The organism is Polaromonas sp. OV174, assembly GCF_900112285.1.
GTDB lineage: Bacteria > Pseudomonadota > Gammaproteobacteria > Burkholderiales > Burkholderiaceae_C > Polaromonas.
Genome location: NZ_FOKZ01000020.1, coordinates 1 through 89,240, shown reverse-complemented (window position 1 = coordinate 89,240; position 89,240 = coordinate 1). Strand labels below are relative to the sequence as shown.

The 89,240-nt window shown below is 59.5% G+C and carries 86 protein-coding genes and 4 tRNA genes; 25 read left to right on the top strand and 65 right to left on the bottom strand.

Annotated features, from left to right (window positions below; translation table 11 throughout):
* The 27 genes from BM160_RS16880 to BM160_RS16750 all read right to left on the bottom strand — a co-directional run.
* On the bottom strand, positions 1–562 hold a 562-nt coding region (locus BM160_RS16880), incomplete at its 3' end, for an AMP-binding protein (RefSeq protein WP_143093279.1).
* 26 nt (positions 563–588) lie between these two features.
* On the bottom strand, positions 589–1,845 hold the full coding sequence (meaB, locus tag BM160_RS16875) for a methylmalonyl Co-A mutase-associated GTPase MeaB (RefSeq protein ID WP_143093278.1): 1,257 nt from the start codon (positions 1,843–1,845) through the stop codon (positions 589–591).
* 2 nt (positions 1,846–1,847) lie between these two features.
* Positions 1,848–3,527 carry an acyl-CoA mutase large subunit family protein gene (locus BM160_RS16870; protein WP_092007332.1) on the bottom strand — a complete coding sequence of 560 codons (1,680 nt, stop codon included), beginning with the start codon at positions 3,525–3,527 and terminating at the stop codon, positions 1,848–1,850.
* A gap of 23 nt (positions 3,528–3,550) precedes the next feature.
* A complete protein-coding gene (locus tag BM160_RS16865; protein WP_092007331.1) occupies positions 3,551–3,967 on the bottom strand; it encodes a cobalamin B12-binding domain-containing protein in 417 nt (138 codons plus the stop codon).
* A gap of 602 nt (positions 3,968–4,569) precedes the next feature.
* The gene (locus tag BM160_RS16860; protein WP_092007330.1) at positions 4,570–5,145 is read right to left on the bottom strand and encodes a TetR/AcrR family transcriptional regulator; all 576 of its coding nucleotides are present in this window, start codon (positions 5,143–5,145) and stop codon (positions 4,570–4,572) included.
* 274 nt (positions 5,146–5,419) lie between these two features.
* The gene (locus tag BM160_RS16855; RefSeq protein WP_092007329.1) at positions 5,420–6,583 is read right to left on the bottom strand and encodes an acyl-CoA dehydrogenase family protein; all 1,164 of its coding nucleotides are present in this window, start codon (positions 6,581–6,583) and stop codon (positions 5,420–5,422) included.
* On the bottom strand, positions 6,570–7,517 hold the full coding sequence (locus BM160_RS16850) for a MaoC/PaaZ C-terminal domain-containing protein (RefSeq protein WP_092007341.1): 948 nt from the start codon (positions 7,515–7,517) through the stop codon (positions 6,570–6,572). Before BM160_RS16850 ends, BM160_RS16855 begins: the two co-directional genes overlap by 14 nt.
* Before the next feature lie 8 nt (positions 7,518–7,525).
* Positions 7,526–8,431, bottom strand: coding sequence for an SDR family NAD(P)-dependent oxidoreductase (locus BM160_RS16845; protein ID WP_092007328.1), 906 nt, complete (start codon positions 8,429–8,431; stop codon positions 7,526–7,528).
* On the bottom strand, positions 8,428–10,266 hold the full coding sequence (locus BM160_RS16840; protein ID WP_092007327.1) for an AMP-dependent synthetase/ligase: 1,839 nt from the start codon (positions 10,264–10,266) through the stop codon (positions 8,428–8,430). The genes BM160_RS16845 and BM160_RS16840 overlap by 4 nt, the downstream gene beginning before the upstream one ends.
* Entirely contained in the window at positions 10,263–11,069 is an 807-nt protein-coding gene (locus BM160_RS16835) for an ABC transporter ATP-binding protein (RefSeq protein ID WP_092007326.1), read from the bottom strand. Before BM160_RS16835 ends, BM160_RS16840 begins: the two co-directional genes overlap by 4 nt.
* A 53-nt stretch (positions 11,070–11,122) precedes the next feature.
* Positions 11,123–12,343 carry an ABC transporter substrate-binding protein gene (locus tag BM160_RS16830; protein WP_092007325.1) on the bottom strand — a complete coding sequence of 407 codons (1,221 nt, stop codon included), beginning with the start codon at positions 12,341–12,343 and terminating at the stop codon, positions 11,123–11,125.
* 22 nt (positions 12,344–12,365) lie between these two features.
* Positions 12,366–13,406 (bottom strand): branched-chain amino acid ABC transporter permease, encoded by a 1,041-nt coding sequence (locus BM160_RS16825; RefSeq protein ID WP_092007324.1) that lies wholly within the window; start codon positions 13,404–13,406, stop codon positions 12,366–12,368.
* A gap of 3 nt (positions 13,407–13,409) precedes the next feature.
* Positions 13,410–14,306, bottom strand: coding sequence for a branched-chain amino acid ABC transporter permease (locus BM160_RS16820; RefSeq protein ID WP_092007323.1), 897 nt, complete (start codon positions 14,304–14,306; stop codon positions 13,410–13,412).
* Positions 14,303–15,118: an ABC transporter ATP-binding protein gene (locus tag BM160_RS16815; protein WP_092007322.1), complete on the bottom strand. Its 816-nt coding sequence runs from the start codon at positions 15,116–15,118 to the stop codon at positions 14,303–14,305. Before BM160_RS16815 ends, BM160_RS16820 begins: the two co-directional genes overlap by 4 nt.
* 113 nt (positions 15,119–15,231) lie before the next feature.
* Positions 15,232–16,422: a thiolase family protein gene (locus tag BM160_RS16810; protein ID WP_092007321.1), complete on the bottom strand. Its 1,191-nt coding sequence runs from the start codon at positions 16,420–16,422 to the stop codon at positions 15,232–15,234.
* A 30-nt stretch (positions 16,423–16,452) separates the two neighbouring features.
* Complete coding sequence (locus BM160_RS16805) at positions 16,453–18,096, bottom strand: AMP-binding protein (RefSeq protein ID WP_092007320.1); 1,644 nt, start codon at positions 18,094–18,096, stop codon at positions 16,453–16,455.
* An 18-nt stretch (positions 18,097–18,114) separates the two neighbouring features.
* A complete protein-coding gene (locus BM160_RS16800; protein ID WP_092007340.1) occupies positions 18,115–19,323 on the bottom strand; it encodes an ABC transporter substrate-binding protein in 1,209 nt (402 codons plus the stop codon).
* Between the two features lie 355 nt (positions 19,324–19,678).
* Complete coding sequence (locus BM160_RS16795) at positions 19,679–23,323, bottom strand: molybdopterin cofactor-binding domain-containing protein (RefSeq protein ID WP_092007319.1); 3,645 nt, start codon at positions 23,321–23,323, stop codon at positions 19,679–19,681.
* Complete coding sequence (locus BM160_RS16790; protein ID WP_092007318.1) at positions 23,320–23,817, bottom strand: (2Fe-2S)-binding protein; 498 nt, start codon at positions 23,815–23,817, stop codon at positions 23,320–23,322. The genes BM160_RS16795 and BM160_RS16790 overlap by 4 nt, the downstream gene beginning before the upstream one ends.
* A gap of 340 nt (positions 23,818–24,157) precedes the next feature.
* A complete protein-coding gene (locus tag BM160_RS16785) occupies positions 24,158–24,889 on the bottom strand; it encodes an ABC transporter ATP-binding protein (RefSeq protein ID WP_092007317.1) in 732 nt (243 codons plus the stop codon).
* Positions 24,886–25,758: an ABC transporter ATP-binding protein gene (locus BM160_RS16780; RefSeq protein WP_255368970.1), complete on the bottom strand. Its 873-nt coding sequence runs from the start codon at positions 25,756–25,758 to the stop codon at positions 24,886–24,888. The genes BM160_RS16785 and BM160_RS16780 overlap by 4 nt, the downstream gene beginning before the upstream one ends.
* 26 nt (positions 25,759–25,784) lie before the next feature.
* Positions 25,785–27,701: an ABC transporter permease gene (locus BM160_RS16775; protein WP_092007316.1), complete on the bottom strand. Its 1,917-nt coding sequence runs from the start codon at positions 27,699–27,701 to the stop codon at positions 25,785–25,787.
* 70 nt (positions 27,702–27,771) lie between these two features.
* A complete protein-coding gene (locus BM160_RS16770; RefSeq protein ID WP_369821799.1) occupies positions 27,772–28,971 on the bottom strand; it encodes an ABC transporter substrate-binding protein in 1,200 nt (399 codons plus the stop codon).
* Positions 28,972–29,022: 51 nt separating this feature from the next.
* Entirely contained in the window at positions 29,023–29,607 is a 585-nt protein-coding gene (locus BM160_RS16765) for an amino acid synthesis family protein (RefSeq protein ID WP_092007314.1), read from the bottom strand.
* A 39-nt stretch (positions 29,608–29,646) separates the two neighbouring features.
* Complete coding sequence (locus BM160_RS16760; protein ID WP_092007313.1) at positions 29,647–30,288, bottom strand: amino acid synthesis family protein; 642 nt, start codon at positions 30,286–30,288, stop codon at positions 29,647–29,649.
* Between the two features lie 22 nt (positions 30,289–30,310).
* Positions 30,311–31,219 (bottom strand): UPF0280 family protein, encoded by a 909-nt coding sequence (locus BM160_RS16755; protein WP_092007312.1) that lies wholly within the window; start codon positions 31,217–31,219, stop codon positions 30,311–30,313.
* An 11-nt stretch (positions 31,220–31,230) separates the two neighbouring features.
* Complete coding sequence (locus BM160_RS16750; RefSeq protein WP_092007338.1) at positions 31,231–32,865, bottom strand: 6-hydroxynicotinate reductase; 1,635 nt, start codon at positions 32,863–32,865, stop codon at positions 31,231–31,233.
* Between the two features lie 263 nt (positions 32,866–33,128).
* Here BM160_RS16750 and fdxA point away from each other — a divergent pair, with 263 nt between their 5' ends.
* The 4 genes from fdxA (at position 33,129) to BM160_RS16730 (ending at position 36,351) form a co-directional block, all read left to right on the top strand.
* On the top strand, positions 33,129–33,458 hold the full coding sequence (gene fdxA, locus BM160_RS16745) for a ferredoxin FdxA (RefSeq protein ID WP_092007311.1): 330 nt from the start codon (positions 33,129–33,131) through the stop codon (positions 33,456–33,458).
* 34 nt (positions 33,459–33,492) lie between these two features.
* Positions 33,493–34,266: a ferredoxin--NADP reductase gene (locus BM160_RS16740; RefSeq protein WP_092007310.1), complete on the top strand. Its 774-nt coding sequence runs from the start codon at positions 33,493–33,495 to the stop codon at positions 34,264–34,266.
* Positions 34,267–34,401: 135 nt separating this feature from the next.
* Positions 34,402–35,091, top strand: a complete 690-nt coding sequence (locus BM160_RS16735) for a TetR/AcrR family transcriptional regulator (RefSeq protein WP_092007309.1) — start codon at positions 34,402–34,404, stop codon at positions 35,089–35,091.
* A gap of 63 nt (positions 35,092–35,154) precedes the next feature.
* Positions 35,155–36,351 (top strand): amidohydrolase family protein, encoded by a 1,197-nt coding sequence (locus tag BM160_RS16730; protein WP_092007308.1) that lies wholly within the window; start codon positions 35,155–35,157, stop codon positions 36,349–36,351.
* A 204-nt stretch (positions 36,352–36,555) separates the two neighbouring features.
* On the opposite strand, the gene BM160_RS16725 is transcribed toward BM160_RS16730, so the two are convergent.
* The 5 genes from BM160_RS16725 to BM160_RS16705 all read right to left on the bottom strand — a co-directional run bounded on the left by BM160_RS16725 (position 36,556) and on the right by BM160_RS16705 (position 40,522).
* A tRNA-Ser gene (locus tag BM160_RS16725) sits at positions 36,556–36,645 on the bottom strand.
* 41 nt (positions 36,646–36,686) lie between these two features.
* Entirely contained in the window at positions 36,687–38,021 is a 1,335-nt protein-coding gene (gene serS / locus BM160_RS16720) for a serine--tRNA ligase (protein ID WP_092007307.1), read from the bottom strand.
* A 52-nt stretch (positions 38,022–38,073) separates the two neighbouring features.
* A complete protein-coding gene (locus BM160_RS16715; protein ID WP_092007306.1) occupies positions 38,074–39,015 on the bottom strand; it encodes a threonine/serine dehydratase in 942 nt (313 codons plus the stop codon).
* Between the two features lie 5 nt (positions 39,016–39,020).
* Positions 39,021–40,022, bottom strand: coding sequence for a 4-hydroxy-3-methylbut-2-enyl diphosphate reductase (gene ispH / locus BM160_RS16710; RefSeq protein WP_092007305.1), 1,002 nt, complete (start codon positions 40,020–40,022; stop codon positions 39,021–39,023).
* The gene (locus BM160_RS16705) at positions 40,019–40,522 is read right to left on the bottom strand and encodes an FKBP-type peptidyl-prolyl cis-trans isomerase (RefSeq protein WP_092007304.1); all 504 of its coding nucleotides are present in this window, start codon (positions 40,520–40,522) and stop codon (positions 40,019–40,021) included. The genes ispH and BM160_RS16705 overlap by 4 nt, the downstream gene beginning before the upstream one ends.
* A gap of 538 nt (positions 40,523–41,060) precedes the next feature.
* Here BM160_RS16705 and BM160_RS16700 point away from each other — a divergent pair.
* The 3 genes from BM160_RS16700 (at position 41,061) to BM160_RS16690 (ending at position 43,732) form a co-directional block, all read left to right on the top strand.
* Positions 41,061–42,257, top strand: a complete 1,197-nt coding sequence (locus tag BM160_RS16700; RefSeq protein ID WP_255368975.1) for a serine hydrolase domain-containing protein — start codon at positions 41,061–41,063, stop codon at positions 42,255–42,257.
* 93 nt (positions 42,258–42,350) lie between these two features.
* Positions 42,351–43,025, top strand: a complete 675-nt coding sequence (gene radC / locus BM160_RS16695; protein ID WP_092007302.1) for a RadC family protein — start codon at positions 42,351–42,353, stop codon at positions 43,023–43,025.
* Positions 43,026–43,051: 26 nt separating this feature from the next.
* On the top strand, positions 43,052–43,732 hold the full coding sequence (locus BM160_RS16690; RefSeq protein WP_369821798.1) for a Smr/MutS family protein: 681 nt from the start codon (positions 43,052–43,054) through the stop codon (positions 43,730–43,732).
* Positions 43,733–43,990: 258 nt separating this feature from the next.
* On the opposite strand, the gene BM160_RS16685 is transcribed toward BM160_RS16690, so the two are convergent.
* From BM160_RS16685 to hrcA, 3 genes are all read right to left on the bottom strand, one after another.
* Positions 43,991–44,067 (bottom strand) — tRNA-Arg (locus BM160_RS16685).
* Positions 44,068–44,364: 297 nt separating this feature from the next.
* Positions 44,365–44,441 (bottom strand) — tRNA-Ile (locus tag BM160_RS16680).
* 23 nt (positions 44,442–44,464) lie between these two features.
* Complete coding sequence (gene hrcA, locus BM160_RS16675; protein WP_092007301.1) at positions 44,465–45,484, bottom strand: heat-inducible transcriptional repressor HrcA; 1,020 nt, start codon at positions 45,482–45,484, stop codon at positions 44,465–44,467.
* A gap of 48 nt (positions 45,485–45,532) precedes the next feature.
* On the opposite strand from hrcA, the gene BM160_RS16670 reads away from it, so the two are divergent.
* Genes BM160_RS16670 through rapZ form a run of 3 tightly spaced genes read left to right on the top strand, consistent with a single transcriptional unit; the run spans position 45,533 to position 48,949 of the window.
* A complete protein-coding gene (locus tag BM160_RS16670) occupies positions 45,533–46,408 on the top strand; it encodes an NAD kinase (protein ID WP_092007300.1) in 876 nt (291 codons plus the stop codon).
* Between the two features lie 31 nt (positions 46,409–46,439).
* Positions 46,440–48,083, top strand: coding sequence for a DNA repair protein RecN (recN, locus tag BM160_RS16665; protein ID WP_092007299.1), 1,644 nt, complete (start codon positions 46,440–46,442; stop codon positions 48,081–48,083).
* The gene (rapZ, locus tag BM160_RS16660) at positions 48,083–48,949 is read left to right on the top strand and encodes an RNase adapter RapZ (RefSeq protein WP_092007298.1); all 867 of its coding nucleotides are present in this window, start codon (positions 48,083–48,085) and stop codon (positions 48,947–48,949) included. The genes recN and rapZ overlap by 1 nt, the downstream gene beginning before the upstream one ends.
* Positions 48,950–48,982: 33 nt before the next feature.
* Here rapZ and mutY read toward each other — a convergent pair whose 3' ends face one another.
* The 3 genes from mutY to mutM all read right to left on the bottom strand — a co-directional run bounded on the left by mutY (position 48,983) and on the right by mutM (position 53,004).
* Positions 48,983–50,131, bottom strand: a complete 1,149-nt coding sequence (gene mutY / locus BM160_RS16655) for an A/G-specific adenine glycosylase (protein ID WP_092007297.1) — start codon at positions 50,129–50,131, stop codon at positions 48,983–48,985.
* 9 nt (positions 50,132–50,140) lie between these two features.
* Positions 50,141–52,114, bottom strand: coding sequence for a dynamin family protein (locus tag BM160_RS16650; protein WP_092007296.1), 1,974 nt, complete (start codon positions 52,112–52,114; stop codon positions 50,141–50,143).
* A gap of 74 nt (positions 52,115–52,188) precedes the next feature.
* Positions 52,189–53,004, bottom strand: a complete 816-nt coding sequence (gene mutM, locus BM160_RS16645; protein WP_092007295.1) for a bifunctional DNA-formamidopyrimidine glycosylase/DNA-(apurinic or apyrimidinic site) lyase — start codon at positions 53,002–53,004, stop codon at positions 52,189–52,191.
* Between the two features lie 96 nt (positions 53,005–53,100).
* Here mutM and BM160_RS16640 point away from each other — a divergent pair, with 96 nt between their 5' ends.
* From BM160_RS16640 to pth, 7 genes are all read left to right on the top strand, one after another.
* Positions 53,101–54,876, top strand: a complete 1,776-nt coding sequence (locus BM160_RS16640) for a tetratricopeptide repeat protein (RefSeq protein ID WP_092007294.1) — start codon at positions 53,101–53,103, stop codon at positions 54,874–54,876.
* A 14-nt stretch (positions 54,877–54,890) separates the two neighbouring features.
* Complete coding sequence (locus BM160_RS16635) at positions 54,891–55,403, top strand: lipoprotein insertase outer membrane protein LolB (protein WP_092007293.1); 513 nt, start codon at positions 54,891–54,893, stop codon at positions 55,401–55,403.
* Positions 55,404–55,445: 42 nt separating this feature from the next.
* Positions 55,446–56,336 (top strand): 4-(cytidine 5'-diphospho)-2-C-methyl-D-erythritol kinase, encoded by an 891-nt coding sequence (ispE, locus tag BM160_RS16630; protein WP_092007292.1) that lies wholly within the window; start codon positions 55,446–55,448, stop codon positions 56,334–56,336.
* A 75-nt stretch (positions 56,337–56,411) separates the two neighbouring features.
* Positions 56,412–56,488: transfer RNA gene (locus tag BM160_RS16625), tRNA-Gln, on the top strand.
* Positions 56,489–56,683: 195 nt separating this feature from the next.
* Positions 56,684–57,664, top strand: a complete 981-nt coding sequence (locus tag BM160_RS16620; RefSeq protein WP_092007291.1) for a ribose-phosphate pyrophosphokinase — start codon at positions 56,684–56,686, stop codon at positions 57,662–57,664.
* A gap of 93 nt (positions 57,665–57,757) precedes the next feature.
* On the top strand, positions 57,758–58,387 hold the full coding sequence (locus BM160_RS16615; protein ID WP_092007290.1) for a 50S ribosomal protein L25/general stress protein Ctc: 630 nt from the start codon (positions 57,758–57,760) through the stop codon (positions 58,385–58,387).
* Between the two features lie 142 nt (positions 58,388–58,529).
* A complete protein-coding gene (pth, locus tag BM160_RS16610; protein ID WP_092007289.1) occupies positions 58,530–59,141 on the top strand; it encodes an aminoacyl-tRNA hydrolase in 612 nt (203 codons plus the stop codon).
* A 72-nt stretch (positions 59,142–59,213) separates the two neighbouring features.
* Here the strand turns inward: pth and BM160_RS16605 are convergent, their stop codons facing one another.
* From BM160_RS16605 to BM160_RS16585, 5 genes are all read right to left on the bottom strand, one after another.
* On the bottom strand, positions 59,214–59,474 hold the full coding sequence (locus tag BM160_RS16605; protein WP_092007288.1) for a YfhL family 4Fe-4S dicluster ferredoxin: 261 nt from the start codon (positions 59,472–59,474) through the stop codon (positions 59,214–59,216).
* A gap of 2 nt (positions 59,475–59,476) precedes the next feature.
* A complete protein-coding gene (gene coaD, locus BM160_RS16600) occupies positions 59,477–59,992 on the bottom strand; it encodes a pantetheine-phosphate adenylyltransferase (protein ID WP_092007287.1) in 516 nt (171 codons plus the stop codon).
* A gap of 87 nt (positions 59,993–60,079) precedes the next feature.
* Entirely contained in the window at positions 60,080–60,775 is a 696-nt protein-coding gene (gene rsmD, locus BM160_RS16595) for a 16S rRNA (guanine(966)-N(2))-methyltransferase RsmD (RefSeq protein ID WP_092007286.1), read from the bottom strand.
* A complete protein-coding gene (locus BM160_RS16590) occupies positions 60,772–62,208 on the bottom strand; it encodes a M16 family metallopeptidase (RefSeq protein ID WP_177219047.1) in 1,437 nt (478 codons plus the stop codon). The genes rsmD and BM160_RS16590 overlap by 4 nt, the downstream gene beginning before the upstream one ends.
* Positions 62,209–62,244: 36 nt before the next feature.
* Positions 62,245–63,696, bottom strand: coding sequence for a M16 family metallopeptidase (locus BM160_RS16585; protein WP_369821796.1), 1,452 nt, complete (start codon positions 63,694–63,696; stop codon positions 62,245–62,247).
* Positions 63,697–63,751: 55 nt separating this feature from the next.
* Between BM160_RS16585 and ftsY the strand changes: the two genes are divergently transcribed.
* The 4 genes from ftsY to rpoH all read left to right on the top strand — a co-directional run bounded on the left by ftsY (position 63,752) and on the right by rpoH (position 67,313).
* On the top strand, positions 63,752–64,927 hold the full coding sequence (ftsY, locus tag BM160_RS16580) for a signal recognition particle-docking protein FtsY (RefSeq protein WP_092007283.1): 1,176 nt from the start codon (positions 63,752–63,754) through the stop codon (positions 64,925–64,927).
* A 93-nt stretch (positions 64,928–65,020) separates the two neighbouring features.
* A complete protein-coding gene (locus BM160_RS16575) occupies positions 65,021–65,494 on the top strand; it encodes an Mpo1 family 2-hydroxy fatty acid dioxygenase (RefSeq protein WP_092007282.1) in 474 nt (157 codons plus the stop codon).
* Between the two features lie 98 nt (positions 65,495–65,592).
* Entirely contained in the window at positions 65,593–65,889 is a 297-nt protein-coding gene (locus tag BM160_RS16570; RefSeq protein WP_092007281.1) for a hypothetical protein, read from the top strand.
* A 494-nt stretch (positions 65,890–66,383) separates the two neighbouring features.
* Positions 66,384–67,313, top strand: a complete 930-nt coding sequence (rpoH, locus tag BM160_RS16565) for an RNA polymerase sigma factor RpoH (protein WP_092007280.1) — start codon at positions 66,384–66,386, stop codon at positions 67,311–67,313.
* Between the two features lie 70 nt (positions 67,314–67,383).
* On the opposite strand, the gene BM160_RS16560 is transcribed toward rpoH, so the two are convergent.
* From BM160_RS16560 to BM160_RS16540, 5 genes are all read right to left on the bottom strand, one after another.
* Positions 67,384–67,941 carry an SCO family protein gene (locus BM160_RS16560; protein WP_092007336.1) on the bottom strand — a complete coding sequence of 186 codons (558 nt, stop codon included), beginning with the start codon at positions 67,939–67,941 and terminating at the stop codon, positions 67,384–67,386.
* Positions 67,942–67,997: 56 nt separating this feature from the next.
* Positions 67,998–68,915 (bottom strand): heme o synthase, encoded by a 918-nt coding sequence (gene cyoE, locus BM160_RS16555; protein ID WP_092007279.1) that lies wholly within the window; start codon positions 68,913–68,915, stop codon positions 67,998–68,000.
* Positions 68,912–70,060: a COX15/CtaA family protein gene (locus BM160_RS16550; RefSeq protein WP_092007278.1), complete on the bottom strand. Its 1,149-nt coding sequence runs from the start codon at positions 70,058–70,060 to the stop codon at positions 68,912–68,914. Before BM160_RS16550 ends, cyoE begins: the two co-directional genes overlap by 4 nt.
* A gap of 32 nt (positions 70,061–70,092) precedes the next feature.
* On the bottom strand, positions 70,093–70,719 hold the full coding sequence (locus BM160_RS16545; protein WP_092007335.1) for a hypothetical protein: 627 nt from the start codon (positions 70,717–70,719) through the stop codon (positions 70,093–70,095).
* Positions 70,720–70,842: 123 nt separating this feature from the next.
* Positions 70,843–71,610 (bottom strand): SURF1 family protein, encoded by a 768-nt coding sequence (locus BM160_RS16540; protein WP_092007277.1) that lies wholly within the window; start codon positions 71,608–71,610, stop codon positions 70,843–70,845.
* Positions 71,611–71,628: 18 nt separating this feature from the next.
* On the opposite strand from BM160_RS16540, the gene BM160_RS16535 reads away from it, so the two are divergent.
* A complete protein-coding gene (locus BM160_RS16535; protein WP_092007276.1) occupies positions 71,629–71,850 on the top strand; it encodes a twin transmembrane helix small protein in 222 nt (73 codons plus the stop codon).
* A gap of 78 nt (positions 71,851–71,928) precedes the next feature.
* Here BM160_RS16535 and BM160_RS16530 read toward each other — a convergent pair whose 3' ends face one another.
* The 14 genes from BM160_RS16530 to BM160_RS16470 all read right to left on the bottom strand — a co-directional run bounded on the left by BM160_RS16530 (position 71,929) and on the right by BM160_RS16470 (position 84,089).
* Positions 71,929–72,810 carry a cytochrome c oxidase subunit 3 gene (locus BM160_RS16530; protein WP_092007275.1) on the bottom strand — a complete coding sequence of 294 codons (882 nt, stop codon included), beginning with the start codon at positions 72,808–72,810 and terminating at the stop codon, positions 71,929–71,931.
* A gap of 70 nt (positions 72,811–72,880) precedes the next feature.
* On the bottom strand, positions 72,881–73,084 hold the full coding sequence (locus tag BM160_RS16525) for a DUF2970 domain-containing protein (RefSeq protein ID WP_092007274.1): 204 nt from the start codon (positions 73,082–73,084) through the stop codon (positions 72,881–72,883).
* Positions 73,081–73,692 (bottom strand): cytochrome c oxidase assembly protein, encoded by a 612-nt coding sequence (locus BM160_RS16520; protein ID WP_092007273.1) that lies wholly within the window; start codon positions 73,690–73,692, stop codon positions 73,081–73,083. Before BM160_RS16520 ends, BM160_RS16525 begins: the two co-directional genes overlap by 4 nt.
* Positions 73,693–73,726: 34 nt before the next feature.
* Positions 73,727–73,840 carry a cytochrome oxidase small assembly protein gene (locus BM160_RS22760; protein ID WP_218156624.1) on the bottom strand — a complete coding sequence of 38 codons (114 nt, stop codon included), beginning with the start codon at positions 73,838–73,840 and terminating at the stop codon, positions 73,727–73,729.
* A 14-nt stretch (positions 73,841–73,854) separates the two neighbouring features.
* On the bottom strand, positions 73,855–75,489 hold the full coding sequence (gene ctaD, locus BM160_RS16515; protein WP_092007272.1) for a cytochrome c oxidase subunit I: 1,635 nt from the start codon (positions 75,487–75,489) through the stop codon (positions 73,855–73,857).
* A gap of 95 nt (positions 75,490–75,584) precedes the next feature.
* Entirely contained in the window at positions 75,585–76,745 is a 1,161-nt protein-coding gene (coxB, locus tag BM160_RS16510; RefSeq protein ID WP_369821797.1) for a cytochrome c oxidase subunit II, read from the bottom strand.
* Positions 76,746–77,270: 525 nt separating this feature from the next.
* Positions 77,271–77,582: a cytochrome C oxidase subunit IV family protein gene (locus BM160_RS16505; RefSeq protein WP_092007271.1), complete on the bottom strand. Its 312-nt coding sequence runs from the start codon at positions 77,580–77,582 to the stop codon at positions 77,271–77,273.
* Between the two features lie 90 nt (positions 77,583–77,672).
* Positions 77,673–78,374, bottom strand: coding sequence for a heme-copper oxidase subunit III family protein (locus BM160_RS16500; RefSeq protein ID WP_092007270.1), 702 nt, complete (start codon positions 78,372–78,374; stop codon positions 77,673–77,675).
* A gap of 11 nt (positions 78,375–78,385) precedes the next feature.
* Positions 78,386–79,006, bottom strand: a complete 621-nt coding sequence (locus BM160_RS16495) for a cytochrome c oxidase subunit 3 family protein (RefSeq protein ID WP_092007269.1) — start codon at positions 79,004–79,006, stop codon at positions 78,386–78,388.
* Complete coding sequence (gene ctaD, locus BM160_RS16490) at positions 79,003–80,772, bottom strand: cytochrome c oxidase subunit I (protein WP_092007268.1); 1,770 nt, start codon at positions 80,770–80,772, stop codon at positions 79,003–79,005. The genes BM160_RS16495 and ctaD (BM160_RS16490) overlap by 4 nt, the downstream gene beginning before the upstream one ends.
* A 30-nt stretch (positions 80,773–80,802) precedes the next feature.
* Positions 80,803–81,963: a c-type cytochrome gene (locus BM160_RS16485; RefSeq protein ID WP_092007267.1), complete on the bottom strand. Its 1,161-nt coding sequence runs from the start codon at positions 81,961–81,963 to the stop codon at positions 80,803–80,805.
* 15 nt (positions 81,964–81,978) lie between these two features.
* The gene (locus BM160_RS16480; RefSeq protein ID WP_255368965.1) at positions 81,979–82,473 is read right to left on the bottom strand and encodes a hypothetical protein; all 495 of its coding nucleotides are present in this window, start codon (positions 82,471–82,473) and stop codon (positions 81,979–81,981) included.
* 75 nt (positions 82,474–82,548) lie between these two features.
* Entirely contained in the window at positions 82,549–83,064 is a 516-nt protein-coding gene (locus tag BM160_RS16475; RefSeq protein ID WP_092007265.1) for a DUF1269 domain-containing protein, read from the bottom strand.
* 122 nt (positions 83,065–83,186) lie between these two features.
* Positions 83,187–84,089, bottom strand: coding sequence for a methyltransferase domain-containing protein (locus tag BM160_RS16470; RefSeq protein WP_092007264.1), 903 nt, complete (start codon positions 84,087–84,089; stop codon positions 83,187–83,189).
* On the opposite strand from BM160_RS16470, the gene BM160_RS16465 reads away from it, so the two are divergent.
* A complete protein-coding gene (locus tag BM160_RS16465) occupies positions 84,088–84,915 on the top strand; it encodes a ComF family protein (RefSeq protein WP_092007263.1) in 828 nt (275 codons plus the stop codon). The genes BM160_RS16470 and BM160_RS16465 overlap by 2 nt on opposite strands.
* Before the next feature lie 39 nt (positions 84,916–84,954).
* On the top strand, positions 84,955–85,425 hold the full coding sequence (locus BM160_RS16460; RefSeq protein ID WP_092007262.1) for a tRNA (cytidine(34)-2'-O)-methyltransferase: 471 nt from the start codon (positions 84,955–84,957) through the stop codon (positions 85,423–85,425).
* Here BM160_RS16460 and BM160_RS16455 read toward each other — a convergent pair.
* Positions 85,422–85,877 carry a MaoC family dehydratase gene (locus tag BM160_RS16455; protein ID WP_092007261.1) on the bottom strand — a complete coding sequence of 152 codons (456 nt, stop codon included), beginning with the start codon at positions 85,875–85,877 and terminating at the stop codon, positions 85,422–85,424. The two genes, BM160_RS16460 and BM160_RS16455, sit on opposite strands and share 4 nt — an antisense overlap.
* A 221-nt stretch (positions 85,878–86,098) precedes the next feature.
* Between BM160_RS16455 and kefC the strand changes: the two genes are divergently transcribed.
* Positions 86,099–87,934, top strand: a complete 1,836-nt coding sequence (kefC, locus tag BM160_RS16450) for a glutathione-regulated potassium-efflux system protein KefC (RefSeq protein WP_092007260.1) — start codon at positions 86,099–86,101, stop codon at positions 87,932–87,934.
* Between the two features lie 71 nt (positions 87,935–88,005).
* Here the strand turns inward: kefC and BM160_RS16445 are convergent, their stop codons facing one another.
* Both BM160_RS16445 and BM160_RS16440 read right to left on the bottom strand, forming a co-directional pair.
* Positions 88,006–88,761 carry a sulfite exporter TauE/SafE family protein gene (locus tag BM160_RS16445; protein ID WP_092007259.1) on the bottom strand — a complete coding sequence of 252 codons (756 nt, stop codon included), beginning with the start codon at positions 88,759–88,761 and terminating at the stop codon, positions 88,006–88,008.
* Between the two features lie 310 nt (positions 88,762–89,071).
* Positions 89,072–89,240: transposase (locus BM160_RS16440; RefSeq protein WP_143093277.1), on the bottom strand; the 169-nt coding region annotated here is incomplete at its 5' end.

Genomic DNA, 89,240 nt, shown 5'->3' with positions numbered 1-89,240 from the left:
TGGGGCTGGCCTTCTCGACTTCTGACTTGAACCAGTCCGGCTGTCCTTTGGCCAGGTTCTGGCCGGCTTCAATCAGCCGGTCCAGCGACACCAGGCCGGGCTCTTCGTAGTTGCGCAGGCCGCGTGGGTCGTCAAAAATGATGTGGGCCAGATCCGGGCAGCGGTCGCGGATTTCCAGCAGCTTGTCGACCTGCTCCTGGTCTTCCACCATGGCGAAGCGCACGTTGGCGTTGGTGATGGGAAACACGCACTCGGCCCCCACCGCGTCCTGGTACAGCGGAATCGGGATGGCGCCCAGCGCTTGCACGGCCAGCATGGTGGCATACAGGCGTGGCCGGTTGGCACCGATCACGGCCATGTGCTCGCCGCGCTGCAGGCCGGCCTGGTGCAGGCCGCAGGCGATGTGCTCGACCAGGCTGGCCATGCTGGCCCAGCTGTGGGCCTGCCAGATGCCGTACTCTTTCTCGCGCATCGCCGCAGCGCCTGGGCGCTCGGCGGCATGCTTGAGCAGCAATCGGGGAAACGTCGATTGAGAAGCGAACGGCAGAGGAGAAACAGTCATACAACTAATCCAGCTTTACACGGCAGTTAGCCAACATGAGGCCTGCCAGTGAAAAAGGCTGTACCCGTGAATGAAGAAATCAGCATCCCGTCTTCTTCTCGTCTAACTTCAACTCGATAGACGCAAAGCTTTTTGCTCCTACTGACCTCAAAAGCGCTTGCGATTAGCGTCTCACCAACCGATACGGGTTGCTGATACGTTATATGAACATCGATGCCTGCGGCGATCGTTCCATATGAGTTGCAGGACAGACCGAATGCTGTGTCGGCAAGCGTAAAAATCGCGCCGCCGTGGCATCGTTGATTAAAGTTGATGTGGTGTTCTGCCACCTTCATCTTCAGCTTTGCCAAACCACCGCTCAGCGAAATGCATTGAATGCCGTTATGTTTTACGTATTGGTCTCGCGCAAAGAAAGTCATGAGCGCCAGTTCTGTCTCATCGTTCTTTGGGGTGGCGGGTTTTGAAGCTTCAGCAGATTTTGGCGAAACCATGCGAGTGCCTTTTCCTACGGCCTCGGAATGTTTTTGAACAGCATCCGCCAGGTCTGCAATGCCCCCTCTTGCTGTCGCCATCGTGCGAATCACAGGCACAGTCCAAGACCCGGTCTTTTTTCTGAGCGTTAACATTTCCTGCAATTCGCGGACAGTTCGCTCAGCAAGCGGAAGGTCGCTCTTGTTGACGACCAAAACATCAGCAATTTCCAGAATCCCAGCCTTACTTGCTTGTACGTCATCGCCTAGGCCTGGCGGACAAACAACGATGCTTGTATCAGCAAATTGTGAGATTTCGACTTCCGACTGACCTGCTCCAACAGTCTCCACAATGATCACATCGAAGCCGACAGCATCGAATAGATTGATAACGTTTCCGGTCGTCTTGGAAAGGCCGCCTAAGTGGCCCCTCGATGCTATTGAGCGAATGAATACGTTCTCGTGTGCACCAAATTGCCCCATCCGCACCCGGTCACCCAATACGGCCCCCCCCGTGATCGGACTTGAAGGATCCACAGCAACCACAGCGATGCGTTTTCCGCGCTCGAGCAGTTCTCCCAGCATGGCGCTAATGAGAGTGGATTTCCCCGCGCCCGGCGCACCGGTAATACCGATGACGTGAGAGTTGCCAGCACGCGCTTCCAAGACTTGGGCTAATTCCTGTCCGACATCGGAGTTGCTCTCAAGTATGGAGGCCACACGGGCAATGCTCGATCGACTGTTTGACGCAATGGAACGTAACAACCGATCCACTCTAATGGGCATTGATTCGAGGTTGTTGTTTTTACTCACGTTTAAACCACCGCCATGACGTGGCCAAAGCCAAGTTCTTTTCTGAGACGGCCGCAAATTTCCCCGTGGGTACAGCCATTTTCGGCTGCATTGACGACCTGCTCAAACATGTTCCCATCACCTTGGGCCGCAGCGGCAAGACGATCAAGCGCTGAATTGGCCAGATCGTTTGATCGCTCCTTTTTCCATTGGGCAAAATTTGCGATATGTCCAGCCATCAACGCTGGATCTGGCTTCGACAAAACTGGACGGTCAGTTGCATCCTCTTCGATTTTGTAAGCATTTACGCCAACAATCGTCTCCTCGCAACTATCAATTTTTTGCTGGAATCTCATCGCTGATTCGCCGATCCGTTGCTGAATAAAGCCCGACTCAACGGCCTTATACATGCCCCCCTTGGCATCAACTTCTGCCATGATAGAAACGATTTTTGCCTCCATTTCATCCGTCAGCTTCTCCAAGTAATAGGAGCCGCCAAGAGGGTCAATGACGTCGGTGAGATGTGCTTCTTCTCGAAGGACATTCTGAGTTGCCACGGCAATGCGAGCACCAAATTCCGAGGGGCATGACAGCGCTTCGTCATATGCATCCGTGTGCAAGGACTGTAGTCCGCCAAAGATTCCGGCCATCGCCTGAGCGGTAACTCGCGCGATATTATTTAGCGGTTGCTGCCGAGTCAGATCGACACCAGACGTTTGACCATGGAATTTGAACCGCCATGAACGAGGATCAACTGCGCCCAAACGCTCTCGGGTGAGCCGTGCCCAGATCCTTCTGCCAGCGCGGAACTTCGCAATTTCCTCAAAGAACGACACCGAGACATCAAAAAAGAATGTGAATCGTGGCAAGACATCATCTGGATTCAAGCCGGCATTAATACAGTCTTCTGCATATTGGACGCCAGAACACAATGTGAACGCCATGGCTTCAGCCGGCGTGGCGCCAGCCTGTTGCATGTGCTGCCCGACGACAGAAATGGGGTTCCATTTTGGAACATTGACCTGACACCAAGAGATGTGATCAGTCAGCAGCCTGCGTGCGCCCGGCAGCGCGAGACGAAAGAACATATGGTTAGCCACAAAGTGGGACATGAAGTCACTTTGATTGGACGTTCCTGTGATGGAATTCCAGCTGACACCTCTCTTCTTGGCTGCCGAAAGCATAAAAGCGAGCAAGGTAAATGGCGTTGGGTCGTTCATTGCGCAAGAGGTACGCGCGAGGTCGACTCCATCAAGACATGTGTCCATATGACCGGCCGTATTGGCCACGACGCCGCATGTCCCAAGAAGCTCAGGATCAACTTGATCCATGTCATAGCCACGAAAAACAGAGTTACATGGGATTAGCGAAACGGCATTTGCACCTTGGTCAAGAATGCCGCGAAGACGCTTGTTGTAGTCCTCTGGCATGCCGAGTCCAATTAATTGGCGCTGTGTCCAAGTACGACCGCGGTGCATCGTTGGATAGATTCCACGCGTATAGGGAATCTGTCCTGGATAGCCAAGCTTCGCCAAATATTCTGGATCTGGGCTTTCGGGCGTGTACAAGGGCTCGATGGTGATCCCGGAGCGATTCTTGACTTGCTTGTCTGACTTTCCAATTTGTTCTTTGTACTCAGCCGTCCAGGCGTCATGAGCACTTGGAGCTGCAGCTGCGATCGTGGTTGAAAGTGGCATGTTCATTGACGTTCCTCTGGTTCGAATATTCAAACCGCGTGTTTCTGCGCCCTGGTGACGGCAGCAGAATCGCGGACAAATGACACGATGTCATCAAGAGATGATCCGGGGTGAAACACCTTGGCGACCCCTGAGTCCAAAAGCATTTGCTCATCTTCGTCAGGGACAATTCCTCCAACCATCACCGTCACGTCTTTCATTCCGGCTTCGGATAAAGCTTTCATCAGCTTGGGCACAATGAGATGGTCGGTTGCCAAAGAGGAAATACCAATGACGTCCACGTCCTCTTCGGTTGCCAGTTTGACAACCGTAGAGATCTCCTGCCATGGAGGCGTGTAGATCACCTCCATTCCGGCATCCCGTAAACACGCAGCCACAATGCGGCTACCACGATCGTGTCCATCCAATCCGATCTTGGTGACTAGAACTTTGGGAATGATTTCCATACTTTCTCCATTCAATGTTTGGTGTGGCTGAGTCACCCTGCTTTTCAATGTGCAAGTGGTGAAAATTCGATCTAAAATTTCAACTAGCAAACGACTGTTTTCTATATTAGACGAATTACTGACGGTGTCAATGACAGTTGAGTCGTAAATTCGGGTTGCTAGGGGAAACTCCTAGTCAGGTGAGCTCGACAAATCAGGCGTCAATGAATCTGGCGGACTGTTGTCTCGCAAACATCGCCGATGCCCCAGAGCGAAAACCACGAGGGACAGCCCCCTCGACAAGGTCTGGGTGGGCATCACGTACATCGCTACCGACCAAGACTGGCCGTTCCTGCCCATGGTGATAGCCCTGTTTAGTCGCCAGATGGTGGGCGGGTACTTGCCCCGGGATATGTCGCGATCGGCGCGCTGCACATGGCGTGATTCAAGCGGCAGACGAGCAAGCAGGCGGGGCTGATGGCCTACGGCGGCCGTGGCACCCAATAAATGGCCAGACTAACCAAACTCCCGAGGCGAGTCAGTCATGCCCATGCGGATCTCTTTGATCAAATAGAGGGCTTCTACAGGCGAAGTCGCCGCAGTGCTCTAAATGCGAGTTTTGGCTAAGCTGAGAGGCTTTTTCTTACTATCTTCACAAATTCGGTCGCAATGGCCGCAGGTGAGTCCCGTCCTGATCTGTACCAGATGCGAGACCAATTGAGCCCCCCAAGTAGCAGCAATCTCAGCGATTTTCTACAAATTTCAGGTGGCAGGACCAAGTCTCGGATCACTCCGACAAAGATCATTTCATATGCATCTCGTAACTCGGTAAGCCTCTCTGTGTCGCCGGGGACGTCCTCGGGCATGATCTTAGAGATGACTTGGGCATAGCTGTTGTCTTCGAGGATGGCCTGAAGATGAGCGGTACAGGCTTTTTCCAGGCGAACCCAAGGGTCGTCCTCTCCAACAATTGCATTTTCTACCGAATCGATAACGTGTTGCACCCCCACTTTATAGACGGCGGCCAATAAATCTTCTTTAGAGGAAAAGTGGTAATAGAGGGAGCCAGATGGCATCCCTAACGCATTCATGATGTCGCGGATTGACGTACCGCGATAGCCATTAATCGCGAAAAGTTCTGCTGCTTTATCCAAAATATTCGGCAGCCTACTTATTTGCCCGACCGTTTTTTTTGACATTTCTTGCGTAAATTCCCTGGTTAGATAGCTGTATTTCTATTGCATCGTGACACCATGCATTAGCCCTTCCTCTTAAATGCTTGTGAGGAGCATGGATTGCAAACTAGAGAGGTCTGCCATCTCTAATCCACATGCTAGCAGTGATTATGAGGGGCAATCGCGATGTCAATTCAATCGAACCAGGTTTTGAATCACCCCCGATTCCTGAGCTGCTGCCAGCTCCGTGGAAGCCGACCCAAGCTTTTAACGCATGCTCAAAAACTGGGACCGCTCATCATCGGTTTTTGAACAACTCTCGCGCAACGATCTCCTTCATGATCTCAGTGGTTCCGCCGTATATCCGCTGTATGCGCGCATCGGTCCAAGCGCGCGCAATGGGGTATTCGCGCATGTACCCATAACCGCCGAACAATTGCACGCAGTTGTCAAGCACCGAGAATTGCATCTCGGTGGTCCAGAATTTCGCCACTGAAGCCGTGGCGGTGTCGAGTTGACCTGCCAGATGCCGCCTGAGGCAATCATTGAGGAAGCTGCGAGCCACCAGTGTGTTGGCATGTGCTTCCACGAGACGGTGCCGGACAGTTTGCTTGTCGGACAAACTGGCTCCGAAAGCCTGTCGCTGGGTGACATACTCCTGCGTCCATGAGACAGCCGCTTCCATGGCGGCTACAGCCGTGATTGCCACCAGCAGCCGCTCTTGTGGCAACTCATTCATCATGTAGCGAAAACCGTAGCCCTCTTCGCCCAGTAAATTGTCAGCTGGCACGCGGACGTCGGTGAAAAACAGCTCCGACGTGTCCTGAGCGTGCATGCCGACTTTCTCAAGCCGTCGCCCACGACTGAATCCCGGACGATCGCCCTCGACGAGCAGCAGGCTCGCCCCTTTTGTACCCAGCGCTGGATTGGTTTTGACTGCAAGAAGCACCAAATCTGCGATCTGTCCGTTGGAGATAAATATCTTTTGACCATTTATGCGCCAATGATCCCCATCGCGTTCAGCCCTCGTACGAATCGCGGCCAAGTCGCTGCCGGCGCCGGGTTCGGTCATCCCGATGGCGCCGATCACCTCGCCGCGAGCCATGCGCGGGAGCCAAGTTTGTTTTTGAGCCTCGGTGCCATAGTGAAGCAGGTAAGGTGCAACGATGTCGGAGTGGAGATAGAACAACGGGCCTGTGGCGCCCGCGCGGGCCATCTCTTCGACGACGATGGCGCTGTAGCTGAAGTCCACCCCCGCCCCGCCGTACTGCTCGGGTACGGTAAGACACAGAAACCCCAGCTCGCCGGCCCGACGCCACAGTGAACGGGGGACCTGGCCGTCGCGCTCCCACTGGGCATGGTGCGGCGTGATTTCTTCAGCGATGAAACGCCGCACGGTATCGCGAAACGCGTGGTGTTCAGCGCTGTCCAGAGGCGCGGTCGTGGCGTCAAGGTCGGTCATTGTGGGTCTTTCCTGAATTCGGTTTATTGGGAAGAATACGCGCCACCCCGCGGTCCAGCACCACCACACCACGTTCGACGGCGGTGCCCCGGAATCGCACCAGCCCAGCCTCCTCCCAGAACTCGCACTGCAGCGTTTCGCCGGGATACAAAGGGGCAGAAAAACGGGCGCGCATCTCGCTCAGCCGGTGAGCCTCGAAGTCGCAGCACTCACTCACAAGCAACATGCCGAACAAGCCGAAGGTGCACATGCCGTGCATGATGGGCCGCTCGAAGCCGGCTTGTCGTGCGACGGCCGGGTCTGCGTGCAAGGGGTTGGGATCGCTGCTGAGCCGGTACAGCAAGGGCTGATTGGCCGCCGTTTCCCTAAGGAGCGTGCGGTCGGCCGGCCGGGTAGGAAGGGCGGGCAACGGTGTCGGTGCATCAGCCCCCAACTGCAGCAAGGAGCCACTGGCCGGACTGAACCCGCCGTCGCCGCGCGCAATCACGGTCATCCACGAGCGCACCCAGCACTCCCCGGTGTCAGCCTCGCAAAGCTCTCGCTCGACAACGATGACGGCTCCTTTATCCGGACCTCTATCCTCAATCCGAAGCACCCGATTGCGACCAATCACCTCTCCTGCTGGCGGCAACACCCTCAACCACTGCATGGACTGCTCGCCGTGTACCAGGCGCCCCCAATCTAGGCCGGTTTCGGGCTCGCGCATCCAGAAACCTGGGTCACCGAGCATCGCGCACATCGTGGGCAACGCCTGTAAACGATCCTCGTACACAAATCGAAGGTGCCGCTCGTCCCAGGCATCGACACCCTGTGCCGCGCCTACGCCCAGCGCGTACAAGATGGTGTCGCGTGCTTCGAAGCGCTGCCGCACAGTCGGCAGCAAGCGGTGCAGCAGCATCTCGGGATCCAGACGCCTGGCACCTGAAGCCAACATGGGCATTGTCACGACTGGGAAGGGCCGAAAACGCCAAGCAGCGCATCCGTGGCACTGTCATAGGCGCGTTCGTTGGAAACATCCGAAATGCTCGCCCAATGATTTGCGACAAACTCGGGAGACACCTCCTCGGCCGGTGCGTGCAATCCCCGGCTTTCGACGATCCTCACGGTCGAGAAATAACCGCCTCCCGCAGAGAGTATCTGCCCCGTGAAACCACAAGCCTCAGAGGCCAGGAATGCCACACCGGCCGCCACGCGTTCCGGGGTAGCCTCGGAGAGAAGACGTCCAAGTGGCACTCCCTCGGTCATTCGGGTGAGAGCGACTGGCGCCACCGTATTGACACGAATGCCGAACTTCTCGCCCTCATGCTTGAGAGTATTCATCAGGCCCACGACCCCGAGCTTGGCGGCGCCATAGTTGCTCTGACCGAAGTTTCCATACAAGCCAGCGGCAGAGGTCGTCATGACGATGCGACCGTACTGTTGCTGCTGCATCACCGGCAGAGCCGCCCGGGAGCACCAGGCCGACCCGAGAAGGTGGACTCGCACCACGGCCTCGAAGTCCGCCGGGTCCATCTTGTGCAATGTTTTGTCACGCAAAATGCCTGCGTTATTGATCAACACATCCACGCGCCCAAATGCCTGCATGGCGACATCGATCAGTCGCTGCGCCCCGTCTGGCGTGGCTATGTCGTCATAGTTGGGCAGCGCTCGGCCGCCAGCGTCCTCGATCTCGCGCACGACCTTCTGCGCGGCCGTGGCATCACCACTCACCCCGCCAACGCTGCCACCCAAATCGTTGACCACAACGGTGGCGCCACGTTCGGCCAGCAACAAAGCGTGTGCGCGGCCCAAACCACCTCCAGCTCCAGTGATCACGGCAACACGACCGTCAAAGCGTATCGATTTCATGCGAGCTCCTTTGCCCTACTGCGCCCGCCGTACAGGGCCTCAATTTCATTGATGAATTTTTCGCTGATGCTCTTACGCTTGATCTTCATCGTCGCCGTAACCTCACCGTCGTCGTGGTCAAGCTCCTTGGTCAACAGGTGAAACTTGCGTACATGCTGCACCTGCGGCATATGCGCGTTGACACGATCCACCTCGGACTGCACCAGTTCACGCACGCGCGCATGATCGGCCAGCGAGCGAAAGTGCGTGTAAGGCAAGCCGTGCTCCTCGGCCCACTTGCTGACCGTTTCGTAGTCAATCTGGATCAGCGCCGACACGAAAGCTCGGCGGTCGGCGATGATGATGGACTCCTTGATATAAACGCTGAACTTGAGCGCGTTCTCAATCTCGCTGGGCGTAATGTTCTTGCCCCCGGCCGTGATCATGATGTCCTTCTTGCGGTCGACAATCCGGACTTCGTCGCCCACGGCCGCCGCCACGTCACCGGTGTGCAGCCAGCCTTGCTCATCAATGGCCTCGCGCGTAGCTGCCTCGTTGAGGTAGTAGCCCTTGAAGACCGATCCTCCCCGTATCAGCAATTCACCATCGTCGGCAATTCGCAATTCAATCCCCGGAAGTGGTCCGCCTACCGTACCCAACGGTGACGCAGCGCTGCGCTGCAAGGTCACCAGGCCGGATGTCTCGGTCATGCCATAGCCTTCCCGAATCGGCACGCCAAGAGCGCGGAAGAAGCGCAGCATGTCCGGAGCAATCGGTGCGGCACCCGAGACGGCCAGCCGACACTCCCTCAGGCCAATGAAATTACTCAGCGGGCGCAACATGATCCAGTACCAGAAAGCGTGGCCAACACGTTGACGCCATGACCATTGCGCCCTCGGCACCACCGCCAGCGGCGTGGTCGACTTGACGGCGCTTTGGTACAGACGCCGGCGCAACCAACCCGCCTCGCGGATCTTGATCTCAATCGCGGCGTGCAGCTTCTCCCAAATCCGGGGCACGCCGAGAAAAAGCGTCGGAGCGATTTCACGAAGATCGCTCTGCACCGTGCGCAGGCTCTCCGCGAAGTTCACCACGACACCGCAGCGCAAGGGCAGACAAACCGTGTAGATCTGCTCGGCAACGTGGCACAGCGGCAAATACGATACCGTTGAGTCCGAAGGCGTGCAGCGGTATATGGCATCGGTGCTGCCGGCCATGGCGGCGATGTTGCCGTAGTTGATCATGGCCGCCTTGGGCCTGCCCGTCGATCCGCTGGTGAATATCATCAGCGCGAGGTCATCCATGGTCTGGCGCTCCAGACAGTCCTCGACCAGCTGAGGATTCTCTTGCTCGCCAATGAGCCCCAGCGCTACGACTTCATCGAAAGTAATTAGGTTGTCGACCTTGTAGTGCCGGATTCCACGCGGGTCGATCACCACCACGTGGGTGAGCTTGGGCAGGCTGGCACGCACTTCAAGCACCTTGTCGAGCTGCTCCTGGTCTTCGCATACAACAATGCTCGCGTCAGAGGACCGCAATAGGTACTCTACCTCTGCGGCTGGCGACGTGGGATAGATCCCTATCGTGACGGCACCCACCATGCCGCAACCCAGCTGCGCGAAAACCCACTCTTTCCGGTTCTCGCAAATGATGGCGCAATGTCCCTTTGGCGGCAGCCCGAGCTTGACCAAGCCGATACCGAAGTGGCGCGCCTGTCGTTCATATTCGGCCCATGTGACGGGCTCCCAGATGCCGTAGTCCTTTTGCCGTAGCGCAACACTGGAGGCCCGCGTGCTAGCCCAGTGACGAAGTTGTTTGGGCAAGGTCAGTGTGCCGATATCGACGAGTTCGCTCACGATAGCCACCTCTTGCGCCGCTTGTAGTGCTTCACATGTCTAAAGCTCGCCAACTCTTCGGCACCTTCGCCATAACCCAGGTAAAAGCGTTTGACGTCGGCATCTTGCCCCAGTTTTTCGGTCGTCCCGTCGATCACGATCTTGCCGCTTTCCATGATGTAGCCATAGTGAGCGATGTCTATCGCTGCCATGGCGTTCTGTTCAACCAGCAGCATCGCCACCCCCTGCTCGCGGTTGATGCGTTCGATGATCTTGAAGATGTCCTGCACCACCAGCGGCGCCAAGCCGAGAGAAGGCTCATCAAGCAGCATCAGCTTCGGCTTGCCGATCAGCGCCCGCCCGATAGCAAGCATCTGCTGTTCGCCGCCGGACAGGTAGCCAGACCGCTGGGTACGCCGGTCTTTCAAGCGCGGAAAGTACTCGTAAATCATCGCCAGGTCGGGCTTCTCGCCACGACCATGTAGCGCATTGCCCGCAACGATCAGGTTCTCTTCGACCGTGAGATCCTCGAAGACATGCCGGCCCTCGCGCACGTGGGCTATGCCTTGTCGTGCCAGCAGATGGGGCGCCACCGCATCGATGCGCTCGCCAAAATAGCGAATCGCCCCCGCGCGCAACTGCCCCACCTCCAGCGGCAACAGATTGGAGATCGCCTTTAGCGTGGTGGTCTTTCCTGCGCCGTTGCTCCCGAGCAGCGCCACAATCTGCCCGCTGGGCACCGTGAGAGACAGTCCTCTAAGCACCTGTACCGTGTGCTGGTACACGACCTCGATGTTCTCGATCGCCAAAATCGGAGGGGGCATAGATTCAGCGGCTTGGGCTTGCACGGGGGGGACGCCCTCCCCGAGGGATACGATCATGACGTTTGGATCCAGTCGCTGGCGGGCTGAAGCAACTTGGTCTTGCCGTCGTAGGCGTAGATGCGGCCGGAAGTGATCTGGTGGTTCTTCAGCGATACCGGCAAGCCAGTCACACCGCCCGTGTCCCATTTATCGATGCTTTCCAAGGCGGCTCTCATGTTCGCCCCATTCAATGGTTTGCCTGCCTTGAGGCATCGCTCCAGAACCTCTGCGATGGCCATACCTGCAAGCCAGGTATGGACGTTGAAGATCGAGGCGTAGCTCATGTCGGGACGCGCTTTGGCAACGTGCTCCTTCATCGCCTGCATCATCGGTGCATCCTTGGTGTCGTAGCTATAGCGGTAGGGCATGACACCCATCCACCCTTCCGCCGCGGCGCCCATCGTATCTACAGTTGTTTTGTCCATACTCCAGATCGTGCCCATAGGGGTGGCTTTCATGCCTGCCTCGCGCATCTGCTTAATGAACTCGGGGATAGGCGCCGATACGTAACCATGGAAGATCACGAAATCAGGTTTTGCCCGGCGCAGCTTGGCCACTTCGCTCGATACATCCACCGCACCGGGCTTGGTGACCACCTCCATCACGACCGGAATCTGCAAGGCTTGCGCTTTGGCCTTGATGCCAGGAATCGGATCGCGTCCAAACTCGGTATCGCTGTAGACAATGGCCACCGCCGGCTTAGTGGCACCACGGGCGCTGCGGCTGATGTGCTCAAGCAAAATCTCACCCATCGCGACGTAGGTCGGTGCGACCATGAAGTGGTAGGGGTGAGTCTTCGCGTCGGCCAGCTCCGACGCGAAGCTGACCCCGCTGGTCAAGGTCGTGCCCAGTTGGCCCACCTCTTTCGCCGCCACTTTGGCCCAGGCGGTGGAGCCGCCAAAGAACACGGCCGGCTTGTGCTCGCCCATGAGTTTTTTGAAAATGGCCATCTCCTGGTCCATCTTGTAGGACGAATCCTCGGCGATATAACGCAAGCGTCGACCGGCCACGCCCCCTCTGGCATTACGCCAATCGCAATAGTCGCTCAGGCCCTGGTTCAGACCGACCCCGGCAAACGCAAACACCCCGGTAATGGGCATGGCAGCGCCGATCACGATGTCGCCCGTTTGCGCGATTGAAGCGCGAAGCGGAAACCCAGAAATTGCGGCAGCGCCGAGACCCGCTTGAATGGCACGGCGGCGTGATAAATTGACAATATTTTTTTCACTGCTCATGGTTTTTCTCTTTAAGTTAGAGTCAGGCCCGGAAGGGCCAGAGGTGGAAGAATCGCCGCACACGCCGCCAGACTTCAAGCAGTCCATGTGGCTCAAATACAAGGAATGCGATGATGAGTAGGCCGAAGACAACCTGCTGCATCGAACTCAGAATTTCGGTGGCACCCGGCGACCAGCGCGTGGCAATGGTCGCCGCGGCGCGCAACAATTCAGGCACCAGCGTCATGAAAACCGCCCCGAGAATCGTGCCGAGCAAGCTGCCAAGGCCTCCGACAATGATGGCGGCCAGATAGAAAATCGATAACGTCAACGTGAAATACTCCGGCGTCATCGCCCGATAGAAGTAACCAAGCAGCGCCCCCGCCACGCCCGCGTAGAACGATCCGATGGCGAAGGCCGCAAGCTTGTAGCGCAGCAAATTGATGCCCAACACCTCGGCGGAAATATCCTTGTCACGGATCGCAATAAAGGCACGGCCGACCCGTGTACGAAAGAGGTTGCGCGCGGCGACCAACAACAACACCGCCACTGGGACAATGAGAAAATACATTCTTTGATCGTTCAGCAACTCAAAGCCAAACAGGCTTGCGTTCGGTACGTTCACACCTCGCACACCGCCGGTCACGCTGTCCCATTCGCGAAACACATAAACCAGAATAAATTGTGTGGCCAAGGTCGCCACAGCAAGGTACAGGCCCTTGATACGCAGACTGGGAAGTCCCACCAGCAGGCCAAGCACCGCTGCCATCGCGCCGGCAAGCGGCAACGTGACAAAGAACGGAACGCCGCGCTGGGCCAAATATGCCGCCGTATAGCAACCCACGCCCATGAATGCTGCGTGGCCAAGCGAGATCAACCCGGTGTAGCCGGTCATGATATTCAGCCCGGTGGTTGCAATGACATGAATGCCCAGCAGGCACGCCACACTCACGAGATAGTCATTCACACTGAACGGAAAAATCACCAGAGCACCCGCTAACAGCGCAAGCCAAGCTCGCTGCACCGGAGTGGACCATATCGATTGGTCGTGTTCGTAGCTCTCACGGAAGTCGCCGATTCTCATGCTCTACAACCTTTCTATTTGCCGTGTGCCGAACAGACCGTAGGGCCGAATCAACAGGATCACCAGTACAGTGACGTAAGGCACGATGTCGCGAACCTTGCCTCCCAGGTAGCCGGCGGTTAGGCTTTCTAGCAACCCGACGATGAGTCCGGCAACAATGGCGCCGGCGATGCTATCGAGTCCTCCCAGGATGATGACGGCGAGGACGCCAAGTGCTGCGCCGCCGATTGCAGGCGAAAGACTGGTGATGGATGCCACGATAATCCCGGCAACCGCACCGACGACGCCAGCGAAGATCCAAGTCAGGCGTTGCGTAGCACGCACATCGATACCCAGAACGTACGCAGTAGTCGGATCGCTGGCCGCTGCGCGCATTGAAATGCCGGTTGTTGAATATCGAAAATAGAGCGTAAAGGTAATGATGATGATCGCTGCCAACACGAAGCTCCAGAGAACTTGACCGGGGATGAACACCTCACCGATATGCAGCGGCGTGCGCGGCAAAAATGAGGGCATCTCGTAGTTCTTACCGCCACCCCAGATGGCATTCACGCCGCCACCGAGCGCGCTGGCCAACCCGATGGTGGCCATCAGCACCGAAATGACAGGTTGACCCGATAGCGGTCGCAAGATCGTTTTCTCGATCAGCGCGGCGCACGCGGCAACAGCGGCAAGTGCCAGCAGGAGTGCCAAAACCATGGGCACCCCCCACATCACATTTGCCGTGTAGAAGAAATACGCGCCGAGCATCATGAACTCGCCCATCGCGAAATTAATGGCGCCTGTTCCCTTGTAGATCAGCACAAAGCCCAACGCGATCAGTGCCTGCAGTCCGCCAGCAAGGAGGCCGAGTGCACTGAATTCGGCGAGCGCAATCCAATCGAAGTCGAGCAGATTCATGCAACCACCTTTTGCGCCGCAGTTTCGCCCAAGTAAGCGCGTACAACCTCCGGGTTCGTACGCACCTCAGCAGGAACGCCCTGGCCGATGACTTGCCCAAAGTTCAATACCACGACATGGTTCGAAATGTCCATCACCAGCCCCATGTCGTGCTCAATCAGCAAAACGGTGACCCCCCACTGCTCCTGAACATCGAGAATGAAACGCGCCATGTCTTCTGTCTCCTCGCGATTCATTCCCGCCACCGGTTCATCGAGCATCAACACCTTGGGCTGCATCGCCAACGCGCGCGCCAACTCCACACGCTTCTGTAGACCGTAAGACAAGCCAGCCACTGGCAGATGCCGAATGTGATCGATCTCAAGGAAGTCGATCACATCGCGTTCGATTTCGCGCCGCAGAGCCATCTCCTCCCTCTGCGCTGAACCGAAGTACCACATCGCTGACAGGGGGTTTGAATGGAGACGCGTGTGGCCCCCGAGTTTGATGTTGTCCAACACCGTCATGCCGCGGAACAAAGCTACGTTCTGGAAAGTACGCGCCAAGCCGAGTGCTGCGCGTCGGTGAGCGCTATAGCGAGTGACATCACGCCCCTCGAAATGCACGCAACCCTGTTGGGGTTTGTAGAAACCGGAGATCGTGTTGAACAGGCTGGTCTTGCCCGCGCCGTTTGGACCGATGATGGCCGTAATCTCGCCTCGGCGCGCAGCAAACGAAACGCCAGCCAGTGCACGTATGCCTCCAAAACCAAGTTGCAAGTCAAGCACTTCAAGGAGAGGCTTTTCCGCGTGGTCTTCATTAATGGGAATCATCAAAAAACAATCAGTTTTTTGAAAAATGGAGAAAACAACAATCTACCGTAGTACATCCCACAAGCCTTTCCTAGCAGCCTTGAACTATCCAGCCTTAATAATTCAATGAAAAATCAAGAATTAACGCGCTCTATTAAAGTGGCCATCCCCATACCGCTACCCAAGCACATGCTAATAACGGCATAACGTCCACCGCTCTGCTCTAGATGCTGGATGGCCGTCATCGTCATCCGAATACCCGTGGCGCCAGGTGGATGGCCGATTGATATGCCACCGCCATAAAGATTGGTTTTATCGCGAGAAATTTGAAGTTCTTTTTCAGCGTGCAAGTTCACTACCGAAAATGCCTCATTGATTTCGAAATAATCAATATCGGCGACACCAAGCCCATTTCGCCTCAGCAAAGTCGCAATCGCCGGAACTGGCCCCATCCCCATCAAATGAGGAGGAACGCCTTCGACGGCATAGTCGATCAGCTTTGCCTGTGGACTAAGTCCATGGCGTTTGATGGCTGCATCATCGAAAACCATGATTGCCGCACCACCGTCAGTCACTCCGCTGGAATTCCCTGCCGTGACGACACCTCCGGTCCGAAAGGCTGGCTTCAGCTCTGAAAGACGCCCCCTCAGAACATTTGGCCGGGGAAACTCATCTTTTTCGAAGAGCCGACTATTTTTTCCTTCTGTAACCTCAAGCGGTACGATTTGCTTAGCCAGAAATCCAGACTCTTCTGCAGATTTGGCTCGTTGCTGACTCATGAATGCCCAATCATCCATATCTTCCCGGCCATATCCGTAAAGCTGACTTAAATTCTCGGCAGTCTCGCCCATCAGCTCACGCGAGAAGGGGCATCGATACACGTAATCCAGTCCGTCAACAAGCATGCTCTCACCTCTCCCAGCCCCCCATCGGGTGGTCGGGGAGATATAGGGAGCTCGGCTGAAATTTTCACCTCCGGCCGCAATTGCTACGGAGCTGTGCTTTGTCAGAATTTGCATGGCAGCGCTGACTATTGCTTGTGACCCGGTACCACAGGCACGCGTCACACTCAGTGCGGCACTTTCTGTTTTCATACCAGATTGCAATGCCACTTTTCGACTTATGAAAGCACTATCGTGATCAACGGCACCTACATTTCCAAAAACCAAGTTATCAACGTCTCCAGAATCAATGCCTGCCCTGGAGATACAAGCTTTGACTACGTGAGTTCCAATAACATTAAGCGGAATATTTTTAAGCGATTTCCCATAATCACCAAATGGAGTCCGAGCACCAGCAGAGAGGAAGATATTAGAAAAAGCCATATATAAATATTCTCAAGCTTCGTTTAAAAATTAAATCTCAATCGCCTGCCTGGCGTTTGCATTACGAGTTTTAAGACTTCTAAAGTCGAACACACCTTTTGCCTCTCTGGGATCAGAGTCGGTTTTGAAAATCAGGTATTTTTGTACTTTTTGTGTTCCACTTTTCGGAATTTCATTGGTGAACCAGATATAGCCAGGCGCCTTAAAATAGCTTAGCTGATCCACACAAAAAACGAAAAGCTCTTTAGCGATGCTCTCGTTACCAACAATAGATTTCAGCACTATGCACGCATAAACCTCTTCTTCGCGAATCTCATCCTTGACTGCAATGACAGTTGCTTGTCGAACAAGGGGATGGCTTTGCAATACCTCCTCTATTTCTGCTGCTGCAATGTTCTCCCCAGATCGCCTGATGATATTTTTGTTCCTGTCGACAAAATGAATGACGCCATCAGCGGTTTGCCGGACCAAATCACCCGTATGAAACCAGCCACCGCGCCATGCATCTTCAGTAGCAATAGGATCGTCAAGATACTCACTGAAAAATCGTCTCCGTGGTGTCGCCTCCGAGTAGCGAACCGTGAGCTCTCCAGTAGCACCCGATGGGGTAAGTGAATCGTTAGCATCGACAATCCGAGCCTCTAATCCAGACGAAGGAACCTTCCCGACAGCTCGTGTGCCTACCGATCGAGGAGAGGCATTATCAAAAAATCCTCCAACGACTTCAGTCATCCCCCACACTTCGACAAGCGGAAAACCGAAACGCTCCTCGAATTTCTGGTGCAACGTTGCTTCCACGCCTGCACCAATTCCGAAACGAACTTTATGTGTCTTCTCAAGATCTGAGGTTCCCTGGCCAAGCAACATGGGGACAATAACCCCAAGATAATGAACAACAGTTGCCTCGCATTCATTCACCTCTTTCCACCAGCGATTAGGATGGAATCGATCACCCTGGATTTGGCAATTCCCAGCAAGCAAAATGCAAAAGAATGAAAAAACGGAGGCATTGACATGGTATAGCGGCAGAGGGTTATATAAACGATCTCCACCCTCTTTGAATGTGGAGACACCGCCTCGCGACAAATACCATGCCCCCGACTCAAGCTCATAGCTGTGACTCAATACACAACCTTTCGGACGACCTGTGGTGCCTGATGTGTAAAGAATGCTTGCAGGCATACTCGGAGAAACAGGATCATCGCTTGCTACCTTTGTCGGACTAGACAATGTCAAAAAAACATCATCATCCAAACAAATCGGTATACGGTCTCCAATAGTAGCCTTCACAAAACAAATCCGATTTGAAGCTGCAACAATAAGATCTGGCCTCGAATGCTCTATGACATATAGCAGTTCATTTTCGCGATATTCACAGTTCAACGGGACACAACATACCCCGAGAGAATTAAGTGCAATTTTATGAAAAAAGTGCTCTGGACGATTCTCTAGATCAAGTCCAACACGGTGTCCAGATCCGTAACCAGCGCGTGAATAAGCAGTTATTAATCGATCAACTTCCTCTCCCGCATCCAAGTATGTAATTGCATAACCATCTGGATGGTATTTTCGATGCTCATTCTTTGGAGCCATCAAAAACCAATTGTGGCCATAGACTCTTACTGCCTCTCTAAAAGCCTGACCAATTGTTGAGTTGTGATTTAGCTGAATCATATCGATGCCTATATTTAACTACTTCCAGTACTGGCACTTCGATTCTGATTTTTTGATGAGCACTTGTTCCCCTGGAAGTTTTTTCACAATTTTGAAGAAATCCCATGGGTATTTCGACTCATCGGGCTTCTTAACTTGCAGCAAGAACATATCTTTGTTGAGTCGTCCATCGGGACGGATGTATGCATCTTTGGCAAACATATCATTAACTCGTGTCGATTTCATTTTCTCCATCACCTTGTCGCCATCGTCCGTACCGGCAGCCAAAACAGATTGAATATAGAATCGAACTGCCGAATAATCTGCGGCATGCAAAAATGTCGGCTGACGCTTGACAACTGCAAAGAAACGCTTAGCCCATGCTCGCGTATTTTCATCAGCATCCCAATACCAAGCGGAACTCGTATACATGCCTTGAGTTGCGGCCAATCCAAGCGCATTGATATCCGTCTCAAACATTAATGGTGCAGCCAGCATCATTGTTTTTGTTAGCCCAAAGTCCTTGGCACCCTTAATTGATGCAATAAGATCAGCCCCCGCATTGGCGAAACCGAGAACTTGCGCTTTTGATGCCTGTGCCTGCAAGAGAAAAGAAGAGAAGTCTGATGCAGACAACGGATGCTTGACACTCCCTAACACTGTGCCACCACGAGCCACCACGATGTCACTTGTCTCTTTTTGCAGGGATGCGCCATAGGCATAGTCAGCCGCCAAGAAATACCAAGTCTTGCCGCCAAGTGCGACGACAGCACTTGCAGTTGTTCTCGCAACAGCTGCCGTGTCATAAGCGTATTGAATGGTATATGGCGAGCATTCCTCATTGGCTAATCGAGTTGTCCCGCCACCAACCGCGATAAACGGTTTTTTCTTTTCCACTGCGACCTGAGCCATGGCCAACGTCGTGGCAGAGTTGGTCCCGCTAATTAATACATCAAGCCCCTCACGATCAAACCACTCTCGGGCTTTCGATGACGCGATATCTGCCTTGTGCTGATGGTCTGCCGTTAGCAGCTCCACTCTCACCCCTTTCAAGCTGAGCGCAGCATCCGCAATGGCTAATTTAATTGCCTCGACACCGCCTTTTCCGTCAATGTCGGCATAAGCACTGGACATGTCAGTGATAAAGCCAATCTTGATGACCTTATCGGAAATCTGAGCATTCACCGAGCCGCAAACAATCAAAGAAAGTGACAAGTTTGCAATGATTTTAAAAATAGCTCTGCTCATTCGGATCCCCATTTCTCATCAAAATAAAGGCAACTCGGCATAGTTTTATGCCTCTTCAGACTTGTCTCAAAAAGACTATGTATTTTTAGAATAACAGATACAGTACCAAGCGATCGTTAGGTGAATTCCCTAAGAGTCTTATATAAATGCCAAAAAATGCCCAGCACTCACGCGATGATTTCAAGAAAGTAGAGATTGCACTCGTCTATCCAGACTTGATGTGGCGCGAACCACGACTCCCGATGGGATTCGCTGATCAGTGCTCTATCGGTTCTCCAGGCCGCAAAAGACCTCCCGAGAGCCTGTGCTTGATCTGGTCCACGACCTCGTCCACCTAGTGTTGCGCCAGGTGGATCTAATGCTCGTCCGCCGCGCCACGCAGACGTGAAATGCTTCCCTTTAAGTCGCGCCACGCCGGCTCGCCCGGCGCATAACGGCTGCGCATATAAGTGGCCAGTGACTCGATCTGTTCATCGTTCAGGCTGTGGCGGAAGGCCGGCATGAAACCGAGGTCTGTGGTCGCTGGCGAACGAATGCCGCCCAGGATCACACGGATCAAATTGTCGGGCCGCTCGCTGTGTAAGTTGCTATTGAGCGCCAGTGGCGTATTCACGCCCAGCAGGCGCGGCCCGTCGCCGTCGTGGTGGCAGGAGGCACAAGCGCCGTTGAACAGGCGCTGGCCCGGGCCCGGCAAACCGGTGAAGGACTGCTGCGCGGACAGGACCACTTGCCTGGTGCGTTCGGCACTCTCAACTTCGGACACAGGCTCGTTGTACGGCGCCAGATAGGTGGCCATGGCCCGGATATCCTGGTCCGGCAGCGCACCCAACTCCTTGACCACTGGCCCCATCGGGCCTGCCGCCATGCCATGTTGCGGCGAGTGGCCTTTGCGCAGGTAGCTATACAGTGCGTCGCTGGTCCAGGGCACGGGCGAGCGCGAGAGTGCTGTCAACGCCGGCGCCTCCCAGCCGTCCACCATGGCACCGCTCAAGAAGGCTTTGCCGCCACGCTCGGCGCCGAAGGCATTGCGCGGCGTATGGCAGGCGCCGCAATGGCCCAGGCCATTGACCAGGTAGGCGCCACGGTTCCATTCAACGGTCTGGGTCGGGTTGGCCTGGTAAGACGTGGGGTCGTGGAACATCGCGTTCCAGGCGGCCATCAGCGGTCGCACGCTGTAGGGAAAGGCGAGTTTCGTCGGCGGCAGCTCAGAGCGAACTGCAGGCTGGGCCATCAGGTAAGCGTACAGCGCGGTCAGGTCCTCGTCGCTGGTTTTGGCAAAGGCCGTGTAGGGAAAGGCCGGGTACAGATGGTGACCGTCACGCGAGATGCCTTCACGCATAGCGCGCTGAAAAGCACTGAAGGACCACAAGCCGATGCCGGTGGCTACATCGGGCGTAAGGTTTGTGCTCACTATCTTGCCAAATGGCGTGTCCATGGCCCGGCCACCGGCGTTGGGAACACCACCCGGGGCCGTATGGCAAACCACACAGTCACCTGCGGCCGCGAGTTGGCGGCCGCGCTCCAGCGTGGCCGCCGTGTAAATCGAGGTGCCACCCGGCAACACGGGGGCAATCGCCGGCCGCCAGCCCAGCAGGGCCGCCGCCAGGCCAAACACGCCGGTCAGCAAGGCGCCGGTTCTAGACCAGCGCCCCTGGCCGCGGGGCCAGACCGCCTTTTCAGGCAAGCGGGCCGGCTTCCGCTCGGGTGCCGGCAGACGTGCCGCTTCGTGCTCCGGCACCGGGTTGAGTGCCGCCCGCACCACCTCCGGCGTAAACGGCGGCTGGCGAAAACGCACGCCGGTGGCGTCAAAGATCGCATTGGCGATGGCCGCCGTGCCGGGCACGGACGAGGACTCGCCGGCGCCCAGCGGTGGCTCACCGGGACGCGCCATGGTCACCACCTCGATCACCGGCACATCCCTGAAATTCAAAATGGGATAACTGCCCCACTCCAGGCTGGCCACGGTATTGGTTTGCGGGTTCAGCTGCACCTGCTCGGTCAGCGCGCGGCTGGTGGTCTGCACCACATTGCCGTGGATCTGATGTTGAACACCCGCCGGGTTGATCAGGGTGCCGGCATCATGCCCCACCACCACACGTTTGACATGGACCTCACCGGTTTTACGATTGACCTCCACGTCGGCCACCCAGGCCGCCCAGGCGGCGCCGTAGCCCGGCCATTTGCTGTGCATATAACGTGCGTAAGCCACACCCTGGCCATGCACGATGTCAGTTGCTTCACCCGCTTGCGGGCGCTGCTGTTGCGGACCGGTATGCACCTGCCAGCCGGCGCGGTCCGCGGTCGTCCGAACCAGTTCGGCGGCTCGCGGCTCCGTCAGGTAACGCAAGCGAAACTCCACTGGATCAACTCCAGCGGCCGTGGCCAGCTCATCGATGTAAGACTCGTGCGCAAATGAATTGGGCAGCGCCGAGACCCCCCGCAACCAGGAGGCGCGCAGCATGGGCGCCATGTCGTTGACGGTGACACGGAGGTTGTCGTAATCGTAGGGCGGGCGGGCCGTGCGATCGCCCATTTCGTAGGCCTGCGCCAGCGGTTCTATGGTGCGGGTGAGCAGCAGCGCCAGCATGGGCGCACCGTTGGACGGATACGAGGTCTGGAAGTCATAGGCCGCGACGGAGCCGTCTGCGTTCAGCCCGCCCTGGACTTCCATGAGTTGTGCCGCGCCCTTGGGCTCCCAGGCATGTTCCTGCTCACGTGTCAGTTGCGCACGCACAGGCGCACCTACCGCACGCGACAACAAGGCGGCATCGGCGGCCACATCGTCGGCGCAGTTGCGTCCGTAACAACCGGCCGCTTCCATGCGGATCACATTGATGTCCACATCGGCCAGCCCGATAAGACGTGACAGGTCGGCGCGCAACACATGCGGGTTCTGGCTTCCGGCCCACACCGTCATGTGACCGGCGCGCCAGTCGGCCACCGCACACGAGGGCCCGATGGAGCCGTGCATCTGGTAGGGCCAGACATAATGGCGCGCCATGGGCTGCGCTGCGCCCGCCAGTGCGGCATCCACATCGCCTTCGTCAATCAGCTTGCGCTGCGTCGACGGATTAGCGCGAATGGCCTGCGCCAGGTCGTCCAGATTGGTCAGGCCCGGCCAGGGTTTCCACAACACACGCAGCTCACGAAGCGCCTGCTCGGCATCCTCCTCGCGCTCCGCGACAATGCCGACAAAATCGCGAATCACGACCACGGCGCGTATGCCCGGGATATGCGCAATCGACGACTCGTCCACAGCCTCCAGCGTGTTGCCTATGAAGTCGCCGTGGTCCGCACCGGCATACGGCGGCCGCACGACACGGCCATGCAACATGCCCGGCACCCGCATATCGTGCACAAAGGTCAACTCGCCGGTCGCCTTGGCCGGAATATCCACACGGGCGGTGTTGGTCCCGACAATCCGGTGCTCTTCCGGCGCCTTGAGTGGCGTATTCAGCGCCAGGGAAAGCGCCGCATGTTGCTGTGCCAGCAAAGGCCCATAAGCGACGGATCGGGCCTCGTCACCTTTCACGCTGACAATGCCGTCACGCACCCACAGCAGGGCCGCGTCGACTTGCAGGTGCACGGCGGCACGGGCCAGCAGCCAGGCGCGGGCCTGCGCCGCCGCCGCCCGCAGCGGCACCGAGTGAATCTGTATCGAGGCACTGGCAATCGTGGCCCCCTGATTGGGCGCGCACGCGGTGTCGCCAAGAACCATGTTGACGCGGTCCAGCGCCACATCCAGCTCTTCGGCCACGATCTGGCTCAGCGCCGTGCGTATGCCGGTGCCCAGGTCCACGTGGCCATTGAGGGCCGTCACGCTGCCGTCGTCCCACACGGCAATCAGGATTTCAACCCCCTCCTGCGGATTGCCACTCACCAGCGCAGGCTGGCCCTTGATCGGCGGCGGGGCCGGCGGCGGCTCGCGTGTCACAAGCAAAACGCCTGTCGCGGCGTGAAAGTCGGCTCGTGTGAGCGGGTGGTCCGCACGGCGGTTCATGGCTGGCTCCCGGCAGCGCGGGCTTGCCGCATCAGCACGGCCGCACGCTGCACGGCCTTCACAATTTCGAGGTGGGTGCCGCAGCGGCACAAATTTCCGGACAACTCGCGGCGTATCTCACCCTCATCCGGATCGGGGTTGCGCGCCAGCAGCGCCGTGGTCATCATGATCATGCCGCTCAGACAATAGCCGCACTGTGCGGCCTGCTCGTCAATAAATGCTTGCTGAACCGGGTGCAGCGCCGCGCGCGATCCCAGGCCTTCCAGCGTGGTGATCTGCCTGCCTGCCACACCGCAAGCCGGGATCACGCAGGCACGTGCCGCAATCCCGTCCACCAGCACCGTACAGGCGCCACATTCGCCCAGGCCGCAGCCGTATTTGGGGCTGTTGAGTTCCAGGTCATTGCGCAGAACGCCCAGCAAGGATGCCTGTGCGGAGACGGCCAGCGTGCGTTCCACCTGGTTGACGTGGAGGGTCACAACCTGTGGTTTCATCGGATCAACCTACCGCTGGCGGTGTACATCTCGAACTCAACGTAGTTGGAGCCATTGTGCTTGCTCGAGCCATACGCCACTCGGAAATCGCCCAGACCCAGGCTGCAAAATCCTGTCCACACCGCACAAGTCCACCCGTGCGCTCGCAACTTATTCATACATTTCTTCATCTATTGTTGGCCCCGGGTCACGCGGCAAATTTGCCGCGGACTTGGGAACATGGGCGACATCGACTTGGGCATGGGTAGGCGCCGAGAAAAATGTCCTGGCGCGGCTCAGGCCAGGTCGATGTGATGCGAACTCCTGAACGTCGTTGAAATGACGATCATAAAAAGGCCTGCTACACACTGAGGTAAGCGCGCCTGACCTCTTCATTGGCTGAGAGTTCGGTCATCGATCCCTCGTAACGGATCTGCCCTTTTTCAAGTACATAGGCCCGGTCCGACACCAACTCGGCAAAATGCATGTTCTGTTCGGACAGCAAAATGCTCACCCCCTGGGCTTTGAGTTCCAGAATCATCTGCGCCATCTGCTCCACAATCACCGGCGCCACACCCTCGGACGGCTCGTCTAGCAGCACCAGATAAGGATTGCCCATCAGCGTGCGCGCCACCGTCAACATTTGCTGCTCGCCGCCGCTCATGCGGCCACCGGGCCTATCCGGCATTTCACCAAGATTGGGGAACAGCTTGAACAGACGCTCCGGCGTCCAGACCGGTGCGGCGACGCCATCCGACCAGTGCCGCGCGGGCTGCCTGCCAACTTCGAGGTTCTCCATCACCGTAAGGTCTGTGAACACACGCCGGTCTTCGGGCACAAAACCCAGGCCCAGGCGCGCCGCCACATGCGGCTCGCTTTTGGAGATATCCTGACCCAGAAAACTCACGGCACCGCGGCGCTTGGAAAGCATGCCAATCAAGGTCTTGAGCGTTGTCGATTTACCCGCCCCATTGCGGCCCATGAGCGCCACCACTTCACCTCTCCGCACCTGCAGGTCAACGTCGTAAAGAATCTGGGCCGCACCATACCAGGCCGCGAGACCCTTGACGTCCAACAGAAGTTCCGCGCTCATGCCACCTCCCCTAGGGATGCCGCGACGGCAGCCGCTTTCTGCGCGATCTTCTCAAAGGTCTTGCCGCTGCCGAAGTACACCTCCTGCACTTTGGGATGATCGCGAATCTCCAGGGGTTTGCCCTGGGCGATGAGCCGGCCACGCGCCAGCACGATCATGCGATCGGCATAGGCAAACACCACGTCCATACTGTGTTCGGTGAAAAGCACCGCCATGCCGCGGTCAATTACGAGTTGTTTGGTCAGTGCCATCAGCGAGTTGCGCTCCTTGGGGGCCATGCCGGCCGTGGGTTCATCCATCAACAACAGTTTCGGACTGTTGGCCATGGCGATGGCGAGTTCGACACGCTTGACGTCGCCATACGCGAGTTCGCTGCAGGGCCGCTCGGCCTGGGATTTCATACCGACCTGCTCCAACAGCGCCAGCGCTTCCTCGCGCTTGTAATCGGCGGCGCGGCGCCACATAGCAAACAGCTTGCCGTCATGCGAGAGCAGGGCCATCTGCACGTTTTCAATCACGGTCAGCGAAGCAAAGGTCTCGGCAATCTGAAAAGTACGGCCCACGCCCAAGCGCCAGATGGCGCGCGGTTTGCGCCCCACCAGTTCTTGCCCATCGAGCAGGATAGAGCCCTGGTCGGCCGTCAACTGGCCATTGACCATGTTGAAGGTAGTGGACTTGCCGGCTCCGTTCGGCCCTATCAGCGCCAGCAGTTCGCCGGCTGCGAGATCGAAGCTGATACCGTCCACGGCTTTCACGCCGCCGAAAGATTTGCCCAGGTTGTTGACCTGAAGCAGAGGTGCCAAGCCCTGGCGGTGCGTGCCAGCCCCTGGCACGGATGTTTCTTGAGTGCCCACTGGAATAGTGTTCATTTGGCCAGAGTAGGCCATAGCGGTATTCATGCTTTCACCTTTTTTATTTCGGCCCCAATGGTTTTTCCGCGCAGCCGCTCAAACAACAGTTTGGCAAAACCGGCCACGCCCTGAGGGAAAAGCAGCACCAGCAGCAAAATAATGGCGCCCAGCATCGCACGCCAGTAGTCGGTGTTGCGTGCCACCGTGTCGTGCAACCAGGTGAACGTTACCGCGCCCACCACCGGACCCGCCAGGGTCTGGATGCCGCCCAACAGCACCATCACCAGGCCATCCACCGACTTGCCCACACTCAGGCTCTCGGGCGAAATGCTGCCCTTGGAAAAGGCATACAAGGATCCGGCCAGGCCCGCGGCGGCGCCGGCGATGACAAACGCCGTCCACTGCATGCGTTTGACATCAATGCCTATGGCGTCAGCACGCAGCGCCGAATCGCGACCGGCGCGCAAGGTGTAGCCAAAAGGCGAGAACAAAACGCGGCGCAACCACAGGATGGCGGCAATCACCAGCACCAGGGTGAGCCAGTAATACATGCGTTTGTCCGACAGCCACTCGGAAGGCCAGACCCCGGTAAGCCCATTGCTACCACCGGTGAAAGAGTCCCACTGGTAGGTGATGGCCCAGGTGATTTGCGCAAACGCGAGTGTCAACATCGCCAGGTAAACGCCCGACAGCCGCACCGCAAACCAACCATAAATAAAAGCGCCGGCGGCCGCCACCAGCGGTGCAACCACCAGTGCCAGCTCCATCGGCATGCCAATGGAACGCACCAGCAAGGCCGCGCCATAAGCCCCCAGGCCGAAGTAGGCGGCGTGGCCAAAGGAATGCATGCCGGCCGGCCCCATGATGAAGTGCAGGCTGGCCGCAAACAGTGCAGCAATCAGCAGGTCAATCATCAAAACCGTGGTGTAAGGTGAGCCTGCGGTGAATAAAGGCATTGCCGCCAGCACCAGCCCCAGCACGGCCGCAGCAATGACGTAGGTTCGGCTGCTTTTGCGCAGTGGCTCCTCCTGCATGCCGACATAACGGCTGGGCGCTTGTGGCCGGCCAAACAGCCCCCAAGGACGCCAGACCAGCACAATGGCCATGACCAGAAAGTCAGCCACCAGTGTGAGTTTGGAAAACGAAATGCTGTAGCCGAAAATTTCGACCACACCCAGCCAGATACAAATCGCCTTGATCTCGGCAATCAGCAAGGCCGCGGCATAAGCACCCGGAATCGAGCCCATACCACCGACCACCACGACCACAAAGGCCGAGCCTATGGTGTTGAGGTCCATCTCCAGCGTGGCCGGTTCGCGCGGCAATTGCAAAGCCCCGCCCAGGCCGGCCAGCATGGCGCCCAGCGCAAACACGGCCGTAAACAACCAGGCCTGATTCACACCCAGCGCACTGACCATTTCACGGTCTTGTGTGGCGGCGCGCACCAGCGTGCCCCAGCGCGTTCGGGTCAGCAGCAGCCACAACAGGCCCAGCACCACCGGCCCCACCACGATCAGGAACAAGTCGTAACTCGGGAATTGGCGGCCCAGAATCTCGACCGAGCCCGACAGGCCAGGTGCGCGGGGACCCAGTAGTTCGTCTGGGCCCCAAAAATAAAGCACGGCGTCCTTGATCACCAGCACCAGCGCAAAAGTCGCCAGCAACTGGAACAGCTCGGGCGCCTTGTAGATGCGGCGCAAAAGCACCATCTCTATCAGCGCGCCCAGGATACCGACGGCCACCGCGGCCAGCAGCAAGGCGGGCCAGAAACCCAGGCCTCCGCCCAGTCGCTCGACCAGCGTGTAAGCGATGTAGATGCCGACCATGAAAAAGGAACCATGGGCGAAATTGACAATCCGCGTCACGCCGAAGATCAGCGACAGACCGGCCGCCACAAAAAACAGCGACGAAGCGCCGGCCAGCCCGTTGAGCAACTGGACGATAAAGCCTGAAAAACTCATTCAATGATCCTCTGGAGCCCATTCGCGCATTACGCCGCTCAAGCAGCGCAATGCGATACGGGCTGGTTGCTCAGTCTGCGGCGCGAGATTTCTTCACGTCGGCAGCGGAAGGCTGGAACAAGGCGCCGTCGAAATAGGTGTAGTCCACCATCACGCCCTTGCCATTGTCATTTTTCGTCTTGCCAACGAAGGCGCCCATGGTCGATTGATGGTCCTCGGCCCGGTAGCTGATCTTGCCAAACGGTGTCATGAGCTCCAGGCCCTTGAAGGCGGCCACCATCTTGGCAGAATCCGTACTCTTGGCCTTGGCTGCGCCCGCTGCGATGGACTTGATGGCGCTGTAGCCCACCACCGAGCCAAGACGCGGATAGTCTTTGAACTTATCCTGATACGCGGCAAGGAAAGCTTTGTGCTCCGGCGTCTGGATGCCGTGCCAGGGGTAACCAGTCACGATCCAGCCGTTGGGCGTCTCATCCTTGAGTGGGTCTAGGTACTCGGGCTCACCGGTCAATACGCTGACCACGTCGCGACCTTTGAACAGGCCACGCGTGTTGCCTTCACGAACGAACTTCGAGAGGTCGGCGCCGAACAAGACGTTGAAGATCGCGTCGGGTTTGGCATCGGCCAGGGCCTGCACCACGCTGCCGGCATCCACCTTGCCGAGTGGCGGCGCCTGCTCCGCCACGAACTCGACATCAGGCTGCGCGGCCTTCAGAAGTTGTTTGAAAGCTGCCACGGCCGACTGGCCATATTCGTAGTTTGGGTACACCACTGCCCAGCGTTTTTTCTTCAGCTTGGCCGCCTCGGGCACCAGCATCGCGGCCTGCATATAAGTTCCTGGACGCAAGCGGAAGGTGTACTGATTGCCCCCCTGCCAAGTCATCTTGTCGGTCAGTGGTTCGCCGGCCAGGAAGAAAAACTTCTTCTGCTTGGCAAAGTCGGCCACGGCCAAGCCGGTGTTCGATAGAAAGGTGCCGGTCAGCACGTCAATCTTTTCGCGCGAGATCAGTTCTTCAGCCACACGCACGGCGTCGCCAGGGTTGGCATTGTCGTCACGCGTGATCAGTTCGAGCTTCTTGCCGTTGACGCCGCCGGCGGCATTGATTTCCTCTACCGCGAGTTCCATGCCTTTTTTGTAGGGCTCGAGAAAAGCGGGCTGGGCCTTGTAGCTGTTGACCTCGCCAATCTTGATCACCCCTTGGGCATGCGCTGTCACCAGTGAGGCCATGAGGCCCAGATAGGTCACCGTGCTCAGAACTTTGAATTGCATCTTCATAAAAACTCCTGTCGTGGATAGGATTGAGTTGGAAGGGTTTGGTGTTTACCGCAGCCCGTCTTCGCCCTTGATTTCGTGGACCTGCAATCCGCCCACGCGCGGTAGTGGCCGGCCACTGTCTGTAACGACGACAGCAACCACAATTTCATTGGCACGGGGCGCATCGGCCACACGTGCTTCCATCGCATCGAAGTGGCTGCGCACAAACGCCGCATCCTTGTGCCCCAGCGGCACGTCGATCGCCGTGCCGAGGCCACCGCGCTTTTTGCTGGATGGCACCAGGGCCGCACCTTTTTCAACCGCCAGGCGCAACGGTGCTCCCAGCTTGGGATGCAGAATGGCAGCGGCATGCTCCAGTTCCCCGGCCTCACCCACAATCGCTGCCTTGCCATAACTGTGCGCCTGGCCAGGCTCGATTCCCAAAGCTTCCACACACTTTTGTCCCAGCAGGCCGCCCAGTTCTTCACCGATGGCGATCAACTCGTCGAGGTTTTCCTGGTACATGCCGGCAAACGGGTTGGCGATTACCGCCATGGCGAGTGCCTTGCGAGTTGGCGGATTCACCGCGCGGCCCATTTCAACACGGGTCTCGTCGACCTGAACAATGATTTTGCGAATTTTGGCTGTCATGATTTTTCCTTGAATAGGGTCGCTTTATGCCGTGCCGGCTCAGCGCAAGCCGTCCCACTTGCTGATGGCATTCGCGGCCAGGCCACCCACACGCGCATGAATGCGTGGACCGGTGCTCATGGCAAGAATGAAAACAATTTCATCCGCCAGGGGTGCGCCGGGCACACGCACCTCGATGGCATCGAAATGGCTGCGTACATAAATGGCATTGACATGGGTCATGGGCACATCCAGCGTGGCGCCGGGTCCTCCCACTTTTTTGGTCGATGGCACGATGGACAAGGCGTTGCCAGGTTGCCCGTTTTTTTCTTCGGCCTGGCCTTTGGCGTAGGCCTTGGCATCGCCTTTCCAGCCCAAGAGTTCACGCATGGCATAACCACCGGGAACATGCCAGAGCGCGCCATGTTCCAGCTCCCCGGCTGCCCCCACGATCGCGCCTTTGCCATAACCCTCAATGCGGTCGACGGGCACATCCATCGCGGCCTGCAGGCGCTGCGCCATGTCAAGGCCGACGGGTTGCAGCTCTTCCATCATCGGCAAGATGTCTGCTTCGTAGCGGCCCGCATACGGGTTGGTGAGCACAACCCCAATCGCACCACGCAGCAGCGGTGTGGAGGCGACAGGACCAAACTCATGCTGAATTTGCTCCACGTGCGTAAAGATGCGTCTTATTTCAATCATCGCTTTGAGTCCATCCATTTCATTAAGCAAATACCGAACCAAGCTGCTGGTGGGCACGCCGGTTTTCCAGTTTTTTCGTTGCCGGGTCGCCGGTGGTCACGATCTGATTCTGGCAAACCAGCGCGGCCGACCAGATCAAGCCGGCAGCGCGCAAGGTCTGCGCGCGCTTGAGCCCCGCACGCAAGGCCTGCTGCACCCGGTCTGGCTCCAGTGGCGGCACATCTACCGTCACCAGCAAGTACCCCAGGTCAGTATCGTCCTTCAGTTCGCAGGCCGGCCGGCGCAGGATACGCTCGTCGTCCAGGTCCACGGCATTGGCAATCACGGTCGCCGCGGCGTCGGCTTCTGAAGCCGTGCGCGCCAATACCGTGACGCTGTCGGCAATTCCCAGCGAAAAACTTCGCCCGCGCCAACCGCTGGTGGCAACACCGCGCACCGGCAACACGCTGGACACGTCAAACTGGCCGTCCGTCAGAATGCCATCTCGAATTTCATCCAGGCCCAAGCGAGCAATATCGGCATAAAGGCCGATCCGAACCGATTGCGACGGCTCCAGGTGCAAGGCGATGTCGCCGCCGTTGTTGATCCAGGCCCGCGTCACACCGCTGCGCTCGTAACAGGCGACAAGCTCCTGGGCCACCGCACCGGCCACCGCCGCCATCGGGGTAATAAAGCTGCGTTGAAAAGGCTGGCAGGCCTGCCACATACGCCTAGCGATCGGCCCTAGCACCGGACAGTCGCCCTGCACCGGACGCCGCAAAGCGACAAGCTCCTGCACCAACTCATCCAGGATGCCTGTGAAACGTTGCCACGCCGCAGCATGCGCCGCATCCACGGATGCCGGACTGCCATGGGCGCCAATGACGATGTCCATGGGTCCATGCTGGAAATGCCAGCGGCCATCGGGCAGTTGCGCGCGTTGGGCAAGCATGCTTGATTCGCTCAACCCAACAAGGGCGGACGTGCCAGTGGCCAGGGATTGGCCGGCGGAAGTTGGGACCATGCCAGTGCCGAGGGTGCACCTTCGTTGTGCCAGGCGCCCCGTCGCAGTGCATCTTCCAGCGTACGCACATATTCCATGTGACCGCCAAGATTGCGGTAATCGTCCAGCTTCATGCTGAACTCAATCGGTGCCACGATGGCGGGTGTAGGCACGGTTCCGAAGCTGTTGTCCGGCATGCGCATGACATCGGCCATCACGGTGATGCCGCCACCCGGCCACACATAGGCCGGAGCACCGCCGCAGGTGACATTCACCAGAGCCTCCTTGATGGCACGCGTCAGCAGCACCGGGTTTTCCGTGACACCGGCGCGCAGGCTGCCGCCGGCGCCGCCAAGGAAAAGCACGGTGGACAGAGAAGGCTCGCAGTTCTCGCCAATCCGCTCCACGATGCGGCGCACCTCCACCGGCATCTCCTGCTCCACAGGATGAAGTGCTTCATCCAGTACATACCAACTCGCATGCTCGCCGGTGGTCGACGTCATCAACAAGCGCAAGCCCGGCCAGGCGGTAGCTGCGTCCCAGCTTTCAATAATGGACAAGGGGTCGGCGATGTCGGTGCCGCCCCAGCCTGTACCCGGGTTGGCCACCTGGAAATAACGGCCTGGCGTGGATTTTCGCCCGCGCATCTTGATACCCGACGCGCGCATGTCCAGACAGCGGCCGGCCTGATGCTCGGTCAACACCCCGGTGATATGGTCATCCACCACCACCACCTCGTCCAGCTTGCCGAACAACTGCTTGGCGAAGATGCCTATGGTGGCCGAACCACAACCGACGCGCATGCGTTTTTCTTCCACGCCGTTGACAATCGGCGCCCGGCCAGCCTGAATCAGGATCTGGGAACCGCCGTCAATCGTGAACTCCACGGCCTGCTTGTTGCCCAGCGCCTTCATCATCTCCACCGTCACGCGGCCTTCTTTTTTGCTGCCGCCTGTCAGGTGATGCACGCCGCCCAGCGACAACATCTGGGAGCCATACTCTGCCGTTGTCACGTGGCCAACGACTTCACCCTTGCAACGGACATTGGCCTGCTCAGCGCCGAGAAAGCGGTCGGTGTCAATCTTGACCTTGAAGCTGCAGTAGCTGAATATGCCTTCCGTGACCACGGTGACCATATCAACGCCAGCGGCTTTCGATGACACGATAAATGGCGCCGGTTTGTAGTCCGGGTAAGTCGTCGACGACCCGACGCCGGTAACAAACACTTCATCGGCCAGCAACAAGTCGCCGCTCCACGACGCTGGCGCTGCGGCCACCGGAACGCCTTCCGACAACAAGGCTGGATCATCTACCGCCACGCGGCCGGCAAAAGCAACCATAGGTGCTTCCCGGTCAGCCAGGGCGCGGCGCAATAACAATACGGGATCAACCCGCACCAGGGTACCGCTGCGGTTGGCATAGCGGTCGCAAGCACCGTTGCGGCCGTCTGAAATCTGACACAACACGGGACAGGCATTGCACTCGATTTTTTCGCTGTTCATGCGCTCATTGCGCGGCCGGGCCTTCTCCAGCACCTGGGGCAGCTCGGGCGCGTCCATGCCAGGCAAGCCATCCGTCTTTGTATGTTCGGTCATCATCGTCGCCTTCTTGCAGCCATCCGTTCATTCGCATCATTGATGTAGTACACACTTAATTTACGTTTGGTGTTTGCTACATTTGAAATCAATGTAGCGCATACAAATTTCCGGCGCAATAGTGTTTTCGAGCTGTTTTTTCGAAATCGCAAAAAATGTTGTGACCACTACATTTCAATGTTGCAATCACTACATTAGTGTGGCACATTGGTAGCCATGGATGATTCGCCAGCCACCTCGGCTCGCGCAGCAAAGGAACACCTATGACCCACGTTGTCACTGATCCCTGCATTAAATGCAAATACACAGATTGCGTCGATGTCTGTCCGGTAGACTGCTTCAAGGAAGGACCGGACTTTCTGGTGATTGATCCGGACGAATGCATTGATTGTGCTGTCTGCATCCCGGAATGCCCGGTCAATGCCATTTATGCTGACACGGACACCCCCGATCAGTTTCAGCCCTTCCTGGAAATCAACGCACGCCTTGCCAAGGGCTGGCCCACCATCTCCAAACGCATCGCGCCCTTGCCCAGTGCGGAGCAATGGAAAGACAAAACCGATAAGCTGGCGAGCCTAAGCTCCGTCAACTGAAGACATCAACCCCATTCATATATCCGTCCATCACATGAGCGCATTTAACGAAGAAACTGTCCTGTCCATCCACCACTGGACCGACAAGCTTTTCACCTTCACAACCACACGCGATACGTCCCTGCGCTTTAGCAACGGCCACTTCACCATGATCGGCCTGCGCGTCAATAACAAACCGCTGCTGCGCGCCTACAGTATCGTGAGCCCCAACCACGAAGAACATCTAGAATTTCTCAGCATCAAGGTGGCAGATGGCCCTCTGACCTCGCGCCTTCAGCACATCCAGGTCGGCGAAAAAATCATCGTTGGCCGCAAACCTACCGGTACGCTGGTAATCGACTACCTGCTTCCCGGCAAGCGCCTTTATCTGCTGTCCACCGGGACCGGTCTGGCGCCTTTCATGAGCATCATCCGCGACCCCGAGACCTACGAGCGTTTTGAACAAGTTATTTTGGTGCATGGTGTGCGTCAGGCCGATGAGCTGGCCTATCACGACCTGGTGGTCGACCACCTGCCGCAGCATGAGTTTCTCGGCGAGCTGATCTCCAAGCAACTGCTGTATTACCCGACCGTGACCCGGGAAACCTACCGCAACATGGGCCGTGTTACCGACCTCATGGAAAGCGGCAAGATGTTTGCCGACCTGAACTTGCCGACACTGGACCCAGCCCATGACCGCGTCATGATTTGCGGCAGCCCAGGAATGCTCAAGGATCTGAAACACTTGCTGGAAAAAACCGGTTTCCATGAAGGCAATACCTCCAAGCCTGGCGACTTCGTCATTGAGCGCGCTTTTGCCGAGCAATGAAAAGTATTGCCCCCTGCTTTTCACCGTGTGTAATGCGCTGCCCCCTGAGGGGGTGGTTCCGCTTGGGGACGGCCCGGCGACATAGGGCCCGCTGAAGAATCACCAGACCGCGACCGAAATTCATCCCACCACGCCATGACAGCCAAGACCACCACACCCCGTTCACCGGTCCCAAAGCGTGCAGCCACAAAGCGACCCGGGGTGCGGGAGCAGGCGGCGCAAACCACGCGCGACAACATCCTGCGCGCGGCCACCAAGGTTTTCGCCCGTTATGGTTACGAGGGCGGCAGCGTCGAAAAAATCTCGCAAACCGCGAAATCCTTCGACCGGATGATTTATTACTACTTCGGCAGCAAGGAAGGCCTGTTCATCGAAGTCCTCGAGGACATGTACCGCCGCATGAACGACGCAGAACTGGCGCTGCAACTTGACATCGAGCAGCCGGTGGCGTCACTCACGGAAGTCATCAACTTTGTGGTCTCCTACTACAGCAAAAATCCCGAGTTCATCACGCTGCTGAACACGGAAAACCTGCATCGCGGGAAACACATCGTCAAGTCGGCGCGCGCCCGGGAATACTCATCTCCGGCGATTGCCATCATCCGGAAACTACTGGAAAGCGGCGTCAACAAAGGCATTTTCCGCGCTGATGTTTCCGCGCGCAACGTCTACCTGCTGATCGCCGCAACCGCTTACTTCTACATCTCCAACCGCCACACCTTGTCGGCCTTCCTAGGCGAAGACCTGCAAGCCCCGCAAGCCCTGGCGGAATGGCAGGCTTTCATCATCAGCACCGTGTTTCGCACCGTCATGCTCAAACCCTGAGCGCCGCGCAGGCGTACACGGGTGCGCCTGCGTCATTCCCTCCCATTACAAAAAGGACACCCCATGGCAGAAGCTGCTTCGACCGGAAAATCAGGAAAAGTCGTCATCACCAACATCGGCCTGCTGCTGTCCGGAGACATTGACCAGCCCATCCTGGACGCCGACACCATTGTGGTGAACGATGGCCTGATCGTGGCCGTCGGTAAAGCCAAGGATTGCGACACCGCCCATGCGCAGACCGTGATTGACGCGCACCAGACCTGCGTGGCGCCTGGCCTGATCGACAGCCATGTTCACCCGGTTTTTGGCGACTGGACACCGCGCCAGAACCAGATCGGCTGGATTGACTCCACCATGCACGGCGGCGTCACCACCATGATCTCGGCGGGCGAGGTTCACCTGCCCGGCCGGCCCAAGGACATCGTGGGTCTGAAAGCGTTGGCCATCACGGCGCAACGCGCGTTTGACAATTTCCGCCCCGGTGGCGTCAAGGTGCTGGCCGGTGCGCCCATCATTGAAAAAGGCATGGTCGAGCAGGATTTCAAGGAACTGGCCGAAGCCGGCGTGACCCTGCTCGGCGAGGTTGGCCTGGGTTCGGTCAAGGCCGGCTACGAGGCCAAGGAAATGGTCGCCTGGGCACGCAAATACGGCATCCAGAGCACCATACACACCGGCGGCCCATCGATTCCCGGCTCCGGCCTGATCGACAAGGACGTGGTGCTGGAGGCCGACGCGGATGTGATCGGCCACATCAACGGCGGCCACACCTCCCTGTCGGAAAACCATGTCTGCGAGTTGTGCGAGAAATCTTCGCGAGCGATCGAGATCGTTCACAACGGCAATGAAAAGGTCGCCATTGCCGCAGCCCAGGCCGCGTTACAGCTCAAATGCCCGCACCGCGTGATCCTGGGCACCGATGGCCCTGCCGGCTCCGGCGTGCAGCCGCTGGGCATGTTGCGACTGATCTCGCTGCTGTGCAGCCTGGGCAACATCCCGGCCGAACTGGCCTTTTGTTTTGCCACCGGCAACACCGCACGCATCCGCAATCTCAACTGCGGGCTGATCGAAGTCGGCCGCGACGCGGACTTTGTCTTCATGGACAAGGCCCAGCACACGGCCGGCCGCGACCTGCTGGAAAGCGTGCAGCGCGGCGACATTCCGGGCGTGGGCATGGTGATGATCGATGGCCTGGTGCGCTGCGGCCGCAGCCGTAATACACCGCCAGCGACAACCATTCCCAGCGTGGTGACTTACCCCTGATTCCCTGGCCAAGCCAAGCCGTCGCCCTGGCAACCGGGGCGTTGACAGATGCCCGCATCTTCACTCGCCCCCAAACCGAGATCCGTGTGGAGTCTGCCTAGATACGTGTTTCGCTGCCGAAGTTGGACGGACGTCCATTGCGAGTTCGAACTTGCCGAGCACAAAAGAAAAAAGCCCTTGAAAATCAAGGGCTTCGTTCATTTTTGGCGGAGAGGGTGGGATTCGAACCCACGGTAGGATCGCTCCTACGCCTGATTTCGAGTCAGGTACATTCGACCACTCTGCCACCTCTCCTGTGTGTCGAGCCGTCATTCTAGCAGGCTCGCGGGCACGATTTAGCGTGCCTTTGCAGAAAGTACCGTGATCCCGCCCATATAGGGCTGTAGCACTGCCGGCACCTCCACGCTACCATCGGCGCGCTGGTAGTTTTCCAGCACCGCCACCAGGGTGCGGCCCACGGCCAAGCCGGAGCCATTCAGGGTGTGGACGAACTCATTTTTACCCTGCGCGTTCTTGAACCTAGCCTGCATGCGGCGAGCCTGAAAGGCTTCGCAATTGGACACCGAGCTGATCTCGCGGTAGGTGTTCTGCGCTGGCAGCCAGACCTCGAGGTCATAGGTTTTGCTGGAACCAAAACCCATGTCGCCGGTGCACAAGGCCATGACCCGATAAGACAGGCCCAACTTTTGCAGAATCGCTTCAGCGTGACCGGTCATGGCCTCCAGCGCTTCATAGCTTTTTTCCGGATGAACAATCTGCACCATTTCAACCTTGTCGAACTGGTGCTGACGAATCATGCCGCGGGTGTCACGGCCATAGCTGCCGGCTTCCGAACGAAAGCATGGGCTATGGGCGGTAAATTTGAGCGGCAAATCCGTTTCGGCAACGATTTCATCGCGCATGAAGTTGGTCAGCGGCACCTCTGCGGTGGGAATGAGGTAGAGCGCGGCATTCTCGGCCTCGCCTTCCTGTCCACCTTTTTTGGCGGCAAACAGGTCTTCTTCAAACTTGGGCAACTGGCCAGTGCCACGCAGCGAATCGGCATTGACGATGTAGGGCGTGTAGCACTCGGTATAGCCATGCTCTTCGGTCTGCACGTCGAGCATGAACTGAGCCAAGGCCCGGTGCAGGCGTGCCAGCTGGCCCTTCATGACGGTAAAGCGTGAACCCGTCAGCTTGGTGCCCATCTCGAAGTCCAGTCCCAGCGGTTGGCCCACGTCGACGTGGTCCTTGGCCTCAAAAGTCAGTGCTGCGGGTGAGCCGCCCAGACCCTGGAGCGGACTCCACTTGCGCACTTCAACATTGCCCTCTTCACCAGCCCCCAGCGGCACGCTGTCGTGCGGCAAATTAGGCACGGCCAGCAACAAGGCCTGCAGCTCCAGCTGAATCTGATCAAGCCGCACACTGGAGGTTTCCAGCTCGGCCTTGAAGGCGCTGACCTGCGCCATCACGGCGCTGGCGTCTTCGCCCTTGGACTTCAGCTGGCCGATCTGTTTGGACAGGCTGTTGCGCTGGTTTTGCAGCTCCTCGGTGCGGATTTGCAAGCTCTTGCGCTCGGCCTCCAGCCCCTGGAATGCCTCGACATTGAGAAAGGCTTGCGGGCTTTTGCGGGTCTCCAGGCGGGCAATCGCCGAAGGCAGGTCTTTACGGAGCAGGTTGATATCTAGCATGGGATGGATTGTATTTTGTGCCGCCGGATCAGCGGCAGGCTAGTTTGCAAACTCAGTTCAGGCTGGCCGGATCGACATTGGCGCCGCAAATGATCAGGCAGACCTTCTCATCTGCTCGCGGTACATAGCGGCCACTGTGCAAAGCCGCCAGCGGCAAGGCGGCGGCGGGTTCAACCGCCAGCTTGAGCTCTTTCCAGAGCCACAGCTGCGCCGCGCGTATGGCCTCGTCGGTCAATAGCAAGGCATCGCGCACATGAGCCTGGGTGGCCTGCCAGCCGAGCTCGCCTATGCGCTTGGCGCCCAGCGAATCGGCCGCTACGCCGCTGACAAGCACGTCCACCGGCTGGCCGGCCGCGCGGGCCTGGAATAGCGTGGGCGCCAGCTCGGGCTCCAGCGCCACCACGCGGCTGCGCTGCTCGAACCAGCTGGCCACGCCGCCAATCAGGCCGCCGCCACCCACACTGACCAGCACCGAGTCCGGCAAGCCGCCCTGCTCTTCGATTTCAAGCGCCAGCGTGCCGGCGCCCACCAGCACTTCGGGCTGGTCATAGGCATGCGTCAGCAGCGCACCGGTTTGCTGCTGGCGCGCCAAGCAGGCCTGAAGCGCATCGGCATAGGCCGCGCCCGTCACCATCACCTGCGCGCCCAGCGCCGCGAGTTTGGCGCGCTTGGCGGGGGTTGAGTTTTCTGGCACAAACACCTCGCAGCGCACGCCCAGCGCCCGGGCCGCCGCCGCAGTGGCAATGCCGGCATTGCCACCCGAAGCCACGATCACGCCGCTGGGTGGAATGGGCTGGGACAGCAGGCGGTTAAGCATTCCACGCGCCTTGAAGCTGCCGCCGGTCTGCAGATGCTCGAGCTTGAGCCAGATCTGGTCGCAGGCCACGCCCAGGGCCTGGCCGGGCAGCTTCCACAGTGGAGTTTGATGAATAAAGTGGCTGTAGGCCTGATGGAACGAGCGCTGACAGCTCTCAATTTGATAGCGATTGAGCATCAGCTTCAGCCCAGATCATGCAACTGACTGTCACCAACGTTCAGCGTGTGGCCCTGCGCATCGACCTTCAAACCCTTGGGCAACGGGAACTTGATGGTTTCCGCTATCCCTTCCATCTTGCGCACCGACACTGCGCCCAGGGCGCGGATGCGGTCAATCACCTGCTTGACCAGAACCTCAGGGGCTGAGGCGCCCGCCGTCAGGCCGACTCGGCTCTTGCCCTCGAACCAGGCTTCCTGCAACTCGCTGGCATCGTCGACCATATAGGCCTCGGTACCCAGCTTGGCGGCCAGCTCGCGCAAGCGGTTGCTGTTCGAGCTGGTCGGGCTGCCGACCACGATCAGGATATCGACTTGCGGGCTCAGCACCTTGACGGCGTCCTGGCGGTTTTGCGTGGCGTAGCAAATATCTTGTTGTTTGGGTGAGCGCACCAGCGGAAAACGTGCTTTCACGGCGGCGCTGATCTCGGCCGCATCGTCCACACTAAGCGTGGTTTGCGTCACCACCGCCAGCCTTTCGGTTTGCAGCGGGGCAATGCGCGCCACGTCGGCCACGTCTTCCACCAGGTGGATACCTTGGTCGAGTTGGCCCATGGTGCCCTCAACTTCCGGATGGCCCTTGTGGCCAATCATGATGAACTCGTAGCCTTCCTTGTGCAGCTTGGCCACTTCAACGTGCACCTTGGTCACCAGTGGACAGGTGGCATCAAAGATCTGGAAGCCACGTGCCACAGCCTCCTGCTGCACCGCCTTGCTGACGCCATGGGCGCTGAACACCAGCGTGGCGCCGGGCGGCACGTCGGACAGTTCTTCAATGAAGATCGCGCCCTTAGCCTTGAGCTCGTTGACCACATAGGTGTTGTGCACGATCTCGTGGCGCACGTAAATCGGCGCGCCGAACTTGGTCAGCGCGCGCTCGACGATTTCAATCGCGCGATCCACACCGGCACAAAAACCGCGCGGCACGGCCATCAGGATTTCTTCCGGCCCATTGTTTAACGCACTCATAGAACACCAATCAGGTGGACTTCAAACACCACCGGCTGACCCGCCAGGGGGTGGTTAAAATCAAACTGCACGGCCTGGCTGCCGTCGGCGCCCGCCTTGACCTGCTGCACCGCGCCGGCGTACTGGCCCAGACCGTCTGGCGTGGGAAATTGCACCACATCGCCAATGTTGTACTTTTCATCGGGATCGCCCAACTCATTGAGCAGCTTGCGCGCCACCCATTGCAGCAACTCGGGGTTGCGCTCGCCAAAGGCCTCGCCCGCCGCCAGCTCGAAGCTGGTGCGCGTGCCTTCTGCCAGGCCCAGCAGGCGCTGCTCTATGGCTGGCGACAACTCGCCCGTCCCCAGGCTCAAGGTGGCCGGTTTTCCGCCAAAGGTGTTGATGATGTCCGCGCCCGGCTTTCCGTCGAGGGAAGGTCCGGCCATGCGGTAATGCAGGGTCAAAAAAGAGCCTGGCTGAACAAGGGTTGCGGATGGATCGGGAGAATCGATAGAGGACATAAAAACTTTCGGGCCAGCCGGGGCGACGGGCTACAACTGTTGGCAAACAGCCTCTATTGTAGAAAGTAAGGCTTGCCCCGGCCCGCTGCCTGCTTTTTCACCCTTCCCCATCCTTTTTGCAGCTTTTTTCCGACTATCAACGCTGCATCTCCGGCCTGCGACGGCCGTTTGACACCCTTGCGCCAAAGCAACTGGCTAAACTGGGCCGCATGTTTTCTGGAAGAGTATCAAAGAGTGGATGGACGATGGGTTGGCACGGCGCTTTAAGCCATGAACCAAAAGGGCGACCGGTGGCCCAAGGCCCTATGTTCAGCCGGGCTGGGGCAAAACCGCGATCCAGCGCCTCGTATCCCAAGCCAGCACCAGACGCGAAAAGGAGATCGTTCTCATGACCCATGTTTCCGCGCCAAAACGCCTGTCACAGTTGGCCTGCGGCCTGCTGCTCGCCTCGGGCGCCGCAACATGCAACGCACAAGCCGCCGGCCCGCAGCCCTCCCCCCCAGACGCGGCCGCCAGCGACCCGGCCAAACTCGGCTGGATGGTTGGCGCACCGCCGCCAGCCGATCGCATCCTGCGCTTTGAGGACGGCAGCTACTTCCAGTTTCCGGCCATGCGCTGGAGCGTGGCGCATTTTCGCCAGCTCATGCCGACCGTGAACGTGTCGCGCGGCCTGGGCGCGCCCGTGGCGTTGCCGCGCGCCCTGCGCTCGGACATCGACGCGCTGCGTTTCACGCCGCTGGGCGCCCAGGAATCCATGACCTGGGCCGAGTCGCTGGGCGCCAACTACACCGACGGCATCGTGGTGCTGCACCGCGGGCGCATCGTCTACGAGCGCTACCTGGGCGTGCTCAAGGACGATGGCCAGCACGGAGCGATGTCGGTCACCAAATCGGTGATGGGTACGCTGGGCGCGGCGCTGGTCGCCGAAGGGCGCATCGACGCCAGCAAGCGCGTGGCCGACTATGTGCCCGAGTTGGCCCAGTCCGCCTTTGGCAGCGCCACCGTGCGGCAGGTGCTGGACATGACGACCGGGCTCAAATTCAGCGAAGACTATGCCGACCCAAATGCCGAGGTCTGGGCCCATGCCCAGGCCGGCAGCCCGCTACCCAAGCCCAAGGACTACACCGGCCCACGCAGCTACTACGAGTTTTTGCAGACCGTGCAGCCCGAAGGCCAGCACGGCGACGGCTTCGCCTACAAAACCGTCAACACCGACGTGCTGGGCTGGGTGATCGCACGCGTCACGGGCCGCACTGTGAACGAGTTGCTGTCCGAACGCATCTGGCGCCGCCTGGGCGCCGAGCAGGACGCCTATATGACGGTCGACTCCACCGGCACGCCATTTGCTGGCGGTGGTCTGAACACCGGCCTGCGCGACTTGGCGCGCTTTGGCGAAATGCTGCGCAAAAATGGCCGCTTCAATGGCCAGCAGATCTTGCCCAAGGCCGTGGTAGACGACATCCGCCGCGGCGGCGACAAAGAGAAGTTCGCCAAGGCTGGTTACGACCTGCTCAAGGGCTGGAGCTACCGCGACATGTGGTGGGTCACGCATAACTCGCATGGCGCCTTCATGGCACGTGGCGTGCACGGCCAGCGCATCTATGTGGATCCCAAGGCCGAGATGGTGATCGTGCGCTATGCATCGCACCCGGTGGCCGGCAACGCCGCCAACGACCCGACCACCTTGCCGGCCTTTGAGGCGTTGGCGCGGCATTTGCTGGCCCACCCGCGCTGAAATGGGGCCGGGCCGGCGGTAACGATTGACAAACTACCCCTGGCTCCTCCTCATGCCCCCAAACCCAACAACGTTTCACCAACTACTCCGCCTATGCTGCTGAAAGACCTGCCCGAAGACGCCAGACCACGTGAAAAACTGTTGGCCCGCGGCCCTGGCGCGCTGGGCGACGCAGAGCTGCTGGCGCTGCTGCTGCGCAGCGGTATTCCCGGCAAAAATGCGCTGCAAATGGGTCAGGAGTTGCTGGATCAGTTCGGCGGCATGGCCGGCCTGCTCCACACTGGGTCGGCGGCGCTGAAATGCATCAAGGGCCTGGGGCCGGCCAAACGTGCCGAACTGGTGGCGGTGCTGGAACTGGCTCGCCGCGCCCTGGCCGAAAATCTGAAAGAAAAGCCTCTGTTTGCCACGCCGCAGACGGTGCGCGACTACCTGCAGCTGCAACTAGGCAGCCGGCCTCACGAGATTTTTGCGGTGCTCTTCCTGGACAGCCAGCACCGGCTGATTGCGCTGGAGGAACTGTTTCGCGGCACACTGACCCAAACCTCGGTCTACCCACGCGAAGTGGTGGTGCGAGCGCTGGCGTTGAATGCCGCCAGTGTGGTGCTGGCGCACAACCACCCCAGCGGCGCCGCCCAGCCTTCGCGCGCCGACGAGGCCTTGACGCACACACTCAAGGCCGCGCTGGCGCTGGTGGATGTGCGCGTGCTCGACCATTTTGTGGTGACGGCTACTCAGGCCGTGTCCATGGCCGAACTCGGACTGCTTTAGCATTCAGCCCCTATCCAAGTGAAGTCATCAACGTGTCCGCCCCAAAACCCCTCAAGCCCGCGCCCCTACTGATCCGGGATCTGAAAGAACTCAAGGCCATCAAGCGTGAGATCGAAACCCGAATCAAACTGGAACAGGAGCGGGAAGCCGCCATGCGGGCCGCTGCCGCCAAGGCACTAGCAGACAAAAACCTGTTCGCACGGTCTATTGGCCCGGTCAGGGCCTTGCCGCCAAAACACCGGCCAGGCCACAGGGCCAGCCTGTCCGGCAGCCAGCCGGCGCCCATACCCGTGCAGCAGCAGCTGGATGAGCTTGCCGTGATGCAAGAGGCGATTTCGGACGAGTTCGACGCCGAAACCCTGTTGGATACTGACGAGGCGCTGAGTTACCGCCAGGCCGGCATAGGACCCGATGTGATGCGCAAGCTGCGCAAGGGCAACTGGACCATCCAGGGTCAGCTCGACCTGCACGGCCTGCGCCGCGAGGACGCGCGCAACGCGCTAGGGCAATTCATACGCGACGCCATCAAGATGGGCTGGCGCTGCGTGCGCGTGGTGCATGGCAAGGGCCTGGGCTCGCCCGGCAAAACGCCAGTGCTCAAGGGAAAGGTGCAGAGCTGGCTGATCCAGAAACGAGAGGTGTTGGCCTTTGTCCAGGCCAGACCGGCTCAAGGCGGCGCCGGGGCGCTGGTTGTGTTGCTGGCCTAGCGCTACTCAATCCGTCCAACCCATGGTCATGCCGGCTTGGATCTGATGCCAAAAAAGTTCCGGTAGTCAGCTCAGCGTCTGGACACAGGACCAGGCAAGCGGATAGACATTGCCTCTATCAAGTCTACAAAATCAGGAATTCAAGCCGCATTGAGAAATGCGGGAATTGAGAACCAAGGCATTGGCGACTAAAAATCATAAAAAACCAAAGCGGAAAACGAAAAAGCCCTAGAACATCACTGTTCTAGGGCTATCGTCTGGTGCGGCTGGCAGGAATTGAACCCACGACCCCTTGGTTCGTAGCCAAGTACTCTATCCAACTGAGCTACAGCCGCCAAGATTCAAATTATAGCGCAGATTTAAAGCTCCGGGCTTAAATTCCAAACAAGATTCAAAAATCATAAGGAATTTATCAAAACCAATTCGGACGGACACCAACAAGATAGGCAATTAAAGCCTCACCGAGTCAACGATATAGGCCGAGCTGAGCCATTCAAGGCCAAAGACAGCAAGACTCGCCGGTCAATTCATTGTGGTGTCTTGCCAGCTCTGCATCTGGGCAAGTTGCCTACCAGCGAGCAGGAATGAAAAAGCCCGCTGTCTTTTGAACAGCAGGCTTTCCATATATAGCGTGGTAGGGCGTGAGTGACTTGAACACTCGACCAAAGGATTATGAGTCCTCTGCTCTAACCAACTGAGCTAACGCCCCATCAACTTGTAGATTGTAAGGGCCTACTTGCTATGACTCAGGGCTGTGCTGACCAGTTTTGATGTGATATCGACAATTTGGATCATTTTTTCGTAGGGCATGCGCATCGGACCTATCACGCCCAGCGTTCCCACGACCTGGCCATCGACCTCGTAGGGCGCCGTCACCACCGACAATTCCTGATAGGGAATCACCTGGCTTTCGCCGCCTATATATATGCGCACGCCCTCGGCACGGCTGGACACATCGAGCAAACGCATCAACTGCGCCTTCTGCTCGAACAGATCAAAAAGTTTGCGCAGACTGCCCATGTCACCGGAAAAATCACTGACGGCCAACAGGTTGCGCTCACCGGAGACAACCACTTCATCACGCGACTCAATGGCCTCGGAGCTGACCTGAACCGCAGCCTGCATCAGGGTCGCAATTTCTCCCCTGAGCGCCTCCACCTCGTTTTTCAGGCGCTCACGCACCTCTTCCATGGCCATGCCCGCGTAATGCGAGTTAAGAAAATTGGCGGCTTCTATCAGTTGGGATTGGGTGTAATCGGCCTCGGTAAAGATGACGCGGTTTTGCACATCGCCATCCGGCGAGACGATGATCACCAGGAAGCGTTTTTCAGACAGGCGCAAAAACTCGATATGCCTAAACACCGAGGTCCGACGCGGCGCCATGACCACGCCGACGAACTGCGACAGGCTAGACAGCATGTGGGCAGCATTGCTGAGCACCTTCTGCGGCTGATCGGGCGCCAGCCTGGGCGCCGTGATCTGGCTGACAGCTGACAGCTGATCGCGCTGCGTGGTCAGCATGGTGTCTACAAAGAGGCGATAACCCAGCGCCGTGGGAATGCGGCCGGCGGAAGTGTGCGGGCTGACAATCAGGCCGAGTTCCTCCAGATCGCTCATGACATTGCGTATGGTGGCGGGTGACAACTCAAGGCCGGAAGCCTTGGAAAGTGTGCGCGACCCCACCGGCTGACCATCAGCAATATAGCGCTCAACCAGCGCTTTCAACAACAACCGGGCACGATCATCAAGCATGCTTACATTCTACGAAGCTTGTAACGGATGATGTGATGTAATTTGCCGATGAAGTCGCAATTCCGCCATGTCGCACTGATCGGCAAATATCACGCCCAGGGCTCCCGTTCTGCGCTAGAAGATATCGCACACTTTTTGGGTACGCAGGGCTGCGATGTGACTCTCGAGCGGGACACCGCCAGCAACACCGGCCTGAGCCAGTTCCCGACCTTGGACACAGCCGGCATAGGCGCCCAGTGCGACCTGGCCCTGGTGGTGGGCGGTGACGGCACCATGCTGGGCATAGGCCGCCAACTGGCCGAATTTGGCGTCCCCCTTGTCGGCATCAATCAGGGCCGACTCGGCTTCATCACTGACATTGCTTTTGAAGACTACCAGGACACGCTCAAGCCCATGCTGCGCGGGGAATACGACGAAGACCGGCGCTGGATGATGCAAGCCAAGGTGGTGCGCGACGGTCGCTGCGTCTTTAGTGCAACCGCCATGAACGACGTCGTGGTCAATCGCGGCGCCACCGCCGGCATGGTCGAGCTGCGCGTCGAAGTGGATGGGCGCTTTGTGGCCAACCAGCGTGCAGATGGCCTGATCATTGCCTCCCCGACCGGCTCCACGGCCTATGCGCTGTCTGCCGGCGGACCTTTGCTACACCCCTCCATCGCCGGCTGGATACTCGTGCCGATTGCCCCGCACACCCTATCAAACAGGCCCATCGTCCTTTCAGACTCAGGGGAGATAGCTATTGAAATAGTAGCAGGCCGGGACGCCAGCGCGAATTTTGACATGCAGTCGCTGGCGACCTTGCTGCACGGCGACCGCATCACCGTCAGGCGATCCGAGCATCAAATGCGTTTTCTGCACCCCAAGGGATGGAGCTACTTTGATACCTTGCGCAAAAAACTTCACTGGAATGAGGGTGGCGCCTGAGCGCACCGCTCAAGCCGACCTGGGTTAAGTCATGAGCCTTAAAAGCATTTCTCTTCGCGATTTCGTCATCGTCCATGAAATGGACCTGGATCTGTCGACTGGATTTACCGTCCTTACCGGGGAAACCGGTGCCGGAAAATCCATACTGATTGATGCACTGCAATTGGCGCTAGGCGCACGCGCCGATGTCGGCGTGATCCGCGAAGGCGCTCCGCGCTGCGAAATCAGTGCGGAATTCGACAGCCCCGCGGGTCTGGCGCAGTGGCTGGATCAAGCCGGCTTCGAAGCCGGTGACAGCTTGCTGCTGCGCCGCACTATCGATGCCCAGGGCAAAAGTCGGGCCTGGATCAATGGCAGCGCCGCCACCGCCACCCAGCTCAAAGACATCGCCGACCAGCTGGTGGACATCCACGGCCAGCATGCCTGGCAAAGCCTGACCCGGCCCGACGCGGTAAGAGGCCTGCTGGACTCCTATGCAGACCTGTCCACCGAAGAGCTGTCCCGTCGCTGGCAGCAGTGGCGCCAGGCCCAAAAAACACTGGTGCAGGCACAGGATGCACAAGACAGCCTGCAGCGTGAACGTGAGCGGCTGGCCTGGCAAATCGGCGAACTCGGCAAGCTGGCGCCCGGCGCCGATGAATGGGACGAGCTCAACGCCCAGCATGGCCGCCTGTCGAATGCACAAGCTTTGCTGGACGCGGTGCAAACCGCCGTCGATGCCTTGCAAGATGCCGATGACAATGCCACCGCCCTGCTCGGCCGCGCCATTTCATCACTACAAAATCAGGAGCATATAGAGCCCGAATTTAAAGGGCTAACAGAGGTTTTAGGCACTGCACTGGCGCAAATGGAAGACGCCGTCCATTCATTGCACGGTTATGCAAGACATGCCGAACTGGAGCCGCAACGGTTGGCCGAACTTGACGAACGCCTATCCCTCTGGGTCAGCCTGGCGCGTCGCTACAAGCGACCTCCCGCCGAACTTCCCGAGTTGCTGGCCAGCTGGCAATCCGAGTTGCAAAAACTCGATGAGGCGGCCGATCTGTTGCAGCTTGAGAAAAAAGAGGCCAGTGCCCGCGCCTCCTATCAAGAAGAAGCACGCCAGATCTCCAAGCTCCGTAGCAAGGCCGCGCCCCAGCTCGCCAAAGCCATCACCCAGGCCATGCAAGGCCTGGGCATGCAGGGCGGCCGCTTTGAGGTTGCGCTCACGCCGCTGGAACAGCCGGCCCAGCATGGCCTGGAACAGGCAGAATTTTTGGTCGCCGGCCATAGCGGCAGCACGCCCAGACCGGTCGGCAAGGTGGCATCGGGCGGCGAGCTGTCGCGTATTGCCCTGGCCATCGCCGTCACCACCAGCCAACTGGGACAAGCGCAAACACTGATCTTTGACGAGGTGGACTCGGGCGTGGGCGGCGCAGTAGCCGAAACCGTGGGCCGCCTGATGAAGCAGCTGGGCAAAGACCGTCAGGTGATGGCAGTCACCCATTTACCCCAGGTTGCCGCCTGCGCCGACCATCATCTGGTCGTCGCCAAGCGCACCGAAAAAGGTGCGACCCTCAGCACCGTGGACCATGTGAACGGCGAGCAGCGCGTCGCCGAAGTGGCCCGCATGCTGGGTGGCGAGCGCCTCTCTGGCACAACGCTGGCCCACGCCAAGGAATTGCTGGGGCACTAATGGCTGCACTGGAAATAGTCCTCATCACCGGCATGTCGGGCTCAGGCAAGTCCGTGGCCCTGCATGCGCTCGAAGACGCAGGCTACTACTGCGTTGACAACTTGCCGCCGGAACTGCTGACGCCTTTTGTGGCACTGAAACGGCCCAACGGTGCTCCCAAAGTCGCCATTGCCATGGATGTGCGAAGCGCCACCTCACTGCCGCTGGTGCCGCTGCAGCTACAGCAGCTCAAGGTGCAGGGCGTGGCCGTGCAGTCACTGTTTCTCGATGCCAGCACCGATACGCTGGTAAGACGATTTTCGGAAACCCGCCGCCTTCACCCCCTGTCACGTACCGATGCTTCCGATCAGCACCGGGCCCTGGTAGACGCCATCGAGCTGGAGCGCGAGCTGCTTGGCGACATGCGCGAGCAGTCCCATGTGCTGGATACCAGCATGATCCGCTCCTCGCAATTACGGGGCTATGTGAAGTCCCTGATCGCAGCGCCGGTCAATCAGCTCACGCTGGTGTTCCAGTCGTTTGCCTTCAAGCGCGGCGTACCGCTGGATGCCGACTATGTGTTTGACGTACGCATGCTGCCCAATCCGCACTATGAGGCCGGCCTGCGCGAGTTGACCGGCCAGGATGAAGCGGTTGCCAGCTACCTGAAGACGCATTCCGAGGTGGACGATATGTTCCGCGATATCGAACAGTTCCTAAACCATTGGCTGCAGGCGCTGGTACGGGATCACCGCAGCTACGTCACGGTGGCCATTGGCTGCACTGGCGGCCAGCACCGCTCCGTCTATCTGGTGGAGGCTCTGACAGCGGCCTTTAGCCAGCACTGGCCTACCCTGAAGCGGCATCGCGAACTGGATGCCGGCTGATCAGGCCCGCCAAGCTTCAGCGCATAGAAAAACTCATGTCTGGCCATCCTGGGCCAGCAGTTTGCGAATCGGTGCCGGTAAACCCAGATCAGGCCAGGCCGTCGGGCTGAACCAGGCCCCGGGCCTGGCCTCCGAGACCATGGCTTGGGGCATGGCTTGGCCCTCCCCAAAGCCGGCGATCCATGGCGACAAGTACAAGTCCTTGTGCGTCAGCACATGCACAACCTGCGGTAAGGGCTCAAACCGGTTTTGCAAATTGGGCGGTAACAGCGCTTTCAGCTCATCATCGCTATCAAACACCGGCAGGCAATAAAGCCCACCCCAAATACCAGTGCTGGAGCGCTTTTCAAGCCAGACCGAGCCATCGGGTTTCTGCGCCCACAGCAGGCTTAGAGCCTGTGCGCTGCGCTTGAGCTTTCTGGTCTTGACAGGGTATTTATCGGGCTCACCCGCCGCAAAAGCACCGCACAGCGTCTGCACCGGGCATAGCAAGCACTGCGGCTGCCGTCCCGTGCATACCGTGGCACCCAAGTCCATCAGCCCCTGCGTGTAGCGCGGCATGGTTTGCGGTAAATCCTGCTTCGGCAGCAGTGCTGTCGCATGGGCCCAGAGCGCCCGCTCATTGGCGCTTTGCGCCAGGTCACCGGAAAACCCAAGCACCCGCGTGAGCACCCGCTTGACATTGCCATCCAGAATGGCGACGCGTTCGCTAAAACAGAACGATGCGATCGCCGCCGCCGTTGAAGGGCCTATGCCGGGCAGAGTTTGCAACTGCTGCGCCGTCGTCGGGAAGCGGCCCGCATGCAGCGCCATCACGTCCTGCGCACAACGATGAAGATTGCGCGCACGGCTGTAATAGCCCAAGCCACTCCACAAGCCCAGGACCTCATCCTGGCTTGCCGCGGCAAGATCGCTCACGGCCGGAAATCGCTGTAAAAACCGGGCGTAGTAATCAAGCACGGTGACCACCTGGGTCTGCTGCAGCATGATTTCGGAGAGCCAGACGCGATAAGGATCGCGCGTGTTTTGCCAAGGCAAGCTGTTGCGTCCATGGCTTGCTTGCCAACGCACAACCTCCCCGGCAAACCCGGCAATAAGGGCCGGGTTCAGCGCTGGCGGCTGGTTTCCAAGGACAGACGAATCAGTGGCGGCCGGCTGGCGCCGGATTTTTGTGGAAGCCATAGACGCGCCTCAAGCCGGCAAGGCCACGCGCGCCGCGGCAGCCGCCGCATCCAGCGTTGCAGCAGGCAGGGGCGGCGCGCCCAGGAGGTGCGAAGTCAAATCCGTCAGCTTGGCATCCAGCTCATCAAGCACATTGTCCTGGTCGTCAATCTCGGCAATCCGCTCATCCAGCCCCGAGGCGGCCTGCTGGATGCGCTCTATGGCCTCCAGCCTGCGCCCGAAGTTGCGGCGCCTCTCGCGCAACTGTGCGTCCAGCTGCGAGGCGGCAGACTTGTTCCAGAGCTCAACCTCACCCAATGCGGACTCATAGACCACGCGCAGCCTGGTGGCCAGGGCACGCACCAGGCGCTCGGAAAATTCAGCCTGGGCAAGTTTCAGTACATTGCTGACCCCCAGATACTGCAAATGGCTGCGCTCTATCAGATTCAGGTCATTCACAAACTGGGTGAAGTCCAATGACTTGGGCGCCTGCAGCGAAAAGCTGAACTCGGCATTGAGCTGGCGAAAAGACGCTGTCAGCATGGACTGAATTTCGCCGCTGAGTGCCTGGGACTGCTGCAGACCTTCACGCAGCCGCGCAAAGGTCTGACCATAGGCCTTTTTAAGGCCCAGCTTGATGCCAGGCTGTTTCAGCGCACGCGTCAACTCCGCCAGTTCGGCCTTGAGCGTGGGTGTACCCAGCAGGATGAATACCTCGCGCAGCAATTTCAGGTGCACCGAACGCACCGCATAAATCCTGGCGCCGCTGGCATCGAATTCGGCCTGCTCCTGCTCGATGCGGCTGCGCATGTGCTTGATCACAGAAACATTCTTGCCCCTGAGACCACGCAGTTCCATCATCTGCTCGGCCAGGTCGCGCCGGCGTATGTGCATGGCGCGTCCGGCCTCGCCCCTGATCTCGGCAATGCCGCCGGCCACCGTGGCATTGAGGATTTTCTGGCGTTGCCCCATCACCCCTTGCCCCAGCGCCAGTTCTAGCGCCGGCAACTGGCTGGCCTGCAGCAGCGCCTGATCGCCGGTGACCTTGGCGACCAGGCCTTTTTGTGCCGAAACGGGAATAACTTGCGCGGCAGGAAGGCCCAATATTTCAGCAGACGTGGCGCGCTGCCGGTCAATTTGCGCCTGTACCTGCTCGGGCGTGCTCAAGGCATCCCACAGGGTGTCGATTTTATTGAGCACCACCAGGCGCGCATCCGCCCCGTCGCTTTCGGTAATCAAGTGTTCACGCCAGATGGACAGGTCAGACTTGGTCACCCCGGTGTCGGCCGCCAGAATAAACACCACGGCATGAGCCTGGGGAATCAGGCTCACCGTCAATTCGGGTTCGGCACCAATGGCGTTCAGGCCTGGGGTGTCGAGAATGACTAGGCCTTGCTTGAGCAAGGGGTGGGCAATATTGATCAGCGCATGGCGCCATTTCGGCACCTCGACCAGCCCGTCGGCACCGACCAGCGGATTGTCTTCTGGACTGCTGTCATGCCAGAAACCAAGCGCCCTGGCCTCATCCTGGGTGACATGCAGCACTTCGGCCACTTTTTCCAGTGCCTGTGCCAGTTGCTCCGGGTCATTCACGTCCAGGTCTACGCGCGTCCATTTTTCAGGCACCATGCGCCACTCCATCAGGGCCTGAGTCTGCAAGCGCGTTTCTATGGGCAAGAGACGCAAACAGGGCGGCACGTCGGCGTCATAACCCAGCTCGGTCGGACACATAGTGGTGCGGCCTGCGCTTGCCGGCATGATGCGGCGGCCATAGCCGGCAAAAAAGATGGCATTGATCAGCTCGGATTTGCCGCGCGAGAACTCAGCCACAAAAGCCACCATGACCTTGTCGGAACGCACTTGCGCCTCCAGTCGGCGCAGCCTCTCCTCCACCGCCGCGTCCAGCAGGTCATGGTCTTTCATCCATTCGGCAAGCAGCTTCAGGCGCAGTGCAAAGCCGCGTCGCCAGACGCCGTGCTGATCGAATTGTTCGTTAAAAGACATCCGGTTTCCGTTAAATTGTTCACGGCCAATATAGCATCGCCCTCCCAAAAATCTGCTAGCCCACTACCGGACACTCACGATTTCTGGCAGTTGCCGCAGTAAAAGGTGGAACGCTGGCCCTGTCGCAGGCTTTTGATGGGAGTGGCGCAGACCTTGCAAGGCAAACCGGCACGGTCGTAAACCATGGCGTCCAGCTGGAAATGCCCGGCCTCGCCCTGGGCATTGGAAAAGTCCTTCAGAGTACTGCCGCCCTTTGCAACGGCTTGCGCCAATACCTCTTGAATGGCGTGATGCAGCAAGGCCGCACGCGGCTTGCTGATGCGCCAGGCTTTGGTGGTCGGCCGTATGCCGGCCAAAAACAAGACTTCAGAAGCATAAATATTGCCCACACCCACCACCGCCTCGCCACCCAGCAGCACCTGCTTGATGGCCGTCTTCCTGAGCTTGAGCGCCTGATAAAAGCTCTGTGCGTCAAAGTCCTCACTGAGCGGCTCCACACCCAGCCGGTCCAGCAGCTTGCGCGCCACCGGGTCACTTTCATCGCTGGCGTACACCACCGCCCCAAAGCGGCGCGGATCGTTCAGGCGCAAAGTGCCCAGGCTGGTCACCATCTCAAAGTGGTCATGCTTGCCCGGCACGGGCAGTTCCACGCCAAAGCCTAAGCTGCCCGACATCCCTAAGTGAATCAGCAACAAGCCCCCGCTCAAGTCCAGCAAAAGATATTTGCCGCGACGGCGCACGGCCAGCACGTCTTGACCTTGCAACTGCTGCGGCCGGCAACCCAGCGGCCAACGCAAGGGCTTGCCCAGGGACACGGTTTCAATGCGGGCACCGGCAATGCGCTCGGCAAAGCTCAGGCGGGTGACTTCAACTTCGGGCAGTTCTGGCATAGGTTCACAAATGGAGACACAAAAACAGAGGCACAAGGCCAGACCCTGATGGCGGGAAGGAAAACACGCCTGGGGAGCATCTATTATCATGACCCGATGAAGAAAAAACTTGGCCTTGTTTTTGGCTGCCTGTGCTTGGTCGCTCCGCTGGTTTTTGCACAGGCCCCGGCACCCGACGAGCCCGCCACGGCGCCCGGGCTCGCCGAGGCGAAAGCCGCACAAGACGCGGCAGTGCCATCAGCCTTGGACAGCGCCCTGTTTTACCAGTTGCTGCTCGGCGAAATCACCCTGCAAGAAGGCGAGCCGGCGGCGGGATTCGCGCTGATGCTGGATGCGGCCCGCAAGACCAACGATGCCCAGCTCTATCAGCGTGCCACCGACATCGCCCTGCAGTCGCGTTCCGGCGATGCGGCGCTGCAAGCCGCCAAGGCCTGGCAGCAGGCTCAGCCCAGCTCGCGCGAGGCCAATCGCTATGTGTTGCAAATCCTGATTGCCCTGAATCGCGTCGCCGACACGGCAGAGGTGCTGGAAACTGACATCCGGCTGGCACCGGCCCCCGAGCGATTGGCGGCGCTGGCCGCCGTGCCGCGCATCTACGCCCGCGTCAACGACAAAAAACTAGCCAGCGCGACAGTAGAAAAAGCCTTGGCCGACTACCTGAACCAGGCCGCGACCGCCAGCGCCGCCTGGACCACGCTGGGCCGCATGCGCCTGGCCGCCAACGACAGCAGCGGCGCACTGGATGCCGCCAAGCGCGCCCAGGCCTTTGATGCCAGCGCCGAAGGTCCGGTGATCGTGGCGCTGGACTTGATGGACCCCAAGCTGCCCGAGGCGGAAAGCCTGGTGCAGAAATACCTGACCAGCAATGCCAAGGCCCTGCCCGAAATCCGCCTGGCTTATGCCCGGGCCCTGCTGGATGCACAGCGCTATACAGAAGCAACGGCCCAGTTGCAGCTAGTGACGAGTGAAAAACCCGACTTCCCCCAGGGCTGGCTGGTGCTGGGCTCAATGCAGCTGCAAGACAACCAGCTCACCCAGGCCCGGGCATCGCTGGAACGCTATGTCGCGCTGGTTCAGCAGCAAGCCCCCCAGGCCGACGACAAGCGCGGTCTGGCCCAGGCCTATCTCTGGCTGTCGCAAGTGGCCGAAAAGCGCAAGGACTATGCCGCAGCAGAAGCCTGGCTGAGCAAGATAGACAACTCGTCAGACCTGGCGCAGGCCCAAATCCGGCGTGCCTCCATTCTGGCCAGCCAGGGCAAGCTGAACGAAGGCCGCCAGCTGATTCGCCAGTTACCCGAACGCAGCCCCGAGGACAGCCGCCAAAAACTCAACGCCGAAGTCAACCTGCTGCGCGAAGTCAAACAATATCAGCCAGCGTACGACCTGCTGGTCCAGGCCCTGGCCAAAACCCCCGAGGACACGGATCTGCTCTACGACCAGGCCATGATGGCCGAAAAACTGGGGCGCCTGGATGAGATGGAGCAACTGCTGCGCCAGATCATCCAGCTCAAGCCCGATTTCCACCATGCCTACAACGCTCTCGGTTATTCACTGGCGGAACGCAACCTCAGGCTGCCGGAGGCGCGGGAGCTGATCCAGAAAGCGCTGAGCTATGCGCCTGCCGACCCCTTCATTCAGGACAGCCTGGGCTGGGTTGAGTTCCGCCTGGGCAACAAGGCCGAAGCGGCGCGGATTTTTGAAACCGCCTACAAGGACAAACCCGACGCCGAAATTGCCGCTCATTTTGGCGAGGTCCTCTGGAGCCTGGGCTTGCATGAGCGCGCCAAAGCCATCTGGAAAGAGGGTCAACTGATCAACCCCGACAACGAAACCCTGCTCGAGACGCTCAAACGCCTGCGGGTCAGGCTCTGAGCCAGGATCACGCCTTGTTCTTCTCTGCTCGCCTGCGCCTGCTGCTGGTTCTCGGCTGCTTGTTTACTACTCTTTTTATAGCTGGATGCGCTCGCCCCATAAGGGCTACAGCCTTAAATGATTCAAATACAGGGTTTTGGACCGGCCGTCTCAGCCTGCAAGTCCATAGCGAGCCCGCGCAGTCTTTCTCGGCCGGCTTTGAACTCAAGGGCCAGGCCGAGCGCGGTGAACTGACTCTGATCAGCCCCTTGGGAAACGTGCTCGGCATCTTGCGCTGGTCGCCCTCCGAGGCCGTGCTGGACTCTGGCGACCAGAAGATCCAGCGCTTTACCTCGATCGACGAACTGACGACGCAGGCCACGGGCGCGGCACTGCCGCTCGGCGCGCTGTTTGCTTGGCTGCAGGGGGATAACGCCAGTGTCAGCGGCTGGTCTGCCGATCTGTCGCGACGCAGCGAAGGCCGCATTTCCGCCAAAAGAGTCCAGCCCAGCCCGCAAGCCGACCTTCGCGTCGTGCTGGATCAATAAACCCTTATTCGCTGGCCCCATGGCCCACCGAAAGCATCAAGCGTGACTCGCACCCTTCTCTCATCGCCGCCTCTCAAAGCCCTGTACGACGTCCCTGCGCCGGCCAAACTCAATTTGTTTTTGCATCTCACCGGGCGCCGGCCCGACGGCTATCACTTGCTGCAGTCGGTGTTCATGCTGATCGACTGGTGCGACACGCTGCACTTTGAGCTGCGCAGCGACGGCCAGATCAGCCGCACCGACCTGAGCACGTCTGGGCATCCCGCCGAAGCACTGCCCGAGCAAGACCTGGCGGTGCGGGCGGCCCGCGCCCTGCAGGCGGCCTGCGGCACTTCCCTGGGCGTGCATATCAGCCTGGAAAAACGCATTCCCTCGCAAGCCGGCATGGGCGGAGGCTCTTCGGACGCCGCGACTTGCCTGCTGGCGCTGCAACGCCTTTGGGGCGTGCGCCTGCCGGCGGCGGAATTGCGCGCCCTGGCCTTGTCGCTGGGCGCGGACGTGCCTTTTTTCCTCTCCGGCGGCCATGCCTGGGTGGAAGGCATTGGCGAAAAAATCACCCCCATCAGCCTGCCCTCAGCCCACTTTTTAGTGGTCAAACCAGCGGTCGGTTTATCGACTCAAGCAATTTTTAATGCGCCCGGCCTAAAACGCGATTCAGAGACTGCTATAATTCAAGGCTTTGCTGCATATGCAAATGATCAAATTTTTAAATTTGGCCATAATGACTTGCAGCCGGTAGCTCAGGAACTTTGTCCGCAGATTGGCCAGTCGCTCGATTGGCTTGAAGCACAAAATCTTCAGGGGCGAATGACCGGCTCAGGAAGTGCTGTATTTGCGCAAATTTTGCAAGACCTTGATTTACCCGAAGCCCCCGGCGACTGGAAAATAAAAAAATGCAAAAATTTGGAGGCGCATCCTCTAGCCGGTTGGTAGAATGACGGCTCTTGAAAATGCGCGTTCAAGCGACGATTAATAGGTCGGTTGTTGGCAACAACAATTGTCCTGTGTAGGGGTGTCGCCAAGTTGGTTAAGGCACCGGATTTTGATTCCGGCATTCGCAGGTTCGAATCCTTCCACCCCTGCCAAATTTGCAAGCCTGCGGGATAGTCCCGCAGGAATTTAAGAACCCGGACCCGCATCGTGCGGGTCTGAGTGTTTTTGGAAACGCAAGCAATCGGCACTCACTGCCAAGTCCCTGTTGCAAGGCGTTTCCCGTGCGTATTTTGCCTCGATAGAAATTTCAGCCTCCTTCTTCAAGTCCGACAGCAGCTGGGCCCAACATGCAAACGCACCACCCCGACTTCATGGTTTTCACCGGCAATGCCAATCCAAGCATGGCCGCCGAAATTGCCCAACACCTGGGCACCTCACTGGGTGCCGCCCATGTGGGGCGCTTTTCAGACGGTGAAGTCACCGTCGAAATCCAACAAAACGTGCGCGCCCGCGACGTCTTCGTGGTGCAGTCGACCTGCGCACCGACCAATGAAAACCTGATGGAATTGCTCATCATGGTGGACGCGCTGAAACGCTCGTCGGCAGATGAGATCGCCGCCGTGATTCCCTATTTCGGCTACGCCCGCCAGGATCGACGCCCGCGTTCGGCACGCGTCCCCATCACCGCCAAGGTGGTGGCCAATATGCTGCAGGCCGTCGGCGTGTCGCGCGTATTGACCATGGACTTGCATGCCGACCAGATCCAGGGATTTTTTGACATCCCGGTGGACAATATTTATGCCTCGCCCGTGTTGCTGGGCGACTTGCGCCAGAAAAATTATGCCGACCTGATGGTCGTTTCGCCCGACGTGGGCGGCGTGGTGCGCGCACGCGCGCTGGCCAAGCAGCTGGGCTGCGACATGGCCATCATCGACAAGCGCCGGCCCAAGGCCAATGTGTCCGAAGTGATGCACGTGATTGGCGACATCGAAGGCCGCAACTGCGTCATCATGGACGACATGATTGACACCGCCGGCACGCTGGTCAAGGCCGCTGAAGTGCTGAAAGAGCGCGGCGCCAAAAAAGTTTACGCCTATTGCACGCACCCGATTTTCTCTGGTCCGGCGATTGAGCGCATTACCCTGGGCGACGCGCTCGATGAGGTCGTGGTGACCAACACCATTCCGCTCAACCCGAATGCCCAGGCTTGCAAAAAGATTCGCCAACTCTCCGTGGCACCGTTGATCGCTGAAACCATGCAGCGCATCGCCAAGGGAGACTCGGTCATGAGTTTGTTTTCAGATCAAGAACAATCCGTTCTGATTTGATGCAAAAAGCTGGCTGCACAAAGCTCTCAGAGCTTGGGCAGCCTTTTTATATCGGGGTGCACTGGTCGCGGTCCACCCCTACTGGAGAAGATTATGAAATTTGTCGCTTTTGAGCGCGCTATGCAGGGCACGGGTGCGAGCCGCCGTCTCCGCATCACCGGCCGTACGCCCGGTATTGTTTATGGTGGCACGGCTGAGCCCTTGCTGATCGAAATCGATCACAACGCCTTGTGGCACGCCATCAAGAAGGAAGCTTTCCACGGCTCCATCCTGGAGATGGAACTGAACGGCAAAGAACACAAAGTTCTGCTGCGCGATCTGCAAATGCACCCGTACAAGCAACAGGTCCAGCACATCGACTTCCAGCGCGTTGAAGCCCGTACCCGCATGACCGTTAAAGTGCCAGTGCACTACAGCGGCGAAGAAGCTTCCCCAGCTGTCAAGACCGAGAACTGCCTGGTCAACCACGTGGTGACCGAGCTGACGCTGTCCTGCTTCCCAGCCGACATCCCTGAATTCATCGCCGTCGATTTGAGCGGCCTGAAAAAGGGCACCTCGCTGCACGTCAAAGACATCACGCTCCCCAAGGACGTGAAGTTTGTCGCCAAGGGCCAGGTCAACCCCGTCCTGGTGTCCGTCACGGCCATCGTGGAAGAAGTTGCAGCACCAGTCGCTGTGGTTGATCCTAAAGACGCTAAAAAAGGCGGCAAGGGCAAGAAATAACTTGCGGCTTGCATAGACCTCAATAGGTCGGCGGCCCCTACCCTCACGCGAGGGTATGGGCCGTTTTTCTTTGTCGGCCCGATAATCTCACCGACCAGCCCCCGCATGCACCGGCATGCCCTCTACTCTTTCATCACCGCACATGATCAAACTGTTTGTTGGCTTGGGCAACCCCGGCCCCGAATACGAAGCCACACGCCACAATGCCGGTTTCTGGTGGATTGACGCGCTGGCACGCGAACTGAAGGCACCGCTAAGCCTGGACAAAAATTACTACGGCCAGGTGGCGCGTACCACCATCAACGGCCAGACGGTGTGGCTGCTCAAGCCCCTGACCTTCATGAATCTGTCGGGCAAATCGGTCGCCGCGCTGGCGCGCTTTTTCAAGATAGCGCCCGAAGAGATTCTGGTCGCCCATGATGAACTCGATATCGTGCCCGGTCAGGCCAAGCTCAAATTCGGCGGCAGCCATGCCGGCCACAACGGCTTGCGCGACATTCACGCCCAGCTCGGCAGCGGCGACTACTGGCGGCTGCGCCTGGGCGTCGGCCATCCGGGCGTCAAATCCGAGGTCATCCACTGGGTGCTGAAAAAACCCTCGCAGGAACATCGCCAGGCGATTGAAGACAGCATTGCCCGCGCGCTCAAGGCCTTGCCCGAACTGCTGGGCAGTGAAATGGGAAAAGCCACCATGCTGATCCACACCAGCGTGGCACCACGGCCCAAACCGCCGCGCAAGCCAGAGACCGAATAAAGCTATTATTTTTATAGCTTCCTGCGCCCGACCCGATTGGGCTAGCGACCTAAAACGCTTAATTTTCTGGGCTCAGGCCTTGGGCAGGGCCGCCTGCAGGCGCAGGTATTTTTCAAACAGGGTTTCGCGGCTTTCAATGTGCGCCGGATCCACCGGAATGCAGGCCACGGGGCACAGCTGCACGCACTGCGGCTCGTCAAAATGACCCACGCATTCGGTGCATTTATGCGGGTCAATCTCGTAGATTTCCTTGCCCAGGTAAATCGCCTGATTCGGGCACTCGGGCTCGCAGACATCGCAGTTGATGCATTCATCCGTGATCAGCAAGGCCATGCTCAGTCTCCTTTTGCCGCCGCGTGGGCGGCGGCCAGCGCTGCGGCCACGGCCGGACTCACCATCTGGGCGACATCGCCGCCCAGCTTGCTGATCTCGCGCACCAGCGTGCTGCTGATGCATTGCAGCGGTGCATCGGGCAGCAAAAACACGGTTTCAACCTGCGGCCGCAGCTTGCGATTCATGGCCGCCATCTGGGCCTCGTAGTCGAAGTCGGTCAGATTGCGGATGCCGCGCACCACGGCCGAGGCCTGATGTGCGGCGCAAAAATCCATGATCAGCCCGTCAAACGGCAATACCGTCACGCCCGCCATGTACTCGGTCGCCGCCTGCACCTGTTGCACGCGAGCCTGCAGCGAAAACAGCGTCTTCTTGTGGTGCGCTGCGGCAACGGCAATCAGCACCCGATCGAACAGGCCGGCGGCGCGGCGCACGACATCGTCATGGCCCAAAGTAAAGGGGTCAAAAGTACCGGAATAAACGGCTATGCGCGGGATGGACGTCGGCGTGGTGGGCATGGGGGAATTATGCCCCGCCCTGCCCTTGCGCCGCCTCAGCGCCAGGCCGGTACCCACGAGCGCCGCACGGGCAGCCGCCGGGAAAAATCAAGCGTCAGCCAGCTTGGGCGACGCGTCGCCTTTGCTCAGCAGATGAAAGTGCACGGCGCCGGCCTTGCCGCTGCGTTGCAGTTGAAGGCCCAGAGGGAGCAGTTCTTCGTCGGTCCAGGCCTTGGGTGCCTCCAGGTAAACCAGGCCAGTGGGGCCAATGGCCTGTGCGGCGGCTTTCAGCGCGGACTCAAACTGGGTGGACTCAAACGGCGGGTCCAGAAACACCAGCTGCATGCTGCCCACGGCCAGGCGTCTGAGCATGGCCAGGCCGTCGCCGCGTTCAATCTTGACCTTGTCGATTTTCAGCCGCGCCTGCAAGGCCTTGAGCTGCAGCACCAGCGCCGGGTCCTGTTCGCACAGCAAAACCTCGGCCGCGCCGCGCGACACCGCTTCAAAGCCCAGCACGCCGGTGCCTGCAAAGACATCGGCACAGCGCCAGCCCGTCAGGTCCTGGCCCAGCCAGTTGAACAGGGTTTCCCGCACCCGATCCGGAGTCGGGCGCAGCCCGGGCACATTGGGCACAGCCAGCTTGGTGCGTTTGTATAGCCCGCCAATGATGCGGATTTCGCCGGGCGGCTTGGCGTGAGCCCTGGCGTGGGCGGCTTGCGCCCGCGCCTTGTTGCGCGTGGCGGCTGCCTGTTCGGAGGCCTGCGATGGTGGCTTGACGGCGGGTGTGAGGGGGGTGTATTTCATGAGGCGGCTCCAAGAATCACGGTCACCATTTTTTCGGGCTGCAGCTTGCGCGCAAAGGCGGCTTTGATGTCCGCAACGGTGACCTTATCCACCTGTTGCGTCCAGCGCTCCAGGTAGTCGAGCGGCAAATTATTCCACGCAATGCTGGCCAAATTGCTCAGCAGCTTGCTATTGCTGTCAATGCGCAGGGCAAAGCCGCCTATCAGGTTGTCCTTGGCGGCCTTCAACTCGGCTTCGGTCGGCCCCTGGGCGACAAAGTCGCTCAGCACCTGATGCACCAGCTGGGCCGCCTGCGTCGCCTGATCGGGCCGGGTCTGCAGGCCCACGGTGAAGCTGCCGGCATGCCGGCCGGGCGTGAAGCCGCTGGACACGCCATACGTCAGGCCGCGCTTTTCACGCACCTCGACCGTCAGGCGCGAGACAAAACCACCGCCGCCCAGAATGTAGTTGCCCACGGTCAGCGGGAAATAGTCGGGGTCATCCCGCTTGAAACCGGGCTGGCCTATCAGCACATGGGCCTGGGCCGAATCAAAGGGAATGCTCGTCTCTTTCGCCTGGCTCAGCGGCGCCACCTCGGCCACGGCCGGCAGCGGCGCCAGGCTGGCGCAGGGCACTTGCGGCAGACGCGACAGCAGGCTGGTAGCCATGGCGTCGGCCTGGGCCCGGGTGATGGCTCCCACCAGGCTGATGCGAGCCCGGCAGGCCACCACGCCGGCCGCATGCGCTGCCCGCATATCCGCCACGCTGATCTGCGCCAGCGTGGCCTCGCTGACTTCATAGCCATAGGGATGGCTGCCGTAGACCGCTTGCGTGTAGGCCCGGCCAATCACGTTGCCGGGGCGGGTGTAGGACTCCTTGAGCGCCGCCTGCATGCGCTGGCGTTCACGCTGCCAGACGCTGTCGGGAAAAGCCGGCTCGGCAATTTCACGCGCCGCCAGCGCCACAGCCTTGGCCAGCAAATCGGGCTCGGTCAGCGAGCGCAGGGAAAAACTCATGCGGTCGGAACCGGCACCCGCGCCAAACTGCGCGCCCAGATCGGCCCAGGCCTCGTTGAGCTGGCTTTCATCCAGTGCTGGTTCAATGGCCCCCACGCTTGTCGCTTCGCGTACCGCACTGCCCCCCGAGGGGGCTGAACTTGCTCGGGGCGGCCCGGCGCTGCGTTCGCCATTCCCGGCCAGCACGCCTTTGTCCAGCATGCCCGCCGTGACGCTGGCCAGGCCGGCCTGAGCCGCTGGATCACGGCGGCCACCGGCATCAAAATCGATCTGCACATCGACCATGGGAATGGCCGGGCTCTCGATCAGATAGACCTGGGCGCCGCCAGGCTGAACCCAATGCTGAATCGGGATCACCGCCAGCGCGATTGAATGAAGAAAAAGGCCTGTAGCGCCTATCAATAGGGCGCAAATAGCTCTACTTTTTATAGCAATCATGATGAATATATGGACTCGTTCGGTTCCTGGCTGGGCTTAATGCCGCAGCAAAACGTTGGGTTTGCCTGACTTGCGCGTGGGATCAGAGGGCTGTGGCAGCAAGGTCGCCTGGGTCATCTGCTCATCGCCAAAATACTTGGCGGCGACCGCCTGCACCTCGGCGCCGCTAATGCTGCGCAGCTTGGCGATCAGGCGCGCGCTGGCATCCAGCGGCAGGCCCTGGACCCAGTTGGAGCCCAGTTCACGCGCCTGGCTGAAGACCGAATCCAGCTTGTAGGTTTCGCTGGCCGTCCACTGAATCTTGACCCGGTTCAGCTCGGCCTCGCTGACGCCCTCGCGCGCAATGACGGCCACTTGCTGACGCAAGGCCTCTGCCACCTGCTCGGTCGTCTGGCCCTGCGCCGGAACGCCATCGAGCATGAACAGCTGCGGCCCCCGGCCTATCAGGCCGCTGGAGGCGCCAGCGCTGTCGGCCACGCGGCCGCCCGCAGCCGTCCCCTGCACCAGCGCGCGCTCCAGGCGGGCGCCGGGGTAGCCGTCCAGCACGGCAGCCAGCACGGTTAGCGCCAGGGCCTCACGGCTGGCTGTCGCGCTGACGCTAGCGCCGGCCGCATCGCTGAGCTCAAGCGGCTCCAGCTTGGGCACCTTGAAAGCCAGGTTGACATAAGCCTGGCTGGCGGGCGCCTTGAAGTCCAGACGACGTGTGCCGGCCTGCTCGGGCTCGCTGCGCGGCTTGCGCACGGGCACGGGTCCGGCCACCAGGACGCCATAGTATTTTTCGGCCAGCTGCCTGACCTGCGCCACGTCCACATCCCCGGCCACCACCACGGCAGCATTGGCCGGCACATACCAGCGACGGTGGAAATCACGCACGTCATCCGCTGTCATGGCGTCCAGATCGCTCATCCAGCCAACCACGGGGCGGCGGTAGGGCGAGGCCAGATAAGTCACGGCCGCCTGCTGCTCGTAGAGCATGGCCCGCGGCGAGTCTTCGGTGCGCAGCCGGCGCTCTTCCTTGACCACCTCGATCTCGCGCTTGAATTCGTCGTCGGCCCACTGGTTGTGGGCGAAGCGATCGGACTCCAGCTGCATCACCTCCTCCAGCGCAGCGGCGGGGATCTGCTGGTAATAGCCGGTGTTGTCGCGGCTGGTAAAGGCGTTTTCCTGGCCCCCCAGGGCCGCCACCCGCTTGGAGAATTCACCGGGCTTCACCGTGGGCGTGCCCTTGAACATCATGTGCTCCAGCGCATGGGCCACGCCCGAGGTGCCGTCCACCTCGTCCATGGAACCCACGCGCACCCACAACATGTGGGCGACGGTGGGCGCACGGTGATCCGGCTTGACGATAAGCGTCAGGCCATTGGCCAGCGTGAATTGCTCCACAGTCGCAGCGGTTTGCTGAGCCTGCGCCGGACTGCTCAAACCAAGGCTTAGCGCCGCGGGCAGCAGCAAGGCGGAAAAGCGCCGGGAAAGGGGTACTGAGAGCATCAAGAGGGCTCGCTTGGGGTGTTTCATAGAATAGAGGACTCTACAAGCATATTCAATGTTCAGTTTCTTCAAGAAAATAATCCGCCCTGCCACGCCGGCGCCATCGCCTGCGCCGGCTGCTCGTCCTGAGCTGCCACCTCTTGACGGGGCCACAGAACAGCCTATTGCGGCAGCGCCCATCCCGGCGCCTGCGGCAGCGCCAGCAACTGCGCCGGCCAACGCTGCCGGCTCGCTGATCGGCAGCGCGCTGGTCACGCCCATAGACATTTCTCAGGCCATTGCGCAGGTGGTGGCGCCCGAGCGCCAGCGCTGGGTCAGCAAGCTGCAGGACGGCCTGCGCAAGACCGGCTCCAGCATTTCCACCGTGTTTACCGGCAGCCGCATCGACGACCAGCTGTACGAAGACCTGGAAACCGCCCTGCTGATGGCCGATACCGGCGTCAATGCCACGGCCCACCTGCTGGACGAGGTCAAGCGCCGGGTCAGCTCCGGCGGCATGACCCATCCCGTGGCCGTCAAGAACGCGCTGGTCGAGGCCATTGCCGAGCTGCTCAAGCCCCTGGAGCAGCCCCTGGTGATTGGCCAGTACCAGCCTACCGTCATCATGGTGACGGGCGTCAACGGCGCCGGCAAGACCACCTCCATAGGCAAGCTGACGGCCCACCTGGCCAACGAGGGCGCCTCGGTGCTGCTGGCGGCCGCCGATACCTTTCGCGCCGCCGCGCGTGAGCAGCTCAGTGTCTGGGCCGACCGCAACACCGTCGAAATTGTCAGCCAGGAAGGCGGCGACCCGGCGGCCGTCAGCTTTGATGCCGTCAGTGCCGGCAAGGCGCGCGGCAAGGATGTGGTGCTGGTCGACACCGCAGGCCGGCTGCCAACCCAGCTGCACCTGATGGAAGAGCTGCGGAAGATCAAGCGGGTGGTGCAAAAGGCCGACGCTACGGCACCGCACGAAGTCTTGCTGGTGATAGACGGCAACACCGGCCAAAATGCCCTGGCCCAGGTCAAATCCTTCGACGAAGCGCTCCAGCTCACCGGTCTGATCGTGACCAAGCTGGACGGCACGGCCAAGGGCGGCGTGCTGGCGGCGATTGCCCTGTGGTCGCGCGAGCGCGCAAAAACCTCGCCCCAGCTGCGTCCGGTGCCGGTCTACTTCATTGGCGTGGGCGAAAAACTGGAAGACCTGGAAACCTTTAGCGCGCGTGAGTTTGCCCAGGCCTTGCTGGCCTGACGCAGCGCCGCTGCGGGAAACACCCAAAACCCCGGTACTTGCGTAAACCGGGCCGAGGTTTAAAGTCTGATGAGTTCCATCCGGGGATTCATCATGACCACTGCGGCCGACACCTCCACTTCCTCTGCTACCTCCGCCACGCCACGCAAGGTGGACCAGCTGCTGGCGCATTACGGCGAAAGTCACCAGAATCCGCGCAACGAGCTGATCCACTGCATCGCCATTCCGCTCATCATGCTGAGCCTGGTCGGCATGCTGTTCGCCCTGCATCCCTGGGTGGCCTATGGCTTCATAGCGGCCAGCATGGTCTATTACGCCCGGCTCTCCGGGGTGTTCTTCGTCACCATGCTGCTGTGGTCTGGCCTGGCCATCGCGCTGGTTTTCGCCATGGGGCAGCGGGTGCTGCCGATTTCCATGGCGGTTTTTGTGGGCGCCTGGATTTTGCAATTCATAGGCCACAAGATTGAAGGCAAAAAACCCTCGTTTTTCGAGGACATTCAATACCTCTGGGTCGGCCCGCTGTTCGTTTTGGCCAAACTATTCGAAAAGCTGGCTATACGCTGGTAACGGGCTTTATCTACTTGAATCAACGCCACCGCAGCCGCTTGCGCCAGCTTGAAAGCGGCGGCCCCATCCCCATTTATCTGTTTTGAAGGATTTTTGACGTGCCAAATTTTGCCAGTCGAATTGTGCGTTTTGCCCTGAAACTGTTGCTAGGCCTGTTTGCCGCCCTCTTTGCGCTCAGCCTGCTGGCGGCCGCACTGATCGTGCTGGCTTTCAGCCTGCTCAAGGCCCTGATCACCGGCCGTAAACCTGCACCTGCCGCGGTGTTTGGCCGCTTTCAACAGTTCTCGTCGCAAGGCATGTGGCCGGGCAGCGCCAAGCGCGAAAACAGCGGTCGTGGCGACGACGTGGTGGACGTCGAGGTGCGCGAAGTCCGTGTTGACAGACGCCTGCCCTGAAAACCGGGCAGCCCCCTATCCGTACCCTCACCCAGACCGTCCGGAACATTCAAGGCCACCCAAATGCTATCGAACTGATAGCTGATGGCGCGTGCTCCGCCTGCGCAAAAGGCCTATTTGACCTAAAAACGAGGGCATTTTCTTCCCCGAAATGCCCTCTGCCCAGTTTCTTCAAGTCAATGGATTTTCGCGCCAAACAAGGCCTCATCCATTGCCTCTTGGTCATATCTAGCTATCAAAACAAGAGCAAGCCACACTGATTGAGGACGTTATCGTCCTGCCACTCTTTACCAAGCGGAAACCTCAGGCGGCGAACTAACCATCCCGTGGCGTGGTCATAGAAACATCTGAATGACTACCTATTAGCCTTGAGCTATGCCTGTCATTGAACCTATTGCCTGGCACTCTCTCTAATCGAGTGCTAATATTTAAGCCTAGAGAAAAGGAGTTCTGCTGTGTCATATGCCCTTTCCAGTTCCGTCCTGAACACCACCATGGCTGCGTCTTCGGCTCAAACCGGCGCTTTGGCCACCGTCAATCCGTGGTCGCTGGTTCCGCCGCTGGGCAACCTGGACGCCTATATTTCAGCAGTCAACCGCCTGCCCATGCTGACGCTGGAGCAGGAACAGGAATACTCCAAAGAACTCAAGCAAAACAACGATCTGGATGCCGCCGGAAAGCTGGTGCTGTCGCACCTTCGCCTGGTGGTGTCGATTTCCCGCAAATACCTGGGTTATGGCCTGCCGCACGGCGACCTGATCCAGGAAGGCAACATCGGCCTGATGAAGGCGGTCAAGCGTTTTGACCCCGAGCAGGGCGTGCGCCTGGTGAGCTATGCCATGCACTGGATCAAGGCCGAGATTCATGAGTACATCCTGAAAAACTGGCGCATGGTCAAGGTGGCTACCACCAAGGCCCAACGCAAGCTGTTTTTCAATCTGCGCTCCATGAAACAGGGTTTCAAGGACGACGCCGATGCGGCAACGCACCGTGACACGCTGACCGAAGGGCAGATTGCCTCGATGGCAAAAACGCTCAACGTCAAGCGGGAGGAAGTGCTTGAAATGGAACAGCGCATGTCGGGTGGCGACGTGCTGCTGGACCCCAGCCCAAGCGATGACGGCGAGGACGCTTTTGGCCCGATTGCCTACCTGGCCGATGCGACGCAGGAGCCGACGGCCTTGATCGAGTCGCGCCAGCGCGACCACCTGGCCACAGGCGGCATTTCCACCGCCTTGCAGGAACTCGATCCACGGGCGCGCCGCATCGTGGAAGAGCGCTGGCTCAATGTCAATGACGACGGCTCAGGCGGCATGACGCTGCATGATCTGGCCGCCGAGTACAAGGTGAGCGCCGAACGGATTCGCCAGATTGAAGTGGCGGCCATGAAAAAAATGAAAAAGGTGCTGGCGGCTTTCGCCTGAGTCCGGGTGCCACGTGCGCCGCTACCAGCCTCGATCAAGAGCCTGTTCCCGAAATGGAACAGGCTTTTTTTCAGCTGTTTTTGAGCAGCAGACGAATATCCGAGGCCAGCACTTCGGCGCCAGCGCCATAACGGCTGTACAGCCGGATGCGGCCCTTGCCGTCAAAGATATAGCTGCCGGCCGAGTGGTCCATGGTGTAGCTGCCCGGTGTCTTGCCCTCGACCTTTTTGTAATAGAGCTTGAAGTCCTTGCCGACCTGGGGCAATTGCTCCAGTGTGGGTCGCAGCGCCAGAAAACTTGGATCGAAGTTGCCCATATAGGGCTTGAGCAACTCGGCCGTATCCCGCTCGGGGTCTACCGTGATGAAGATCGCCTGCAGCTTGTCGCCATCGGGACCCAGCAATTTTTTGACCTGCGCCAGCTCGGCCATGGACGTGGGGCAGACATCAGGACACTGGGTGAAGCCAAAAAACACCACCACAACCTTGCCGGCAAAGTCTTTCAGCGTGCGCTGCTGGCCGTTATGGTCGGCCAGGGAAAAACCCTGGGCGTAGTCGGCACCGGTCAGGTCGATGCTCTGAAACTGAGGTTTGTCGGGCGAGCAAGCCGTCAACAAACCTGCCGTCATGGCGAGCGCCAGTGACTGGACAACAAGGCGGCGGCCGAATCGTGGGCTAGAAGTTTTCATACGAGATAGTGGTCCAGCAACAAGGCTGCAAATAAAACTGAAAGATGGATCAGTGAAAAACGGAAGGTCTTGCGCGCCAGGGCATCGGAGTAGTTGCGCCACAAACGCCAGCCATACCAGCTAAAGCCCAAACTGAGCAGCACGGCAGCCACCAGATAAAGCCAGCCGCTCATCTTGAAAATATAGGGCATCAAGCAAGCGGGGAACAGCACCAGCGTATACAAAAACACCTGCAGGCGGGTGAACTCGTTGCCGTGGGTGACCGGCAGCATGGGCAGGCCTGCTTTGCGGTAGTCTTCAACGCGGTACAGCGCCAGCGCCCAGAAATGCGGCGGCGTCCAGAGAAAGATGATCAGAAAAAGTATCAGCGCTTCGGGGCCAACCGTTCCCGTCATGGCGGCCCAGCCCAACACCGGCGGCATGGCGCCGGAAGCGCCACCGATGACGATGTTCTGCGGGGTGAGTGGTTTGAGAATGACGGTATAGACCACCGCGTAACCGACAAAAGTGGCGAATGTCAGCCACATGGTCAGCGGATTGACCCAGACATACAAAATCCACGAACCCAAGGCGCACAGGCCGGCAGAAAACGCCAGCGTCAGCAGATTGCTGAGCTCGCCTCTGGCCGTCGCTCGCCAGGCGGTGCGCCGCATTCTGGCGTCAATATGCTGCTCGACCAGGCAATTGAACGCCGCAGCCGCGCCCGCCACCAGCCAGATACCGGCACAGGCAATCGCTGCGAGCTTCAGGTCGGCCCAGGTCGGAACGCCGGGAACCGCCAGCACCATGCCGATCAAGGCACAAAACACAATCAGTTGAACCACGCGCGGCTTGGTCAGGGCGTAAAACTGGGCGATGCGCGACGACGCATGGGACCTTGCGGTCGAAGCGGCAGGTGGGTTGCTGGGGTTCATACGGACACTCTCGAAGCACTCATGATTGACGCCTGCGCCGTCTGGCGGCTGCGACTTGAAAAAACAATACCGGTGAGCACCACCACCAGCGCAGCTGCGCCGCCGGTGTGCATGACGGCCGCCAGCAAGGGCCAGCCCAGCACCACATTGCTCAGGCCGGTGGCGGCTTGCAGCAAGGTCAGGCCGGCCAGCCAGCGCGCCTGCAGGCGCAAGCCCGGCATGCGGTGCAGGCCAAAGGCCAGCGCCAGCAGCACGGCAAACACCAGATAGGATGCCAAGCGGTGCGCATAGTGGATGGCCGTCAGAGCCTGGAAGCTGATATTCGCGCCATCATGCCCAGCGCCCAGCTCGCGCCACAGCGTAAAGCCCTGACTGAAATCCATGGCCGGCCAGAAGGAATTCTGGCAAGCCGGGAAGTCGGTGCAGGCCAGCACCGCGTAGTTGGTACTAACCCAGCCGCCCAGCGCTATCTGCAGCCATAGCAGTGCAAAAGCGGCAAGAACGCCTGCTCTTGCGGCGCGGCTCAAGGCCACAGGTACTAGGGTCCCTTGGGCCTGCGCGTAGCGCGCCGACTGGGCGCGCAGCAGCGCCAGCAAAGCCAGGCCGCAGAGCAGGTGCAAGGTAACTATTGCCGGAAACAGCTTCATGGTGACGGTGAGCGCGCCAAATGCACCCTGCAGGCAGACCCAGACCAGCGTCAGCGTGGGCCACCAGGGCGAGATATGGGCGCGCTTGCGCTCGCGCCAACTGACAATGGTCAGCGTCAGGATCAGCACCCCCACCCCCGTGGCCAGATAGCGGTGAATCATTTCAATCCAGGCTTTGGTGTGCGTGACCGGCCCCGTGGGCATGGCGGTCTGCGCCGCTTCTATGTGCAGCTGCGCACCCACCGGGCTGGCGCTGCCGTAGCAGCCCGGCCAGTCGGGGCAGCCCAGGCCGGAGTCGGTGAGCCGGGTAAAAGCGCCAAAAATCACCAGATCAAAGGTCAGAAACAGGGTGAGAAAGGTCAACAGGCGCAGACGCTGCGCCACAGGCGCATGCTTGTTGCGCGCCCAGACCCAGGCCAACGGTGCTAGCGCCACGGCCAGACCCATGATCATCAGGCGTAGCGCCGGACTCAGGTCGTAAAGTTCGGGGGTAGACATGAAGTGAGAGGTGAGCGAGTGCGGTTAAAGAACTAGCGCCCTGGCTTGTCCCAGCTGCTGGAGGCGCGCAGCAGACGATCCAGATCGCGCTTGGCCTTGGCAGCCGCCTCGGCATCCATCCGGGCCGGAAAACGCATCATCAGATTGCCCAGCGGATCCACCACATAAAGGTGATCTTCCAGACGCTGGCCGGCGGCCGGCTCCAGCCATTGGGCCAGAGCAGCCGGCGCCACCCGCAGCACCGCCGAAGAAGCCAGGGCTGGCCGCAAGGCCTCGCGCACGGGCGCCGCATCGTCAACCAGCCAGACGCGCTCCAGTCTTTCTTTTTCCTTGCCTAGTGATTCACGCAGCTGACGCTGAAAATACAGATTCTGTTCACAGCGAGCATCGCAGCCACCGTCTGCCACGCTCAGCAGCAGCCACTGGCCCTTCAGAGCAGTCAACTCGCCGGTCTGTCCGTCCAGTGCCTGTGTAGCCAGGGCGGGCAAAGGACGCTGCGGATCAATCAGCTCACCAAAGTTGCGCCGCCCTTCAGGCCTCACCACGTAGTAGGTGAAATAAGACGCGATCACCGGACTGGCGCAAACCAGCAGCACGGCCAACATTTTCCAGCGCCCTGCCCTGGTATTGGGCGTGCGGGTGGTGGACTGGTGAGGCATGGTGTGCACGGTCAGGCCCAAAGGCTGGTCTTGCGCAGCAAGGCTGGCGGCAGCACGGTGAGAAGAGGATTCAGGATGATCGTTGGTCACAGCAGTTAAAAGCAGTTAGGGCGGTTAAGGCGGTTAATCGCGGTCTTGGACGCGCAATGAGGTTCGTGATGAAGGCCGCAAGGCATTTCGAAAGGGAAGAATCAGTTGAAACCAGACATACAGGATCAGCACCAGGGCCGCCAGGGCAAACCACTGGAAAGCATAGCCATAGTGTTTATCCACGCCCAGATTCGGCGCCGCCCAGTCGCGCAGCAGCCCTTCGCTGGGCTCGCCGGTCTGCAGCAGCGAAACCTCGAGCAAGGGCAGACCAGTCTCGAGACGAAAAGCGTCCAGGTTCAGATTTTGCCGGATCGGCCCCAGATCTGCACCCTTAAACTCATATAGCTTGGACGGTGGCGGGGCAATCCGCCCCTGGACAGTCACCAAGCCGGCAGGCGTAGCGACTTGCGGCAGACGGGCGCGATTGGTGAAATCGCGCGGCACCCAGCCACGCTGCACCAGAATCACCTTTTGGCTGCCCTGCAAGGCCAGCGGGGTCAGCACCCAGAAGCCGGTTCTACCGCTCATGGAGCGGTTATCCAGATAGATGGTCTGCGCCGTTTGCCAGGTGCCTTGCAGCACGGCCGGCCTGTGCACCTCGTTTGCTATATTTTCAATAGCTACAAGTGATTGTGTATCAAGGGCTACAAGCTTGTTTTTCGATTCAATCGTGGCGTGCAAGAGCTCTTTTTGCGCCGCCCGACGCAACTGCCACTGTCCCAGTGAAAAAGTGGTTCCCGCCACCAGCACGGCGGCCAGCGTGATCAGCCAGAAGCGGGGTGAGCGCAAGGCCGGGGTCATGGACAGATAATCCTGTTCATGACTTATCTTGTTGCACTGGCATTTCTCGCCATTCTCGGCAGCCTAGCTGCCGCGCTTTTCTTCATGCTGAAAGACGGCAGCGACGGCAAACGCAAAACCAGCAACATGGCACGCGCTCTGGCGTTCCGTGTCGGGTTTTCGATTGTGCTGTTTGTCTGCATACTGATTGCTTGGAAACTGGGTTACATACAGTCAACCGGTATTCCGGCTGGCAAATAATTGAAAAAGGCCGCGTCAAGCGGCCTTTTTTTTGACTGTCGCAAGACGGCGCGACGGGCTAGCGCCCGCGCAACCATCTCATAGCCAGTAAACAAGGACGTAAAGGCCCAGCCATACCACGTCAACAAAGTGCCAGTACCAGGCAGCACCTTCAAAGCCGAAATGATTGTCGGCGGTGAAATGGCCTTTTTGCAGGCGCAGGGTAATAAACAGCAGCATCAACATGCCCACCAGCACGTGGAAACCGTGAAAACCGGTCAGCATGTAAAAGGTCGAACCGAATACGCCCGAAGTGAGCTTGAGGTTGAGCTCGGAGTAGGCATGGAAGTACTCGTAACCCTGCACAAACAAGAACGTCGTACCCAACAACACCGTCATCCACATGAAAGCGATGGTGCGGCCACGCTGATTTTCACGCAGTGCATGGTGAGCAATCGTCAGGGTCACACCGGAGCTGAGCAGCAAAGCAGTGTTGATGGTGGGCAACCAGAACGGTCCCATGGTCGTGAAGGGCTCAATGATGTCAGCTGGCGAAGCCGTCACGCCGGCCGCCAGGCTGGGCCAGACCGCCTTGAAATCAGGCCAGAGCAGCGCATTGTCCAGACTGCCCAGAGCCGGCACCGAGTGCGCGCGAGCCCACCACAGCGCGGTAAAGAACGCGCCAAAAAACATCACTTCCGAGAAAATGAACCAGCTCATGCTCCAGCGGTAGGACAGATCGATCTTGCGACCGTACATGCCACCTTCGCTTTCGTTCACGGCATCACGAAACCAGCGGAACAAGGTCACCAACCAGAACACCATGCCAAAGGCCAGCGACCAGGCGCCCCAGCTCGCGCCATTAATCCACTGACTGGCACCCAATATGACAAAAAACAGACCGATAGCGGCCATGACCGGATGGCTGGAAGGGCCAGGCACGAAGTAGTAAGGGGTTGCCCCGTGGGTTGCTGATGACATCGCTCGACTCCTGTTTTTCTCTCGAATTTTCAATAATTTTTTAATTCAAACCGTGATGCGGCAAGACCTACTAGCGCGCGACCATCCAGTTCGCCAACAACACCAGAACCGCCACAAACAAAAAGACGCCTATCAACCCGACCACGATGATGTGGATGGGGCTCAGGTTCTTGATGTCTTCCTCATAGTCACCGCGCGCCCGCAAGCCCACGAAAGACCAGGCTATGGCCTTGACCGTGCGCCACAAAGACGGCTTGGACGGATTTTTGCTCATGCGCCAGCCTGCTTCTCAAGGGTGGCCGCAGCGGTGCTCGCTTTAGGTGTATCCGGCGCAGCCGGCGTCTTGCCGCCGACTTCAAAAAAAGTGTAGGACAGCGTGATAGTTTTCACGTCTTTGGACAGCTTGGGGTCAATCACAAAAGCCACCGGCCACTGTTTTTTCTCACCGGGTGCCAGTGTGTACTGGCTAAAGCAAAAACACTCCAGCTTGTTGAAATGAGCGCCGGCCTGTGACGGCGCATAACTGGGAATAGCTTGCGCGGACATGGTGCGATCCTGCACATTCTGAAACTCATACATCACCGTGGTGAGTTCACCCGGATGCACCTGGAGCGAACTCTGGGCAGGCTTGAAATGCCAGGGACCACGTGCGTTGGCATCAAACTCCACCGTAATGCTGCGCGTCAGATCGACCTGCGTGTTGGCAGGCAGCTTGGCGGTGGCTCCTGGGATTTGCCTGTCGCCCAAAGCCAGCACATTGATGCCTGTCATCTCGCAAATAGCTTTGTAAATAGGCACCAGTGCGTAACCAAAGCAGAACATGCCAAGCACGATCACGCCAAGCTTGCCCACCATCCTGAAGTTTTCACGCTGAAACCGCATCACTCTATTGCCTTGATTGAACTGCTTGAGCCACTTAATGGCTCAGAAAAATCATCTTGACCATGAAGCCGGCAAAAAAAACAAGCGCGACCGACGCCAGTATCAATGCCAGGCGAAGATTGTTTTTTTTCTTTTGCTCGGGTGTCATGACAATGGTCTGGTTCAAGCAATCACGCGGGTTGCCGTGGCATCCAGCTTGGGAGGGGTTTCAAAGGTGTGAAATGGTGCTGGCGAAGGCACTTCCCACTCCAGACCCTGGGCACCCTTGCCGCTTTCGTCTGCCCAGGGATTCTGGGGAGCCGGCGCGCCCTTGCCGCGCATAGTGGGAATCACGATGAACAGGAAGAAGTACAGCTGAGCGAAGCCGAAGAAGAAAGCACCCACACTGGCCACCGCATTGAAGTCGGCGAACTGCATCGGGTAGTCGGCATAGCGGCGCGGCATACCGGCCAGACCCAAAAAGTGCATCGGGAAGAAAGTCACGTTGAAGGAAATCAGCGACCACCAAAAGTGGATCTTGCCGCGGGTTTCGTTGTACATCACACCGGTCCACTTCGGGCTCCAGTAGTAGAAACCGGCAAACATGGCATACAGGGAACCGGCCACCAGCACATAGTGGAAGTGGGCCACGACGTAATAAGTGTCCTGCAGCTGAATGTCAATTGGAGCCACTGCCAGGATCACACCCGTCAGGCCGCCGATGGTAAACACGAAGATGAAACCCACGGCAAACAGCATGGGGGTCTCAAATGTCATGGAACCCTTCCACATGGTGGCGATCCAGTTGAACACTTTCACGCCCGTTGGCACCGCGATCAACATGGTCGAGTACATGAAGAAAAGCTGGCCTGTGACCGGCATGCCGGTGGTGAACATGTGGTGCGCCCAGACCACGAAGCTCAGGATGGCGATGGAGCCGGTGGCGTAAACCATCGATGCATAACCGAACAGGCGCTTGCGTGAGAAGGCCGGAATGATGTGACTGACGATGCCGAAGGCCGGCAAGATCATGATGTAAACCTCGGGGTGGCCGAAGAACCAGAAAATGTGCTGGTACATCACCGGGTCGCCGCCGCCGGCGGGGTTAAAGAAGCTGGTGCCAAAGTGGCGATCGGTCAGCGTCATGGTGATGGCGCCGGCCAGCACGGGCATCACGGCGATCAGCAGGTAGGCGGTGATCAGCCAGGTCCAGCAGAACATCGGCATCTTCATCAGCGTCATGCCAGGGGCGCGCATGTTCAGGATGGTCACGATGATGTTGATGGAACCCATGATGGACGAGGCGCCCAGCAGGTGCATGGCAAAAATACCCGCGTCCATGGATGGACCCATTTGCAAGGTCAGTGGCGCGTACAGCGTCCAACCCGCAGCAGGTGCGCCACCAGGCATGAAGAACGACATGGTCAGCATCAGGCCGGCAGGAATCATCAGCCAGAAACTGAAGTTATTCATGCGCGCAAATGCCATGTCGGAGGCGCCGATTTGCAGCGGAATCATCCAGTTCGCAAAGCCCACGAAAGCCGGCATGATGGCGCCAAACACCATGATCAGTCCATGCATGGTGGTGAGCTGATTGAACAGCTCGGGGTTCACCAGCTGCAGACCGGGCTGAAACAGTTCGGCACGAATCATCAGCGCCAGCACGCCACCGAACATCAGCATGAAAAAGCTGAACAACAGGTACAGCGTGCCGATGTCTTTGTGATTGGTGGCGAACACCCAACGACGCCAGCCCGTCGGGGCATGGTGATCATGGGCGTCATGCGCGTGATCGTGATGATCGAGAACTGCACTCATCTTGACTTCCTTTGGTGGCTTATGCCTGTAGCTTTTTCTTTGAGGCCGACGACGGGTCCGGCCGGTTGCTTATGGATCTGCGGGGTCAAATCTACTTACTTGCGCGCGGCCTGAACTTCAGCCGGCTGAATGATCTGACCAGTCTGGTTAGACCAATTGTTCTTGGTGTAAGTGAGGACTGCCGCCAGGTCGGTGTCGCTCAGGGCCTTCCAGGACGGCATGGCGCCGCCGGCAGCTCCATTCAACACGACATGAATTTGCTTGCCATGGTCCGCATCCAGCACCACTGCAGAGCCGTCCAACGGTTTGATGGGCCCCGCGCCTTTGCCGTTTGCCTGGTGGCAAGCAGCACAGTTGGCACCATATACTTTTTCACCACGCACCTTGAGATCCACCAGCGTCCAGACCTTGGACGGATCATCGGCTTTGGCAGCAGCTTCCTTGGCCTTGACCGCTACCCATGCGCTGTAGTCCTGCGCAGAGACGACTTTCACGTGGATGGGCATGTAGGCATGCTCTTTGCCGCAGAGTTCCTGGCACTGACCGTAGTAGTCGCCGATTTTTTCGGCACGGAACCAAGTGTCGCGAACAAAACCGGGAATGGCATCTTGCTTGATGCCGAAGGCGGGCACGGCAAAGGCATGAATCACGTCATTGGCCGTGGTGATGATGCGAATTTTCTTGTTGACGGGGACGACCAGTGGATAGTCAACCTTGAGCAGGTAGTCGTCAGGCGCTTCGCCGGCCTTGGGGCCGCCGTTGTCGGACATTTCGCGCTGCGCGTTGTCCAGTGTCGAGACAAAGCCAATGCCTTCGCCCTCGCCCTTGATGTAGTCGTAGCCCCATTTCCACTGGATACCCGTGGCCTTGATGGTGAGGTCTGCGCCCGTTGTATCCTTCTGCGCCACCAGCACCTTGGTCGCCGGCAGGGCCATGGCGATCACGATGATGAAAGGCACCACAGTCCAGGCGATTTCAACGACGGTGGACTCGTGGAAATTGGCCGACTTGTGACCCACGGACTTGCGATGTTTCAAGATGGAGTAAAACATCACGGCAAACACTGCCACAAAAATCACAAGGCAGATAGCCATCATGAACCAGTGCAGCCATTGCTGCTCTTCGGCAATCTTGGTGGCAGCCGGATGTAAATTGAGCTGATTGACCGCCGGCCCCCCAGGCAAGTCATTCACGGCATAAGCGGCAGTACTGATCCAGGCGGCTGCAGATACCAGAATTGCGCCAGCATGCTGCATGCCAAGCCCTGTCATTTTGCTCATGGTGTTGCTTAGGTTCATCGTGATCACTTTTTCTTGCTTCAATTACCGATTGAATTAACTGATCATTATAAAGTTTGCGGCAGGTCAATCCGCCACTGCTTAAAATGATGCGAAACATCCGGGTCTGACTCAACAGACACGCAGCGTAAAGCGGAGTTAGTGAGCTGGTCCGGGCCGCAATTCAGGACGCGCATGTCACCTGCCCCTACCCGCCACCAAGCCGCGCACAAGGACAAGCGACACCAACCCGGTCGGGCAGGCGTCAGTCAACAGCGAAACTTGAGAAATCTCAGCACGGCGGCGAAACGAAACGCTGACATTGCCTGCAATGCCTGACACGCCTTGGCCGGCTGACGCATGGGAGCACCCCAAAATTAAGCTTTGGATTGTAGCCCCGTTTGTCTCGTAAATCGCCTGCGTGCGAGCACGCGCGCCGGGTATCAGCCCAAACTACCGCAATGAGTTCGCCACCCAGGCGCCAGATAACAAGGGAGGCCGTCTTTAGCGGAAAAACAGCAAGCGCGTGACCAAGGTATGGTCGGCCTCAGCAGCCATCAGAGCCACCAGCACCAGCAGGCACAACGGCGGCACCAAAATGGCGCAGACCAGCGCCAGCCTTTCCCAGGCCATATGCATGAAAACCGCCACAACCAGGCCGGCCTTGATCAACATGAAAGCCAGTATCAGGCCCCAGCGCAGATAACCCTGGAAATGAAGGTAGTCCACGAGGTAGGACATTGCGCTAAGCACGAATAGCAGACCCCAGACCTTGAGATAAAGGCTGATGGGATGTTGTTGGCCGGTAGATGACATGTCAAACCCTCCGACGAGCCGCCCATAGGCGGGTTTTCATCCCCCTCGGGGGACGGCGAATGAATATGAGCATGGGGGCCATGATCCCCCTCACCAGAGATAAAACAGCGCAAAAATGAACAGCCAGACCAGATCGACGAAGTGCCAGTACAAACCGGCAATCTCGACAATCTGGTAATTGCCGGTCTTTTCATAATCGCCGCGCAACAGCTTGAACGCCACGGTCATCAGGTAAATCACGCCTATGGACACATGCAAGCCGTGAAAGCCCGTGATCATGAAAAATGCCGAACCAAACTGTGCCGCCCCCATGGCATTGCCCCAGGGCCGAACGCCCTCCTCCAGAATCAGCTTGGACCACTCGAAGGCCTGCATGAAAACAAACATCTCGCCAAAGGTGGCCGTTACCAGCATCAGCGTGGCGGCATTCACGCGGTCACGGGCATAGGCGAAGTTCACCGCCATCGCCATGGTTCCGCTGCTAGTGATGAGCACAAAAGTCATCAGGGCGATCAGCAGCAGTGGCACATCGGCACCCCCTACATGCAAGGCAAACACCTCACTAGGGTTAGGCCAAGGTACGGTGGTCGAGATGCGCACCGTCATGTAGCCAACAAGAAAACAGCTGAACACAAAGGTATCGGAGAGCAAAAAAATCCACATCATGGCCTTGCCCCAGGACACCTGAAAGGCCTGCTGATCCGACGACCAGTCCGTGACCAGCCCACGCCAGCCGCCAGGCGCTGCCAAGACATCTGGCGGCGCAGTGATGGGAGCAGTCGTCGTGTTCATGGCGAAACCTTTCAGGCGGGGCCGCAGATAAAGCGCACCACTTCAGGTGTCAGCCCGCCCAGCGTGGCAAACAGCAAGGCCCACACAGCCAGCAGGAAATGCCAGTAGCGTGCGCACAAGGCCATGCGCCAGGCATCCCGAACCGGGTCGGGCCGGCGCCAGAAGTCATGCGTGATGACGCCCCAAGCCACCAGGCCGCCGGCCACATGCAGGCCGTGCAAGGCCGTCAGCAGGTAAAAGAAACTGGCGGCCGGATTGCCAGCCGGCATCACATGCTGCGCGTACAAGGCCTGCCAGGCCCATAGCTGAACCCCCAGAAACACCCAGGCACAGGCGCCACCTGCCAGCAGCAAGCTGCCGGCCTGACCCCAGTGCAAGCCTTGCGCAGCCTTGCTGGCCTGTTGCAGCAATACGCTACCCGCCAGCAGCAGGGCGGTACTAACCCACAACTGCCAAGGCATGGCGATCGCCGACCAGTCGCTTGCGTTCATGCGCATCACATAGGCGGTGATGAACAGCAGGAACAAGGTGGTCGCCACGCCCATGAACACCCACAAGCCTATGCCGGCATTGGCGCCGCGGCTGTGACGATCAGCCACAGCGGAGGTGGTCAGGACTGTGCTCGCATTCATGCCAGCGCTCCACTTGTTGAGCCCTTGTCAGTGCCCGCTTCAGGCTCCATGCCGCCGGCCGCCAGCGGCGCGTTCTGCGGGATGAAGTCTTGCGCAGCGCCCGGAACGCTGTAGGCATAGGCCCAGCGATAGACCACGGGCGACTGAGGCCCCCAATTGCCGTGGCCAGGCGGCGTTTGCGGCGTCTGCCATTCCAGCGAGGCGGCGCGCCAGGGATTGGCCTCCGCGCGCCGGCCGCGCACCGCGCTCCAGGCCAGGTTGACGATAAACAGCAGTTGCGTGGCCCCAACGATCAGCGCGGCCACGGTGATAAAGGCATTCAGTGCGTGAGCCGAGGGCGGAATGAACTGGTAGTTGTCATAGTTGTAATAGCGCCGCGGCATACCCAGCACGCCCAGGTAATGCATGGGAAAATAAATCGCATAAGTGCCCAGAAAAGTAATCCAGAAATGCAGCTTGCCGAGCCGGTCGTCCAGCATGCGACCGGTAATCTTGGGAAACCAGTGGTAGATACCGCCGAACACCACCAGCAGCGGCGCCACACCCATCACCATGTGAAAGTGCGCCACCACAAAGTAAGTGCCCGACAAGGGAATGTCCACGCTCACATTGCCCAAAAACAGCCCGGTCAGCCCGCCAATCACAAAAGTGCTGACAAAGGCCAGCGCAAACAGCATGGGTACGGTCAGATGTATATCGCCGCGCCACAGGGTCAGCAGCCAGTTGTAAACCTTGATGGCGGTGGGCACGGCGATGATCAGCGTGGTGGTCGCAAAGAAGAAACCAAAATACGGATTCATGCCGCTAACGAACATGTGGTGCGCCCACACCACAACGCTCAACACGCCAATGGCCAGGATGGCCCACACCATCATGCGGTAGCCAAAGATGCTCTTGCGCGCATGCACGCTGATCAGATCGGAGACGATGCCGAAGGCCGGCAGGGCCACGATGTAGACCTCGGGGTGGCCGAAGAACCAGAACAGGTGCTGAAACAGCAGCGGGCTGCCGCCCTTGTAATTCGTCACCTGCCCCATGGATACCAGCGCCGGCATGAAAAAGCTGGTGCCCAGGGTGCGATCCATCAGCATCATCACGCCACTGACAAAAAGCGCCGGAAAGGCCAGCAGCGCCAAAATAGTGGCGACAAAAATGCCCCACACCGTGAGCGGCATACGCAACAGCGTCATGCCCTCGCAGCGCGCCTGCAGCACGGTAGTGACGTAATTAAGCCCGCCCATGGTGGTGGCCACAATGAAGATCAGCAGCGAAACCAGCATCACGATGATGCCCCACTCGTTGCCCGGTGTGCCCGGCAATATGGCCTGCGGCGGATACAGCGTCCAGCCCGCGCCGGTAGGCCCGCCCGGGACGAAGAAGCTCAGCATCAGCACCAGCACCGCCAACAGATAGATCCAGAAGCTCAGCATATTGAGGTAGGGAAACACCATGTCGCGCGCGCCCACCATCAGCGGAATCAGGTAATTGCCGAAGCCGCCCAGAAACAGCGCGGTGAGCAGATAGATCACCATGATCATGCCGTGCATGGTGACGAACTGGTAGTAACGCTCGACATTGATGAATTCGAACTGACCCGGAAAACCCAGCTGCAAGCGCATCAGATTGGACAGCAGCAGCCCCACCAGACCTACGGCAATGGCGGTGCAGGCGTATTGCACCGCAATCACCTTGTGGTCCTGACTCCAGACGTAGCGTGTCCAGAAGCTTTGCGGCATATGGTGCGAGCTGGTGTCGGCGTGGTCCATGGTGCTCCCTGTGGTGGTACGGCAAAGCCGTCAGCGCTGCGCCTTCTGCTCGGGTGCGGTCTGGGCTGGGCTGCTGCCCAGCGACTGGATGTAGGCCACCAGCCCCGCCAACTCCTCGTCGCTCATCGCTATCTTGGGCATGACAGGCGGATAGCCTTTCACGCTGCGGGCCTGCGGATCGCGAATAAAGCCTTGCAGATAGGCTTCATCAACCCGCGCCGTCGAACCGTCAGCCATGGTCTCCAGCTTGCCGTAGAGGCCTTTCCAGGTCGGCCCTATGCGCGGACTGCCGTCAACCGTGTGGCAGGCCACACAGCCCTTGGACTGGGCCAGCGCATGGCCCTGGGCGACCCGCGCATCCGCGCCACCGGCCAAGCCGGCGACCGCGCCAGGGGCCGGACCGGCCATGGTCATGGCGAAAGTCGGCTGTGCCTTCAGCCAGGCCTGAAAGGCCGGCTCGTCTTCCACCACCACGACGCCCCGCATATTGCTGTGCCCTATGCCGCACAGCTGGGCGCACAGCACTTCATAGCGCCCCATTTTGGTGGGCGTGAACCAGAACGAAGTCACCATGCCCGGCACCATATTCACACGGGCGCGAAACGGCGGCACATAGAAATCGTGCAGCACATCATTGGAGCGCAGCAACACCTTGATCGGCTTGCCTACCGGCAGGTGTACTTCATTGCTGTTGACCAAAATATTGGCCTGCCCCGCCGGATCGGTCAGGTCCAGACCGAAAGGATTGGCCGCGCTGACAAAACGGGCATCGCTCAGACCCAGCTTGCCGCTGGCGCCGGGAAAGCGATAGCGCCATTGCCATTGCTGGCCCAGCACCTCCATCACAACCGCCTCACGCGGCGCGCTGACGTAATTGGCGTACACCACCAGGCCCGGCGCCAACAGGGCCGCAATGAGGACCGTGGTGACGCCTATCAGCCAGCGTTCCAGTTTGCGGTTTTCGGGCTCATAGGCTGCACGACTGCCGTCGCGGTGGCGATAGCGCAGCAAAATATAAGCCAGAAAAAAATTGATGACGACGAAAAAGAAGCCGGTGACCACCAGCGTGATCGTCAGTGTGTCGTCCATCTGCTGCCAGTTTGAAGCCAGAGGTGTTGTCCACCAGGGGCTGACGAAGTGGAACAGCACCGACACGACGACGATGACAATGAGCGTGACAGCCATAAGCATGTATGGCCTCTTGCGTCAAAGTGGCCAGTAGGACTCGTGCCGGTCCAGCTTGCGATACAGCAGTGCAGCCGTCACCCCGAAGATTAGATGAATGGCCAGAGTTGCCGTGCCGCGCCATTCGATGAACCATGGAAAAAAGTGCGTCATGGCGTGAAAGTTCAGCAGGTACAAAACCGCACCAAACACCGCGCCAAACACGGCCACCAGAATCAGGCCCGAGCCCTGACGGAAAGGCGCGATGATGGTCGCGAGTATCAGGCCAAAGACCATGCCCAGCACATAGTGGGCAAGCAGCGCGACCGTCACGACGGTGAGGTCAAAACCAGATGACTTCAGTGTGTCCGACCCCATCACGATGGCGGCAATCATGTGCGAGGCCACCCAGGGATTGCCACCGCCGGCCAGCATCGCCCAGAACAACTCCAGCACCATCAGGATGGCACCTGCGGCCAGCCCGGCGACCGCCGCCGCAGGCCAGTCCGGCAGGCGCTGCCCATGATAAGAATGCATGTGAAGGTCCATGATCGCCTCCCTCCAAACAAGACTAAACACTTGTATTGCCGACCCCCTTAGGGCCTTGGCATTTCAGGGGAACACCGGGGTGTCCGGGTCCTCGCCTTCAAAACGGGCTTCCGGGTGCGCGGCCTGCAGCAAGGCCTCGATGTCCTTGACCTGGGCACTGGGCACGTCCACCATCAACAGGATTTGCCCCTCTTCGAGAGCGTTTTCAAAACGTTTGAGCCGGTGGCTGGGCACTGAAATGCCAATCATGCTGGACGACCAGGCGCCGAACACCGCACCCAACGCCCCCAGCACGGCCACTATGCCCCACTGCAACGAGCCTATCCCCAGGGGGTAGTACATGGCGATCAAGAGGCCCGCCGCAATGCCTATGGTGCCGCCTATCAGCAGGCCGGCTTCGGCCGCGTAAATCACATCCGTCGTCTGCAAGACATTGGCGGGATGAAGCCCGGACAGGTTCATGCCCTCGCGTCCGGCGCAGTGGATATGCTTCACCGGCACACGCGCCAGCAGCAAGTCATCCACCGCACGTCTGGCACTCGCCGCATCGGGGATCAACCAGTAAATGCGTCTGCTCATAACACCCCCTCTCGTCACACCAAGTGACTCTAGGAAATAGAACAATGCACGGTCAAGTTATACACCTGCACCCAGGCCTGCGCAAGTTGCTGCCGGGCCTACGCCCTGGCGCTCAGAAACACTCAGGGTTTGCCGCGCTTGTCATGCAGCATGGCGCGCATGTCCTGCACCGATACCGCGCTGAGCGCACTGAGCTTGATCTTGGGCGCGGCCTTCAGGGCATGGCCGTAGATCACCTCGAAAGTCAGTGACAGCCGGCCGTCGGCCCCTACCGCCAGGTGCTGGCCCAGCGCCTGCTCCAGTTGGGTCTTCCAGGACCGCCCGCGCAAGGCGGGGAAACGCGCCGGATGAAAATTGCGGCCCAGCTCACGCAGCTCCTGCAGCAGCCGCGCCGGCGTCTCGTAGGTCAGTGTGATGCGCTCCATGTCCATCACCGGCTCGGCAAAACCGGTTTGCACCAGCATGTCGCCCCAGTCATGCATATCGGTCAGATCGTGGCCGGCCGGCGGCCAGCCCAGCTGGGCGTAAAGCGCGCGCAGCTCACGCGCGGTATCCGGCCCCAGACAGGAAAACATCAAAAAACCATCGACCTTCAAGGCCTGGTGCCAGGCGCCCAGCAAGGCCTGCGGGTCGGCTGCCTCGTGCAAGGCCATATTGGCCCACAACATGTCCACGCTGGCCGGCGGCGGCGCCTCGAAGCGCGTAGGCGCGGCCCGCCATTGCTTGGGGTGCCACCATGGTTTTGCTATATCTTTAATAGCTGCCTGTGCCCTATCCGTATTGGCTTCAGCCACAAAACACTCTGAATCCGGGTACAAGCTGGCCAATTTGGCATGGGCTTGCAGGCCGCCACGCAAGGCACCCCAATGCGCCCAGGTCTGCGGTTTCAGCTTGATCCACTCCAGGCGGTCCTGCATGCGACTGGCCACCTCCTCATGCAACCACGGCGAAGCCAGAGGCGCGGTACGCTGCCAGCGGCTGACAGCGAGCGGATCGAGCGTGGGGGGGCGCTGGGAAGGAGTCATGAGAGCTTGCGTGATTCGCGCCGGTCGGCGCGGTTGGAAAGTAGGCGAGTATATTGACACGGTGTTCACGCGCCTGCTGACCCCCGCCCTATTCCTGTCCCGGCTGCCAGGCCTTGCCAGCCAGTGCGCCGTCTGCCGCAGCTGGCCGGCGCGCCAGGTCTGCCCGCCCTGCGTGAGCCGCTTTGCGGCGCCGCAAAGCCGCTGCAGCCTTTGCGCGCTGGCCTTGCCGGCCGATCTGTCCATGGGCCTGCGCACCGGTCACGATGTTTGCGCCAGCTGCGCCATCCAGCGCCCGGTACTGGACGGCGCGCTGGCCGCCCTGCCCTATGCCTACCCCTGGTCCAACCTGATTGCGCGCTATAAATTTGGCGAGCAGCCCGGCTGGGCCGGTTTTTTCGCTGCCCTCTTGCTCAAAACCCCCGGCGTTCAGCAGGCCTTTGCCGACCTGACAGCCCAGGACTGGCTGCTGCCCATGCCGCTATCGGCCCAGCGCCTGCAAACGCGCGGCTTCAACCAGGCCTGGGAGCTGGCCAGCGCACTGGCCCGGCAAAGCCAGAGCCGGGCGCAAGCCGATGCGACCCTGTTGCTGCGCGTGAAACACGGCCGGCCGCAAAGCCAGCTCAAGCGCCAAGCCAGGCTGGCCAATGTCAGGGGTGCCTTTCTGATTGATCCACTGCGCCTGGCCGAACTGCAAGGCCGGCGCGTGCTACTGGTGGATGACGTGATGACCAGCGGCGCCTCGATGTTTGCGGCGGCGCAGGCCCTGCGCGAAGCCGGCGCGGCCCACATCGCCGCCGTGGTGCTGGCCAGAACAGCGCCCGCCTAGAATCGCCGCTTCACCCACTGCCCCTGCGCCAAGCCGTCCATGTTCAATATCGTTCTCGTCGAACCCGAAATTCCGCCCAATACCGGCAATGTGATCCGCCTGGCCGCCAATACCGGCTGCCGCCTGCATCTGGTGGAACCGCTGGGCTTTTCGATGGACGACAAACACATGCGGCGCGCCGGGCTGGACTATCACGAGTACGCCCCGCTGCTGCGCCACGCCAGCTGGCAGGCCTTGCTGGAGAGCCAGCAGCCGCCGCCCGAGCGGCTGTTTGCCATGACCACGCAAGGCTCGGGCAATATGTATGACAAGCGCTTTCAGCCTGGCGACTGGCTGGTGTTCGGCTCGGAAACCAAGGGCCTGGCGCCCGCCGTGCGGGAATCTTTTCCGCTGGCGCAACGCCTCAAGGTGCCCATGCTGCCGGGCCAGCGCAGCCTCAACCTGTCCAATACCGTCGCCGTCACGGTATTCGAGGCCTGGCGGCAAAACGGTTTTGCCGGGGCGGCCTAGGAGTAATACCGCACCAGCGACTCGGCCACGCACACCGGCTTGCTAGCACCCTCTCGCTCCACCATCACCTCCCAGCTCAGCTGCACGCCGCCGTTGTCAATCGGCTCGGCCGCCAGCAGCTTCATGCGAGCACGCAGGCGGCTGCCGACCGGCACCGGCGCCGTAAAGCGCACCTTGTTCAGGCCGTAATTCACCCCCATGCGCGAGCCGCTGACCTCGAACGATGCGTCAAAAAATCTGGGCAGCAGCGACAAGGTCAGAAAACCGTGCGCGATCGTCCCGCCAAACGGGCCCACCGCCGCCTTCTCGGGATCCACATGAATCCACTGGTGGTCACCGGTGGCCTCGGCAAACAGCTTGACCTGCTGCTGCGTGATGGTGATCCAGTCGCTGACGGCCACTTCCTGGCCGACGCAGGCCGCCAGTTCGGACAAGCTTTGAAAGGTTCTCATGGGCTGACTGTAGCGCTTGCACTGCGCGCCGGCCTGCCGTGGCGTGGCCCGCCTGTCAGTTAGGTGACAAACTTTTGCGACATGCTCTGAGTTGGCAGCGCCCGAAGGCGGCAGGTTAGAGCCAAGTAGAGCCGACTTTTCCGTTATCGTCAGCGCATGCAAGCCTCGCTGATACGCGCCAGAAAACCTCTTGCCCTGCCAACCGGAACGAGTGCCACTTCATGACCCATATACCCACCTGGCTCTCTTTTAGCTTCATCTACCTGGCGGCGGCCGTGATTGCCGTGCCGCTGGCCAAAAAACTCGGCCTGGGCGCCATTATTGGCTATCTGGCCGCCGGCATCGCCATAGGCCCCTGGGGCCTGGGCTTGGTCGCCAATGTGCAGGACATTCTTCACTTCGCCGAATTCGGTGTGGTGCTGATGCTGTTCCTGATCGGCCTGGAACTCGAGCCCAAGCGGCTGTGGAGTTTGCGCCGACCCATCTTTGGCTGGGGCAGCGTCCAGGTGCTGGGCTGCGCCGGCCTGCTCACAGGCGTGGCCATGGCCTTTGGCGTGGCCTGGCCGACGGCACTGGTGGCCGGCCTGGGCCTGGCGCTGTCGTCCACCGCCATCACCCTGCAAGTCCTGGGTGAGCGCAATCTGCTGCCCACGTCCAGCGGACGAGCCGGTTTTTCCATCCTGCTGTTTCAGGACGTGGCGGCCATTCCGATTCTGGCGCTGCTGCCATTGCTGCCGCTGCTGGGCAGCGCTTCAGAGACGAATGAGGCTCTAGCCCAATCCAACCGCGCGCTGGAAGCTATCAAAATAGTAGCAGTCATAGGCGGCATCATCCTCGGCGGCCGGCTGCTGCTGCGCCCCTTGCTGCGCTGGATTGCCAACAGCGGCACGCCCGAAATCTTCACCGCCGCCTCGCTGCTGCTGGTGGTCGGTATTGCCGGGCTGATGCAGCTGGTCGGCCTGTCGATGGCGCTGGGGGCTTTTCTGGCCGGCGTGCTGCTGGCCGAAAGCGAGTACCGGCGCGAGCTGGAAACTGATATCGAGCCCTTCAAGGGCTTGCTGCTGGGCCTCTTTTTCATCGCCGTCGGCATGAGCATAGATTTTGGCGTGCTGATGAAGTCGCCGGGCTTGATGGCCGCCATACTGCTCGGCTTTCTGGGCCTGAAGCTGCTCTTGCTCTACGGCCTGGCCTGGCTCATGAAGCTGCCCTATCAGGAGCGCCCGGTCTTTGCGCTGCTGCTGGCGCAGGGCGGTGAATTTGCCTTTGTGGTGTTTCAGGCGGCCGCCGGCGCCCAAATCTTTTCGACGGAGACGGCTTCGCTGCTGATAGGCGCGGTGGCGCTATCCATGCTCATCAGCCCGCTGCTGCTGGTGCTGGTCGACAAACTGCTGCTGCCGCGCTATGCCAATTGCAACACGCCGCAACTGGAAGAGATTTCCGAGCAGCAGGCCGCGCCCATCATCATTGCCGGCTTCGGCCGCTACGGCCAGATCGTCGGCCGCATGCTGCTGGCGCAAGGCCTGAGCGCCACCGTGCTGGACCACGATGCCGACATGGTGGAAACCGTGCGCGCCTTCGGCTACCGGGTTTTTTACGGCGACGCCAGCCGGCTGGACCTGCTGCGCACGGCGGGCGCCGCCAGCGCCAAGATCCTGGTGCTGGCGGTGGACGACGTGGAGCAATCGCTGAAAATCGTCGACCTGGCCAAGGAGCACTTCCCGCAGTTGCAGATCGTGGCGCGCGCGCGCGACGTGACGCACTGGAACGCGCTGCGCGACCGCGGCATCATGCACGTCGAGCGCGAGTTGTTTGAGTCCAGCCTGCGCAGCGCCCGCAGCGTGCTGGAGCTGCTGGGCCAGGAACCCGACCGCGTCAAGCTGGCCGCCGACCGCTTTCGCCAGCACAACCTGGACTTGTTCGAGCAGATGTACCCGCACCGCAAAGACCAGGCCAAGGTCATCGCCGTGGCCAAGCAGGGCCGGCTGCAGCTGGAGGCGCAGATGGCGCGGGAGCGCGCACAACTGGCGCAGCGCCGGCCCGAGCTTGGGCAGGACTGAAATATTGACAAAAAGGCCACCAGCTCAAGCAGGACTGGCACAAACAGCTATCTATTTCGTAGCAAGATGCACTAGCGCAAGGCATCCCACAGCAGCTTGATGCCGGTCAGCAACATGCCGCTGTAGAGCACGCGGTAAAACCAGAGCGGGCTGATGCGCCTGGCCAGGCGCACGCCTATCCAGACGCCGACCGGCGCCAGCGGCAGCAGCACCAGCGAGGTCGCCATGTTGCGCGTATCCAGCAAGCCCAGCCAGGCGTAGGGAATCCACTTGGAAAGGTTGATGACGAAAAAGAAGGCCGCCATGGTGGCGGTGAACTTGACGGGGCTGAGCCGCAGCGGAATGACATAGGCGCTGAGCGGCGGGCCGCCGGCATGGGCCACGAAACTGGTGAAGCCCGAGGTCACAGTCAATAACGCGCCCAGCCATTTGGGCGGCGGCGGGCTGTCGGGCCGGGGCGGAAACAGCAGGCGCTGCGCCAGAAACAGCAGCGTAAAGCCGCCCACTAGGCCGGCCACCAGCTGGGCGTCCAGTAGCTTGAACAGCAGCGCGCCTATCACGGTGCCGACCAGACCACAGGGAATCAGAAAGCGCAAAAACTTCCTGTCGAAGTCCTTGCGAAAGGCCGCCAGCCCCAGCAAGTCCATCAGCAGCAAGAGCGGCATCAAGGTCGCGGCGGCCTGCGGCACCGTGACCGCTAGGGCCATCAGCGGCACTGCCAACGAGCCGAAGCCGGCGCCAAAGCCGCTTTTGCTGATGCCCAGCATCAGCACGGCGGGAATGGCGACGGCGTAGAAAAAGGGGTCGGTGATCAGCGGAAAGGCCATTTTTCTCAACAAAACAGGCCTCTAGCCCAATAGGATCGGGCGCAGGAAGCTAGCAAATCAATAGCGACAGCGCTTGCAGGACTCAAGGCTAAAGCCCGTCATCCGCAAGCGCCGATAAAACCGCTCAAGAATAACCGCTACTAGGAGTCTGCGCGGCAGAAGGATTTGAGGCTCGATGAGCTTGGTAATTTGCTGTTTTCGTTGCTACCGTGGCAGTCGATCATGGTTTTGGCGCGGCACGACCGCGCTGGGGCGGCTCCTTGAGCCCTGCTGCGGGGCAGGTGCGGGCATTTTTTGCTGGTTGTTGCCCTCAGCCGCTTTGCATTGAACACATCCGGCGCAGATTGAGGGCCAGGCACACGAGCTTGAATTCGGCGCGTACCCGGTGCAGGCCCCTCATACTGAATTGGCGCAACCCCAGCACGCTCTTGATCCAGCCGTTGGGCGGCTCGGCAATCCATTTGCGTTTTCGGTACGCC

Excerpts from the sequence above, each read along its gene's own strand:
- BM160_RS16870 (WP_092007332.1), bottom strand. The coding sequence starts at position 3,527 with ATGAACATGCCACTTTCAACCACGATCGCAGCTGCAGCTCCAAGTGCT.
- BM160_RS16865 (WP_092007331.1), bottom strand. The coding sequence starts at position 3,967 with ATGGAAATCATTCCCAAAGTTCTAGTCACCAAGATCGGATTGGATGGA.
- BM160_RS16860 (WP_092007330.1), bottom strand. The coding sequence starts at position 5,145 with ATGTCAAAAAAAACGGTCGGGCAAATAAGTAGGCTGCCGAATATTTTG.
- BM160_RS16855 (WP_092007329.1), bottom strand. The coding sequence starts at position 6,583 with ATGACCGACCTTGACGCCACGACCGCGCCTCTGGACAGCGCTGAACAC.
- BM160_RS16850 (WP_092007341.1), bottom strand. The coding sequence starts at position 7,517 with ATGTTGGCTTCAGGTGCCAGGCGTCTGGATCCCGAGATGCTGCTGCAC.
- BM160_RS16845 (WP_092007328.1), bottom strand. The coding sequence starts at position 8,431 with ATGAAATCGATACGCTTTGACGGTCGTGTTGCCGTGATCACTGGAGCT.
- BM160_RS16835 (WP_092007326.1), bottom strand. The coding sequence starts at position 11,069 with ATGCCCCCTCCGATTTTGGCGATCGAGAACATCGAGGTCGTGTACCAG.
- BM160_RS16830 (WP_092007325.1), bottom strand. The coding sequence starts at position 12,343 with ATGAGCAGTGAAAAAAATATTGTCAATTTATCACGCCGCCGTGCCATT.
- BM160_RS16825 (WP_092007324.1), bottom strand. The coding sequence starts at position 13,406 with ATGAGAATCGGCGACTTCCGTGAGAGCTACGAACACGACCAATCGATA.
- BM160_RS16820 (WP_092007323.1), bottom strand. The coding sequence starts at position 14,306 with ATGAATCTGCTCGACTTCGATTGGATTGCGCTCGCCGAATTCAGTGCA.
- BM160_RS16815 (WP_092007322.1), bottom strand. The coding sequence starts at position 15,118 with ATGATTCCCATTAATGAAGACCACGCGGAAAAGCCTCTCCTTGAAGTG.
- BM160_RS16810 (WP_092007321.1), bottom strand. The coding sequence starts at position 16,422 with ATGGCTTTTTCTAATATCTTCCTCTCTGCTGGTGCTCGGACTCCATTT.
- BM160_RS16805 (WP_092007320.1), bottom strand. The coding sequence starts at position 18,096 with ATGATTCAGCTAAATCACAACTCAACAATTGGTCAGGCTTTTAGAGAG.
- BM160_RS16800 (WP_092007340.1), bottom strand. The coding sequence starts at position 19,323 with ATGAGCAGAGCTATTTTTAAAATCATTGCAAACTTGTCACTTTCTTTG.
- BM160_RS16795 (WP_092007319.1), bottom strand. The coding sequence starts at position 23,323 with ATGAACCGCCGTGCGGACCACCCGCTCACACGAGCCGACTTTCACGCC.
- BM160_RS16790 (WP_092007318.1), bottom strand. The coding sequence starts at position 23,817 with ATGAAACCACAGGTTGTGACCCTCCACGTCAACCAGGTGGAACGCACG.
- BM160_RS16785 (WP_092007317.1), bottom strand. The coding sequence starts at position 24,889 with ATGAGCGCGGAACTTCTGTTGGACGTCAAGGGTCTCGCGGCCTGGTAT.
- BM160_RS16780 (WP_255368970.1), bottom strand. The coding sequence starts at position 25,758 with ATGAACACTATTCCAGTGGGCACTCAAGAAACATCCGTGCCAGGGGCT.
- BM160_RS16775 (WP_092007316.1), bottom strand. The coding sequence starts at position 27,701 with ATGAGTTTTTCAGGCTTTATCGTCCAGTTGCTCAACGGGCTGGCCGGC.
- BM160_RS16770 (WP_369821799.1), bottom strand. The coding sequence starts at position 28,971 with ATGCAATTCAAAGTTCTGAGCACGGTGACCTATCTGGGCCTCATGGCC.
- BM160_RS16765 (WP_092007314.1), bottom strand. The coding sequence starts at position 29,607 with ATGACAGCCAAAATTCGCAAAATCATTGTTCAGGTCGACGAGACCCGT.
- BM160_RS16760 (WP_092007313.1), bottom strand. The coding sequence starts at position 30,288 with ATGATTGAAATAAGACGCATCTTTACGCACGTGGAGCAAATTCAGCAT.
- BM160_RS16755 (WP_092007312.1), bottom strand. The coding sequence starts at position 31,219 with ATGCTTGCCCAACGCGCGCAACTGCCCGATGGCCGCTGGCATTTCCAG.
- BM160_RS16750 (WP_092007338.1), bottom strand. The coding sequence starts at position 32,865 with ATGACCGAACATACAAAGACGGATGGCTTGCCTGGCATGGACGCGCCC.
- fdxA (WP_092007311.1), top strand. The coding sequence starts at position 33,129 with ATGACCCACGTTGTCACTGATCCCTGCATTAAATGCAAATACACAGAT.
- BM160_RS16740 (WP_092007310.1), top strand. The coding sequence starts at position 33,493 with ATGAGCGCATTTAACGAAGAAACTGTCCTGTCCATCCACCACTGGACC.
- BM160_RS16735 (WP_092007309.1), top strand. The coding sequence starts at position 34,402 with ATGACAGCCAAGACCACCACACCCCGTTCACCGGTCCCAAAGCGTGCA.
- BM160_RS16730 (WP_092007308.1), top strand. The coding sequence starts at position 35,155 with ATGGCAGAAGCTGCTTCGACCGGAAAATCAGGAAAAGTCGTCATCACC.
- serS (WP_092007307.1), bottom strand. The coding sequence starts at position 38,021 with ATGCTAGATATCAACCTGCTCCGTAAAGACCTGCCTTCGGCGATTGCC.
- BM160_RS16715 (WP_092007306.1), bottom strand. The coding sequence starts at position 39,015 with ATGCTCAATCGCTATCAAATTGAGAGCTGTCAGCGCTCGTTCCATCAG.
- ispH (WP_092007305.1), bottom strand. The coding sequence starts at position 40,022 with ATGAGTGCGTTAAACAATGGGCCGGAAGAAATCCTGATGGCCGTGCCG.
- BM160_RS16705 (WP_092007304.1), bottom strand. The coding sequence starts at position 40,522 with ATGTCCTCTATCGATTCTCCCGATCCATCCGCAACCCTTGTTCAGCCA.
- BM160_RS16700 (WP_255368975.1), top strand. The coding sequence starts at position 41,061 with ATGGTTGGCGCACCGCCGCCAGCCGATCGCATCCTGCGCTTTGAGGAC.
- radC (WP_092007302.1), top strand. The coding sequence starts at position 42,351 with ATGCTGCTGAAAGACCTGCCCGAAGACGCCAGACCACGTGAAAAACTG.
- hrcA (WP_092007301.1), bottom strand. The coding sequence starts at position 45,484 with ATGCTTGATGATCGTGCCCGGTTGTTGTTGAAAGCGCTGGTTGAGCGC.
- BM160_RS16670 (WP_092007300.1), top strand. The coding sequence starts at position 45,533 with ATGAAGTCGCAATTCCGCCATGTCGCACTGATCGGCAAATATCACGCC.
- recN (WP_092007299.1), top strand. The coding sequence starts at position 46,440 with ATGAGCCTTAAAAGCATTTCTCTTCGCGATTTCGTCATCGTCCATGAA.
- rapZ (WP_092007298.1), top strand. The coding sequence starts at position 48,083 with ATGGCTGCACTGGAAATAGTCCTCATCACCGGCATGTCGGGCTCAGGC.
- mutY (WP_092007297.1), bottom strand. The coding sequence starts at position 50,131 with ATGGCTTCCACAAAAATCCGGCGCCAGCCGGCCGCCACTGATTCGTCT.
- BM160_RS16650 (WP_092007296.1), bottom strand. The coding sequence starts at position 52,114 with ATGTCTTTTAACGAACAATTCGATCAGCACGGCGTCTGGCGACGCGGC.
- mutM (WP_092007295.1), bottom strand. The coding sequence starts at position 53,004 with ATGCCAGAACTGCCCGAAGTTGAAGTCACCCGCCTGAGCTTTGCCGAG.
- BM160_RS16640 (WP_092007294.1), top strand. The coding sequence starts at position 53,101 with ATGAAGAAAAAACTTGGCCTTGTTTTTGGCTGCCTGTGCTTGGTCGCT.
- BM160_RS16620 (WP_092007291.1), top strand. The coding sequence starts at position 56,684 with ATGCAAACGCACCACCCCGACTTCATGGTTTTCACCGGCAATGCCAAT.
- BM160_RS16615 (WP_092007290.1), top strand. The coding sequence starts at position 57,758 with ATGAAATTTGTCGCTTTTGAGCGCGCTATGCAGGGCACGGGTGCGAGC.
- pth (WP_092007289.1), top strand. The coding sequence starts at position 58,530 with ATGATCAAACTGTTTGTTGGCTTGGGCAACCCCGGCCCCGAATACGAA.
- BM160_RS16605 (WP_092007288.1), bottom strand. The coding sequence starts at position 59,474 with ATGGCCTTGCTGATCACGGATGAATGCATCAACTGCGATGTCTGCGAG.
- coaD (WP_092007287.1), bottom strand. The coding sequence starts at position 59,992 with ATGCCCACCACGCCGACGTCCATCCCGCGCATAGCCGTTTATTCCGGT.
- rsmD (WP_092007286.1), bottom strand. The coding sequence starts at position 60,775 with ATGAAATACACCCCCCTCACACCCGCCGTCAAGCCACCATCGCAGGCC.
- BM160_RS16590 (WP_177219047.1), bottom strand. The coding sequence starts at position 62,208 with ATGATTGCTATAAAAAGTAGAGCTATTTGCGCCCTATTGATAGGCGCT.
- BM160_RS16585 (WP_369821796.1), bottom strand. The coding sequence starts at position 63,696 with ATGCTCTCAGTACCCCTTTCCCGGCGCTTTTCCGCCTTGCTGCTGCCC.
- ftsY (WP_092007283.1), top strand. The coding sequence starts at position 63,752 with ATGTTCAGTTTCTTCAAGAAAATAATCCGCCCTGCCACGCCGGCGCCA.
- BM160_RS16575 (WP_092007282.1), top strand. The coding sequence starts at position 65,021 with ATGACCACTGCGGCCGACACCTCCACTTCCTCTGCTACCTCCGCCACG.
- rpoH (WP_092007280.1), top strand. The coding sequence starts at position 66,384 with ATGGCTGCGTCTTCGGCTCAAACCGGCGCTTTGGCCACCGTCAATCCG.
- BM160_RS16560 (WP_092007336.1), bottom strand. The coding sequence starts at position 67,941 with ATGACGGCAGGTTTGTTGACGGCTTGCTCGCCCGACAAACCTCAGTTT.
- cyoE (WP_092007279.1), bottom strand. The coding sequence starts at position 68,915 with ATGAACCCCAGCAACCCACCTGCCGCTTCGACCGCAAGGTCCCATGCG.
- BM160_RS16550 (WP_092007278.1), bottom strand. The coding sequence starts at position 70,060 with ATGTCTACCCCCGAACTTTACGACCTGAGTCCGGCGCTACGCCTGATG.
- BM160_RS16545 (WP_092007335.1), bottom strand. The coding sequence starts at position 70,719 with ATGCCTCACCAGTCCACCACCCGCACGCCCAATACCAGGGCAGGGCGC.
- BM160_RS16540 (WP_092007277.1), bottom strand. The coding sequence starts at position 71,610 with ATGACCCCGGCCTTGCGCTCACCCCGCTTCTGGCTGATCACGCTGGCC.
- BM160_RS16535 (WP_092007276.1), top strand. The coding sequence starts at position 71,629 with ATGACTTATCTTGTTGCACTGGCATTTCTCGCCATTCTCGGCAGCCTA.
- BM160_RS16530 (WP_092007275.1), bottom strand. The coding sequence starts at position 72,810 with ATGTCATCAGCAACCCACGGGGCAACCCCTTACTACTTCGTGCCTGGC.
- BM160_RS16525 (WP_092007274.1), bottom strand. The coding sequence starts at position 73,084 with ATGAGCAAAAATCCGTCCAAGCCGTCTTTGTGGCGCACGGTCAAGGCC.
- BM160_RS16520 (WP_092007273.1), bottom strand. The coding sequence starts at position 73,692 with ATGCGGTTTCAGCGTGAAAACTTCAGGATGGTGGGCAAGCTTGGCGTG.
- BM160_RS22760 (WP_218156624.1), bottom strand. The coding sequence starts at position 73,840 with ATGACACCCGAGCAAAAGAAAAAAAACAATCTTCGCCTGGCATTGATA.
- ctaD (WP_092007272.1), bottom strand. The coding sequence starts at position 75,489 with ATGAGTGCAGTTCTCGATCATCACGATCACGCGCATGACGCCCATGAT.
- coxB (WP_369821797.1), bottom strand. The coding sequence starts at position 76,745 with ATGCAGCATGCTGGCGCAATTCTGGTATCTGCAGCCGCCTGGATCAGT.
- BM160_RS16505 (WP_092007271.1), bottom strand. The coding sequence starts at position 77,582 with ATGTCATCTACCGGCCAACAACATCCCATCAGCCTTTATCTCAAGGTC.
- BM160_RS16500 (WP_092007270.1), bottom strand. The coding sequence starts at position 78,374 with ATGAACACGACGACTGCTCCCATCACTGCGCCGCCAGATGTCTTGGCA.
- BM160_RS16495 (WP_092007269.1), bottom strand. The coding sequence starts at position 79,006 with ATGAATGCGAGCACAGTCCTGACCACCTCCGCTGTGGCTGATCGTCAC.
- ctaD (WP_092007268.1), bottom strand. The coding sequence starts at position 80,772 with ATGGACCACGCCGACACCAGCTCGCACCATATGCCGCAAAGCTTCTGG.
- BM160_RS16485 (WP_092007267.1), bottom strand. The coding sequence starts at position 81,963 with ATGCTTATGGCTGTCACGCTCATTGTCATCGTCGTCGTGTCGGTGCTG.
- BM160_RS16480 (WP_255368965.1), bottom strand. The coding sequence starts at position 82,473 with ATGCATTCTTATCATGGGCAGCGCCTGCCGGACTGGCCTGCGGCGGCG.
- BM160_RS16475 (WP_092007265.1), bottom strand. The coding sequence starts at position 83,064 with ATGAGCAGACGCATTTACTGGTTGATCCCCGATGCGGCGAGTGCCAGA.
- BM160_RS16465 (WP_092007263.1), top strand. The coding sequence starts at position 84,088 with ATGAGAGCTTGCGTGATTCGCGCCGGTCGGCGCGGTTGGAAAGTAGGC.
- BM160_RS16470 (WP_092007264.1), bottom strand. The coding sequence starts at position 84,089 with ATGACTCCTTCCCAGCGCCCCCCCACGCTCGATCCGCTCGCTGTCAGC.
- BM160_RS16460 (WP_092007262.1), top strand. The coding sequence starts at position 84,955 with ATGTTCAATATCGTTCTCGTCGAACCCGAAATTCCGCCCAATACCGGC.
- BM160_RS16455 (WP_092007261.1), bottom strand. The coding sequence starts at position 85,877 with ATGAGAACCTTTCAAAGCTTGTCCGAACTGGCGGCCTGCGTCGGCCAG.
- kefC (WP_092007260.1), top strand. The coding sequence starts at position 86,099 with ATGACCCATATACCCACCTGGCTCTCTTTTAGCTTCATCTACCTGGCG.
- BM160_RS16445 (WP_092007259.1), bottom strand. The coding sequence starts at position 88,761 with ATGGCCTTTCCGCTGATCACCGACCCCTTTTTCTACGCCGTCGCCATT.